Origin of the sequence: Flavobacterium amnicola (genome assembly GCF_004122165.1) — a bacterium.
In the GTDB taxonomy this organism is placed as follows: domain Bacteria; phylum Bacteroidota; class Bacteroidia; order Flavobacteriales; family Flavobacteriaceae; genus Flavobacterium; species Flavobacterium amnicola.
Genome location: NZ_SBKO01000001.1, coordinates 230,687 through 346,029, shown reverse-complemented (window position 1 = coordinate 346,029; position 115,343 = coordinate 230,687). Strand labels below are relative to the sequence as shown.

The following is a 115,343-nucleotide window of genomic DNA, read 5'->3' as shown; positions in this document are numbered from 1 at the left end:
AGATTGCGAAATGTTAATTTAGTAGTGCCATTATATTTAGAGTTTGATTTTTCTGGAAATAAAGACCACCAAGGGAAACCGTATTTTGAAACGCATAAAAGTTTCCGATTGGGTTTAGGAGGTTTTGCAGGCACAAATATCAAAACAAAACAAATTTTAAAGTATGAAGATACGGTTGGAAATGATGTTACGAGTAAAACAAAAGGGAGTTTTAATACCAATGATTTTGTATATGGTTTAGGGGCTTACCTAGGCTATGAAGGGACTAGTTTATATGTGAAATATGATTTAAATCCGCTGTTTAAAAACAATGCAGTTGATCAAAATAATATTTCATTGGGAGTGCGTTTCGATTTGAATTAATTTTATTTGGCACAGTTATTGAAAAAGTGTTTCTAGTTTAGAGACACTTTTTGTTTTTAAAAAATAACAAAAGCTTAAGATTATATTTTGAAAATATAAAATGTTATGACTACATTTACTTTAAATAAAAAAAGACCTCAATGAAAATCAAATCTATTTTAGTTGCTTTATTCGCTTTTTCAACAGCAATAGCACAAAATCAACAAGGGATTACCGGCGATAATTGGTTTAGTGGTTGGACAAATTTTAAGCCAAAAGCCGTTGAATATAACCAACCTACCAATATTCTTTCAGGAGTAATTGCCGAAAATACAACACTTTCTAAAAGAAATGTTTATGTTTTAATGGGTACTGTATATGTGTCAAACAATGCGACTTTAACTATAGAACCAGGAACTGTGATTCGAGGTGATTTTGAAACCAATGGGACTTTGGTAATCACAAGAGGGTCTAAGTTAATGGCTGAAGGGAAAGAATCGGATCCAATTGTATTTACTTCTACTAAATCAACGGCTGACAGAAAAGCAGGCGATTGGGGTGGTGTAATTTTATATGGTGATGGACCATTAAACAGACACGGTGGCGTTATTTCTTCTATTTATGACCCAAATCCTTTGTATAATAATTTTGGAGGAACCAATGAAAAAGGAAGTTCAGGGGTGCTTAAATATGTGAGAATTGAATTCGCAGGTAAAAAAATTGATGCGAAAACAATGCTTAACGGATTAACACTTGGTGCTGTAGGAAGCGGAACAATTGTAGATCATGTGCAGGTGAGTTTTGCCAAAGACGATGCGGTTGAAGTTATTGGAGGGATTGTAGATATCAATAATTTTATTTCGTTTAATAATGCAGATGATGATTTCGATTTCTCGATGGGTGTTCAATGTAACGTAAACAATAGTATTGTGATTAGAAGTCCATTTATTTCTGATAATACTCGTTCTAGATGTTTGGAAATCGATTCGTATGATAAAGTGGAAAATTTTGATGCTACTAAGAAAAAAACAGTAATCAAATTGAACAACGTTACTATGGTTAGTAATGAAGTAAACAATCAAGGATTAGTAAAAGAAGCAATTTCATTAAAATCAGATTCTTTTTTAGAAATGAATAACTGTGTAGTGGCCGGATTTGCTAGTTTTATCGCTTTGGATGATAAATACTTATCAGAGCCTAATTTCAAACAAATTAAAATTTCAAATACAACCGTGGATAGCTGCACAGCAATGTTTACTAATGAGACTTTATCTCCTGTAGATACTGTAAATAACTGGTTTAATACAAACAACAAAACATTATATGTTTCGTCAATTGGAATTATGAATTTATTCAAAAATAACGATACGAAAAAGAAACCCGATTTCCGTTTGAAATAAAAGAAATTGAGAAATATAAAAGCGCTTTCATTTGAAAGCGCTTTTTTCGTTTTAGGTAATCTCAACTAACTTTGTATCTTTGAACTTTCACTAAGTAATGATATCCAAAAGTACCATAGAAACCGTTTTTGAAACTGCTCGAGTTGAGGAGGTGATTGGTGATTTTGTGAATTTAAAAAGAGCAGGAACCAATTTAAAAGGATTAAGCCCGTTTTCAGAAGAGAAATCGCCTTCATTTATGGTATCGCCTGTCAAACAGATTTGGAAAGATTTTAGTTCGGGAAAAGGCGGAAATGCTGTTACTTTCTTAATGGAGCACGAACATTTTTCGTATCCAGAAGCGATAAAATATTTAGCCAAAAAATACAATATCGAAATTGAAGAAACGGAGCAATCCGCAGAAGATATTGTAGAAGCCAATGAAAAGGAAAGTATGTATCTGGTTTCCGAATTTGCGCAGAAATATTTTCAAAACACCATGCTCAATACCGATGAAGGGCAGGCTATTGGTTTGTCGTATTTCAAAGAGAGAGGATTTACACAGGATATCATCAAAAAATTTGGATTGGGATATTCTTCCGAAAATTGGGATGCCTTCACCAAAGAAGCACTTGGACAAGCCTATAAATTAGAGTTTCTAGAAAAAACGGGACTGACAATTCTTCGCGAAGATGGGCGTCATTTTGATCGCTTTAAAGGTAGAGTGATGTTCCCAATTCAAAGCATGTCGGGACGTGTTTTGGGTTTTGGTGGACGTATTTTAACCAACGATAAAAAAGTCGCCAAATATGTCAATTCTCCCGAAAGTGAAATTTACCATAAGTCGAAAGTTTTATATGGAATTTTTCATGCCAAACAAGCCATCGCCAAACAAGATAATTGTTTTTTATGCGAAGGCTATACCGATGTGATTCAAATGCATCAAGCGGGAATAGAGAATGTGGTTTCCTCTTCTGGAACAGCATTAACACCCGATCAAATTCGACTGATAAACCGTTTGACTAAAAATATTACAGTGCTTTTTGATGGTGATGCAGCAGGATTGCGCGCTTCCATTCGTGGAATCGATTTGATTCTTGAAGAAGGCATGAATGTAAAAGTGTGTACCTTTCCAGACGGTGATGATCCGGATAGTTTTGCTCGAAAAACACCTCATGATGAATTGTTGCGTTATTTTGATGAAAACGCCATGGATTTCATTCAGTTTAAGGCCTCTTTATTAATGAAAGATGCGAAGAACGATCCTATCAAAAAGGCTGATTTAATTCGAGATATGGTTATGAGTATTTCTAAAATACCGGACCGAATCAAGCGTGAGATTTACATCCAAGAATGTGCCCGAATTATGGATATTTCGGAAGAAGTATTGTTCAATACTTTGGCGCAATTGGTTCAAAAAGATATTACCGAAGCGGGAAAAAAACTGAAACAAGAAAATAAAGCTTTCGAAGTTTATAAAAATGAAAATCCAGCCGTACAAGTAACCGTTGATGTTCAGTATGAGTTGGAACGAAAAATCATTGAAATTCTTTTATTGTACGGAAATGTAGAAGAAGAGTTCGAAGATATTTTATACAAAGCCAATGAAGAAGGCGAATTGCATGAAGTGAAAGAAATCAGTACACACAAAGTTTTTCAACGCATTTATTTAAGTTTGCAAGAAGATGAGGTCGAATTGGCCAACCCTATTTTTAAAGATCTTTATAATAATTTGATTTCTTATTTTAATGAAAATGAAAAATTTGAAATTGAGCAGTATTTGATGCAACTTTCACCCGAATTGGCTCAAGAAGTCACTACTATTTTGATGGATGAAGAGCAAGTGGTTTTGCACAACTGGGAAGCCAAACAAATCTATGTGAAACTAAAAGATAAAACTATTAGTCAGTACGTTTCTGAAACAATTTTAAGTTTACGCTGGTTTTTGGTCAGTAAAATAATAGATGAAATTAAAAAATCCATCACAAACGAAGAACAGGTTGATAACTCTGAAAACCTTTCGATGGTAATGGATTATTCTAAATTAATAAGTAACTTTTCTAATAAGCTTGGTCGTGTAATGTCACGTTACTAAACAATTTCCAAAGTTTTGGCCTTGTTTACTAAATCTACCAAATTGGTCACATTCAGTTTTGCTAACAATCGTAATTTATACGTACTAATTGTTTTTTCATTTAAATGTAAGGCTTCGGCGACTTCTTTGTTTTTTTTACCATTCGATAAATAGCGCAATACTTCCACTTCTCGACTGGATAATTTTCGGTACAAACGCTCCGATTTTGATTGTTTGGAAATCAATGCCATATTTCGTTTTACAGCTTCGCTAAAAATTACTGCGCCACGATTTACTTTTATAATGGTGGAGGCTAAGGTTTCTAATTTTTCTGATTTTTCAACAAAAGAAGAAACGCCAGCTTTTATAGCGTTAGGAGCATATACTTGTTCGTTAAGATTGGAGAATAAAACAATTTTAAGCTTTGGATAATCGCGTAAAAGTGTTTTTATTAAGTTTATACTCGACAAGCCGTCAAGTTCTAAGTCAATTACTAAAACATCAATTTCCTTGCGTTTTAGCATTTCTTCTACCATATCGAAATTATCTACAATTCCTACTAGCGAAATATCTGAATGTTCCTTGAAATAGGAGCGGATTCCGTAATGCACCACCGGATGATTATCCGCAAGACCAATCTTTACCATAACCCAATGATTTAATTGTTTGTACCAGTAAATTTACAAAAATAAATATTTAAACCATTGAAAATCAAGTAATATTTTACTTATAAATTTCAGGAATTTCGCAAACCGGAATTGGGTTCATTTTATGCTGATTTATGGTGTTCAGTCTTTTGTAAATATCGAATACCGTTTTTTCTCGGCCGGTAAAATCATTGGTCGATTTTCCTTTTTCTAATTGAGCCATTGCCCATTCTAATTCTTCATAACTAGCACCTAATTGGTCTTCATCACTTCGGTCATCACCAAATAGGCCATCGGTTGGTTTGGCTACCAAAATAGAGTCAGGAACATTTAAATATTTTGCTAAAGCGCGCACATCACTTTTTAACAAATCGGCAATCGGACTTACATCCACTCCGCCATCGCCATATTTGGTAAAAAAGCCAACACCAAAATCTTCTACTTTATTTCCTGTTCCGGCGACTAATAAGCCATGAATTCCTGCTAAATAATACAATGCAGTCATACGCAAGCGCGCACGTGTATTGGCTAAGGATAAGTTGAGTTTGGCTTCATTCTCGGAAGTGGGTGTTTCTTTTTTAAAACTTTCAAAAACAGGAGTTAAGTCTACACGAGTGTCACTAACATTTGGAAAACGCTTTTTTAACTGTGCAATATGTTCTTGAGCTCGATTCACATGACTTGGCGCTTGATGAATTGGCATTTCAACACACAAGGTTTGTAATCCAGTTTGGGCACATAAAGTGGAAGTTACCGCCGAATCGATTCCGCCAGAAATTCCCACGACGAAACCGGTAACTTTGGCAGATTCTGCATAACTTTTTAACCAATTTACAATGTGTTCGTTAACTTTTTCTGAATTAATTGTGCTAATTTTTTGCATAGTGACCTTGTGTTATAAAAACGAATGTATATTTGCAAAAATAATAATTTTAAACAGATATCGTTTCAGTGTAAACGAGTATTTAAAATCGAATAGATGAAGAGAGTTTTAGCTGTTACAGCCTTGGTCTTAGTGCTGATTTCCTGTAATAAAAATAATAAAGTCATAGAGGCTGCCGAAGAGATTCCGGTTACAGTTGAAGTAGATCGTTATGACAAAGCCTTTTTTGAATCAAAACCAGCCGATTTGCCAAAATTAAAAGCGCAATATCCTTATTTCTTTCCTCCCACAGTTTCCGATACGGTTTTGGTTGAAAAAATGACGAACCCGCTTTGGCGTCAATTGTATCAAGAAGTTGAAAAACGTTATGATAATTTCGATATAGAAAAAGAAGGGATTGAAAATGTTTTCAAATACATCAAGTACTATTATCCGAAAACGAAAATTCCAAAAGTAGTGACGGTAATTCAGGATATGGATGCCGATTATAAAACGATTTATTCGGAAGAAAAAAACATGCTAATTATTTCTTTGGAATTATATTTAGGAAAAACCCATAAGTTTTATGAGTATCCAGAATATATGAAAAACACATTCGAACCGGCTCAAATGATGCCGGATGTGGTGGAAAGTTTTGCTTTTTATAAAGTAAAGCCGCCAATGGATCGAGAGTTTTTATCGCAAATGATTTATGCCGGTAAAAAGCTGTATTTGAAAGATGCGTTGCTGCCAAATACTTCGGATGAAGATAAAATTTGTTATTCTACCGAGCAATTAAAATGGTGTGAAGAAAATGATGTAGATGTATGGCGTTATTTTGTAGAAGAAAAAGCCTTATACAATACCGACCCGAAATTAATTCAACGCTTTATCGCACCGGCACCTTTTTCTAAATTTGGAAAAGACAATGACAATACTACTCCGCCTCGAATTGCAACTTGGATAGGATGGCAAATTGTGCGCGAGTTTATGGAAAACAACAACGTTCCGATGCAAAAAATGTTAATCATGGATGCTAAAGAAATTTTCCAACAATCAAAATATAAACCTACAAAATAATGGCAATAGTTAAAACATCTGATATCAATTTTAAAATATCATTAGACGATAATCACGTCCCTGAAAAACTGCATTGGACGGCACAAGACGGTAATGTTAATAATGAAGAAGCAAAAGCAATCATGTTGAATATTTGGGACAGTAATGCCAAAGAAACGATGCGAATTGACTTGTGGACAAAAGACATGCCGGTCGATGAAATGAAAGTGTTTTTTCACCAAACATTAGTAGCTATGGCCGATACTTTTGAACGCGCTACAGCTGATGAAAAAATGAGTGCGACCATGCGTGATTTTTGTGATTATTTCGCAGAAAAACTAGAGTTGAAACAAGAATAAATAAAAAGGGTTCGCTTAGCGAACCCTTTTTATTTAGATAAAACTATCGTTGTTCTTAAAAATTTCTTCATTAACTGCATCAATGTATTCTAAAACGGACTCTCGTCCTACAGCATCTAACGATGAGGTGACAAAATATTGCGGCATTTCCTCCCAATTATTGGCCAATAAAGCTTTTCGGTAAGCGGCCACGTTTTGCTCAATTTTGCCTTTGCTGATTTTGTCCGATTTGGTAAAGATGATACAAAAAGGGACTTCAATTTCGCCGAGATAATTAATAAATTCCAAATCAATTTTTTGTGCTTCCAAACGAACATCTATAAGCACAAAAGCACAAACCAATTGCTCTCTTTTTTCAAAATAATCGGTGATGAACTGTTGGAAAATGGCTTTGGTTTTTTTAGAAACTCGGGCATAACCATAACCCGGTAAATCGACCAAAAACCAATTGGAATTAATTTTAAAGTGGTTGATTAGCTGAGTTTTTCCTGGTTTTCCAGAAGTTTTAGCCAAATTTTTATGATTCGTCAACATGTTAATCAACGATGATTTCCCAACGTTGGAACGACCAATAAAGGCATATTCAGGAATACGCTCCAAAGGACATTTGCTAACATCAGAATTACTGATAACAAATTCGGCAGTATTAATTTTCATTGTAAATTAGTCTTTATGTTCGGCTTTCGTCGTCAACCATTCGTCAAGAATTTCGTTGAATTTATCTGGATGTTCCATCATCGCAGCGTGACCACATTCTTCAATCCAATACAGTGTTGAATTGGGTAATAATCTATGAAATTCTTCCGCTACATCGGGTGGCGTTACTTTGTCTTGTCTTCCCCAAATAATACCGGTGGGTACATGCATTTTGGGTAAGTCTTTGGCCATGTTATGTCGAATAGCGCTTTTAGCAATAGTTAAGGTTTTAATCAACTTTATTCTATCGTTTACTGTTGCATACACTTCGTCAATAATTTCTTTGGTAGCAATTTCTGGATTATAAAATACATCTTCCGCTTTTTTACGAATGTATTCATAGTCGCCACGTTTTGGGTAACTATCCCCCATAGCACTTTCGTAAAGACCAGAACTACCAGTGATGACTAATCCCGAAACACGTTCAGGATACATCTTGGTGAAATATAATGCAATATGCCCGCCAAGTGAATTTCCGACCAAAATGGCTCTGTCAATTCCCTTGTGATTCATGAAATTTTTCAAATACACTGAAAAGGATTTCACGTTTGTTTTTAAAATGTTTTGAGTGTATAAGGGTAAATGAGGAATGATTACTTTATATCCTTTTTGAGGAAAATAATTGGCAACCCCATCAAAGTTGCTCAATCCACCCATTAATCCATGTAATATTATAATTGGAGTGCCTTCTCCTGCTTCAAAATACTCGTATTTTCCGTCTTTAATTAAGTGCTCCACGTTTATTCTTTTGGTTTGTCTATTATTTCACAAATATAGGACTTTAAAGCGAAATACGAATTTTTGACTTTTTTTCTTACCAAATTTTGCACTGTTGAAAACCTCGCATTCTTTCAAACTACTTTAAAAATCACTTATTTCCGAAGATTTAAGTTGAAAAATGGTAAAACTTATCAACAAAGTGGTAATTTGTGGTAAAATGTGGTAAAAATCTTTTTATATTTGTCATTAATCAAATTAAATCGTAACTCATTGAATACCATTGTAGGAACATACGAATGTAAAGCAGATTCTAAAGGAAGGCTCATGATGCCGGTGTCCTTGAAGAATCAGTTGGCAGCATCGTTGCAAGATGGTTTCGTGTTAAAGCGTTCTGTTTTTCAGCAATGTTTGGAGTTGTATCCGATGAGTGAGTGGAATTTGATGATGCAAAAAATCAACAAGCTAAATCGTTTTGTAAAAAAGAATAATGATTTTATTCGTCGTTTTACTGCTGGTGTTCGAGTGGTAGAAATTGATGCTACAGGACGTTTGTTGGTGCCAAAAGATTTGGCATTTTTTGCTTCGATTTCAAAAGATATTGTGCTGTCTTCGGCGGTGAATATCATTGAGATCTGGGATAAAGAGTTGTATGAAAAAGCAATTGATGACTCGGTTGTTGATTTTGCAGATTTAGCAGAAGACGTAATGGGTGATTTAAATTTCGACGAAAATGGAATATCATAATCCAGTATTATTAAAAGAGACAGTCGATGGTTTAAATATTAAACCCGATGGAGTATATGTAGATGTGACGTTTGGTGGTGGCGGTCATTCCAGAGAGATTTTGTCACGACTTGGGCCAAACGGAAAATTGTTTGCCTTCGATCAAGACGAAGATGCCTGGCTAAACGCTATTGATGACGAGCGATTTACTTTGATAAAAGAAAACTTCCGATATATTAAAAACTTCCTTCGATTTTATGGAATCAAAAAAGTCGACGGAATACTGGCAGATTTGGGAGTTTCCTCACATCAGTTTGATGTCCCAGAGCGAGGGTTTTCCACGCGATTCGATGCCGAACTAGATATGCGAATGAGTAAAAAAAATGACTTGAGCGCATTTAAGGTGGTTAACGAATACGACGAAACAAATTTACGTCGTATTTTTTTAGAATATGGTGAACTAAAAAATGCGCCAGCAATTGCTAGAACCATCATTGAAGCACGTGAAAAAGAAACGATTGTCAATACCGAGGATTTGAAGCAAGTGTTGAGTCGGTTTTTACCCGCTCATAAATCACATAAGATTTTGGCACAAATGTACCAGGCGATTCGTATTGAGGTGAATCAAGAAATGGAAGTGTTGAAAGAGTTTTTGCAACAATCTTTGGAAGTTTTAAATGAAAGCGGACGATTGAGTGTGATTTCATACCATTCATTAGAAGACCGTTTGGTAAAGCGATACATGAAAAACGGAATGTTTGAAGGAGAACCAGAACGCGATTTTTTCGGGCGCTTTGAAGTACCGTTTACATTGATTGGAAAATTAATTGTTCCTACTGACGCCGAGATTAAAATAAACAACCGTGCTCGAAGTGCAAAGCTTCGTATTGCGGAGAAGAAATAATAATGAAGAGTAAAATATTCAACATATTAAAAGCAAGATTTCTCTTGAATGAAGATGCTACCAAAAATTGGCGGTTTATCTTGTTTTTGTTGGTGTTGGCTATAATTATGATTGCAAATACACACAGCTATGAGAAAAAAGTATTTCAAATAGCAGCGTTGACCAATGAAGTGAAAGAATTGCGTTCGGAGTTTGTCGATCGCCGTTCGGAATTAATGAAAATAAAGATGGAATCATCGGTGGCAGAACAAATGGTAGAAAAAGAAATTCTACCCTCATCGGTACCACCCAAAAAAATAAAAGTAGCAAAAGAAAAATCGTCCTGGGATAAACTATGGCAGTAGAAAATAGAAATATTTTAAATCGTATTTACCTCATTGCATTGGTAATTTTAATCATGGCTTCGGCGGTGGGTATAAAATTGACCAATATTCAATGGGTGGAAGGCGACTATTACCGAAAGTTGGCCAAAGAACGTACGATTAAAAGATTCGTTATTCCTGCCAATAGAGGAAATGTCTATTCTTCAGATGGAAGTTTGTTAGCGACCTCAATTCCAGAATATACCATTCGTTTTGATGCTGTGGCTCCTTCGGAAGAAAATTTTGATAAGCATGTAGAGGCTTTGTCTGATTCTCTAGTAATCTTATTGAAAAAGCCAAGTGGCACTATTTTAAACGAATTCCGCAAAGCAAGAGCGCATAAAAACCGTTATTTTTTGGTGGCTAATAAATTGAGTTTTACAGAGTACATGACGATTAAAAGTTTTCCTTTATTCAATTTGGGTGCATACAAAGGCGGAATGATTACCGAGCAAAAAACAGTACGAGAACATCCTATTGGTAAAATTGCAGAAAGAACGATTGGTTATGAGCGTTTCAACGATGCAGGGAAATTAACGCGTGTGGGGATTGAAGGTGCTTTTGGGCAGTATCTTAATGGAAAAGATGGTGAAATTTTAAAGCAAAAAATCGCCAAAGGACAATGGAAACCAATTCGCGATAACAATGAAGTGGAACCACGCGATGGATATGATATTGTCTCTACGATTGATGTGTATGTTCAAGATATTGCGCACCATGCCTTGTTGAAACAATTACAAGAATATGAAGCCGATCACGGTTGTGTGGTAGTGATGGAAACCAAAACAGGAGCGGTGAAAGCCATTTCCAATTTAGGCCGCGCAAAAGACGGAACTTATTATGAAACGATTAATTATGCTGTCGGTGAATCACACGAACCGGGATCTACCTTCAAATTAGTCGATTTGATTGCGCTTTTGGATGATAAAAAAATAGATACAAGTAAAATATATGATAGTCATGGAGGTGTAATTACTTACCGTGGAAAAAAAGTTAAAGATTCGCATGATGGTGGTTATGGTAAGATCTCGTTAGCACGTGGTTTTGAAGTGTCATCAAATACTATAATGGTGCAAGCCGTTTATGAGAATTATAAATCTAACCCAAAACAGTTTGTTGATCGAATCAATAATATGGGATTAAATAAGCCACTTGGCTTGCCGTTTAAAGGAGAGGGAATTCCTAAAATACCACAACCAGGCAAAGACTGGAACGGACTCTCTCTTCCTTGGATGGCATTTGGTTACGGAGTGTCGGTAACACCATTACAAACGTTAACCTTGTACAACGCGATTGCCAATAATGGTGAAATGATCAAGCCAATCTTTGTGCAAGAAGTAAAAGAATGGAATAAAACGATAAAAAAATATGAGAAGCAAGTGATTAATCCGAAGATATGTTCGGATGAAACGCTTTTAAAAGTGCGTGCCGTATTGCAAAATGTGGTAAAAAAAGGAACGGCTTCCAAATTGTATTCGAAAGATTTTTCTATGGCAGGAAAAACAGGAACAGCTCAAGTCGATTATCATAAAGGGGATGCACACATGTATTATGCTTCTTCTTTTACAGGATATTTCCCAGCCGAAAATCCTAAGTATTCGTGTATTGTAGTAGTGCATAAGCCGAATACTTCCAAAAATAATTACTACGGAGCTGATGTGGCAGGACCTGTATTTAAGCGTATTGCGCAAAAAGTATTTACCGATGTGCCATCGACCAATGAAATAAAAGATTTAAAAAAGAAATTCAAAAATCAAGAAAACAGTTACATCACGTACAATGACAAACTGAATAAAAAACCAACGGTTATTCCAAATTTAAAAGGAATGCCAGGAATGGATGCCGTTGCATTACTGGAAAACTTGAATATGAAAGTAAAAGTAATCGGCTTTGGAAAAGTGAAAAAACAATCCATTTTACCAGGTCAACCGATTTTGAAAAACAATACCATAATTTTAGAATTGTCATAAATGAAGGCAAAAGACATCTTATATAAAGTAGCTATTGAAGCGGTTCACGGGTCAACCGATGTTACCGTGAATGCGATTCATTTTGATTCTCGAAAAATTGAGTCTAATAATGTTTTCGTGGCGATAAAAGGAACTTTGTCTGATGGACATTCGTTTATAGATAAAGCGATTTCAATGGGTGCCTCGGTAATTGTTTGCGAAGAGTTACCAGCCAATTTGTTGTCGCAAATTACTTACGTACAAGTAAAAGATACCAATGAAGCTTTGGCACATTTGGCGACTAATTTTTATGATAATCCTTCTCAAAAAATAAGTTTGGTAGGGGTTACCGGAACGAATGGAAAAACAACCATCGCTTCACTGTTATATCAAATGTTTAAAAAAGCAGGCTATAAAGTAGGATTGCTTTCTACAGTTAAAATAATGGTCGATGAAGTGGAACTTAAAGCAACGCATACTACTCCCGATTCGTTAACCATAAATTATTATTTAAATGAAATGGTGGAATCCGGTTGTGACTACTGTTTTATGGAAGTAAGTTCGCATGGTATACATCAAAAACGCACCGAAGGCTTGCATTTTGTTGGGGGTGTTTTTACCAATTTGTCACACGATCATTTAGATTATCACCCCACTTTCGCAGATTATCGCGATGTGAAAAAATCTTTTTTCGATAATTTGCCAAAATCGGCATTTGCGATTACCAATATCGATGATAAGAATGGAGCCGTAATGCTTCAAAATACGCAAGCCAGAAAGTTGACCTATGCGTTAAAAACCTATGCCGATTATAAAGCGATAATTCTGGAAAATCAACTTACAGGATTACAACTTAAAATCAACGAGCAAGAAGTGTGGACACGCCTAATCGGAACTTTTAATGCCTATAATTTACTAGCCATTTATGCGGTTGCGATTGAATTGGGAATTGAAAAATTAGATGCCCTGCGACTGTTGTCGGAATTGGAAAGTGTGTCCGGACGTTTTCAATTTATTGTTTCTGCAGCCAAAATCACCGCTATTGTGGATTATGCACACACGCCCGATGCTTTGGAAAATGTTTTGAAAACCATCAACGATATCCGAACCAAAAACGAACAATTAATTACCATTGTGGGTTGCGGTGGCGATCGAGACAAAACCAAACGACCAATCATGGCCAAAATTGCTTCCGAAATGAGCGATAAGGTGGTGCTAACTTCCGATAATCCAAGAACCGAAGATCCAGAAGTAATTCTTCAGGAAATGGAAGCCGGAATTTCAGCCGAAAACTATAAAAAATACGTGTCCATTTTAGACAGAAAACAAGCGATTAAAACCGCTTGTCAAATGGCCAATACAAATGATATTATTCTAATTGCTGGAAAAGGACACGAAACGTATCAGGAGATTAATGGCGTTCGTCATGATTTTGATGATATGAAAATCGTAAATGAAATTTTAGATCAACTCAATAAATAAACCAACCAAACCAAAATAAATTAAAGATGTTATATTACTTATTTGAATATCTAGACAAAATACTCGACGTTCCAGGAACGGGAGTTTTTCAATACATCACCTTTCGATCGGCGTTGGCTATTATCATGTCATTGTTGTTATCTACTATTTATGGAAAACGTGTAATCAATTATTTACGTCGTCAGCAAATAGGAGAAACAGTTCGTGAATTAGGTTTGGAAGGACAAAATGAAAAAGCGGGTACGCCAACAATGGGAGGATTGATTATTATTTTCTCTACCTTGATTCCCGTAATTTTATTGGCGAAATTGGATAATATTTACATCATTCTTTTAATCGTAACCACCCTTTGGATGGGACTTATTGGGTTTTTAGATGACTATATTAAAATATTCAAAAAAGATAAAGCAGGTTTAAAAGGAATTTTTAAAGTAATTGGTCAAGTTGGATTGGGTATTATTGTGGGGGCAACGTTGTATTTTCATCCTGGAGTAACCGTTCGTAAAGATTCGGTGCCGACAAAAATTGAAATCAATTCGACTCAAAATACCATAAACCCAGTTTCGTTAGAAGAAAAATCGACTGCAACTACCATTCCTTTCTTTAAAAACAATGAGTTTGATTATGCGGAAGTACTTTCCTTTATGGGAGACGGATACGAAAATTGGGCTTGGTTGATTTTTATTCCTGTCGTAATTTTTATTATCACAGCCGTTTCTAATGGCGCCAATTTAACCGATGGAATTGACGGATTGGCAGCCGGAACTTCGGCCATATCCGTAGTCGCACTTGGTGTGTTCACCTTTGTTTCGGGTAATATTATTTTCTCCGATTACCTTAATATTATGTTTATTCCCAATTCGGGTGAAATGACGGTATTTATTGCGGCTTTTGTAGGAGCATTGGTTGGATTTTTATGGTACAACAGTTATCCAGCAGCCGTTTTCATGGGAGATACAGGAAGTTTAACTATTGGTGGAATTATCGCCGTTTTAGCGATTGCTGTTCGTAAAGAAATGCTGATCCCGGTGATCTGCGGAATCTTTTTGGCTGAAAATTTATCGGTAGTGATTCAGGTGGCTTATTTCAAATACACTAAAAAGAAGTATGGCGAAGGGCGTCGTATTTTCTTAATGTCGCCTTTACATCACCACTATCAAAAGAAAGGGTATCACGAAAGTAAAATCGTAACGCGTTTCTGGATTGTCGGAATTTTGCTAGCTATTGTATCTATTGTAACACTAAAACTGAGATAGGATGAGATTAGTAATTCTTGGTGGAGGAGAAAGTGGTGTAGGTACTGCTATTCTTGGAAAGAAAAAAGGATATGAAGTTTTTGTGTCCGATTTCGGAAAGATTAAAAATAATTATAAAGAAGTATTATCGCTTCATAAAATAAAATTTGAAGACGAAAAGCATACAGAAGAGTTAATTCTGAATGCTGATGTAGTGATGAAAAGTCCGGGTATTCCTGACAAAGCGCCCATCATTAAAAAATTAATCGAAAAAAACGTTCCTATCCTTTCTGAAATCGAATTCACGAATCAGTTTACAGATGCGATTACCATTGGAATTACCGGAAGTAACGGTAAAACCACAACGACAATGATGACCTACCACTTGTTAAAACAAGGAGGGCTAAATGTTGGTCTAGCCGGAAATATTGGTAAAAGTTATGCCTGGCAAGTAGCGGAAGGGAAATACGATACCTATGTTTTGGAATTGAGCAGTTTTCAGTTGGATGGTGTAGAAACCTATAAACCACACATTGCTATAATTACCAATATAAGCCCAGATCATTTAGATCGATATGAATATAAATTCGAAAATTATATTGCTTCGAAATTTCGAATTACGATGAATCAAACCGAAGAAGATTATTTGATTTATGATGCCGATGACGAAGCCATCACCAATTGGTTGCAAAACAATACAACCAGAGCAAAGTTAATTCCGTTTTCCATTTCAAAACCATTGGATTTCGGAGCCTTTTTAGAAGACAACAATATTAATTTCAATACCACAAACGAACCCTTTGTTATGCCAACAAATCAATTATCATTAGAAGGAAAGCACAATGTAAAAAATGCAATGGCTGCGGCTACAGTTGCACAACTTTTAAAAATCAGAAAAGAGACCATTCGTGAAAGCTTATCCGATTTTCAAGGGGTTGAACATCGTTTGGAGAAAGTACTAAAAATTCAAAATGTGCAATATATCAACGACTCTAAAGCGACTAATGTAAATGCTACCTTTTTTGCTTTAGACAGTATGACGACCCCAACAGTTTGGATTGTAGGAGGTGTAGACAAAGGAAATGACTATACAGAATTGATGCCGTTGGTGAATGAAAAAGTAAAGGCTATTATTTGTTTGGGAATTGATAATGCTAAAATAATTGATGCTTTTGCAGATGTTGTAGATGTATTAATTGAATCTTCAAATATGGCAGATGCCGTGCGTCAAGCCAATAGAATTGCAGAAAAAGGAGATACTGTTTTATTGTCGCCAGCTTGTGCTAGTTTCGATTTGTTTGAAAACTATGAAGACAGAGGTCGTCAATTCAAACATGCCGTTCAAAATTTATAAAAACTAAAGTTAACGATGAAAGAGTTTGTACAGAATTTAAAAGGAGATAAAGTCATCTGGTCATTTGTGGCCTTGTTGGCGCTATTTTCATTTATGCCTGTATATAGCGCAAGTAGTAATTTGGCTTATTTAAAAAATGGATCGGGAAATACATTGGTGTATTTGATCAAGCATTTTGTGCACTTGGTGATGGGTTTTACGATTATGTACCAAGTGCAAAAAGTCCCTTACCATTATTTTAGAAGTTTGTCTAGGGTATTATTGCCTTTAGCTTGGGTGTTGTTGTTTTATACTTTGTTAAAAGGAACAGTGATTGATGGAGCCAATGCGAGCCGTTGGATTCAAGTGCCGTTTTTAGGAATCACTTTTCAGCCCTCAGCTTTTGCTTCCATGACTTTATTGATTTTTGTGGCGCGATATTTATCCAAAACAGAAGTGGAAGACATGACTTTTCAAAATTCTTTTGTATCACTTTGGATTCCCGTTTTTATTACCTTAGGATTGATATTTCCTGCCAATTTTTCTACCGCAGCGTTAATCTTTTCCATGGTTTTAATGTTGGCTTTTATTGGAAATTACCCCATTAAAAATATCGGAATTATCCTCGGAATGGGGCTCGGATTTGCCTTATTCTTTGTGGTTTTGGTGAAAGCATTTCCCGATGCATTTCCGAATCGTGTGGATACTTGGATGAGTCGTATCGATAATTTTACGTCTGATAAAAGCGATCCAGACGAAGATTATCAAATCGAAAAAGCGAAAACAGCCATTGCTACCGGTGGTGTATACGGATTAGGTCCTGGGAAAAGTATTCAAAAGAACTTTTTACCACAATCGTCTTCCGATTTTATTTTTGCTATTATTATTGAAGAATTTGGATTGTTTGGCGGTTTTGTCATCATCTTTTTATATCTGATGCTGTTTATCCGATTCGTTATTGCTTCCTATAAAGCGCCTACGATGTTCGGAAAATTAATTGTCGTCGGACTCGGGTTTCCTATTATTTTTCAAGCGTTTATTAATATGGGTGTTGCGGTCGAATTATTGCCAACCACAGGACAAACCTTGCCGTTAATCAGTAGTGGGGGAACTTCTATATGGATGACCTGTGCGGCTATCGGAATTATTATAAATGTGACGAAAAAAGAAGAAGAAATCGCACAAGAAACTATCGAAAAACAACAACGCGAAGAGGCATTACAAAAACTAATTGACAAGCAATTAGCGGAAGATAAAGAAGCAACAGAATCAGTTGAAGAAAATTATTCAATCACTGATAGTGCTGTCAATCCAATGAATGCAGTTTTAAATAAATAATGTATGAAGGAGAATCCAAAATTCATAATCAGCGGAGGCGGTACAGGAGGACACATCTATCCTGCAATTGCCATTGCAAATGAGTTGAAAGCTCGTTTTCCTAAAGCGGATATTCTTTTTGTAGGAGCCAGCGATAAAATGGAAATGCAAAAAGTGCCTCAAGCGGGTTATCCTATCAAAGGATTATGGATTGCGGGAATTCAGCGAAAATTGACTTTGCAAAATGCGATGTTTCCGTTGAAGTTGATTTCAAGTTTGGCTAAATCTTTCAGAATAATCAAAAGTTTTAAACCCGATGTGGTCATCGGTACTGGAGGTTTCGCGAGTGGAGCGGTTTTGAAAGTTGCTTCTATGATGGGAATTCCAACGGTTATACAAGAACAAAATTCCTATCCAGGAATCACCAATAAATTATTGAGTAAAAAAGCGAATAAAATTTGTGTCGCTTACGAAAATTTGGAACGATTTTTTCCTAAAGAAAATATGATACTTACCGGTAATCCGGTACGTCAAGATTTACTTTCGGTTGCCGAAAAAAAAGCAGAAGCATTAGACTATTTCAAGTTAGATACAAGTAAAAAGACGTTGCTGGTTTTAGGTGGAAGTTTGGGAGCGCGAAGAGTAAATCAATTAATTGCTAAAGAAATCGATTGGTTGTTAGGGCAAGGTATTCAAGTGATTTGGCAATGTGGTAAATTGTATTTCGACGAATACAAACATTTCGGAGAGAAAGAAGGAGTCCAAGTGCTTTCGTTTATTGATCGAATGGATTTGGTGTATGCTTCAGCCGATTTTGTGATTTCACGTTCCGGTGCTTCATCCGTTTCGGAATTGTGTTTGGTAGGAAAGCCGGTTGTGTTTATTCCGTCACCTAACGTCGCTGAAGACCATCAAACCAAAAATGCGCAAGCAATTGTTGACAAGCATGGCGCGATTTTGTTGAAAGAAAAAGAATTAGACGATCAATTTGAAATTGTTTTTGAAGTTTTATTGAACGATAAAGGAAAACAAGAAAGTTTAAGCGAAAATATAAAAATGTTGGCCTTGCCTAATGCAACGCAGCAAATAGCGGATGAAATAATCAAATTAATTAAATAGCAATATTGAAAATTGAAATTGGCATTGCGATTTAAAATTGAAATTAAAAATGAATCTAAATCAAATACATAACGTTTATTTTATAGGCATCGGAGGGATCGGAATGAGTGCTCTGGCTCGTTATTTTAAATTCATCGGGAAAAATGTATCGGGTTACGATAAGACCCCTACAATGTTGACAGATGAGTTGGTGGCTAGCGGTATTGCGATTCATTTTGAAGATGCTATTGATCAGATTCCGAAAGAATATTTGGTGGAAAATACATTGGTAATTATCACACCGGCGGTTCCAAAATCGCATTCGGAATGGAATTACTTTCTTGAAAGAGATTTTGTCGTTAAAAAACGTGCAGAAGTCCTAGGGATCATCACTAAAGACACCTATTGTTTTGCAGTAGCGGGGACGCATGGAAAAACCACTACCTCTAGTATTTTAGGACATGTTTTATACGAATGTGGTGTTGATGTTACGGCGTTCTTGGGTGGAATTGTAGAAAATTACAACTCGAACCTTATCGGAACAGGGAAAACAGTGACGGTGGTAGAAGCAGATGAATTTGATCGTTCCTTCCTTCATTTGCATCCCGATATGGCTTGTATTACTTCCATGGATGCTGATCATTTGGATATTTATGGCGATGATGATGCTATCAAAGCTTCTTTCAGAGAATTTGCCGATAAAGTAGCAGATAAAAATAAATTATTTGTCATCAATGGCTTGCCACTCGACGGAATTACTGTTGGGGCCAATGACGACTCAAAAGTAGTGGCACACAACATTAGAATTATTAACGGTTGGTACGTTTTTGATGTAACCACACCCACTGAAGAAATAAAAGATATAAAATTCGGATTACCAGGAAAGCACAACTTAACCAACGCGTTGCTTGCTTTGGCAATGGCAAGATCGTTCGGTACCCCAACCGCCGCTATTGCTGAAGCGTTAGCAACATTCAAAGGTGTAAAACGCCGTTTTTCGTTCCAAATCAGAAAGCCTGAATTTGTGTATATTGATGATTATGCCCACCATCCAACTGAAATCAATGCGGTGCATCAAGCCGTAAGAGAGTTGTATCCAGGGAAAAAAGTGTTGGCTGTTTTTCAACCGCATTTGTTTAGCAGAACCAAAGATTTTGCTGATGATTTTGCTAAAAGTTTGTCGCAATTTGATGAAATATTGCTGATGGAAATTTATCCCGCACGTGAACTTCCAATGGAAGGAATTACCTCGCAATGGTTGTTGGATAAAATAGAAAATAAAAACAAAAGGTTAGTTCAAAAAAAGGAACTTATTAATTTGTTAAAATTGTCAGATGCACCTGTAATTGTTACAATAGGAGCAGGTGATGTAGGTGAAATGGTTCCAGAAATAAAAAAAGCACTAGATGCGTAAAAATTGGTTCATAAATATTCAATTAATTGCCATTTTAGGATTGGTTGTTTTTTTGTATTCGTTTACTTCCAAAAGAAATGAAAACAGAAAAATTGGGAAACCTGCCATCGAAATTTTGGATGCGAATAACCCGTTTATCACTTCCGAAATGGTTAATAAGTTGTTAATAGAAAGTTTTGGAGGCACTTCTACTATCCGAAAAGAAAAATTAGATTTGAAAAATATTGAGCAAACCATCAATAAACACAGTCTGATAGATCATTCTGAGGTGTATGTGAGTGTTGATGGGAAGTTAAAAACAGTAATAACTCAGAAGACCCCAATCGCAAGAGTTTTTGACGAAAACAGTTCTTTTTATATTGATTATAAAGGGAATAGAATGCCACTGTCTCAAAATTTTAGTGCACGAGTACCGCTTGTTTATGGTGATATGAATAACACCTATAGCAAGAATTTTGTGTCGCTTTTACAGATGGTTCATAAAGATGATTTTTTGAAAAAAAACATCATTGGTATGACCATTTCGGCGGATGGTAGCATAGTTATGAAGAATAGAAATTATGGTTATGATATAATTTTCGGCAGAACCATTCACATGGAACGAAAATTTAATAACTATAAAGCATTTTTTCAAAAAGCGGTACAAGACACTTTGTTGGATTCATATAAAACAATCAATCTGAAGTTTACCAAACAAGTGGTTTGTACAAAATAATTGAGTATGGAAAGAGAGAATATAGCAGTAGGACTTGATATCGGAACGACCAAAATCGTTGCGATGATAGGCAAGAAAAATGAATATGGGAAGCTTGAAATTTTAGGCGTAGGGAAGTCTAAAAGTCTCGGTGTGGCTAGAGGTGTTGTAAATAATATTACTCAAACCATTCAATCTATACAAGAAGCAATTGCTTTGGCAGAAGAGGATTCTGGATATAAAATTAAAGATGTGGTAGTCGGTATTGCTGGACAGCACATTCGCAGTATTCAACACAGCGATTATATCTCTAGACCGAATGCAGAGGAAGTAATAAGCGAAAAAGATATTGACGTTCTTATCGGACAGGTGCAAAAATTAGCCATGCTTCCAGGAGAAGAAATTATTCATGTTTTGCCTCAAGAATTTAAAATTGATGGGGAAGCGGAAATAAAAGAACCAATTGGGATGTACGGAGGTCGTTTAGAGAGCAGTTTCCACGTGGTTGTGGGACAAGCTTCTTCTATTCGAAATGTAGGAAGATGTATCAAAAGCGCTGGTTTAGACTTGTCAGGATTAACCCTTGAGCCATTAGCTTCGGCCGATGCAGTATTAAGCCAAGAAGAAAAGGAAGCAGGAGTAGCCTTGATTGATATAGGTGGTGGAACAACAGATTTGGCGATTTTTAAAGACGGAATTATTCGTCATACCGCAGTAGTGCCTTTTGGAGGAAATGTAATTACTGAGGATATCAAAGAAGGTTGTTCGATTATCGAGAAACAAGCGGAATTGCTAAAAGTGAAATTTGGTTCCGCGTGGCCAGGTGAAAATAAAGAAAACGAGATTGTTTCGATTCCAGGGTTACGTGGAAGAGATCCAAAAGAAATTTCGCTTAAAAACTTGTCTAAAATAATTCACGCTCGTGTAGTGGAAATTATTGAGCAAGTATATACTGAAATAAAAGCGTACGGTCATGAAGATCCACGTAAAAAACTAATTGCAGGTATTGTTTTAACCGGTGGAGGTTCACAATTAAAACATATCAAACAATTGGTAGAGTACATCACCGGTATGGATACTCGAATTGGTTATCCTAACGAGCATTTGGCAGGAAATTCAAACGAAGAAATTTCCAGTCCACTGTATGCAACAGCGGTTGGATTGGTGATGAACAGTGTTCGAAATAACACGATGAGTGCAGTGCCTCAGGACAATTATATTCCGGAGCCGGTTTTGGTGCAAAAGCCAACGGTTGCCGAACAGCAAATTATCCAACAGGAAGTAGAACGTGTTTTAGAAGAAGAAAAACAAGCCGATTCTAAAACAACCGAAAGAACGATTCGAAAATCATTTTTCGACAAGTACATTGATAAAATTAAAGATTTTTTAGACAACGCTGAGTAATTCAGAATAGTCACTTATAATACACAAACAAAAAAACCAAATAGTATGGAAAGCAACTCAGAATTTGGAAGCATTTCATTCGACTTGCCTAAAAACCAATCGAATGTAATTAAAGTTATCGGAGTAGGTGGCGGTGGTAGTAATGCCATCAACCACATGTTTAAACAAGGAATCAAAGGGGTAGATTTCATCGTTTGTAATACTGATTCTCAGGCATTACAAAACAGTCCAGTGCCTAATAAAATTCAGTTGGGGGTTAACCTAACTGAAGGATTAGGAGCCGGAGCGAACCCTGATGTTGGACAACAATCAGCGCTTGAAAGTATTGAGGATATCGAGAAAATGCTGGATGCCAATACCAAAATGGTTTTCATTACTGCGGGTATGGGTGGTGGTACCGGTACAGGTGCAGCGCCAGTAATTGCTCAGTTAGCTAAAGAAAGAGACATTTTAACGGTGGGTATTGTAACGATTCCATTCCAGTTTGAAGGAAAAATCCGTGGAGAGCAAGCTTTACTTGGAGTTGAAAAATTAAGAAAACAAGTTGATTCGTTAATTGTAATCAATAACAATAAATTAAGAGAAGTATACGGAAATCTTGGCTTTAAAGCAGGTTTCTCAAAAGCTGATGAAGTATTAGCAACGGCATCTCGTGGTATTGCCGAAGTAATTACACATCACTATACTCAAAATATCGATTTAAAAGATGCCAAAACAGTGCTTTCAAATAGTGGTACTGCCATTATGGGATCTGCTATGGCTGAAGGGGAAGAAAGAGCAAAAGATGCTATCGTATCTGCTTTAGATTCGCCACTTTTAAATGACAATAAAATTACGGGTGCCAAAAACGTATTGTTGCTTATCGTTTCTGGTTCTAGTGAAATTACTATTGACGAAATTGGAGAAATCAATGATTATATCCAAAACGAAGCAGGTCACAACGCCAACATCATTATGGGGGTTGGTGAAGATGAAACGCTTGGTGATAAAATAGCAGTAACGATTATTGCAACTGGGTTTTGCGTAGAACAACAAGCAGAAATTGTCAATACGGAACCAAGAAAAATTATTCACGCTTTAGAAGACGAACAAAAATTAGTTCAAAATTTAACGCAAAAATTTGAAGCGCAAGGATTTGATTTTTCTTCCAATGTAGTGGCAACTCCAGTGGCTGAAATACCTTCTACTCCAGTAGTGGAAGACAAAATTGTGTTTTCGTTAGAGGAAGAAATTCCTGTAGTGCAAGAGCCTACTTTTACAATGGATTTAGTGCCAACATCAGAATTTATTAAAAATTTAGATGTGACTTTTGAAATTGTTTCGGCTAAGGAAATCAAGGAGAGCGAATTTTATTTCACCACTCCAGAAGTTAAAGAAATTGAGAATAGTGACTATGTGAAACAAATTGAAGTAATTGATCCTCAATTTGTGGTTGCAGAGCCAGAACAAATTACTTTTTCTTTCGATTTGCCAATTGCTAAAGTAGAAACACCTTCAATCAATACAGACCGATTGATTTTTGATTTAACAAACGAAATCAAAGAGATTAAAGTGAACGAAGCGGTAGAATTTGTCCCTGTGACTGAAGTGACTCAAAACGGAGTAATCAAACATTCGTTAGAGGAATACATGGAGATCGAAAATCAATTTGTACAAGCTAAAAAAGAAGAGCCAATTGTAGAAAAAGTGCCTGAAGAATTGAATATTACAATGAAACAGGTGGAAACATTTACACCAAATTCTTTTGCAAACGAAGCCATTTCTCCCACGGAAATGTCCATCGAAGAGTCTTTAAAATTAAGAGCAGAAGAACGTCGTCGTAAAATGAAAGAATTCAATTATAAATTTCATAACAATGCGGCACGTGTGGATGAGTTTGAAAAAGTACCAGCATACAAGCGCATGGGAATTGATGTAACCAGCAATGGTATCGAAAATAACCAATCTAGAATGTCTCTAGGAATTGATAGTAACGATGACGTACAGTTGCGTTCAAACAATTCGTTCCTACACGACAATGTAGATTAACTAACTCAAATCAAATAGTGGTAACCCGAAATTTCTAATGATTTTTCGGGTTATTTTTTTAACTTCGCATTCGTTTATTGAAGACAAATTGTTTTACTTTTTTGTGTCAAATAACTGAATAATTAAATAACCGAATCAACGATTCATCAAATAAACAAAACATGAGTTTATCAGCAAAAATAATGGACGAAATGAAAAATGCAATGCGTACCAAAGACACCATTGCATTAGAAGCATTACGCGCCATCAAGTCAGAATTATTATTGGCAGCCACTGCATCTGGTAGTAAAGAAGAGCTAGCGGAAGCCGATGAAATCAAAATTTTACAAAAATTGGTAAAAATGCGTAAAGACAGCGCGGGAATTTTTACCGAGCAAAACCGCCCTGATTTAGCCGAACCAGAATTGGCACAAATCGCGGTGATTGAGAAATTCTTACCAGTACAATTATCGGAAGCAGAAGTAGAAACAATTGTAGCTAAAATTATTGCAGAAACTGGAGCATCAGGAATTGCTTCCATGGGAAAAGTAATGGGATTAGCTTCAGCACAAATTGGCGGACAAGCTGAAGGAAAAACCATTTCTACTATTGTTAAAAAACTTTTAGTCTAGATTACTTAGACTGACTTAGAAAATTAGACTTCTTAGATGTTTAAAATCTAAAAATCTAAGAAGTCTAACGATCTAAACTGGCCTCGTAGTTCAACTGGATAGAATATCAGATTTCGGCTCTGAGGGTTGGGGGTTCGAATCCCTTCGAGGTCACATTTGAAATTAAAAGGAGGACAGCCAGTGGCTGTCAGGTGTTTTTAGTTTTCGTATGTAAAACAACAAAATGTTATAATTGTAATATTTTATTGTAACATAAAAAATAAACTTGTGAAAAGCTATAAATATTCTGCTAATAATTATATTTTTGTTTGATAATTGAAATACACATAAAATGAACATACCAACTAATTTAAAGTACACAAAAGATCACGAATGGGTTAGCATCGATGGCGATGTGGTAACTGTAGGAATTACCGATTTCGCTCAAAAAGAATTGGGAGACATCGTATATGTTGAAGTAGATACCTTAGATCAAACCTTAGCAAAAGACGAAGTTTTTGGTACAGTTGAAGCTGTAAAAACGGTTTCCGATTTATTCTTGCCACTTTCTGGAGAAATCATTGAATTTAACGACGAGTTAGAGTCGAACCCAGAATTAGTCAATTCAGATCCTTATGGTGCTGCATGGATGGTTAAGGTAAAAATATCTGATGCTTCCGAAATCGATAGTTTATTATCAAGCGATGATTATAAAAACCTTATCGGAGCCTAATAAAAAATCTTTTTGGATTGCTTCCTTTTGGACCCTTTTAATTCTTTTTTTGAGTTTTAAAAATCCTTCAAACATTCCAAATATAGATATACCAAATATTGACAAAGTAGTACATTTTATGTTCTACTTTGTCTTTGTTTTTTTATGGTACCGCTATTTGTATTTTCTCAAGAAAACGAAAACCATTTATGTTTTTATATTGGTAGTTATAGCAATACTATTGGGGATTCTTATTGAATTTGGACAGGAATGTTTTACGCTAACGCGTCAAGCCGATTTTTTTGATGTTGTAGCGAATTCGTTAGGAAGTATCGTTGGTGTTTTTATGTCATTTATACTGATGAATAAAGAAAGGTTCAAATAAGCACTTGCTTTCAAAGGTTTTTTCTATTTTTATACTCTAATTACTTCTGAAATGAATATCAAACAATATTTAGATTCTACGTATTTGAAAACGGCAGAACAAGCAAATCTTACGGAAGAAGAAAACACTTTGGTGGTAAAAGCAAGTATTCAAGAGGCTATCGATGAGGCGTTTAAGTTAATTATGATTCGGCCAGAACATATTAAAATGGCTCGAAAAATGATTGAAGATGCGCATTCCAAAGTAGTAATTGGAACGGTAATCGATTTCCCTTTTGGAACAGCCTCAATAGAAAATAAAATAAATGAAGCCGAATATGCGATAAAAGACGGGGTTGATGAGCTGGATTTTGTGGTAAATTACGAAGCATTCAAAAATGGCGATACACATCTGATTAAAGATGAAGTGATAGCGTGTACTCGCTTAGGGTTAACGCATCATAAAGTAGTGAAATTTATCATTGAAGTAGCGGCATTGTCTGACGATCAAATTATTCAAATTTCTTCACTCATTAAAAATACTGTGGTGGCCCATTTTGATGAAAAGGATTACCATAACGTCTTTGTGAAGTCATCAACAGGTTTCTATAAAACACGTGACGGTTTGCCTAATGGAGCTACAGTTCCCACGATAACTTTAATGCTGGAAAATGCACATCCATTACCAATAAAAGCGGCTGGTGGCGTTCGTACACTGGCAGAAGCATTGGAAATGATAAATTTGGGTGTAAAGCGCATTGGAACTTCGGGCGCAAAAACCATTGCCAACGGTAATACTACCGAAGGAGGTTATTAATCTAAAAGTAAATATGAAAAAAATAATTTTAGCAACACTGCTTTTTTTTGCTGTTCAGATTGAATTTGCTCAAGTGGGTAGTCAAGAAAAACCACCTGTGTTTCCGTCTTGTCAAAGTTCGATGAATAGCGATTTGGTGCAGTGTTTTTACAATCAATTGCAGGATTTTGTATACAATAATTTTAAAGTTCCAGAAATTGTCAACCAAAAAGGATTTAAAGGCAAAGTAATCACTTTGTTTGAAGTGGATGAAAATGGTACCTTCAAAGTATTGTATGTGGATGCTGTATATCCTGAGTTGATTGAAGAATCCAAAAGAGTTTTTTCAACGTTGCCTAAAATTGAACCAGCCACCTATAATGGAAAGCCAACTTTTGCAAAATATACCTTGACTACAATGATTCCATTGCAAAGCCCTGCGCAAATGCAAGCAGAAGCTGAGGCGGATAAAATGATAGAAGCGAAAAAAGTGGCACTGAAAGCCGAAAATCCAGAATACGATAAAGTAGAAAAAGAATATCAAAAATTTGAAAATCCACAATTCTCAAGTCATTTAAACATCCCGTTTTCACATAGTTATTATGCGCAATTTGATGGAAATCTAAATCAAGTAGGAACAAATAATCATACGGCTTCTAAACCCTTGACTTATGATGAAGTAGCAAAGTATTTTGATTTTAAAGAAGTCAATGAAAAATTACAATTAAATAAAACTAGTTGGTGGGGAAGAAAAATTTTCAACGAAAATGTAGTTGCAATCCAAACGAAAGACTATTGGTTTACCATGAATCCTATTTGGGATTTACGATTGGGGAAATCTTCTCCCGATGTGGGCCGATTAACCTACAACAACACGAGAGCTCTGCAAATTCAAGGAGGTTTAGGAACGCAAATTAATTTTACCACCACCATATTTGAAACACAAGGATTTTATGCTGGTTATTATAATAGATTAGCAAATTCATTAAAGCCTTCAGGAGGTAACCCGGCCATATTGCCTGGAATCGGAATCGCAAAAGATTTCAAAGGAATTCAATACGATTTGCCTTCTGCGGATGCCAATATTACGTTTACGCCAAATAAAACCATGAATTTTCAGTTGGGTTACAGTCGTAATTTTATTGGGGATGGGTATCGTTCTATTTTTGAGGGGGATGGTGCTAGTCCGTATCCGTTTTTTAAAATCAATACCACTTTCTGGAAAATAAAATATACCAATACCTATATGTGGCTTAAAGATGTTCGTCCTGATGCAACGTTGGAAAGAACTTACACCACCAAATACATGGCTAATCATTATTTGAGTTGGAATGCTACCAAACGATTAAATATCGGATTTTTCGAATCGGTGGTTTGGACCAATACAAACAATAGAGGTTTTGATGTCAATTTTGTGAATCCAATTATTTTTTATCGTTCGGTAGAGTTTTCCTCTTCCGCGAGAAGTGGGAATGCTGCTTTAGGATTAACTGGTAAATACAAATGGAACAACAGTATTAATTTGTACAGTCAGTTTTTTATAGATGAATTTGCGGTTAGTGATATGTTTGGTGGTGAAAAAAGCTGGCGAAATAAAATTGGAGCCCAATTTGGAGCGAAATATTACAATGCTTTTGGGGTTAAAAATTTATATTTGCAAGGCGAGTATAATTTAGTGCGTCCTTATGTGTATTCGCATAGTGAAATAGTAACCAATTACGGCCATAACAATCAAAGTATGGGACATAATTGGGGTTCGAATTTTAGAGAATTAGTTGGAATTGCGCGTTACAACAAAGGAAGGTTGTTTGCAGATGCTAAATTCAATTTTGGAGTGCGAGGCTTTGATTTTGACACCACTACTGATGCTAAAAATTACGGTAGTAATATTTACAAAGATTATGATGAGACTAGAGCTTACGAAAAAGGGGTTGCCATAGGAAACGGTAACAAAGCCACCATCATGATCGCCGATTTAAACGCTGGTTATTTGGTAAATCCAAATGCTAATTTGAAGGTGTTTGCTAATTTTATGTACCGTAGTTTCTCTCCAAATGTAAATACAGCCACAGTTTTTAAAGAAAACACGACTTGGTTTTCTATTGGATTGCGTTCGGATGTATTTAATTGGTATTTTGATTATTAAAAATTACATTCTATAAATTTGATTTTTCATTTTCCTTATCCCTATCTTTGCACCGATTTTTAAAACAATTGCCTTGAGCACAACCACTACTACATTTTCATTAAAGTCTGTTTTTGTTGATTTCAAAGAAATTACCAAAGCAGGTTTGGCGATTAGCGTGGTTTTCTCATCCATTGCAGGGTATTTGTTGGGTGTTGATACAATCAATCAAGCGACTATTACCACTTTAATCATGTTAGCAATTGGTGGCTATTGTATGGTGGGCGCTTCAAATGCCTACAATCAAATCATCGAGAAAGATTTGGATGCCTTGATGGATCGTACCAGAAATCGACCAATTCCTTCGGGAAGAATGTCAACGACTACTGCTTTTATCATTGCGTCCATTTTAACCGTTATCGGAATTGTAATTCTCTACAATATCAATGAAAAATCGGCCATGTTTGGAGCAATTTCCATATTTTTATACACCAGTGTTTACACACCTTTAAAAACCAAAACACCATTGTCGGTTTTTGTTGGAGCATTTCCAGGAGCGATCCCGTTTATGTTGGGATGGGTAGCGGCTAGAGGAGAATTCGGAATTGAAGCAGGAACTTTGTTTTTGATTCAGTTTTTTTGGCAATTTCCACATTTTTGGTCCATTGGCTGGTTTTTATACGACGATTATAAAAAGGGAGGGTTCTATATGCTTCCTTCTGGTGAAAAAGATAAATCAACAGCAATGCAGACCATTTTGTATACGATTTGGTTAATTGTGGCGTCAATATTGCCAAGTTTTGGATATACAGGACAGTTGTTTTTAACTCCAATTTCGGCGGTAATGGTATTGCTTTTGGGATTTTGGATGTTGTTTTACGCTGTAAAATTGTATCAAAACAAAACCGATAAAGCGGCTAAGACATTGATGTTGGTGAGTGTTTCTTATATTTCACTATTACAATTAGTATATATTTTAGATAAATTTTTAAGATAATGACAACTATGACAATCCAAGAAGAGAAAGAAAGAGACGATAGATCGAAAAAGCTGTTATTGCTTTTCGGGATGTTGAGTATGTTTATGATGTTTGCTGGATTAACAAGTGCTTATATTGTAAGTGCTTCTCGAAAAGATTGGATGCACGAAATGGTGCTTCCTTCAGCATTTACATTTAGTACAATTGTAATGGTAATGAGTAGTATCACTATTCATTTTGCCAAATTGGCCATAAAAAGAGACGATAGAAAAAATACCACCTTATTTTTATTAGGTACTTTAGCGTTAGGAATCACTTTTGTTTTCTTCCAGTTTAAAGGATTTAGTCAAATTGTAGACATGGGCTTTTTCTTCACAGGAAGTGAAAGTACAATTACCACTACATTCTTGTATATGTTGGTGATTTTGCACATGGCGCACCTATTTGCGGGAGTAATTTCGCTTTTAATCATAATTTATAATCATTTTAAACAAAAATACAATTCGTCTCAAACTATTGGAATTGAGCTAGGTGCGATGTTTTGGCACTTTTTAGATTTGCTTTGGGTATTTTTGTTTTTATTTTTGTATTTCGTATAAAAAGAAAAAAACGTACATTTGACAACTTTTTAAATATATTTCTATGGCAACTACAGTTACTTCAAGTACTGAAGGGAAAACATGGGGCGGCGGAAACGAGCCAATGAATGCAAGTTATGGTAAACTGATGATGTGGTTTTTCATCGTTTCCGATGCATTGACATTCTCAGGTTTCTTAGCAGCTTACGGTTTTTCAAGATTTAAATTTATCGAAACTTGGCCTTTGGCTGATGAAGTTTTTACACACTTTCCATTTATGCATGGCGTTTCTGCTCCGATGTATTATGTGGCTTTAATGACGTTTATCCTTATCTTTTCATCGGTAACGATGGTGTTGGCAGTTGATGCAGGGCATCAAATGAAAAAAACAAAAGTAGCAGTATACATGTTGTTAACCATTGTGGGAGGTTTAATTTTCGTAGGTTCTCAAGCTTGGGAATGGAAAAACTTTATCAAAGGTGAGTATGGTGCAATCGAATCTAAAGGAGGTTCTATTTTGCAATTCGTAGATACACACGGAAAACGTGTGGCATTACACGAATTTGCTGCCGATATCCCTCAAGAAAGAGTACAACACACTCGTAGTAATGGTATTTGGTTTACTGAAGAGCCTGCTTTGCCGTCAGTTTCTGTTGCAGAAGTGGTAGAAGGTTTTAAATCTCACCCGGATTTATTAGTTCGTACAGAAGTAATCAATCCTGAGACCAAACAAAAAGTAGTTTTGTCACGTGAAGAATCGTTAAAAAGATTAGAAGGCGCTAAAACAGTTGTTGAAGGAGCAAATCTACATCAAAACGAATACGGAAGTAAATTATTTGCAGATTTCTTCTTCTTTATTACTGGTTTCCATGGATTCCACGTATTTTCAGGAGTTATTTTTAATATCATTATTTTCTTTAATGTTATTTTAGGTACTTACGAAAGAAGAGGTAGTTATGAAATGGTTGAAAAAGTTGGATTATACTGGCACTTTGTAGATTTAGTTTGGGTATTCGTATTCACATTCTTCTACTTAGTTTAATAATAAAAATATTCTTATGGGACATTCACACGAATCAAACGTAGGTAGAATCTGGAAAGTATTCGGATTTCTTTCTCTTATAACAATTGTAGAAGTAGCTTTAGGTATTGTGAAACCTCATGGTTTGCATTTTACTAATTTCTTAGGAATGAATTTACTGAACTGGATCTTCATTATCCTTACCGTTGTTAAAGCATACGGAATTATGTGGGCATTCATGCACCTTGAAGGCGAAACATCAACTTTAAGATGGTCAATCGTTGCACCACTAGTATTCTTAATTTTATATTTAGTATTTATCTTGCTAGTTGAAGCTGATTATATATTTGAAGTGTTTAAAAACTCTACCATTAAATGGAATTTTTAACAACATATTAATTCAAGAAGAATCCCGATTTTATCGGGATTTTTTTATTTTTGTACTCTCTAAAACAACTTCTGTCTCATGAAGAACAAACTGGTCCTTATTTTGCTTTTAGCCTTGCCTATTGTAATCTATATGATATTTGCTTCGGCAACGCATAATCAGCTTTTTTTGCCTACTATTTCTAAAAATAATGCCGACTTGCCAGCATGGAAATCGTTAAAAGATGAAAAAGTCTCGTTAAAAAATAAAATCACAGTACTCGGTTTTATTGGTAGCGACATTAAAGCCAATCAAGGAAATATTTTTAATTTAAACCAAAAGATTTACGATAAATATGTTGGTTTCAAAGATTTTCAAGTGGTATTAGTAGCGCAAGATGGAAGTCAAAAGCAAGTGGGCGAACTAATGGACAAACTAGCCGCTTTTACCGAAAATATGACGGGTTATAAAATTGTATTTGCTTCCCCCAAAGAAATTCAAACCTTTTATGATGGTTTCCATTTGAAAGGGAAGTTGAGTGCCGATTTGAGTACTTCGGAAGTGCTCATTTTGGATAAAGATATCAATCATCGTGGCCGAAAAGGAAAAAACAAAGCAGGAAAGGAAGAATATCGTGAAAGTTACAACACTACTTCTGCTGCCGATTTGCACAACGAAATGACAGATGATGTCAAGATATTGCTTCGCGAATACCGTTTGGCTTTAAAGCGAAACAAAAACAAAGAGAATTTCCGTTTACACGAAAAGAAATAACAGATGAAAAATAAATCATACATCGGAACCAGTTTAATCATTCTAATTTTCGGAATTATTTTTATTCCAAAAATTGTGAGTAGAATTAAAAATGGGGAAGTGGTTAAAAGTGATCGCTTGAATAAAGTTTCAGATGAAGGAACGGGTAAAAGTGATTTGGTAACTATTGGTAAAGCACCCAGTTTCTCCTTAACCAATCAAAATGGGAAAACCATTTCCAATGAAGATTACAATGGGAAAGTATATGTAGTAGAATTTTTCTTTGCGACTTGTCCGACGATTTGTCCGATCATGAATAAAAACATGAAAGAAGTGCAAGCGAGTTTTGCTTCCAATGCTAATTTCGGAATCGCTTCTATCACTATTAATCCAGAAAATGATACGCCCGAAGCTTTAAAAAAACACGCTGAAACTATCGATGCTAAAGGAATGAATTGGCATTTTTTAACCGGAGATAAAAACACAATCTTTGAAATCGCCAACAAAGGATACAACCTGTATGTTGGTGAAAATAAAAAAGCAAATGGTGGATTCGAGCATTCAGGACTTTTTGCTTTAATCGATAAAAATGGAAATATTAGATGTCGTAAAGATGATTTTGGAAATCCAATTATTTATTATGACGGATTAAAAGCAGAAGGAATTAAACAAATTAAACACGATATATCAAAATTACTAGCGGAATAATGGAACAGAACAACATCGAAAAAAAATACAACGTTTGGATTATCATTTTATCCATTGCCATTCCATTAGTGGTGGCGGTATTGTTTAAAGTAAAACTTAGAGATTTTGGGTTCGATGTGAAGCCATTGTCTTTTTTACCACCAATTTATGCCACAATCAACGGGATTACAGCATTATTATTGGTTTGGGCCGTGATGGCGATTAAAAAAGGGAATCGTGCCTTACACGAACGTTTAATGAAAATAGCCATTGGGTGTTCGGTTGCCTTTTTAGGGATGTATGTGGCCTATCACATGACTTCTGAAGCGACCAAATATGGTGGGGAAGGCATCATGAAAGGAATTTATTTTTTCATCTTGATTTCACACATTGCTTTGTCAATTACCATTATTCCATTGGTGTTAATTACTTATGTTCGCGCTTTAGCGGAACGTTTCGACCGTCATAAGAAAATTGCCAAAATTACATTTCCGCTTTGGTTGTATGTGGCCGTGACAGGAGTGATTGTCTATCTTATGATTTCACCGTATTATGTTCAGTAAAGATAAAAAGGATAAGGGAAAAGTAATAAGAGAAAAGGGAAAAGCGAAAAGTACAAATATTAAAGTAATTTTAGCTTTTGCCTTCTGGCTTCTCCCTTTTGCCTCAAATGCACAATGCGCAATGTGTCGTGCTTCTTTAGAGAGTTCGGGTGAAACCACGCAAGCGCAAGCCGTAAATGACGGGATTTTGTATCTAATGGCTATTCCTTATATTTTGGTGGGAATAGTAGCACTTTATATTTACAGAATGTACAGTAAGAAAAGGAAGGTATAAGATTTACACTTCGTAATTTTACCTACATCCCATTTACATTTACTTTGACATTGCCGGTAATATTCAAGAACGCTACAATAGAATTATTGGTTAGTTGTACTTTATCGAAGGTAATATCATTTAATTTTCCATTAACAAAAACCCCTTGCATCGGCGAGTAATTGTTCAAATAATGTAAAATATTCTTTTTGCCTTCGTCTAAATTAGGCTGAATGGAATAGCGACATTTTTCTCTAATCATATTCAAGATAAGTCCTTGAAATAACCAATTGGCCGATTTCATTAATTTGCTTTTCGTTTCTAAGGCATAGTCCAAATCGTCAAAAAACAATTCTTTTTTTTCTGTGTTGTATTGCGGAAAACCAGAAAGGTAAATTCTTCCATTCAAGCTTCCAATCATGTCTAGCGCAATGACCATTTTGCCTCTTTTGTGCCAAATTTCCACATTTTGAATCGTTACTTTTTTCTTTCCGGAACCAAATACTTGTCCTTTAAAATTATTGGTCATCACACGGGAAGCATCTTGATAGGTAGATACAGCAGCAATATTCGCAATCACTCTATCGGGTAAATTCGCAATGGGTTTTAAGGCAATTTTATCTTTATTGAACGCTGGTTTTGGTTTTTGTCCAATGTACGATTCCATCAAACATTTTAAACCAACATTCATATTGATATTGTTTTTTTCTAGTTTGGCTTCAGTAGCGTAGAGTTCTTGTGGTGTCACTTTTAGCCAGGTTTGATACGTGGCACTCATTTCAACAGGTTCGCTCGCTTTTTGCATCATTTCCAAAATATTCGATTTAAAATCTAAGGTTTTATTCATCGAATTATCTATCATTTTTTCAATTTTCGATTCAAAAATGCGAATGGTAGGATTGATCAAATAGGTAATTTTAATTTCTTTCCCGCCAATGCCAACTGTTGGACTGTCAACCCAGTCAATGTTTTCCAATTCAGTCGTCGTAATAACTTTCCAGTTGGTCATTTTAACATCACTAAGTAAGGTGACATTTCCATTCAAATTAAACTCACGGGTGTCGTATAAATTCAGACCAAATGCAGCAGTGCCATATTTTACTTTAGCCCAAATTTTAAGCGGTACAATCGTTTTTAATTTACCATCGGTTTCTGAAATATGAATAGGCCCATTTTTCCAAATCTTCATTTCGGTGTTGTCACCTTCCAGAATATTGTCTTCATAAATCAATCCATTCAAAGCCTTATTGGTTTGCGTTTCAATATCTTTTAGCGAGAGTTGAATAGGAAAACTTATATAGGACGACGTAACCGGGTAATTTATTGGCGAGGCTTCATCGGGTTCAGGTTTCATTAATTCTATTTTTTGTACGGTGGAACAACTGAATAAAATTACAGAACTTATAAGGATAATTAAATGTTTCATTTCTAAATAATTTCAGCAAAAGTAAAATTATTTTTCATCTAGTTGTAACAAAATCAAAAAGGGATTGTCTAATGAGAAACATCAAAATTAGGAAGTAGTAACTTTCGTTTTTAATAATGAATAAAATTCAATCCCTTTTAGTAATTTTTGCCTTTGTTTCTTTGAGTTCTTTTGGTCAATCCAAAAAATGGACCTTAGAAGAATGTGTCAATTATGCTTTGCAAAATAACATTTCTATAAAACAATCTACGTTTGATAGTGAGTTAACCGATATTACCAGAAAAGATGCCATTGGTCGTTTTTTACCCTCGGCAAATGCAAATGCCAGTCATTCTTGGAATATTGGTTTGAATCAAAATATCACAACGGGTTTGTTGGAGAATCAAACCACTCAATTTACTTCCGCTGGGTTAAATGTGGGTGTTGATATTTATAAAGGAATGCAAAACCAAAATCAGTTGCGTAAAGCCAATTTGTCTAAAATTGCCGCACAGTATCAGTTGACAAAAATGCAAGAAGATGTTTCGCTTAATGTGGTTAACGCATATTTGCAGATTTTGTTTAACAAAGAGAATCTAAAAGTTCAAAAAGAACAATTGGTTTTAGATACAAAACAAATGGAAAGGACTACAGAGTTAGTTGAAGCAGGAGTTGTGGCCAAAGGGGATTTGTTAGACGTAAAAGCGACCTTGGCGACAGATAATCAACGCTTGATTAATGCCGAAAATACATTGTTGCTTTCAAAATTAAGTTTAGGACAATTATTACAATTAGCAGATTTTAAAGATTTTGATATCGCCGATGAAGATATTGTAGTAAAAGACAGTCCGGTATTATTAGAAGAACCCAATGCCATTTTGAAGAAAGCCAAAGAAACCAGAACCGAATTAAAGTTAGCGCAAACCAATTTGCAATTGGCAGAAAAAGACATACAAATCGCAAAAGGAGCCTACCAACCCACATTGCAAGGTTTTTATGGTTTCAATACGAGAGCGTCCAATTCCGATCGAATTTTATTCAACTCAAGCGGGCAGGTCATCGGGATAAGTGGACCAAATGCATTGTTCAATCAGTTTAGTGATAATAAGGGACAAAATTTTGGAGCACAACTTACGATTCCAATTTTTAACGGATTTGCCACTCGTAACAATGTGAGTCGCTCTAAAGTTGCCCTAGAAAAATCGAAGTTAGCCTTAAATCAGCAAGAATTAGATTTAGAACGAACGGTTTATACCGCTTTTACAGATACGAAAGGCGCACAAAAAACGCACGAATCGGCCACTGCTACATTAGAAGCACGTCAAAATGCGATGGAGTACGCAAAAGAGAGATATGAAGTAGGATTGATGAATATTTTTGATTATAACCAAACGCAAACCATGTTTGTGAACGCACAATCGGAAGTATTACGAACCAAGTACGATTATATTTTTAGAACTAAAATTTTAGAATTCTATTTCGGAATTCCAATTATAAATAATAAATAAATTATGTCAAGCAATAAAAAATATTACATAATAGGTGGAAGTGTATTGGCGATTTTTGCTTTAATCGGCTTGAGTAAATCAGGTGTTTTTGGCGAGAAGAAGAATGGTACTGAAGTTGAAATTGCAAAAGTAGAACAACGCACTGTGGTAGAAACTGTTTCGGCTACAGGAAAAATTCAACCGGAAATAGAAGTCAAAATATCTTCTGAAGTTTCTGGAGAAATAATTGCATTACCCGTAAAAGAAGGGCAAAGCGTGAAGAAAGGCGATTTGTTAGTTCGTGTCAATCCAGAATTGTACACCTCAGGACTAAATCGTTCTCAAGCTGGTTTGTCGAACACAAAAGCAGGACTATCGCAAGCAGACGCTCAATTTAAAGAGGCAAAATCGAGTTACGAAAGAAGTAAAAAACTATTCGATAAAGGTATTATCTCTCGTGCTGAATGGGAGAAGTCGGTTGCAGCTTTTGAAGGGGCTCAAGCAGCTAAACAAGCGGCTTATTACAACGTGCAAAGTGCTTCAGCAACGGTAAACGAATCAAAAGAAAACTTAGGGAAGACGGCTATTTATGCACCGGTTGGTGGAACCATTTCTAAGTTGGATGTTGAATTGGGAGAACGTGTCTTAGGAACACAACAAATGGCTGGTACCGAGTTAATGCGTGTGGCCGATTTAAACAATATGGAAGTAGAAGTAGATGTGAATGAAAATGATATTGTAAAAATTGAAATCGGAGACGAAGCAAAAGTAGAAGTAGACGCTTATTTGCGAAAAGAATTTAAAGGAATTGTGACGAGTATTTCCAATTCGGCGAGTACGGCTTTATCGGCAGATCAAGTGACGAATTTTAAAGTAAAAGTTAGAATTTTAAAAGAATCGTATGAAGATATTATGAAAGGGAAACCTTCTGGTTTTTCTCCATTTCGTCCAGGCATGACCGCTACCGTTGATATTTTTACAACCAGAAAAGAAAATGTAATTGCTGTGCCAATTAGTGCCGTGGTGATGCGTACCGATACTACATCGACTAGAAATGCCTATGCTGTTGAAAACGAACAGGAAGGGAAGCCTGAAGTGAAAAATGAAAAACGTTACGAATGTGTTTTTGTAAAAGTTGGAAACAAAGTAAAGATCAAAATAATCACGACAGGAATTCAAGACGATATGTATATTGAAGTACTTTCAGGGTTAAATAAAGGGGAAGAAATTGTAACCGGGCCTTATACCGTTGTGACCAAAGATTTGAATCCTGGGGATGAAGTGTATATCAAATCGAAAGAAGAAATAGAGGCAGAAAAGAAGAAGGAAAGAGAGGCCGCTAAGGAAGAAGCCGAAAAATCAAAAATAAGTTAGTAGAAAGCTCCAAATGGAGCTTTTCTTTTTTAGAATTTCTTCTCACCTTTGTACAATAGAAATAAACAATGACTTATATTCTTCAAATTGAAACAGCGACCAGAAATTGTTCGGTTGCTTTGGCAAAAGACGGACAAACGCTACTTTGTAAAGAAATCGCAGAAAGCGGTTTTTCGCACGCCGAAAAATTGCATGTTTTTATGGAAGCGATTCTAAAAGAAGCGCAATTAGAATTTAAAGACTTGTCAGCTATTGCCGTAAGCCAAGGACCGGGTTCCTATACTGGTTTACGTATTGGTGTCTCGGCGGCAAAAGGACTGTGTTATTCGTTGAATATTCCGTTAATAGGAATTGACACTTTGGAAACGTTGGCTCGAAAGCTAACCATTGAAAAAGGGGTTGTCATTCCTATGATTGATGCACGAAGAATGGAATGTTATACGGCCGTTTTTGATACTACTTATCAAAAGGTAAAAGCCATTCAGTCGGAAATTATCGATGAAAATTCCTTTGGAGAAATACAAGAAACGATTCATTTTGTGGGAGATGGTGCAGCCAAGTGTAAAACGGTTTTAACAGATGCTAAGTTTGTATTTCACGACGAAATTGAATTTCCTTCGGCAAATGAAATGTCTGCAATTGCTTTTGATAAATACAAAAAAAACGACACGGTTGATGTCGCTTATTTTGAACCTTTTTACTTGAAAGATTTTATGTTGCCTTCCGCCAAATTATAAGTTGTTATACTGGCTAAAATTAAATTTGAATTTATTTTAAATCCAATGAAGTTTTTAAAATGAGCTTAGAATTATCAAATATATTGATGAAAAAATACCCTTTTTCTAAGTTTGTTGTTGGAATCTCTTGCTCTACTTTAATAGTTTTGTTTTGGTAGTTTACATTAGATTGCCCGCTGAATGTTAAGGTTTGATTTCCAAAATTTTCTGTTTTTTTACTTCCGATAACATTGTTTTTACTGTCGATGATTTGAATGTAAAAATCTTTGGACATTGCTTTAGCAAAATCATTTTCGGCAATCATAAAGCTTACTTTAATCACATCGGTTCTACTTGCTTTATCGGTTTCCGTTTGACTTCCTGAACTTTTTACTTTTAACGGTGTGACCTTCAAGTCATAAAAATATAATTTAGCAGCTTCATTCACTTTTGTTGCTAATTTTTTATTCGACGTTTTTAAGGTGTCAATTGCTTTTCTTTCACTTTTAAGAATGACATTCGTGCTGTCAACCTTTTTTTTGTAGCTGTTTAGTTCTTTAATTAATGATGTAATTTTAGCATCTGCATTTTGGGCTTCTTGTCTAAATTGAGCTATTTGACTGCTGTCAATTTTACTATTTTGTAAATTTTTTAATTGTGCAATCAACTGATTTACTTTGTTTTGTTCTTCGACCAATTCTTTTGACAAAGCAGATTTGTTTGAAAGCGCTTGTTCTAAGTAAATTTTAGATTTCTCAAGATCATTTAGAATGGCTTGTTTTTCATTGGTTAACTCCAATTTTTCATGACGCAAAGAAACAATCGTATTTTTTGTTTTGCTACCTTGTTTGTAGATGTAAAAAAGACTACAAAGCATGGTGAATGTCAATAAAATAATTATGATTTTAAAACTATTGTTAGTGTTTGTGGAACGTTCGTTGATTTTTTTTGACATAATTTAAAAGAAGCTTTTTTAAGCTATACTTTGATTTAGATTTTTTAATGTTGTTTCCTGCCTGATGTTTTTGTCTAACAGATAATAAAGCGAAATGCCTATTAATCCAATAATACTCATTAAAAGCCAATTGGAGAAATAATTATAATTATCAATAACAATTAAACCAATTTTTGGGCTAAGTATTTGTGCAGCACTAAAACTCATCGCATAAAAAGCCATATATTTTCCTTCATGACCACTAATGGCTCGAGTGAAAGCAAATGTATTTGAAAACGAAAATAATAAAATTTGTCCAATAGTTATCAATAAAATACTGATTATTAAAAATACGATTGAATTGGAAAATAACAAGAAGAAAAACCCAGAGGTCATAAAAGCGGCTCCGAATAAAATAATCTTGGTAGCATCAATTTCTGTTTTTTCCAGAAAACCGATTAATGGCATTTCAAAAAGGAACACAAGAAGGCCATTGAGCGACAATAATAATCCGATTTGTAATTCCGTTAATTTTAATTTTTCAGAATTATACAATGGAATGGTTGTAAACAATTGAAAGAATAAAAAGGCTGTTAAGAAACTGGCAAATAAAAAGATCAGAAAATTACTATCGTTAAGAATGCTTGCTGGTTTGCTATTTAATTCTTTCTTGTTTTTTCGATGTATCATTTTTCTTGCTTTATACATTTTACTTTCATCTATTAAAAGCATAAAAATGGTAATCGCTAGGATACAAGTGATTCCGTCTATCCAAAAAAGCATATCGTAATTGTCTTTTTTAATTACTAACCCAGCAATTATAGGTCCCGAAATAATACCCAAATTAACGGCTAATCTCACTAGTGTAAGGGCTCTGGTTCTGTTTTTTTTGTTGGTAAAATTGGAAACCGCAACATACATAGCAGGTTTGTAAGTGTCGGCAATGGCAGTAACCAAAAACAGTCCGATGCAAATTTCAACAAAATCATAGAGAAACATAATGGCTATAATACCAAAACCAGTTAAAAAGAGACTCGAAAGCATGACGGTGTAAAAACCAGTGATGTCGGTTAATTTTCCGCCCAACCAATTGCCAAACAATGCTCCGACGCCGATGCAAACAAGCATCCATCCAATTTCAGTAAGGCTAAAAAATAAACTTTCGTGCAGGTATTTTGTTAAAAATAACATGACCATTGCCCCAGCACGATTGATATAGGTTATTAACGTTAAAACCCATATTTCTTTTGAAAACCCTCTAAAGTTATCAAAGTAGGTGTTTAAATAACTTTTCATTTCATTTTATTTTTTAAATCAATTGACTTTAGGGACTGCATCAAATTGAAAGATTAATTGATATCAGTGATGAATGTTTGGGGACATGCAACATTGATGAGAATATTTTTATTAATAAATCTTTTTAACTTTTTTAGATCGATCGGCGATATACGATACCAGCCAAGCAATTTGGCCTTCTTTGGCAAAATATAATTTCTTATCGTTAATGTCTGGAATAGCTTCCAAACAGGTAAGCAATAGATTACTTCCTGAAATTAAATATTTTTGAGAATAGGTTTTTAATACTCTTTCGGCATCTTTGTCTGTTTTGGCTAATTCTTCAAATCTTCTGAAATTGTTTTTAAGTACGGCATCATAATACAAAACATCTTCTAGTTTGAACTCGTTAAAAGCTTGTTTGGCCGCTCCGTTGTAAAGGGTGTAAAACGCCCAAACCGCTCCTCCAGACATAAATACTTTTTCTTTTTCTAAGGCCACCGGACTTGTGCCATACATGGCTTTGATTTGATCTCTTAAAGTGGGTAAGAAACCGAATAATTTTTCATTGAATTCAGAGACATCATCTTTTCTGGTTTTCTTCAGAACCGCTTCTGTTAATGTGATAGAGCCAAAATCTACACTTAATGGAAAGAATACAAAATTGTTGTCATTCTTTACGTCTATATAGCCACCTTTTGTGTTTCCACCTCCGATATCTAATACCATGGAGTCTTTATAATCAACAGGAGGCACGCAACCTTTTAAAAGCATTTTTCCTTCCGTTTGGGCATTAATAAACTCTACGTCTTTTCTTGTGGTAAGTTTAATTTTGTCGATTAACTCTTGTGTGTTTTTAGCCATTGCTACACCAGAGGAACCTACAATGAATATGTTTTCGTCGGCTACCTTAATTTCGTCTCTAATTTTTATGTAATTATTAACTACAACTGTAGCAGCTCGGTCAATATCTTCTTTTGCTAAATTTCCGTCAATCGCAATTCCTTTGGCGATTCCTACGTTTTCTGACCAATACGATTTAACGACATAGTCGCCTTTTTTGATGTTGGTAACTTCTACAACAGACATTTTTATCCCTTTACTCCCAATTTCAATCCCGGCAAAAATGCCTGAATCCTGACAGAACATAAAGTTTTGGACAAATAAAAATACTAGGCAATGTAGTGCTTTTTTAATGTTCATAAGTAGTGTTTTAAATTAAAAAAAATATTTGTGGGGACTCAAATATATTAAAATTTTGTTAACATCAAAGCAAAAATTGCATAAGAACAAAAAAAATCCGCATTAGCGGATTTAAGTATTAAATTTTCTTACAAATTAGACTTTCATAATTTCAGCCTCTTTGATGGCAAGATGTTCTTCAATTTTTTTGATGAAAGCATCGGTTAATTTTTGAACATTTTCTTCTGCTGTTTTGCAAATGTCTTCAGAGGTGCCATCTTTTTCTAACTTTTTGATATCAGTATTCGCATCTTTACGGGCATTACGAATCCCTATTTTTGCATCTTCTGCTTCTGCTTTGGCTTGTTTAACAAGGTCTTTACGACGCTCTTCCGTTAATGGCGGCACCGAAATAATAATGTTGTCACCATTATTCATAGGATTAAAACCAATATTGGCAATCATAATGGCTTTTTCAATAGGTTGTAACATGTTCTTCTCCCATGGCGTTACAGTAATGGTTCTGGCATCAGGAGTATTAATGTTTGCTACTTGAGAAAGTGCCGTTTGTGAGCCATAATAGTCTACAAAAACACTACCTAACATTTGTGGAGATGCTTTTCCAGCTCTAATGTTTAAAAATTCTTTTTCTAAATGCGCAATCGAACCTTCCATTGATTCTTTGGTGCTGTCTAGTATAAAATTAATTTCTTCTGTCATTTTTTTTTAGATTGTTAGACTACTTGGATTGTTAGACTACTTAGATTTTTCATATTTCTTAAACTATTATGCATTTTATGATAGTCTAAGATGTCTTAAAATCTAACGATCTAAGTTGTCTGAATTATATATTCACTACTGTTCCTATGTTTTCTCCTTGGCAAATTTTAAGCAAATTACCTTCTTTATTCATATCGAATACAATAATTGGCAATTCGTTTTCTTGACTTAAGGTAAATGCAGTGGTATCCATTACGTTTAATCCTTTTTTTAAGACGTCTTCAAACGAAATATAGTCAAATTTCACGGCATCGGCATTTTTTTCTGGGTCGGCATTGTAAATTCCGTCTACACGTGTTCCTTTCAAAATCACATCGGAATTGACTTCCACTCCTCTTAAAACGGCTGCAGTATCGGTTGTGAAATAAGGATTTCCAGTTCCGGCACCAAAAATAACAATACGTCCTTTTTCTAAGTGACGAACGGCTCTTCTTTTGATATAAGGCTCGGCAATAGCTTCAATTTTTAAGGCAGTTTGTAATCGGGTTAGCATTCCTTTTTCTTCTAAGGCTCCTTGTAACGCCATTCCGTTAATTACGGTAGCAAGCATTCCCATATAGTCACCTTGCACTCTGTCCATACCATTACTGGCTCCGGCTACTCCTCTAAAAATGTTTCCACCACCAATTACGATTGCGATTTGAACCCCTAAAGCGTGAATTTGTTTGATTTCATCTGCATATTCTGCTAATCTTTTTGGGTCAATTCCGTATTGACGATCGCCCATAAGAGCTTCGCCACTTAATTTCAAAAGTATTCTTTTGTATTTCATTGTGTTTATTTTGCCCTGCAAATATAAAGATAATCTTCTATTTTAGAAATATTGAATTAGCTTGTTTTGTGAAAGGGTTTGATGTATTTACCAATGATGTAGTGTCCGAGATAAATTAGGGGTGTCATGCAAATCGCAATAATCAATTTTACAAAGTATCCGGTGAAGGCCGATTGGATAAAAACAGGGGTCGACATGATTCCGGTGGCCCAAAAAGCAATCCCTAGAACGATGAAGCTATCAAACAATTGTGAAATAACAGTCGATCCGGTGCTTCGCAACCAAATCATTTTACTTCCGGTTTTGTTTTTGAAGAAATGAAAAATACTGGTATCGATGAGTTGCGATACTAAAAAGGCAATAATACTTCCCACAATAATCCACATACTTTGTCCAAAAACGGCATGAAATTGTTCGTCGGAAATGGTGCTGATTCCTTTGGCGGCGGGAATTTGCATGGCAATATATAAGACAAAAAAGCAATACGCAATGAGTCCGGCGGTAATTACGGAAAGTTTTCGAACGCCGCTACGGCCATAGTATTCGTTAATTAAATCGGTAATGATAAAAACCACAGGCCAGGGCAAAATGCCCACACTCATGACGCTGGTTCCGACAAAGATTAATTTTCCGCCGATGAGTTCGGCTACTACTGCATTGGTGATAAATATTCCGGCAAGAATGAAGAAAATAATTTCTTTTTTGGTTTGAAGCATAGCAGTGACTTTTTTCAAAGATAGAAATTTTCTGATTTTTTCACCTTCAACAAATTGTAAATGTTGTTAAAAAAAATCCCCTAATGAATACACAATAGGGGATTTTGATTTTTTTTATGATGATGGATTACCACCAACCTACTACATTGTAAGTAACATTTTTAGGCTGACCATTTCCGTAAGCCACACCTACATCACGATATGCTTTGATAAGATCTTTTTCCAAACCTACTTCTTTCTCGTAGTTTAAGTTCCATTCTCTTTTGTCGATTTCGATTACTCTTTTTCCAACTCTAGCAGAAAGCGCTTTGGCTTCGCCCACACAGCTAGCGGCTGGATCAATGGTTGATAATATTTCTCCCACGCTAATTGCAGTATTGTAATCTTGAGTAGCATTCCAAAGATTGTTGGCTTCCATTAGTTTGGTTTTACAATCTCTATCAATCATTTTTTTGTAAATAGAAGGGATTACTGCCATTGTTTTGTTGAAGCATTCTGTACATTCTGCAGGAACCGCAGTCAATTTAAAAATAGCTTCGTCATACATGTTTTGTTTGTCAAGAAGTTGTGCTTCTTTGATTAACTGATTACAAGTTGTTTTGTAATATTCTACAATTTTATTTTTGCCACTAGTTACAAAAGCTTGTATCCCAGCATCATTTTGTTTGATGTTTTTGAATGCATCAATATAGGCTTTGGTTTCGTTAATACCCACACCTTTTACAGTAACGGATTTGCTGGCAAACTTCTTACCGTCAATTCCATCACCAATATATAAGGTAACATCAAGGGTTAAAGCTGTCATTGGAGGAGCGCTCGCGATCAAATCTTTTGTCATTACCATAGCATTTGCTGTAATGATAAATCTTGAATTATAGCTTGATTTGGCAATTCCGTTTGTGCTAATAATTTGATTTAACTTGTTGGTAAGCATGCTGTTTGCTTGCTCTGACATGCTTTCCTGAGCAGGGATGTATGTTGCCAAGGCAATTTTTCCTAACTCGTTAGCATTAGCTTCTTGTGCTACAGTACAAGTTGAAAAACCTACTATTGCAGCGAAACTGTATATGAATTTATTTATTGATTTTTTCATGTTTTTCAAATTTAGATTATTTTTCGCCTAAAACGATAACTGCTTGACCTAATCCTTTCATCATTAATTTATTTGGAATCAAGTAAGGTGCTTTTTTAAGGAAGTCTTGTAGGCTTTTTGCAAAACCTCTAGCATCAATTGCTTTTCCAGTTGCATCGTAAAGAGGAATTCTCACTTGCTCAAATAACATCATGTTTTCAGTAGCATCAGATGTACTGAAACGTCCTTTTACCGTATTGGCAGTCATCCATTCTTCCAAAACTGAACTTAATTCTTTACCACCGTATTCTTGTTCTAAATCACCCGACCAAGAATCGAATTTTTTCACTCGGATGATAATTTCTCTTCCGTTTTCAAACATGTCATCAAAATGCTTTTGAAGCGATGCATTGAAATTATCGATGTGTGCTAATACAGATTCCTCTAGTAAAACAGGTAATACTACTGAAAATGAAGGAGATCCCGTACCTGTTGCAGTAGCAATTTGTTTGTCGGTGTACGAGTCGATTCCTTGTAAAGTGAAGTTAACTGATTTTTTTGGGCCTGTTGAATTTAACGTCCAAGTCAATTGCATGATGATATCCGCTTTGGCTACTTTTTTCAATTTATCAATAGGACTTTCAGCAACACCTGCACCTGATTTAGAAGATAACATTGCGTTTTCAGCACTTTCACTTTCTAAGGTTTTAATAGCAGATTCCATATTTTTTAATGGGAAACCTCTTTCAGCCATTAATCCGTTGATTTTACTGATTACTTGTATTAATTCTGGATTTTCCTGAAAAGCTCTTTTGTAATCTGGAATTTTTACGGTTGTTCCTTGGTTGTCATAGGTTGTCATGAATCCGTTTTGATTGCACCACAAATCACTTGGAACCACCATAATGGTTGGTTTTTTTGCTTGAGCGTAAGATAAACTCACCATGAAAAGGGCAAGTATCGCGAATATTTTTGTTGTAACTTTTCTCATTATTTAAATACTTTATTGTTTGATAATTCCGTCAGCAATAAGTTTGCTTTTTAATTCTGAACGTAATACACGCACTATTAAGCCGTGGGTTACACTTTCTCTAGCTTTCTTTCTGTCACGGCTTATTTTTTCGCCAATTCTCTCATCTTTTAAAGTAATGAAGTTTTTGAATTCTCCACCATCAGCAAAAAACTTATTGAAATAGTCTTCGTATTTCTCTTCAGCATTTACTTCCAAGATTAGTGCTTTTTTTGCGCAATCTTGTTTGCCTTCTAAAATATTGATGAAGATTACATCTCTAACTGCATTTTTCTTAGCTTGTTCTACAGCATCTGCTCTATTTCTACCGTTACCCCATGCTTTAAGAGTTACAGAACCATCAAGTTCAACTCCCATGCACTCGGTTTTATAAATATAATTTCCGGCAATTTTTTTCTGAGCATTCGCAGATACGAATACCAAGAAGAAAACGATTAAGGTTAATTTAATTTTCATGTGATTTGTTTTTTAAGGTTAAAAACCAGACGAAAGGCCTCTGATAATTCCGGCAGCCTCTAAATCTTTTCTTAAGGCATCTTTAGAAACCGCAACGATTATTCCAATTTTGTATTCTTTACCCACTTTCAATCTGTCGCCAGCATCAACAAATCCGTCTGTTGATTCTGTAACGTACTTCATGTATTTTCCACCTTCTTCGAAGAAAGGTCCAAAGAAATCTCCTTTTTCTGCTTCAATGTTTGGGTTGTTAGCCATCGCTTTTTGAGAAGCACAACTTCTTCCGTCTCCAGAAAAACCTTTAAAGATGATACCGTGTACGGCATTCTTTTTTGCTTGTGTGATGGCAATGCTTGGTTTTTTAGAGTACGACCAAACCTTTACTAAGTAGGTTCCGTCAGCTCCTACACCAGCACATTCGATTTCATAACGCCAAGCTTCTGTTGCTGCGTCGGCTTTTTTCTGTTTTCCAGATTGAGCAAATGTTGCTACCGAGGCTACAAGTACTACTAAAATTGTTATTATTTGTTTTTTCATTTTTATTATAGTTTTAATTATTTTCCTTTTTTCTGGATGATTAACATTCCTGGATAAAATTCTTTACCGCTTACTTTTTTGAAATGAGTTCTATCGGTTTTGTTGTCTGGATTTTCTTCTTCAGCACCATAACGATTGTCCCAAATAGGGAAGTCCTCATCTACTTTAATTGATCCCACTACAACATATTTTGTTTTGCCGTTTTCATCTATTTGTTGTTCTAATACATCAAACTTAGATTTATTAGTTACCCCTTCTTTTACGCCAATCTTAGCTGTAATTGGTTCTCCAGTGAAAAGTGGTGTTTTTGTTTTGAAATCATCGTGGTTTTTCTGTAATTCAACAATTACCGCGTCAACTGCTTTGATTGTTGCTCTTTCGATTAATTCATCATCAGTTTTTTTAGTAAAAATAGTTGATTGAACATCTGCCCATGATACATCAGAGCCCACATAAGTTAACTTGAAAATATTTGAATCATCAAATGCTTTTTTCTTTTCTTGTGTAATGGTTTTGTCGTCTGCCCAATAGTCGTTATAAAAAGTTGCCGCTACTTCGTCGTTCCACTCTAGACGGTACAAGTGAGCTGTCGTTTTTACTACATATCCTTTTCCGGCAACGGTTACGCCAGTTGCTGCTAATTCTGTTGTAGTAGACAAGTTTCCACCACCAGGTACTACACTAGCAATTGATCCTACCGAACGTAATAAGCCACTCGCTTTTTTTGCTACCTCTTCTTTAGAAACATATTTGTAATCATTTACTAAAACAAATGTATTTTTAATTAATTCTTCACCGGCATCGGCCAACATTTCAAGACCTCTTTTGCTTGCTTTTGCAGTGGCAATGTCTACAACCGATGCATCATAACTGCCTCTAGATTTGATTAAATCCATGTTGAAAGCTCCCGATGCTGAACGATTGAACCATTTAGCAACTAATTCCTTTGCAACGTTATTTGTTTCTAAGTAGTTCTTAATATTTGTTGTTTGGTCTTCTTCGTTATTTGTTGGAATTGTTCTTGAACCACTGATGTGATCGTTAAATTTTTCAGGAATTGGACCTTTTACAAAAGCTGATTTAATTACATCTGCATGGGGAATAGCTGGGTTTTCTACCATTAAGGTGTATAACGAACTTCTTCTGTATTTTACATTTAGTTCTTTTTTGTCTTGTGCATTTGCAGCTACAATGCTAGAAAGGGTAATAAGTGATAAAATAATTTTTTTCATTGTTTTTATTTGTGGTTATTTATTTAATTGTTAAAACAAGTATCCTACAGAAAATTGAATAACACTATTTCTGTATTTGAATGTGTTTGAAGTCGCCGAATTGTTAATATTTGACAAACCTAAATTATATCTTCCTTGAAAAAAAACATGATTTTTTAATTCGTAACCCAATCCTAGATTCAATCCAAAATCAACAATGTTTTGTTTTTTTACGGTATAATCCGTTGCGATGTTTTGATTGGTTGCTGAAACTAAAAAGCCTACTTGTGGTCCTGCTTCTATACTCAAATTGTCATTCATTACATAAAACTTTGCCATTACCGGTAATGTAATGTAATCAAATTTATGTCTTCCGAAACCACCAACTTTTTCATCGGTAAATCCTTGTCCTGAGTACATTAACTCAGGTTGAATGGAGAATTTATCTGAAACAATAATTTCGGACAACAATCCTACATGAACGCTTGTTCTGATTCCGTTGTTATCATAATCCCCTTGAAAATTGGCAATGTTTAAACCGCCTTTAATTCCGATTTTAATGCCTTCATCTTGTTTTGTTTTTTGTGCCTGAACCGACAAAATCATCAAAAAAGAACAGACTAAATAGATTTTTTTCATACTTTTTAATTTAGGTGTTTAGTTTTTTTAATATAATTTTAACAATACATATACTACAGAAATATAAATGCAATTATACGTTTATTCGTTCTTAAGTGCAATATCTAGTGTAGTTTTATTTTAATTCATTTTAACAAATGGCAATAAATTATTTTCCTTTTTTCTGAACCAATAACATGCCTGGATACAAATCTTTACCGCTAATTTTTTTAAAGTAAGTTTTGTCGGTAGTAATGTTCGGATTTTCAACATCAGCACCGTAACGATTATCCCAAATAGGGAAGGCATCGTCCACTTTTACTTGTCCAACACTTACATATTGCGGAATACCATCTTCATTTAATTGTTGCTCTAAAACGTCAAATACAGACTTTGCAGAAAGTCCTTCTTTTAATCCGATTTTTGCGGTTAGAGGATCACTGCTGTATAATGGAGTTTTGGTTTTGAATTCGTCGTGGTTTTTTTGAAGTTTCACGATCACTGCATCCATAGCTTTCATGGTGGCTCTTTCCACTAATTTCAAATCTGTTTTGTTGGTAAAAATTGAGGATTGTACATCAGCCCAAGATTCGTCAGTTCCCACATATATCAATTTAAAAATATCTGTTTCATCGAACGCTTTCTTCTTTTCTGCTGTAATGGTTTTGTCAGTTGCCCAAAAGTCATTGTAAAATTTGGCGGCAACTTCTTCATTCCAGTCCAATCGATATAAATGTGCTTTTGTTTTTACGATATACCCTTTTCCTGCTATGGTAACGCCAACTGAAGTTACGGCACTAACATTAGAGACAGTGGAACCACCCGGAACATAGCTTGCTACTTGCGAAACTGCATTTAACCAGCCACTGGCTTTTTTTGCTACTTCTTCTTTGTCGGTATATTTGAATTCGTTAACCAATACAAATGTGTTTTTAATTAATTCTTCTCCGGCATCTCCCAGCATGCTTAGGCCTCTTTTACTAGCTCTTGCTTTGGCAATATCCAATACTGATGCGTCATAATTTCCTCTTGATTTAATCAAACTCATGTTAAAGCCGCCTTTAGGTGATCGATCAAACCACTTGGCTACTAGTTCTCTAGCAATATTGCTCGTTTCTTTTTGAATTGATTTAAGTTGGTCTTTGTATTCTTGTGGCATCAAATCGTAGATCTCTTTTTGATGTCTTTCATTATCAAAAGTCACTCTTTTGTCAATATACTCGGTGATTTTTTTCTTTTTGGTAACACCAATTTCTTTGGCTTCATCTTCTAATCTTTTTCGTTCCGCCATATACTCTTTGTAATAAGGAGTGTCGGTAGATTGAGAGAGCGTATTCATTACGTTCATGAGTGCATCAGGACTACTTGAAGAACCGTTTGTGGGTCCTACCAATCCAGCCATCATTGCGTTATTTGTGTTAGAGTTTGGCGAAGCAGCTCCATTATACACAGAGGGAACCCTGTCTGTAATTCGAGTCTTTAGATTATGGTTGTTAAACTTATCTGGAATTTTACTGGTAACAAAATACTTTTTAATTGAATCGGCATAAGGCATACCGGGAGTATCTACCATTAAGGTGTAGAGCGAACTTCTTCTGTATTTTACTTTTAATGGATTTGATTCAGGAGCTTCTTCAACAATTTCTTTGTCGACAATTTCTAGTGAATTATCTGTTTCCTTAACTGAAGTTGTTTTTTTAGTGGTTTTTTTACTTGTAACTCCTTTTTTAACTTTGGATTGTGCGTTAGTTATTGAGAAAGAGAAGATTAGTAACAATAGTGATAGTATTCTTATTCTCATATGCAAATGTTTTGGGTTAGTTTGTTCTTTACAAATATAGGATTAAATTATGGTATGAAACAATCCTTAATTTTAGTTAGATTTTAAATTTTTTTTGTAAGAAAAAACATAAAAAAATCCCGATTACAATATGTAATCGGGATTTAATATATAAGTTTAAGATGTTATTATCCTAAAGTAACTCTTTTGAAACCTGTAATTTCAACGTTGAAATCTTTAACATAATCACCTACTTTTTTACTGTCATCTTTGATGAAGTTTTGATCCAATAAAGCTCTTTCTTGATCTAAAGAAGTATTGTCAGAGATGAAACGTTGAATTTTTCCTGGAACAATTTTGTCCCAAATTTGTTCTGGTTTGCCTTCTGCTTTTAATTCTGCTTTCGCATCTTCTTCCGCTTGTTTTAAAACTTCTTCTGTTAATTGAGAGAAAGAAATATATTTAGGAACATTTTTCAACGTTTTTCCTAAACGTTTTGCTTCTTCATTATCTTTTTCGATAACTGCAATACGAGCAGCAAGTTCAGATTCTACGAAAGCTGGGTCAAAATCTTTGTAAGATAAGGTATCTGCTCCCATAGATGCCACTTGCATAGAAATGTCTTTTGTTAAAACGTCAGCATTAGCAATTGGTGCAGAAATTGCAGTTAATGCTGCAATTTTGTTTACGTGAACATAAGATCCAACGAAAGCGCCTTCTAAAATTTCAAAACCACCGATTTCGATTTTTTCACCGATAACACCCGTTTGCTCGATTAATTTTTCAGCCACAGTAATTCCGTTGAAATCTGAAGCTAAAAATTCTTCTTTAGAAGAGAAGTTGATTGCTTTTTCTACTAATTCTTTAGCTAACGTTACGAATGCTTCATTTTTACCTACGAAATCAGTTTCGCAGTTTAAAGTGATGATAGCGCCTCTTGTGTTGTCAGCATTGATAAAAGAAACAGCAGCTCCTTCAGAAGACTCACGGTCAGAACGGTTAGCAGCCACTTTTTGTCCTTTTTCTCTAAGGATTTGAATCGCTTTATCGAAATCCCCATCAGCTTCAACTAAAGCTTTTTTACAGTCCATCATTCCGGCACCTGTAGTTTGTCTTAATTTATTTACGTCTGCAGCAGTAATTGTTGCCATAGTATTTTAAATTTTAAATGTTGTTTTTTAAAAGGAAAAAATTCCAACTCTCAAATCCCAAACACCAATTCTATTTCTAAAATTTTGGAATTTGGAATTTTGAGATTGGAACTTAATTTTATTTATTCTTCTGAAGCAGCCGTTGTAGTTTCAACTTTTGCTTCTTCAGTAGCTTCTACTTCTTTATCTGAAGTTCTGTTTGCAAGACCTTCAGTGATAGCTGCAGTAACTAATGATAATACTTTGTCAATTGATTTTGAAGCATCATCGTTTGCAGGGATTACATACTCAACTTGACGTGGGTCAGAGTTGGTATCCACCATTGCAAAAACTGGAATGTTTAATTTTTGAGCTTCTTTTACTGCGATGTGTTCCGCTTTGATATCTACTACGAATAACGCAGCAGGTAATCTTGACATATCAGAGATAGAACCTAAGTTTTTCTCTAATTTTGCACGCAAACGATCAATTTGTAATTTCTCTTTTTTAGAAAGAGTATCAAATGTTCCGTCTTTCTTCATTCTGTCGATAGAAGCCATTTTTTTAACAGCTTTACGGATAGTAACGAAGTTAGTTAACATACCACCAGGCCATCTTTCAGTGATGTAAGGCATGTTTGCAGCCGCTGCTTTTTCAGCAACGATGTCTTTAGCTTGTTTTTTGGTAGCTACGAAAAGTACTTTTCTACCAGATGCAGCGATTTTCTTTAAAGCTTCGTTCGCTTCTTCGATTTTTGCTGCTGTTTTGTATAGGTTGATAATGTGAATACCATTACGCTCCATATAGATGTAAGGAGCCATGTTTGGGTCCCATTTTCTAGTCATGTGTCCGAAATGAACACCAGCTTCTAGTAAGTCTTTAACTTCTATTTTATTTGCCATTTTGTAATAGTTTACGTTCTGTTGAATTAGCAATGATCAAGTAGCGATTTCTCAGGTCTTAACCATTTAGATGCTAAACTAATTTTCTGCCTCGGCAGAAAGAGCAACAATAACTTAGTTTTTAATAAATAATAATAAATATTAACGTTTCGAGAATTGGAATCTCTTACGAGCTTTTTTCTGACCGAATTTTTTACGTTCAACCATTCTTGGGTCTCTCGTTAATAATCCTTCAGGTTTTAAGATTGCTCTATTTCCTTCTCCTACTTCGCACATTGCACGAGCGATAGCCATACGAACAGCCTCAGCTTGTCCAGTAGCACCACCACCATATACATTGATTTTTACGTCATAGTTAGTTGCATTTTCTGTCATAGACATTGGTTGCAAAACTTTGTACTGTAAAGTAGCAGTAGGGAAATAAGTAGCAAAAGCTCTTTTGTTTACAGTGATAGTTCCTGTACCTTCAGATACATAAACACGTGCCACGGCACATTTTCTTCTACCGATTTTGTGAATAACTCCCATTACTTAAGATCGTTTAGATTAACGGTTTTAGGTTTTTGAGCGCCTTGTTTGTGCTCTGGACCTACATTTACATTTAAATTACGGAATAACTCAGCACCCAATTTGTTTTTAGGTAGCATTCCTTTGATTGCTTTCTCTACTAATAATGCAGGGTTTTTTTGTTGCATTACTTTAGCAGTTAAGAATCTTTGTCCTCCTGGGTAACCTGTGTGGCGAACGTACGTTTTCTCCTCTAGTTTGTTACCTGTTAGGTTGATTTTTTCTGCGTTGATAACAATTACGTTATCTCCACAGTCCACGTGCGGTGTATAACTTGGCTTGTACTTACCTCTTAAAAGCATCGCAACTTTTGAAGCAAGACGACCTAAGTTATGACCTTCAGCGTCAACAACGATCCATTCCTTTTGAACGGTAGCTTTGTTGGCTGATACTGTCTTGTAGCTTAATGTGTTCACAATAATTACTTTTTAATTAAACATTCCATTCCCAATTAAGGGAGTGCAAAAGTACAATTATTTATTAATAAAGCAAAAAGGTTTTGAAAAATTCTTTGAATATTGAATTTCAATTGCTTAATGAAGAAAATTCTGATCGTATTTTTTGCTTTTTGGAGTCATTCGTTATGCACTGGGTTTGACTTATGAGTTAAAATTGTTAATTAAAGTTTAAAACCGCTTATACTCTCTGACTTTAACAGTAATTTTAATACGTTTTTATTTAGCTTTCAGTTTATGGTGACGAATACAAGAGTTGTAATTGTAATTTTTTCCTTTATGTGTGGCGTCACTTTTGGTCAAAATTCAGGAAATATTGAGAAAAGAGTTTATACCACTAAAAGTATTGAAGATCAACCTGCGCCTGAAATTGATGGAAAGTTGGATGATAAAAGCTGGGAAACTGTAGAGTGGACCGGTGACTTTTTGGAACGCGAACCCGATGAAAATACCGCTCCAACCGAACAAACCAAGTTCAAAATCATGTATGATAAAAAATATCTTTATTTGGCTTTTAGATGCTATGATAAAAGCCCGAAAGATATTGTAAAAAGACTTTCCAGAAGAGACGGGTTTGAAGGCGATTGGGTAGAAGTCAATATTGATAGTTACAACGATAAAAGAACCGGATTTTCCTTTACTTCGTCGGTTTCTGGTGTAAAAGGAGATGAATTTATATCCAATAATGGAAATATGTGGGACGGAAGTTGGAATCCCATTTGGTTTCTTAAAACCAATATTGACGAAGAAGGTTGGACGGCCGAATTAAAAATTCCGTTTAGCCAATTAAAATTCGGAAATGCTGAGGAACAAGTATGGGGTATTCAGGTGCAACGTCGATTTTTCAGAGCCGAAGAACGATCCGTTTGGCAAAGAATTCCGCAAGACGCTCCAGGTTGGGTAAGTCAGTTTGGAGAATTAAGAGGTTTGAAAGGAATTGAACCTCAGAAACAATTAGAAATTCAGCCATTTATGGTGGCCCAAGCGGAAACTTATCAAAAGGAAGAAGGCAATCCATTTCGAACTGGGAATGATGAAAAAATAAATGGGGGCGTAGATGCTAAAATTGGTATTACAAATGACTTGACCTTAGATTTGACCATCAATCCTGATTTTGGTCAGGTGGAAGCCGATCCAGCTGCGATTGCTTTGGATGGTTTTCAGATTTTCTTTCGAGAACAACGGCCTTTTTTTGTGGAAAACAAGAATATTTTCGATTTTGCTTTTGCCGATGGTTCGGATAATGTGTTTTATTCCCGCAGAATTGGAAGAAGTCCGCAAGGATTCGTGAACTTAGGAAGTGGTGAATTTGCGAAAAAACCAACCAATACTACCATTTTAGGTGCCGCCAAGTTTAGTGGAAAAACTAAAAATGGATGGTCCTTGGGTGTTTTAGAAACAGTTACCGATAAAGAGCACGCTAAAATTTCGGATGGTATGACCAGCAGAAAAGAAATTGTAGAACCGATGACCAATTATTTTGTAGCACGTGCGCAAAAGGATTTCAATAATAGAAATAGTTATATTGGTACGATCGTTACTTCGACAATACGAAATTTGGAAAATGGAGAGTTGAATTTCCTTAGAAAATCTGCGTTAACGGGCGGTATCGATTTCCAACACAATTGGAAGAACCGAAAATATTTCCTTAACGGAAATTTTGTTGCCAGCCATGTTAACGGAAGTAAAGAGGCAATAGCCTTAACACAACAATCCTTGACGCACTTGTTTCAACGAGTAGATGCCAGTCATGTGGATGTGGATCCGAATAAAACATCCTTAAGTGGAACTGGAGGTAAAATTCAAATAGGGAAATCGAGCGAAGGACATTGGCGATATAATGGTGCCTTCATGTGGCGTTCACCAGAATTGGAAATCAATGATATTGGATTTTTAAGACAAGCCGATGAAATGAAACAGACTAGTGGGTTGTATTATCAAAGCTTAAAACCTTTTGGAAGTTTTAGAAAAATTAATGTTGGCTTTAATCAGTTTACGGCGTTTGATTTTGAAGGAAATTTTAACCGACTTCAAACAGGAATCAATACCAATATCAATTTCAAAAACAATTGGAATGTAAATTCGGAAGTGGTCTATAAGCCCTTTGTTTATTCGAACACTATTTTAAGAGGTGGTCCACGATTTCGTTTTTCAGAAGAAGTGTTCAAATACGTTCATATCAATTCCGATTCTCGAAAAAAATTCCGCTATAATTTCGGAGTGTATTCATCGTCAGGAAAAGAGAATTCGTTTTCTTATTTAGAGTTTGATTCTGGATTTACCTATCAACCTTTTAATGCTTTTACTTTTTCTTTGAGTCCGAATTATAATATCAATAAAAACAAAACACAATATGTAACCGAAGTGGATTATGGTACTCAAAAAAGGTACATCACTGCTAATTTGGAGCAAAACACATTAAGTGCAACACTGCGTTTGGATTATAGTATCAATCCGAATTTAACCATTCAGTATTATGGGCAGCCTTTTATATCACGAGGATTATATAAATCATTTAATAGTATTACAAATCCTACCGCTCATAATTATAAAGACCGAGTTGCTTTTTATAATCCCACACAAATTGGTTTTGATATAGCTTCCGATTCTTATTTAGTAGATGAAGATAGTAATGGTGTGGTCGATTATCAGATTGCCAATCCTGATTTTTCGGAAGTACAATTTCGTTCGAATTTAGTAGTGCGTTGGGAATACATTCCGGGTTCCGAATTGTTTTTAGTTTGGTCGCAAGGAATGAATGGTCTGGCTGATCCAAAAGCCGATTTATTCAGAGGTTTGGATTCGCAGATATTAGATAAAAAACCGGAAAACATTTTTCTGATAAAAGCCACCTACCGATTTGTTTTGTAAAGGCTTAAAGCCATAATTTTACAGATTAATAATTACTTTTACACTTCAATCGAGTGTTTTCATGAAATCAAAACCAACGTTAAAGCAAATTGCAATTCAATTAGGATATTCTGTTTCTACGGTTTCCAAAGCGTTGTCAGATAGTCCCGAAATTGGTGAAGAAACCAAAACAAAGATCAAAGAATTTGCAAAACTGAGCAATTACAAACCCAATAGTATGGCGCAAAACCTAAAGAGACAGCGCACTAATACGATAGGGGTGATTATTCCGAATATATTGAATCCTTTTTTTGCCAAGGTTTTTAGCGGAATCGAAAAATTTGCGAATGCTAAAGGCTATAACGTGATTACCTATATTTCGAATGAATCGTTTACCAAAGAGAAACAGGCGATGGATTTGTTGAGCAACGGTACAGTCGATGGTTTTATCTTATCTATTGCAGAAGAGACGCAAAAGAAAAATGAAACGTCCCATTTTAAAGAAGTAATTCGAGAAGGAATTCCGATTGTCATGTTTGACCGAATTTCTGATAGTGTTGATTGTGATAAAGTGGTAGTTGACGATTATGATTCGGCGGTACATGCCACACAACATTTAATTACTTCAGGTTGTCAACGTATCGCTTTGTTAACCTGTGAAGCCAATTTAAGTGTCTCGCAACTTCGTATCAATGGTTATTTGGATACTTTGAAAGTAAATAGAATTGCGGTAGATAATGATTTAATTATTGCCGTAAATGATGTTGCAGAATTTGATGTGAAGCTAGCGAATTTAATTGACAACATTAAAGTCGACGGTATTTTTGCTTTAGACGAGCACGCGTCGACTTTGGCCATGAAATTGGCAGTTAAAAAGGGAATTAAAATCCCAGATGAGTTGTCAATGGTGGGTTTTGCTGATGGTGCCTGGTCACGCCGATTGACGCCAAGTTTGGCTACCATCAGTCAGCACGGACCAGAAATCGGTGCTGAAGCAGCCAAACTATTGATTGAACGCATCGAAAATAAAGCCGAAAAGAACAGTTATAAAACAACCGTTATAAAAACGGAGTTGCGTTACCGAGATTCTGTTCGAAAACCCAATTAATCTTTAGTAAATAAATATTCGGCACCACCTTGTTTTAAAGTCATGTTTTTGTCTTTAAAAATCAATTTAATACTGGCGGCATCAAAAACAAAAGTAGTTTCGTTTATGGCATTTAAAGTGAAGGCGTTTTGACCTGTCCCTTGCGCTTCCATTTCACCATTTTTATTTCTAATCGTAATTTTAATTGGCAATTGTGCCGAAGAATACACGCCCGCATACCCATTTAAAATTTCCGGTTTCACTTTAATAGATACAAGGTTCGGAAATTGATACGGCATTTTGTAATAAATACTCAAAACCCCAATCATAATGTCGTTACGGTTAAAATTATCTCCGTTCACGATTAAAGAAACTCCTAATTTTTCTGCCGGATAATACCCTATAACCGATCGGAAGCCTTCAATTCCTCCCGTATGACCATAAAATTTACGCTCTCCAAAAGGAAGGGTAAGTAATCCTTTTCCATAGGATTGTTCTAACTTGGTCATTTCGTCTAAAGACGTTTTTTTGACTAGTATTCCGCTAAATAGTGCATGAAAAAATTTTGTCAAATCAGAAGATGTCGAAACAATGTCACCTGCTCCAAAAGCTAACGACATGTCCCATTCGTTAATTTTTGTCCATTGATCGTCTAAGAAATTATAAGAATAACTTTCGTTGTTCTTTGTATCTACTTTTGGTGAAAGTAAGGTGTTTTGCAGTTGTGCTTTTTTAATAATTCTGTTTTCAAGATTTTCGGCGTACGTTTTTTTAGTCACATCTTCGATAATTCTGCCTAAGATATAGTAATTGGAATTACTGTATTCGTATTTCGAATTGGGTTCAAACAAGGAGTTGTAATTCGAAATTTTGCCTATCATTTCTTCTTTCGAATAGTTTTTTGTCGGCACAGTAGTCGAATCGGCATTCAAATAATCAACAATACCTGTGCGGTGGTGTAATAAATTATGAATGGTTATTTTTTCGGCATTTTTCACTTGTGGGTAATATTTGGCTAATTGGGTCTCCAGTTTTAACTTCTTTTCTTCAATAAGCTGCATAATCATCACTGCGGTAAACGTTTTACTGATAGAACCAATTTTGTACTTGGTTTGACCATTCGCTTTAAGATTGGTTTCAGTATCGGCATATCCATACGCTTTTTCAAAAATTACTTTGTCTCCTTCACGAATGCTCAATTGCCCCATGAATTTATTATTATTGTTTAAATAAGTCAACAAACTATCAATTTTAGTAAGTCGTTTGTTGTCTTGTGCTGTTGTACTTAAAGAAAGTAATACGATAAGTAGGAGAAATAGTTTTTTCATGTTTTTATTTTTGTTTTTTGAATTCTAAATAGGAGTAAACGATAGGGATAATACTGATAACGACAACAATGCTCATAAAAGTATAAAACTGCAATTGAGGTTCTAGGAAAAAGGTTAAGGTCATTAATATTCCTCCAATAAACCAAAGTTTTCCTCCAAGCAAATGTGTTTTTTTCCAAACCTCTTCGTTTTCTAATGTCCACGGAGTTCTGATGCCCATAAAATAATTAGGTTTTATGGTTTTCATATAATTTCCGGAAAAAGCTATTAGTAAACCAACAAGTGGAAATAGTAACGTGGGTTTTGTATTTGGGTTCTGAATAGAGTATAAAATATAGATGGCCAAAACAGATAGAAAAACTGTAATTATTAATCGGAGTGAATCGAATTTTTTGCCCATGTTTTGTATGTTTTTTTTGGGGTCTATTTTGGGTAAAAAGAGAAGAAGTAAATACATAAATCCGGTCAGGATAAAGATCATAAATAGTAATTCCGATTTATTGCCCCAGCGATCTACTTCACCATTGAGTTGCATGTGCATGGGTGCTTTTTCGGGTAGTTTGTTCCATATATAAGCCAAATAAATTGAAGGTAAGATTGCAATACTTAGGTAAGGGAATTCTTTTTTAATTTTGTCCATGATTATTTTTTTAAAGTGATTATCCATTTTATAATATCATCTACGATGGTAGTGTTGAGCGAATAGACAATAAATTGTCCTTTTTTTTCGCTGCTGACTAAGTCGGCTCTTTTTAAAATATCGAGATGATGCGAAATGCTGGGTTTTGAAATGTGAAATTCATCGGCTATTTCACCTGCTGATAAGTCCTTCTGTCGAAGTAATTCTAAAATGCCTCTCCGGGTTTCATCGTTCAAGGCTTTAAAAATGGAATCCATAATTTAGATATTTAGACAAATGTCTAAATAATATTTGAAATGACAAAAGGAATGGCAAAAAAAATAACCCGACAAGTTTTAAGTTCCTGTCGGGTTGGGTTTTAAATTTTAAAATAAGAACGCTGTTGGTCAAAATTAATGTGCTTCCAACCAGTTTTTTCCTAATCCCATTTCCACTTCCAATGGAACGGCCATTTGAAAAGCATTTTCCATTTCGTATTTGATCATTGGTTGAATTTTTTCGATTTCGGAATGATGTACATCAAAAACCAACTCATCGTGCACTTGTAAAAGCATTTTCGATTTCCAGTTGCCTTCTTTTAATTTTTTATGAATGTTAATCATCGCAATTTTGATAATATCGGCAGCAGAACCTTGAATAGGAGCATTTACCGCATTTCGTTCGGCACCACCACGCACGATGGCATTGGCCGAGTTGATGTCTTTCAAATAACGACGGCGATTCGAAATCGTTTCCACATAGCCATTTTCTCTTGCAAAGTCGACTTGGTTGGCCATATAGGCTTTTAATTTTGGATAGGTTTGGTAATAGGCATCAATCAGTTCGGCAGCTTCTTTTCGTGACAAATCAGTTTGATTACTCAATCCAAAGGCAGACACTCCATAAATAATTCCAAAATTGACCGTTTTAGCGTTGCTACGTTGCTCTTTAGTCACTTCTTCCAAAGGCACATTAAAAACTTTAGCAGCGGTGCTTCGATGAATGTCTTCTTTGTTTTGAAATGCCGCAATCATGTTTTCTTCACCACTCAAAGCAGCAATAATACGCAATTCAATTTGCGAGTAATCGGCAGAAAGTAAGGTGTAATTTTCGTCTCTTGCGATGAATGCTTTACGAATTTGTCGGCCTCTTTCGGTACGAATCGGAATGTTTTGTAAGTTTGGGTTGTTAGAACTCAAACGGCCTGTAGCCGCCACTGTTTGCATGTAATCGGTATGGACACGTTGCGTTTTTTTATCCACTTGTTCCGGTAAAGCATCCACATAGGTGCTTTTTAACTTAACCAATTGGCGCCATTCTAAAATATCCTTAACGATTTGATGTTCATTCGCCAAATAGCTCAATACTTCTTCACCAGTAGCATATTGTCCCGTTTTAGTTTTCTTTTGTTTGGCACCGCCAATTTTTAATTTATCGAATAAAATATCACCCAATTGTTTTGGAGAAGCCAAATTGAATTTCTCACCCGCAGTTTCATATATTTTTTCTTCAAAAATGGCAATTTCTTTTTCCATTTCTACCGACATGGCTTTTAAGAACTCTTCATCCAAATTAATTCCTTCTCGTTCCATATCGGCCAATACTTGCACTAATGGAATTTCAATTTCGTCAAATAATTTTTTGGTGCCTACTTTTTCTAAAATAGGCTGAAAGTGTTCTTTTAATTGTAAGGTAATATCAGCATCTTCGGTAGCATATTCTTTAATGTCTTCTAAAGCGACATCGCGCATCGAAAGTTGGTTTTTTCCTTTTTTACCAATTAACGTTTCAATCGATTTTGGGGAATATTTCAAATAGGTTTCGCTCAATACATCCATATTATGACGCATGTCCGGATTGATCAGGTAATGTGCAATCATTGTGTCAAATAAATTACCACGCACTTCCACTCCATAACTGGCCAATACTTTTAAATCGTATTTCATGTTTTGTCCAATCTTTTCGATGCTTTCATTTTCGAAAAAAGGCTTGAACTTTTCAACTAACGCTTTGGCTTCTTCTTGGTTTTCAGGAACCGGAACATAAAAGCCTTTCCCTTTTTCGTAAGAGAATGACATGCCCACTAATTCGGCATTCAAGGCATCGATGCCCGTAGTTTCGGTGTCAAAACAAACCGAAGTTTGATTGGCTAAATTTTGAACCAACAACTTCGTTGGTAAATCACCTTGTACAATTTGGTAAAAATGTTCGGTATTTTCTAAAGTCGCATAAAACGAATTACTGCTTTCAGTCAAATCTTCTCCATCCGAAAATCCAAACAAGTCAAATTGCTCCGAATTGGTTTTTTTTGCCGCTGTTTTTTTTGCCGCTGTTTGATTGTTGTCATTGCCATTAGTATCAATTTCATCGTATTCCTTTCCAGAACCGAATAATTTGTCAAATTGCGTTTTCATTTGACGGAATTCCAATTCCTGAAACAATGCATCAGTTTTTTCTACATCCGGTTTGGATAATTCGAAATCATTAGCATCGAACGTAACCGGACAATCGAGTAGGATAGTGGCTAGTTTTTTGGAAAGCAATCCCAATTCGGCATTGGCTTCAATTTTATCTTTTATGGCACCTTTTAATTGGTGAGTGTTGGCCAATAAGTTTTCCAAAGAACCATATTCTGCCAAGAATTTTTTAGCTGTTTTTTCTCCTACCCCAGGTAAACCTGGGATATTATCGGCAGAATCACCCATCATTCCCAAATAATCAATCACTTGAAGCGGATCGGTGATTTCAAATTTTTCTAACACTTCTGGAATACCCCAAATTTCTATATCATTACCCATTCGGGCAGGCTTGTACATGAAAATATTTTCGGAAACCAATTGCGCAAAATCTTTATCGGGCGTTACCATAAATACTTGGTAGCCTTCCTTTTCGGCTTGTTTGGCTAGTGTTCCTATTAAATCGTCAGCTTCATAACCAGCTTTTTCCATAATAGGAATGTGCATGGCTTTTAATAATTCTTGTATGTACGGAACGGCAATTTTAATGGCTTCAGGCGTGGCGTCACGATTCGCTTTGTATTCGGGAAACATTTCGTTTCTCAAATCACTTCCTCCTTTATCGAAGGCAACGGCTAAATGATCCGGTTTTTCTCTCCGAATCACTTCCATTAAGGAGTTCATAAAACCCATAATGGCCGAAGTATCCATCCCTTTCGAGTTGATTCTTGGGTTTTTGATAAAGGCGTAATAGCCTCTAAAAATTAAAGCGTATGCGTCGAGTAGAAATAAGCGTTTTTGTGACATTTTCAAAAAATTTGAATGTAAAAATAAGCATTCATAAAAGAAGAAAATATCTTTTAGTTAAAATTTGATTAACAAAAAGCTATTGTGTTGACTTTCTTTGTTATTTTGTGTAAAATTTTTAAAATGATACTTCGATTTATAATATTGGCATCTATTTTATTTTTTGTTGAAATATATGCTTTTCAGGCTTTTAGGACTTTGCTGAGATCTAAATGGTTTTTATGGGCTTATGTGGTAATAAGTTTGCTTTTGTATGTTTATATATTTTATACCATCTTTAATTTTGATAGAAAGGTTGGGCAAACGAAAAACAGTTTGTTTGCATTGGGATTATTATTAACGGTTTACCTTCCAAAAATTGTTTTAGCAACAATTATGTTTGGTGAAGATGTTTTTAGACTTTTATCGGGAGTGACCAATTATTTTATCGAGTACGATAATCGTGAAAGCTTTTTTCCAAGCCGAAGAAGATTTGTCAGTCAGGTTGCCTTGGGATTGGCAGCAATTCCGTTTTTATCTCTAATTTATGGAGTTACCAAAGGGAAATACAATTATAAAGTAATCAAACAAAATTTATTTTTCCCGGATTTACCAGATGCGTTTGATGGTTTTACCATCACTCATATTTCAGACATTCATTCGGGAAGTTTTGACAACGCTGAAAAGATCAATTATGCAGTCGATTTGATTAACGAGCAACAATCGGATATTTTATTGTTTACGGGGGATATCGTGAATGCCAAAGCAGAAGAAATGCATCCGTGGATTGAAACCTTCAACCGATTAACAAAACCTGCTTTTGGGAAGTATTCCATTTTAGGAAATCATGATTACGGGGCGTATTTGGATTGGAATTCTGAAGAAGAAAAAGCTAAAAATTTCGAAGAAATTAAAGACTTACACCGTCAAATCGATTTCAAACTATTGCTGAACGAACATGTGAAAATCAAAAAAGACAATCAAGAAATTGCATTGGTTGGCGTAGAAAATTGGGGCAAGCATTTTGGTTCGATGGGCGATATTAATAAAGCGGCTGATGGATTAACTAAGGAAGATTTTAAAGTAGTGATGAGTCACGATCCAAGTCACTGGGAAGAAATAGTCAAACATCACGAAAAACATTTTCATTTAACCCTTAGTGGTCATACTCATGGAATGCAGTTCGGAATAGAAATACCAGGTTATTTTAAATGGAGTTTGGCGCAATACATGTACAAACAATGGGCAGGTTGTTATGAGCATTTGGGGAAATATGTGTATGTAAATAGAGGTTTTGGGTTTCATGCGTATCCGGGTAGAGTAGGAATTATGCCTGAAATTACTGTGATTCGTTTAAAAAAAGGACAAAATATAGCTTAATTTAACAAAAACAGTATATTTGTATAACAAAGTTTAATCAAACTAATAAACTATGTCAAAATTTGGAGAACTTATCAGTGCTCAAGTACCCGTTTTAATCGATTTTTATACCGATTGGAATGAGTCATCACAATCCATGCATCCTGTAATTAAAGATGTGGCGGCAGCGCTTGGTGACAAGGCAAAAGTGATAAAAATTGATGTTGATAAAAATCAAGAATTAGCAGAAGCACTTCGTATAAAAGGATTGCCTACTTTAATGATTTATAAAGAAGGGCAAATGAAATGGCGTCAATCTGGAGAGTTAGATGCCAATACGATTATTAATCTGGTACAAGAACAATTATAATTACAACGTTTCAAAGGTAAACCCTTTGCGTTTATAATATTCAATAGCCTTTGGTAAAGCATGTTTCATGTTTTCGAAGGCTTTTTTGCTGTCGTGAAATACGATGATACTTCCACTTTCCACTTTTTTTGTAGCATTTTCAAAGCATTTTTCAGGTGAAATACTAGCGTCAAAATCTGCAGTTAAGATATCCCACATGATTATTTTAAAGCCTAGATCTCTGATTTTTTTAGATTGCGAAGGTTTAATTTTTCCATAAGGCGGTCGGAATAATAAGCTCTTTTCAGTATTTAGTTTAGAGATTTCTCCTTCACATTCAGCGGCGTTTTTCAGATAGTTTTCAGTCGAAGTTTTCCAGCCATTTACATGATTGAAAGTATGGTTTCCTATAACATGTCCTTCTTGGAGTAGGTTTTTGAATAGTTCCGGATTTTGTTCAATGTTCTTTCCTATGCAAAAAAACGTGGCTTTGATTTCGTTTTGTTTTAATAGGTCTAAAACCCATTCGGTAATTTCGGGTGTGGGACCATCATCAAAGGTGAGGTAAATGTTGTTTTTAGAATTCGGAATCGACCATACCTGATTACTAAATAACCATTTGATGAATCTATTTGTCTTTACCCAGTAAAACATCTTTAAACAAAAAATTAGAAGTACAAAATACGAAATGAATTTGTCATAAATGAAATACGATACTAAAATTTGAAATCTTAGTATCGTACTCCGTTTTTTTTGTTTTGCACTTTTATTTATTCCATTTCTACATCAAAAAACTCAAAACGTTTATTAATGTTGTTGAATGCTCCTTTTTCTTGATTATGGAATTCAGTGTCTTTGTACAGACGCATAATCTCCAATAGACCTTTATAACGCATTAAATTAGTATAAATGTCGCTAGCGAAAAACTGACGTTGTTCCGATGGTGGCAATTCGCTGAAATAGCGTAACTCATCTTGGTATTTTACTGTCAATTGTTTTAACAATTTACGTGCTTTTTCTTTTTCGCCTAATTTGTAATAACCTTCTGCAAATGGATCAATCAAACTATAGAAGCCATAATATTCTAATGGCATTTTGGTTAAGGCCAATTCAATTATTTTTCTGGCTTTATCAGTTTTACCTTCGTTAATCAAATTGGTCATCAAACGCGCCATATTGGTTCGGTAGGAAATACAATTTTTACGAGTTTGTGGATCGTGGTAAATGTCTGAACGATCGCCGTTACCCCATTTCAATTTAGAAATGATTTCATACATTTTATCGGTATCCATGCGTCCCATTTCGAAACCATACGCATCTTTTGGTAGCGGTGTTTTAATAGGAACCAATTTGAAAATCATTCCATCTAATTGCAGGAATTCTTTCATCCAAACGTAATCATCGTCTCCGAAGGCACCTGGTGAAAAATAGATAGGACGTTTCCAATTGTTATTTCGGATGATGTCTAACATCATTAATCGGTTTTTGTATATCGCATCACCTTTGATGTCTACGTCAATATAAGGAACAATAGAGTCGTTAAGTTTTGGATTGACTACTTTGTTCGCAATAACTGCATTTTTATCTACTGGAATTCTGACTTTATTCGTTGGATAAAACTGAACGCTTTGACCATTTTTTAATTCAATCAACGTTCTTGGGTCATCACTAGAAACAAAATTCATGAACTCATTGATGTCTAAACGTTCGTCTGTTCTTTGGTCATGAACCAAATAATCGCGTTTTCCGTCAACATAATCATGATGCGTAAATGAAATAGGAACAGGATCAGAATCATACGCTTTGGCCTTCATCGAATCGATGTACCAATCGGTCATTAATAAACTCGTATTGACAATACGAACATCTGTTCTGTATTCTTCTACTTCTTGCACATACCATAATGGGAAAGTATCATTGTCACCAATGGTAAATAAAATAGCATTCTTGTCGCAAGAATCTAAATAGGCTTTGGCATCGGTTACAGCTGTGTGTTTGTTTGAGCGATCATGATCGTCCCAATTTTGAGACGCCATTAATACTGGAGCCGCTAACATACATACTCCAATTGCGATTGGAGTCGCCACTTTAGGTTGAATGAATTTTTTGATGAAATCGTAAATAGCATAAGCCCCAATTCCAATCCAAATTGCAAAAACATAAAAGGAGCCCACTAAGGCGTAGTCACGTTCTCTTACTTCAAATGGACGCTCGTTTAGATATACTTTCAAGGCTAATCCAGTGAATAGGAACAAGGCTAATAGTACATAAAAACTTTTTAAATCGCGTCTGGCATGGAAGATGAATCCAATTAATCCAATGATGAATGGAAGGAAGAAATAGGTGTTTCGACCTTTGTTGTTTTTCCAATCGGCCGGTAAGTTTTCTTGTTTGCTTAAACGCACGTTGTCAATAAAAGAAATACCACTAAGCCAGTTTCCATCTTTTAAGTCGTATTCTCCTTGGTTGTCGTTTTGTCTTCCCACAAAATTCCACATCAAATACCTCCAATACATGTACCCAAACTGATATTCAAACATAAACGACAAATTGTCGGCCATGGAAGGTTTTTCAATATCTAAATAATCACCATAATTTCTTAAAAATTTATCGTAATCTTCGAAATCTAATTTACCAGAATTATAAGCAGCTCTAAATTCGGAAACCACCTGTAATAATTCTTGCTCTTCGTTGTATTCTTCTTTAACCGAAAATTCTAACGGTGAAGTAAACTTCATGTAATTCACATTGTGTTCATTACTCCACAAACGAGGTAATAATGCTTTGTGATTGTCATCGGTGTTCTGAACCGCGTTTTTATAATTGTTTACAATCACATATTTCCCTGTTTTGTAATCGCGTTCGTAGTTTGGTTTTTCGTCTAAATATGGATTGTTTTCGTCTAAACCAGAATACGTATCGGTATACTGCGGGCCATAAAATAATTTTTGTTCCCCGTATTGTTCACGATTGTAGTAGGCTAAAAGCTCACGTGCATCGGAAGGTTTGTTTTCATTAATTGGCGTATTGGCATTGGCACGAATAGGTAACATCATCCAAGTAGAGAATCCAATCAAAATGAACAACACACATAATAAAATAGTATTGTAAAACACTTTTCCTTTTTCACGCGTATATTTTAATCCGAAGTGGAAAAAAGCAATCAATAAAATAACCACGAAAATTGTTCCTGAATTAAAAGGCAATCCGATGCTGTTGACCATAAATACTTCAGTCGCACCAAAGAAAGTCATCGTCCAAGGCAACAGCAATTTGAAGATGAATAACAATATCGAAATCACCACCACATTGGCAATTAAGAACCCTTTTATAGTAACTTTTTGATAGTGTTTGAAATAATATAAAAAACCGATAGATGGAATCGTTAACAAAGCCATGAAGTGTACCCCGAAGGATAATCCAACGACCAAAGCGATGATTAATAACCATTTGTTACCACGTGATGTGTCCATTTCTTGTTCCCAACGCAGTCCCAACCAAAATAACAAAGCAATAAATAAAGTCGCCATCGCATACACTTCGGCTTCTACGGCATTGAACCAAAAACTATCAGAAAAAGTAAAGGCCATAGCGCCAACAAATGAACCCCCTAAAATAGTAATCAAATTGTTTTGGTTTAACTCGCTAAAGTTGCTTACAATTTTACGCAATACTATTGTCGAAGACCAGAAAAGGAATAAAATCGTGAACGCACTGGAGAATACCGACATCATATTTACCATCAACGCAATGTTTTCTTTCCCGATCGCAAACATCGAGAAGAAGGCTCCAATCATTTGAAATAAAGGGGCTCCTGGCGGATGTCCTACTTCTAGTTTGGCTGAGGTAGCAATGTATTCGCCACAGTCCCAAAAACTCATAGTAGGTTCAACGGTAAGGGTGTAAACAATAAGAGCGATTAGAAAAGAAACCCATCCTAAAATGGTATTCCACTTATTGAAGTTAAATGACATAGTATTAATTAGTGGTTTGTTATAACAACACAAAGAAACTATTTTTTTATCTAAAGAAAAGGTTAAAAATAAAATTTTCAATTTTTTTTATCAAAAAACTTGCAGAACTAAAAAATCGTAGTAAATTTGCACTCGCATTAAGCAATTAATGCAGGTTTAATGGTCTATGGTGTAATGGTAACACAACTGTTTTTGGTGCAGTCTTTCTAGGTTCGAGTCCTAGTAGACCAACAAAAAAGCTCTCAGAAATGAGAGCTTTTTTTGTTTTAGATTGAAACGCTAAATTATTAGTTTATTTTACAGTTTCACAATTTTGGAAATTCTTGTTAGTCCTTCAGCGGTGGTTACTTTCATTATGTATGTTCCGATTTTAAGTTCCGATAAATCTACTTTTTTATTATTTGCTGAATAATTTTTCGAGAGGATTTCTTTTCCTGTAAAGTCGTGAATTTTTATAACAGCGTCGGTGTTAAGCTTCATTTCAATAACATCATGAAACGGATTTGGATAAATTGAAATTAAATCATTTTCAAACGATTCTAAGCCTAATGCAGCACAACTAAATGTGCCAGTTCCGTTGGTTGGTGCAGAGACATCTATACTTTGTGTAGCTCCAGAAAAATTAGTGATTAAAATAACATAAACTTGATTGCTAATGGCACCTGTAATATCAACAAATTCGGTTGCTGCAGTTGAGAAACCACAATCAATTACATTTCCGCCACCACTGTTTCCATAATTTCCACATGCGGCATTTGCATTTTCTAAAGATGTAAATGGACCATAAACGATATAGTCTATATCTGACGATGCAGTTAAAATGAAATTCAAGTTTCCACTATTTCCGACGGTAAAATGAAACCAGCTTGAATTTGGTGTAGAGAGTAGGCAATCATAATTGTTATCAGGAAATTGAGTTTTTGCATCAATTCCTGTATTGGTAACATTAAAATTAAAGGCATCACAAATTGGCGAAGAATTTGTTGGACAATTTGTAGTGTTAGGTTGCCAATCTGTAACTTTTAGTATATTGCAATTTGTATTGCTTACACATGAATAATCGTCAAGCAGCAACGTACAATACCCGTAAAATTAGCAACCCAAGTAATTTCAGAATAAGGTGCACAAAAATCATCATCAAACGAAATGGAAGTTCCGGTATCTGTTAATAACGTTAATACAGTATCGTCGCCGCTATTAGTATCACAAAGTGAAAATTTATAAGTATGTCCAGTGATTACATTGGAAGTGATGTATTCTCCCGATTTTATACAATTTACAGTTAATGTTGTGCCAATAGTTGGAGAAACGTTTGAGTGAAATGTATTATTGTTAGGACATTGGGCACTAACATTTAATATTGTAAAAATGAATAAAAGTAAAAGTAGTTTTAATTTCATGGAGTGAATTTTTAAGTTATTAGTCAAATGTAGTAAGCTCATTTTTAATCGCATTCACGGTTTTCCGTGAATTTGATAAAACTGCTAAAAGCAAAAACCCCTGAAACAAATCAATTTCAAGGGCTTTTAAAATAAACAAAAAAAAATTACTTTATTGTTTTACAATTTTCATTGTTTTACTTTGATTATTCTCATTGGTAACTTTTAATAAATAAATACCTGCGTTATAATTGCCCATATCTATTTGTGAAATTCCAACTTCTATTTTCTTAGATGTAATTTGTTTTCCAATTAAATCATAAATTTCAATAGTTGCATTTGTATCTATATTTATATTGAAAATGCCTGTTGATGGGTTAGGGTAAACGTTTATTTTATTTGTATAGGAGAAGTCGGAAGTCGATAAAGAACTGCCAATTAATTGCACTTCGGCAAGCTGCAAACTATTTTCAGAAAAACATTGATCTGTAAAAACGATTTTATAATAAGAATATGAGGTTGAATTGGAAAAAGTAAATGTTCTTTCAAAAAATCGATCAGTTATACAAGGGATAGTATTTGATGCAATAGAAGTAAAAGAAGTACCATCGTTAGAACCTAGTACTTCAAAATTCATGGGGTCACGTCCTTCAGAATCGTTTGCTGTTGTAATTCGTATACCATCTGTAATACTTGCACTTCCTGTATTTACTATAAAAGCAAGTCCGTCAGAATAATCAAAATCAAGAAACTTGGTTGCAGTACTTCCATCAATGATTTTGTCAACTTCTTCACCGCTAGGGGAATTGGTAGAACCATCAGAAGTAATAGACATACTTGAGTTAAAAATTGGGGTTTGTGAAAAACAAGTCAAAGAAGTTAGTAATAATAGTAATTTTAGATTCATTTTTAGAGGGTTTAAATTAATTGAAATTTTTTGCAAAAGCAATATGTTTTTATGAATGTGTATTGATGTATGAATTGATTTGTTTAGAATTTCTAAATATTGATACTCAAGTTAAGTGAAAGGCAATTCGCTTTACAGCAATTGCCTTTCCTTACCTATAAATTATCGAAGTATAGATTGAATAATACAAAGGAAATCATGCTATACAGAAGAAACAAAACAATTTCAAGTTTGTACTTTTCTATATACCTCATTATACTTTATTGTTTAATTATTTTCATTGTTTTACTTTGATTATTTTCAGTAGTAACTTTTAATAAATAAATACCTGAGCTATAATTGCCCATATCTAATTGTGAAGTTCCAACTTCTATTTTCTTTGAAGCAATTTGTTTTCCAATTAAATCATAAATTTCAATAGTTGCATTAGTGTCAATATTTATATTGAAAATACCATTTGATGGGTTAGGGTAGATTTTTAAGTTAGATGTGAATATATTATCAGCTACATTCAAAAAATTATCAGCCACCCAGTTTGAAGTTGTTCCGGCTAAATTAAAATTGAATAATCCACCATTATAAGCATTTAATTCGTCTACTAGTTTAGTTTCATTCGGATTGTTACTATTCGCAAGTCCTTGATTAAATTTATAGTAAGAAACTAAATTGCTTTGCGGTAATGATAACTCTATACTTTTATTAGCATCAATTTCAGAAGCAGTTCTAGCAACACTCCAAATTCTTAACTCATCCATTGTCATTGCGCAATGAACATCACCAGTAAAGCCGTTATGCATTGGTGTTTCATTGTTGTATTCGGAGCCAATTGTTGCAATTGTATTTGATAAAGTTGTAGTTGTAGGAGGTGTTCCTGATAAAGTAGTGGCAGCTAAAGAACCATTAATATACAATTTCAAACGATCGACTTCTGGTAAACTACCATCATATACGGCAGCAATATGATTCCACGTATTTAAACTTAAATTCGTATTGGTTGTGATGTAGGAATTGTTGATTAAAAATCCTAATTTTCCATTAGAATCAAAAAATTGAATATGAGCTTGTCTATCAAGATTATTGTTAAAACGTTTTCCAAAAATGGTACTCCATTGCCCAAAACTTTGAAATTTAGCATAAAATTCAATGGTATACTGTGATGTATTGTTCAATTGAGTAATGTTCCCAAGAGAGATAGCATCATTTGTTCCATCAAAATCAAGACCTTTAGCGGTTGGAGCCGATTCAGGAGTAGAAATAACAACTACTACTTCTTTTCTAGCACTGGCTCCACAACCAGGAACTGTTGACTCTACAAAATATCTTGTCCCATGAATAAGTGCAGTGCTATTTGATAATGCAGTGCCTCCGGTATCCGTCAAATACCATTGCAAATTCGTTCCCGTAGCTATAAGATTGGCAACTGTTGCTCCGTTGTTAAAAAATTGCTGGTCCTCGGCTGTTGGAGTACTCAATGCAGCAGGTTCGGTAATGGTTACATTTTGTATTTTAGTACAACCTGTAGCATCGGTAATAGTACAAGTGTACGTTCCAGCCGATAATCCTGAAGCAGTTGTCGAAGTACCTCCGCTTGGCGACCAAGAATAGGTATAACCTGGATTGCCACCACTAACGCTTACTGTTGCCGAACCAGTTGATGCACCATTACAAGACACATTAGTTTGAGAAGTTATACTTGATGAAATTGCAGTTTGTTGTATTATAGTTACATTTTGTGTTTTGTTACAACCAGTAGCATCGGTAATAGTACACGTATATGTTCCCGCCGATAATCCTGTTGCTGTAGCTGAAGTGCCTCCGCTTGGTGACCAAGAATACGTGTAGCTTGGATTTCCACCACTTGCACTAACAGTTGCCGAACCAGTTGAAGCTCCGTTACAAAATACATTCGTTTGAGAACTTATATTTGATGTAATTGCAGTTGCTTGTGTAATAGTAACATTTTGTGTTGTAAAATTACCACAAGAGTTGGTTACTGTACAAGTATAAGTTCCTGCGCTAAGTCCTGTAGCTGTAGCAGCAGTTCCTCCGCTTGGTGACCAAGAGTAAGTAAATCCACTTCCTCCAGACGCGTTTATTGTTGCTGATCCATTACTTCCTCCATTACAGCTTACATTTGTTTGAGATGATATGTTTGTACTAACAGGCGAGCATGTTTCAGCTAATCGAAATAAATCAAACGCAAATTCCTCATTGAGTGAATTGGAATGTATGGTTAGCCTTAAATCTAAAAATGAACCTGTACCTGCTATATTTGCTGAGAATTGTGTAAATGTATTTGTTAGTGCAGGTCCTTCTCCTTGTGCCAATTCATCTCCTGTAGTTTCTAAAGCTAAGGCAGCAGTACCAATATTAGGTGTGTTCGGAAAGAATCTAAGCAAATCAACCCACGTACCTCCATCTATACTATATTGTACGATGACATAATCTATTGGGGATACACCCGGAAAATGATCCCAACTCGCAGTATATGCAGTGGCAAATAGCCCGCTAAAACCCATACCAGTTTTACCGTTAATTGGTATTCCACTCCATGTTACGCTTTGATCTTCACTTTGAGTTGCAAAATTATCAACATCTTCCATAGCCCAAATATAAGTGCCTTGTTTTCCTATATAGGAATTAGCTATACTTATATCTACAGCCTGTACTCCGATAGTTCGCTGATGATATCTGGTATTAGGTGGTCCACCCGTAGCAAAAGCACCAGGAGCTACACGACTTATACTACCAATGTTTGAAGCGGATGGGTTTTCTAAATTATCCTCAAAAAAAATTGTTTGCGCGTTTGTGACAAAAGTTAGTAGAAACAGTAAAAAAGTAATTGTGTTTTTCATTTGCTTATTTTTTTAAAAAAAATTATAAGACAAAATTAAACACACAGGAATTAATAGTGTTCACGGTTTTCCGTGAATTTCGAATTATTTATATTTGAAATGTTATTATTTTAAATACCCTAATTTACCTGCTTCCATGATCATACCTGCAACATTTTTCACATTTAGTTTTTGAAAAATACGCTTTCTATGACTTTCAATAGTATTAACAGAAAGGAATAATTGTTCTGATATTTGTTGAGAAGTAAACTCGTTTCCAATCATATTTACAATTTCTATTTCTCTTTCAGAAAGTATCGCTGTTTTGTTAATTAAATATTCGGAAGTTAAAAAAGTGTAATTTTTAGATACATATGTTTTATCATTAGCAACTGTCAAGACCGCTTCTTTTAAATCGTTAATATCTTGCTTTTTGTTTACAAATCCCTTAATACCAATACTTAAAAGATTTTCGACTAAAATCGAGCTAGATAGGCTAGAATGAGCAATGATTTTGGAATCTGGATAGTCCTTTAAAATAGTTTCAAAGATTTCTAGACCTAAAACATCATCTGCAACAATATCTAAAATTAAAATTTCAGGTTGTACAGATTTTAGTTTCGTAAATAAATCTCGTTTTGAGTTAGCTTCCCATTCAATAATGAAATCTTTATTTGAAAACTTTGACCGAATGGCTTCTATAACTAAGGGGTGGTCATCAAAGATACCGATGCTGATTTTTTTCATTATTTTTTTTACAAATAAAAATAATTTTAAAGGTTATCTGTTAACGGATTTCCGTTAATTTTAAAATAAACTATTGTTCCTTCGTTTTCAATACTTTCTATCCAAATGGTACCGTTGTTTTGTTTTATAATTTCATGTACAAAATTTAAACCTAAGCCAAAACCAATTTCATTATTGGTTCCAACAGTTGCTTCTGTTTGTGTGTGAAATATTTTTTGGAGTTGGTTTTTTGGTATTCCAGTTCCAAAATCTTGTACAGAATAAGTGTTTGTATTTTTATTAAAACTTACAATAATGTCATTGTCTTTGAAACTAAATTTTAAAGCATTGCTAATTAAGTTTCGGAAGATTATTAGTAAAACATCTTGACTAATGCTTATGGAATTATCTTTAGGTATTTCGTTAATTAGTGAGATGTTTTTTTCTTCAAAAATATAATTCAGTTGCTTATTAATGGCTTCACAGGCTTCGTAAGTATTTGCTTCTTGAGATGTATTTACAGTTATTCTTAATTCGTTTTTTGCCCAACCTAATAAATTATCCATAATTAAATTAGCTTGAGTTAGATCATTACTTAATTTCTGCTTTTGCAAAGTATATTCTGCTTCGGAAACCATTTTTTTGGCATCTAATTTTAATAACAATTCTAGATTTATCATTGGTCCTTTAAAATCATGAGAAATGACACTAAAAATTTTCTGATTTAAGAGATTGAGTCTTTCTAAATCTAATTTCTGTTTCGTTAATAAGTGATTGCTTTCTTTTTCTTTTTTTGATAATTTAATGACATAGAATAACAGCAATCCTAATATGAATATCCCAATGATGGTTGCTAAAATTATTAGTCTCTGTGTTTTATTTTCTTTTTCTTTTTGAATGTTAGTCTTTTTGAGGGATATGTTTTGCGCTTCTTTAAGTTTTGTTTTAAATATTGTTTCTAAAGAATCTACTTTTTTATTTCGTACTCTGATCTCATCGGTTTTGTATAATTCATCTACTTTGTTAAAAATGGCATTGGCTTCTTCATATTTACCATTTTCGGTTAAAATTTCTCGAAGCGCTTTCAAAGAATTGATGCGAGCATTATTGTCGTTACACGAATCGCATATTTTTAAACTTTGATCTATAGTTTTTTTTGCTTTGTAAAAATTGTTTATTCTACTATAAACTTTTGCTCTCTTTAAATATATTTCAGGCAGTTTACATGGCATTTCTTTTTTTGCTTTTTTTTCTGCTAAATCATAATTATGAAGACTTTTGTCGTATTCTAATTTTAAAAAATTATAATATCCTGTAATAGTGTATAAATTAATATAGGAGTTAGGGTCTTTTAATACAACGGGTTCGTTTATAATTGATTGTGCGTAAAAATGGGCTTTTTCATAGTTTTTTTCAGTAAAATAAGCATCAGAAAGATTGCATTTACATATTTTTCCATTTCGAATAGATTTCTCTGAACCAGTACTAAAACTTAATGATTTTTCATAGGATATAATAGCCTCTTTTGTTCTTGCGATACTATTTAGAAAAACACCTTGATTAAAATATCCCATCTGACTTTCGTATGGGGTTAAATCATCATTGGCTAAAAATATTCTCAAATAAAAACTAACACTATCATGTTGTTGTATTTTGATGTTGTCTATAAAATGCCTGTTAAATACTCTTAAGCGCTGTGTGAATTCTTGTGAAAGTATAGTATTCGTTGCAAATAAAAAAAATACTAAAAGGGCTTTTTTTATCATTTTATGATTGGTTTACAGAGGTCAAAAATACTTTAAAAATTGCTAAAAAGCGGGATTGATAAAAAAGTAATATCAATTTAAGAAACCGAAAATAAACAATTAATGCTCAAAAAAAAGAATGAGGTAAATTCTTAACTCTTTTTTGTTTTAGGTTGGTTTATAGCTATTTATAAAAAAAGGTTCTCAGTGAGAACCTTTTTTATTATTTGTTTTTTGCCATAAATTCTTCTGCTTTTTCTACCATATTCTGGCTTCCACAAAAGAAAGGAACACGTTGGTGTAATTCAGTAGGTTGGATTTCCATAATTCGGTTGTATCCATCCGATGCTTTTCCGCCTGCTTGTTCGGCTATAAATGCCATCGGGTTGCATTCGTATAACAAACGTAGTTTTCCTTTGGGTGCTTTGGAACTCGTAGGGTAAATATAAATCCCCCCTTTAATCATGTTTCTGTGAAAATCAGAAACCAAACTTCCAATATAACGTGACGTATACGGACGATCGCCTTCTTCGGTTTGACAGTATTTTAAATAATCTTTCACCCCTTGTGGGAAATGCACATAATTTCCTTCATTGATCGAATAGATGTTTCCGTCTTTCGTGTATTGCATGTTTGGGTGCGATAAATAGAACGTACCGATGGCTGGATTCAACGTAAATCCGTTTACACCATGCCCTGTCGTATACACTAACATCGTAGAGGTACCATAAATCACATATCCTGCGGCTACTTGGTTGACACCTGGTTGTAAGAAATCTTCCAAAGTTACTGGAGTTCCAACAGGAGTAACTCTTCTGAATACTGAAAAAATAGTTCCAACCGAAACATTAACGTCAATGTTAGACGATCCATCCAAAGGATCCATCAACACCACATATTTATTGTTGTGACTATTGTCGGAACCAGCTACAGTAATAAAGTCGTCGTTTTCTTCTGAAGCAATTCCGCAAACAATTTCACGGTTGATTAACGTTTGAATAAAGACTTCATTGGCGTATACATCCAATTTTTGTTGGTCTTCTCCTTGTATGTTTTGGTCGCCAGCTGCTCCTACAATATCTACTAGTCCAGCTTTGTTTACTTTGTAGTTTACGACTTTTGCAGCCAGTCGAATCGAGTTGATAATTCTTGATAATTCCCCTGACGAATATTGAAAATCACTTTGTTTTTCAATGATAAATTCCCCTAAGGTTTTGTTGCGTTCTTCCATTTTCGAAATCAATGTAGTTATGTGCTACAAAGATTATCATTTTATTTTGAAAAATGAACAGATTAACGAGTAGAGTTTTGTCTTTTGAAAAGTATTTTTAACAAAAATGACAAATTTGTTTATTTTTAAAAATCGGAGAAAAATCATTCAAACTTATTTTATCTTTGTTAGTAATAAATTGCTTATCATGAAAAAAATATTAATTGCTATTGTTGTTGTCGCTTTTAGTGGAATTTCTGAATTGAATGCACAAATTAATTTGGGTGAAAAAGCCTTGGGAGCACTTCAAAAAGGAGTGACTGGTTTTATGTTTAGTGATGAAGATGCGGCTAATTTGTCGAAAGAAGCGGTAGCGAAAATGGATAAAGAAAATCCAGTGGCTGGACCAAAAGATGCCTACACGGTTCGGTTAAATAAACTTTTTGGAAAGCATAAAAATGAAGGTGGGCTTAACTTAAATTACAAAGTGTACAAAGTAAAAGATGTGAATGCTTTTGCAACAGCCGATGGTAGTGTACGAGTTTTTTCAGGGCTAATGGATATCATGGATGACAATGAACTTTTGGCGGTAATTGGTCACGAAGTGGGTCATGTGGTGAATCACGATTCTAGAGATGCGATTAAAGCGGCCTATAAAAAAGAAGCGTTGTTGGATGCAGTTGGTTCGCAATCGGGTAAAATAGCGGCAATTACTGAGGGTCAAATCGGGAATATCGGAAAAGCATTATTGAATAATAGTCACAGTAGACAACAAGAGTCGGAAGCTGATTTGTATTCGTATGAATTCATGAAGCGTAATAAATACAATGTGAATGCCGTAGAATCGGCGTTTTCAATTCTAGCAAAACAAAGCGAAGGAACCCAATCGAATTTTATTACTAAAATGATGAGTTCACACCCGGAGCCAAAAGAGCGAGCGCAGTTAGCAAAAGAAAGAGCTGTAGCAGATGGTTTGTACAAACCGTATGTTAAAGCCGTTAAGAAGACTACAGTTAAAAAGAAAAAATAATCGAATAATGATTATACGAAAAGGAACGGCAAACGATATGAAATCGGTGCTAGATTTGATTATTGAACTCGCCATATACGAAAAAGAACCTCAGGCCGTTGTGGTTACAGAAACCGATTTAATCCGTGACGGTTTTGGAGAACATCCATTGTTTCACACCTTTGTGGCCGAAGTTTCAGGTGAAATTATAGGAATGGCGTTGTATTATTATCGTTATTCGACCTGGAAAGGAAAAACAATTCACCTTGAAGACTTAATTGTGAATGAAAAAAGTCGCGGAACAGGTGCTGGTTTTGCCCTCTATAAAGAAATCATCAATCAAGGGAAAAAGGATCAGGTGCGTAGGATTGAATGGAATGTTTTGGATTGGAATACACCCGCTATCGATTTTTATGAAAAATCAGGTGCAAAAGTATTATCCGATTGGCGCGTAGCCCATATGGACGAACAAGGAATACATGAGTTTTTAAATAAATTATAAATGACAGTTTTAGCTTCCGATTGCTATATCTGAAGTCTAAATTCTGAAATCTAATATCAGAAAATGAGAATTTTTAAATTTGGTGGTGCATCTGTAAAAGACGCCGATGGAGTAAAAAATGTTTTTGACGTTTTACAAAAAGTGGGATATGAAGAAGTGTTGTTAATTGTTTCGGCAATGGGAAAAACAACCAATGCGCTCGAAGTGGTAATCAAAAATTACTTTGAAAAATCTCCCGATTTAAATGCTTCCATTCAAGAAGTAAAAAAATACCACAACCAAATTTTATTGGATTTATTCGAAGACGAAAACCATGATGTTTTTTATGATGTAAACGAACATTTTGCCGATTTCGAATATTTTATTAGAAGTAATAAATCACCCAATTATAACTTCGTATACGATCAAATTGTAAGTTATGGAGAGATTTTCTCGACGACTATTTTATCGCATTACATGAATTACCGAGGCATTCAATCGCAATGGATTGATGTTCGCAATTATATCAAAACAGATAATACGTACCGTGATGCCAATGTTAATTGGGAAATCACACAAAAAGCGATTGCTAAAATTGGTAAGAAAAAACAATTGTTTGTCACACAAGGTTTCGTGGGTTCCGATGAAAATGGATTTACCACTACTTTAGGTCGTGAGGGTTCCGATTATACAGCAGCTATTTTTGCCTATTGCTTAAATGCTGAAAGTGTTACCATTTGGAAAGATGTTCCTGGAGTCATGAATGCAGATCCGCGTTATTTTGAAAATGCGACTTTATTAAATCAAATTTCGTATCGTGAAGCGATTGAGTTAGCCTTCTATGGCGCGAGTGTCATTCACCCAAAAACGCTTCAACCCTTACAGAAAAAGGAAATTCCATTGTATGTAAAATCGTTTATCAATCCGCTTTTAGCAGGAACAAGTGTTGCTAAGGGAGAAGATTTAGAACCAAAACTACCTTGCTTTATTGTTAAGAAAAACCAATTGTTATTGTCGCTGTCTTCAATTGATTTTTCTTTTATCATGGAAGAAAACATCAGTGAGATTTTTGCTTTGTTGCATCAGTTTAAAATTAAGGTGAGTTTAATTCAAAATTCAGCGATTAGTTTTTCGGTTTGTGTAGAAGACAAATTCAACAATTTCCAAGAATTGGTCAAAATATTGTCTAAAAAATTCAAAGTATCGTATAACGAAAATGTATCGCTTTACACCGTGCGACATTTTGACGAAAAAGCCATGAAAATGGTCGAAAAAAATAAAACCGTTTTACTCCGTCAAATGAGTAGAGAAACCTTACAAGTCGTTACCAAAGAGTAGTTTTTAAATTATACACTACATTTGTAATGTAGCCGTTATATTGGTATGATTCAAAGACTATTTTTTTTGTTGGTTATGTTTGGACTTTCTGGGATGTATGCTCAAGAAATTACTTCGCCTTACCATATCAAAAAAATTGTGGTCGACCGTGATTCTATTTCCATTGACAGCGTGAGTATTAATACTAGTTTTTTTAAAGTACTCAATGCGAATCAGGAACCGATTGATACCAGTTTGTATAAAATTGATTATACTAAAAGTATTTTAGTTTTTAAAAATGGATTTAGAAGTCAAGATACAGTAACGGTTCGTTATCTTAAATTTCCTGATTTTTTGACCAAAGAATATACGATTTATGACAAGAGTCGTGTAGTCGAAAACAAACCTTATGGGAGTTTGTACAAAACCTCGCAAGAGACATTTACGAAATACAAACCTTTTGATGGCTTAAACACTTCGGGTAGTATTACTCGTGGAATTACTGTCGGAAATAATCAAAATACTTCGGTAAATTCCAATTTGGATTTACAAATTACAGGGAAATTGTCGGATAAAGTGAGTTTGCGTGCATCTTTGCAGGACAGTAATATTCCGTTGCAAGAAGGCGGCTACTCGCAAAAGTTAGATGAGTTTGACCAAATTTTCATCGAATTGTTCTCCGATAAATGGAGTATTCGCGCCGGCGATTTATTTCTGGAAAACCGGAAATCTCGATTTCTGAATTTTAATAAAAAAGTACAAGGATTAGCCACACAGTTTACCTTTGGAACACCCGAAAACAAGACCGAAGTCTTTGCTTCAGGGGCTTTAGTTCGCGGGCAGTACGCTAAGAGTACTTTTACGGGACAAGAAGGCAATCAAGGACCTTATAAGCTGAAAGGACCTAACGGTGAATTGTACATTTTAGTGATTTCTGGTTCAGAAAGAGTGTATGTTAATGGTGTATTGCTCACACGAGGCGAAAACAACCAATATGTGATCGATTATAATGCGGGTGAAGTCACTTTTACTTCGTTGTATCCCATTACTTCCGAAATGCGAATTTCCATTGAATATCAGTATTCCGAACGAAATTATACGCGTTTTGTAACCTATGCAGGGGCCAATCATGAAAATGAAAAATGGAGCTTGGGAGGTGCGATTTATTCGGAAAATGATGTCAAAAATCAACCAGTGCAACAAAATTTATCACCTGAACAAGCTCAAATTTTAGCCAATGCAGGAGACGATGTCAAGTTAATGAACGCGCAATCAGCAGTACTTGATACTTATTCTGAAAATAAAATCTTATACAAGAAAACTACAATTGGACCAGATGAGGTTTTTGAATATTCGACCGTTGAAACCGATGTTTTGTATAATGTAAAATTCAGTTTCGTAGGGAATAATCAAGGGAATTACAAGTTAAAAACGTCTATTACCAATGGAAGGATTTTTGAATACATCGCTCCAATTGCAGGGATTCCACAAGGAAATTACGAACCGATTATAAAATTAGTGGCGCCCACAAAACTCCAAGTGGCTTCGTTAATGGGAAAATATAAGCCAAGTGAAAAAACAGCAGTCGATTTTGAATTAGGAGTTAGTAATAACGATAAAAATTTATTTTCAGGAATCAATGATAAGGACAATCAAGGATTGGCGGGAAAATTAAATTTCAATCAGCGTTTGTTTTCTAAAAAATGGAACGTCAATGCGTTTGGAAACTTTCAATTAATTCAGAAAAACTTCAAAGGAATTGAACGTTTATTTACTATCGAATTTGATAGAGATTGGAATTTGAATGCCCCAATTGGAAATCAGAGTTTGATCATCTCAGGTTTACAATTTGAATTGCCTAGCAAATCGAATTGGAAGTATCAGTACGAGAATTTAAAATTTTCTGAGAGCTTTTCAGGGAATAGAAATATTGTTTTGGGATATTATAAGTACAATAATTGGTTGTTTTCTAATGATGGAAGTTATTTGAATACAGATAGTAATCTAGCCACTTCCAAGTTTTTACGAAACACAGCGCAAACTAGATATCATTTTAAGAAAAATTGGGTAGGAGGTAGCTTCCGATTGGAAAACAATCAAGAAACCACTAAAGCAACGAATCAACTGTCTATATTAAGTCAGAAATTCACTGAATATGGGGCTTTTGTTGGTAGAGGGGACTCGACCAAAGTTTTTGTAGAATTGGGTTATTTGCATCGCGTTAACGATAGTTTGCAATTGGGTAAATTGGAACGCGTAAACACTTCGCAGTCCTATTATGTAAAATCGAAATTGATTCAAAATGAGACCAGAGACTTGTCGGTATTTGTCAATTATAGAAATTTAAAGTTCACCGATATTCGGGGAAACGAGCCTTCGTTAAATTCACGCGTGTTGTATAATGATAACTTTTTTAGTCAAAAAATTCAATGGACCACCATGTATGAAAACAATTCAGGAACCATTGCCCAGCAAGAATTCAGTTTTTTGGAAGTAGAACCAGGAAAAGGAATTTTTGCTTGGAATGATTATAATAACAACGGAATTCAAGAATTGCAAGAGTTTGAAATTGCGCCTTTTCCAGATCAAGCCAAGTATGTTAAAATCTTTTTGCCGAATCAAATTTTTATCAAAACACATCAAAATAAATTTTCACAATCGGTTACTTTAAATCCTTCAAGTTGGATGAATAGCACTGGTTTTAGAAAATTTTTATCTTATTTCTACAACCAAAGTTCGTATTTGATTGAGCGAAAAATCAAACGCGATGGGGATAATTTTGACTTGAATCCGTTTGCTTCCAAAGAGCAAAATTTGTTGGGATTGTCATCCAGTATTCGAAATAGTTTGTTTTTTAATCGCGGCAAGCAACAGCATTCGGTAACTTACACTTTTGTGTCGAATAACTTGAAAAACTTACAAGTATCGGACGAATTGCAAAGTAAAAACAATTCGCATCAATTGCAGTACGTGCATTTGTTACAAAAAAGTTGGTTGTTTACACTTACGGAAAATTGGCTAGCTTCCGAAAACAGTTCATTAAACTATGCTTCCAGAAACTTTGAGATTAGTGGGAATAAATTGGAATCAAAAGTGGGTTATTTGTTTTCTAAGAATGCCAGTTGGGATGTTTTCTACATCCTTCAAAATAAAGATAACAAATTAGGGGATTTAGAATCATTGAAACACAATCAATTGGGGACGACATTTAATTTTGCTTCCGAAAAAAAAATAACCATCAACGGAGAATTTTCGTTAATCAATAACCAATTTAGCGGTAATCCGTTTTCTCCAGTTGGATTTCAAATGTTGGAAGGATTGCAAGCAGGCAAGAACACGACCTGGCGTTTGTTGGTTCAAAAAAACTTGACACAATATTTAGATATAAACATCAATTATCAAGGAAGAAAAAGTGAAACGGCTGATACTGTTCACACTGGAAACATTCAATTAAGAGCCTATTTTTAATTCTGGTATGCTTTTTGTAAAAAAATTACTAAATTTAACAAAATAACTAAACAGAAAAAAATGAAAAAGTTACTATTATTGTGTTTTGTATTTGTTTTCTCAAACACATTCTTTGCTCAAGAAACAGAAACGAAAACCAAACCTAAAACAGAAAAAGCCAAATTAACTGCGGCAGAAAAAAAGGCTAAAGAGAAAGCAGCCAAAGAGAAAAAAGAAAAAGCAGCAGCGAAAAAAGAGAAAGCGGCGGCGGCTAAAGAAAAGGCAGCAGCTACTAAAGAAAAAGCAACAGCTACTAAAGAGAAAGCGACAGCTAAAAAAGAAAAAGCAATAAAGGCAACCAATGCTTCCGAAACGGGTAAAGCGAAAGCTGCCGCTGGGAAAACAAAAGCAGCAGCCAATAAAGTAGATGCTAAAGTAAAAGATGAAGCGGATAAAGCCAAATCGAAAACTACAAAAGCAAAGAAAACTGCCGATGAAAAAGTAGTTGTAGCTAAAAAAGAAACGAAAGAAAAAGCCACTAAAACTGTAGCTAAAAAAGAGCGTGTATCTACGGAGAAAGCCAATCCGAACACTAAAGATAAAGTTACGGGAGAATACAAAGGCAGAAAAGTATATACAGGCCCAAGAGGTGGAAAATATTACATCAATAAAAATGGTAACAAAACCTATATTGATGAAGATCAAGTAGAGTAGTTATATAATATATTACACCGAAGACTGTCATTTTATGGCAGTCTTTTTTTATTTTTGAATATGCTAAAAATTGGTCATCGCGGAGCAAAAGGGCACGTGCCTGAAAACACCATCGAATCATTTCTAAAAGCGTTCGAATTGGGCGCTCATGGAATCGAACTTGATGTGCATCTTTCTGCCGATGAAGAAGCGGTTGTCATTCACGACGAAACCGTAGATAGGACCATAAAAAATGCCGCAGGTTTTGTAAAGGATTTTACCGTTGCCGAATGCCAGAAAATTGGGATCCCTACATTGGTCGAAGCGTTTCACCTACTTCCCGAAAATGCGTTTTTAAACATCGAAATTAAAGAACCAAAAGCTACTAAAACCATTGTGGCTGAAATTGAAAAGTTTGTTCGTTTAAAAGAGATTAATTATCAAAATATTGTCGTTTCTGCTTTTAATTGGGAGGTTTTAAAAGAGATTAAAGCCTTAAATGAAGCTATTCAATTGGGTGTTTTAACAGAAAATAATATCGAAGCTGCTTTTGAATTTGCTACAAAAATCAAGGCCTACTCTATTCATCCGTATTTTAAATTGTTGACGCAGGAATTCATTCAAAAAGCAAAAGAAAACGAATTTAAAATTCATACTTGGACGGTTAATTCTCCCGAAGACATTACCTTTGTCAAGAATTTTGGTGTTGATGCCATAATTTCTGATTTTCCTGATCGATTATAATGATACATTACGATATAATTATTGTGGGTGGTGGTGCGGCAGGTTTTTTTACCGCTATCAATATCGCTGAAAACAATCCGAAGCTTAAAATTGCCATATTGGAACGGGGCAAAGAAGTGTTGTCTAAAGTTCGTGTTTCGGGCGGAGGACGCTGTAATGTAACGCACGCTTGTTTCATTCCGAATGATTTGGTTAAATTTTATCCGCGCGGTGAAAAAGAACTTAAAGGTCCTTTTCATCAGTTTTGTAGTGGTGATACCATCGAGTGGTTTTCCAATCATGGAGTGGAACTTAAAATTGAAGACGATGGGCGTATGTTTCCTATTTCAGATTCTTCACAAACGATTATTGAATGCTTTTTAACCGCTACTAAGAATTTAAAAATTGACGTGCTTACAGGGCAAAGTGTACAATCGATTTATGCTTCGGAAACTTCGGAAGCAACCTACTGGAAATTGGACACCAATCATGAATCATTTAAGTGTGGAAAACTAATAATGACTACTGGTAGCAATCCAAAAATCTGGGAAATGCTTGAAAATTTAGGTCATTCTATCATCCCGCCGGTTCCGTCTTTGTTTACTTTTAATATTAAAGATACTCGGATAAAAGATTTAATGGGTGTTTCGGCAGTGGCTGCGGTAAAAGTTAAAGACAGTAAGCTAAATGCATCCGGACCATTACTAATCACGCATTGGGGAATGAGTGGTCCAGGAATATTACGACTTTCGGCTTGGGGCGCTCGTGATTTGGCAGCTAAAAATTATCAGTTTACCTTACAAGTCAATTGGTTGAATGATATGGATTTCGAAAGTGTTTCCGATGCTTTAAAAGCAATCAAAGGAGAAAATGCGAAGAAATTAGTGTCTAAATTTTGTCCGTTTGAATTTCCAAAGCGATTGTGGGAAAGTTTACTTACAGCGGCAGGTATTACAACCGAAAAATGGGCTGATGTTTCCAAAAAACAACTCAATGATTTAACCAATCAATTGACCAACGGACAGTTTCAAGTGAATGGGAAAAGTACGTTTAAAGAAGAATTCGTAACGGCTGGTGGAATCGATTTAAAAGAAATAAACTTTAAAACGATGGAAAGTAAACTGCTAAAAAATCTTTATTTTGCGGGTGAAATTTTAAATATTGATGCTATTACAGGAGGTTTTAATTTTCAGAATGCTTGGACAGGCGGGTTTATTTTAGCGAATGCCATAGCCAATGAATCATAGAAATTGATGGAGTAATATAGAAATAAAAAAATCCCGAGTAATCGGGATTTTTTATGTTTATCTTGAATGCTTGATTAGTTAAAATCAGCTCTATTGTCTTCGATATCAGCATCACGTTTTAGCAAGTAGAATAATCTTCCTGCTGAAGAACCTTTTGACTGCCCGTTTATTCTTGTAATAATATCTTTAACATCTGTAGCTGCTGGAGCTTTAGTTAACGATTTTACTTTGATTTTGAATACACCAGAATTTCCTTCGATAGTTTGTGAAACAACACCTGATTTTAAAGAAAAAGCAGCACCTACAACTTTCGGTTCTGGACCAATCGATTCGATGAATGAACCTGCAGCAGTAACATCTTTAGCTTCTTTTACTGGAGAACCAGTTGCTTTAGAAACCGCTTCTAAAGTAGCGCCAGTCATTTTAGCTTCGATTAATTTTGCTTTTTTCTCATTTCTTAATTTGTAACCAAAAGCATTTTTAGCTTCTTCAATTGGCATTAATCCTGCTTCATTAACTGCTTTAATTCTTGCAATTACATGTCCATTTGGCGTTTGAAAACGTTTAACGTCATCTTTATCTGCTGTGAATGCCCAACGAACGATCTCTCTTTGTGGACCAACACCTTGAATGTTTTCGTCAAGTGCCATTACTTTTGATACCGGAGCAATAGTTAATTTTTCAGCTTTAGCAGCCGCTTCAAATCCTTTTTCTTTTGCTAATACTTCAAATTTAGAAGCTTTTGTAAAGGCAGCATCACTTGTTGCTTCCGAAGGAATGATTTTTTGAGCAATGGTTGCCAAACGAATTCCGTCTTGTTTGTCAGTAACATTTATAATGTGGAAACCGAATTCAGTTTCTACTAAACCAATTTTACCTGTTGGATTTCCAAAAACAAAGTTTTCAAAGTTTTTAGTCATTTGTCCTTTAGAGAAATATCCTAAATCACCACCTTGTTGTTTTGATGAATCATCAGAATTGGTCATAGCTAACATCGCGAATGATCCTGGGTTAGCTTGTGCTTGCGCCAATAATTCGTTGGCTTTAGCTTGTGCTTCTTCTTTGGTTCTGTTAGATTTTGGTCCAGCAGCTCCTTTATATCCAATTAAAATGTGACTCGCTTTTGCATTGATTCCTGATTTTTTTCCTAACGATTTAGAAATACAGTAGTAATCTCCAAACATATATGGACCGTAAGTTCCTCCTTGAGGTGTGTTGAATAACGCTTCAGCGTGATCTACTGGTAAATCTTTTTTAGCGATATAAGTAGAATCGTATTTAATATCAGAATTTGTGTTTACAAACTCAATAACATTGGTTGTGTTTCTGAAACCAGCAACCGTATCGTTTTTACCAGTTGCAGCATTATATACAACAGAAGCATTCATTAAAGAATTTACTTTGTCTTGTACTACTTTTTGATCTGCTGCAGATGCTTTGTCCTCAATCATTACATATTCAATTTCGCGAGAAGCTTCAGCTTTAAATTTTTTCTCGTTCTTTTTCATGTAAGCGATAACTTCATCATCCGATAATTCAACTTTTTTATCATCGATAGTAGAATATGGAACAGATACAACGTCAAAAGTAACTTTGTTGTTTTCTAATCCGTAGTTGAATTTACCTTCTGCTTGAGTGGTATAATACCCTGATTTAATCATGGTATTGTACATTTGCTCTTTTGCAAATTGCGTAATGGATTTTTCGTAATTCAACCATTGCTTCCAGCTTTCTGGTTGTTTTTTCATTGAAGCCAAGAACTCATTGAACTTACCTTTGTCAAATTTACCTGCCTCATTTAAAAATTGTGGGCTTTGAAAATCAGCTTGTTCTTTGATTACATTGATTAACTGATCATCGGCTAAACGTAAACCTACTTTTTCCAATTGGTCTTCTAGTAAAACTCTTTTTACTTCTTGTTCCCAAACTCCATTAGTAGCTTGCATAGCAGTAATGCCTTGTTGGCTTTTTTGCATTGCATCTACTTTTGTTCTAAAGTCTTCAAAAGCAATATCTACTCCGTTAATTGTTCCTGCATTTTTAGAAGTAGTTTTAAAACCACCATTTTCGATTAAAGCACCAATGATAAATGCTAATAATGCTAAACCTACTACTACAGCAACTAGTAATGAACGTTGTCTAATTTTTGATAAAACTGCCATTATATTTATTTTAATTTTTATTCAGTGGGCGAAAATACAATTATCTATGAAATAATAAAAGATGTTGGCTTTTATTTTAATAGAAAGTTTAATTTTTTATTGATTGTTGTTTTTTTGGTCAAATTTTTTAGTAAATTTTCTACGGAAGAAGAACATTCCGATGGCCACGACTCCTAATCCTAAAATGATATACGCATTGCTGTCTCCTGAGTTTAATTTCATTGTGCCATCTATTAAAAATAAGATTCCGGCAACTAAGTAAGCGTATTGTGTGTATTTTAATAAATTCATGGTTATAAATTATAAGTTCCTTTAATTTGTTGGGTGTCTAAATATTTAAAATCTTTACTAAAGTCAATTCCAATGCCATTTATGATGCTTCCTCTGTCTGTAAATCGATACGGCTTTTGGGTAAAAAACCATTCGTTTTTTTGATCATAATACAATTGTTCTGTTTCTAGTTTTTTGCCATCGTGAGTGGTGATAATCACTTGTCCTGTAAGTTCAATAATGTTGGTGCTTCCATAGGAAACAGCGTAATTTGAAGTGACAAAACTTTTGTTGGCATTATCGTCGTAAATGGTCAAATTTATTCCTTTTGGAAATTCATTAAACGGGAATTCGGCAGTAGAAAAATCTAACATTTTTGGAGAAACCAAAACAGCTTTTATTTTGCCAGAGTCAGTATACTTTAAATTAAAATCCTGGGCTTCTCCAACCGGATTAATTTCGGTAATGTTTATTTTTTGAACTTCTTTGAAATTGCTTTCGCAGGAAATAAAAAAAAGTGTTGTTGTAATTAACAACATCACTTTTTTTATAACTATTTGAAATTCAAATGTAAGCATTAGTCAAATTTTCTTTTTTGGAACCATCTGTCGTTAAATGATAATCCTATCGAAATGTTGGTGTAGTTCTCTTGAATTAAACCGGCATTTTTGGTCCCTCTTTTCCCAAACTCACAACCGATATTTATATTTGAAAAAGTTCCGTTTAATGGTAACCCTAATCCTAAGGTAAAGGCAGTATCCTTAATAGATTGAGAATTTACAATTAGACCTGTGTTTTCATGTCTAAATCCACCTCTATAAGTCACTTTCTCTAGGTACTTATTGAAAGAGTTGTATTTTGGTATGAAGTAACCTCCTAAAGATATTTTGTTAGCACTTTCAAACGTTGCTTTCGGATACACGATATCATAATTGGGTTTGCTTAAGAACGCAGATTCAATTCCTAAAAACCAATTTTTACTTTTCCCTACACCAGCACCAAAAGTTACTTTTGAAGGAGTTTTGATTTTAGTATCGGCAATTTCAATATCACTAGAGCCAAAAACCACTTCGACTCCTTGAGAATTGAAGGTTGTTTTGGCAATATTTCTCGAATTGGTTGAATTTAAGCGCATTTCGGGAGAAAAGGTCGCACTACTTGTAAACTCTAATTTGTTAGCTATTTTTGTGGAAAAGGTAAGTCCAGTGTTAAAACTTAGTCCGTTTAACTGAGAGGTGTTTAGTTCTCTTGTATTAAATTGGTTTGTTCCTTTTAAAAAGGTAAACGAGTGTGATATTTCTCCAAAATTGTAAGTCATTTGAGCTCCTACAGATAGTTTCGGATTTATATGATATCCTGCTCCCACAAAAACATTATTCAATCCGCCTTTGCCAATGCTAATTTCTCTTTCGTTGTTTACGTAGTCAACGTTTAATATTTTATATCCAACAGCACTATAGGGCATTAAGCCCAAGTTAAACACAAGTTTGCCTGCTGGGAATGCCATCGCAAGATAATCCAATGAGGTGCGTTGTGCTCTTTCTTCTACTGTACTCGATTTCATCACCGTTGGAGAAAAAGTACCAGCTGCCGTAAAGGTAGTCAGTTTTAAAGAAGACAAAGCGGCAGGATTTTGTAAATTAATATGAATACTATCCGATAGAATTCCTAAACCACCCATAGAGCGATTTTCTATAGTTCCTTTGAATTTTACTTCCCCAATTCCATAGAATGAATAGGGTGATGATGTCGCTTGTGCAATAGATTGAAGTGAGAAGAGGAATAGACCTACTAAAATTATTTTTTTAATCATTGTTGATTTGATATTGATATAAATGATTCAAACTTTCCAGTAAAAAATTTGAATTGGCAAATATGGTATTTTTTAATCGTTTAGCCAAAAAAATAGCATCTCCTCCCGTTAAAATTATGATAAAGTTTTCTTTTTGAAACGTTAACGCATTTATATAACCTTCTATTTCGAAGGCTAAACCGTTTACCACTCCAGAGTGCATAGATTGTTCTGTAGAACTCCCTATCAAATTTACAAGTTCATCCTTTTTTAATAACGGAAGTTTTGCGGTATAATTATGCATGGCTTCATAACGTAGTCGAATTCCGGGGGAAATAGCTCCTCCGTGATAAATATTGTTCTCGTCTACATAATCATAGGTAACACATGTTCCTGCATCGATTATAAGTTTGTTTTGGTTTGGATATTGTAGTGCTGCCCCTGCCGCAAGCACCATTCTGTCAATACCTAATGTTGCTGGCGATTGGTAGTTGTTTGTAAAAGGAAACGGATTTTGTCGGTCAATAAAATGAATTTTTACTTTATCAGAGAATGTTTCAAAAGCCGATTTGTCTATTTTTCCAACAGAAGCGACTACCAAAACAGCTACTTTTTTGAATTGATTTAAAATATTTTCAATTTCATTAAAAAAAAGTTCATGTTTAAAACTTGTGATGTGAATTATCGTATTGTTCTCAAAAACAGCACTTTTAATTTGAGTATTTCCGATGTCGATGGTTAAAATCATAATGATTGCATTGAGGTACAAAGCTACGAATAGATTTTTTTAAAAAATTGTTTTGGATAAATGAAAAATGGTTCTATATTTGCACCCGCAATCAGCAAGTAGAACTGCTTAATGATCGTAAGGTGCCTTAGCTCAGTTGGTAGAGCAACGGACTGAAAATCCGTGTGTCCCTGGTTCGATTCCTGGAGGCACCACCTTCAAAAGCCCACTTAAAAAGTGGGCTTTTTTTATTTCTTACAAGTTCATAATGATAAAGTACAAAAGAGAAGTCGACTAAAATGTAAAAAACCCCTTAAATTATAAAATTTAAGGGGTTTTTGTTTGTTTGATACTTTTGATTTGTACCCGGAGTGGGAATCGAACCCACACACCTAAGTACACGAGTTTGAGTCGTGCGCGTCTACCAATTCCGCCATCCGGGCTTAGGAGAGTGCAAATGTAATTATTTTTTCTAAAAATCATAAAAAATACTTGAAAAATATCTTTTCTACTTCGATTTTATTCCTAAATTTGCACCGCGTTTAGACGCACAACTACTAACTAACTACATTCGAGGTATTTATGAAGAGTGGTCTTTAGATAAAAATAAAGCGATTTCGTCAGGGATATATCGAAATAAAAACAACGAATTAATGCCGCACCTAGAGCCCGAAGCAAAAGTTTTTGCTTGTTCGCAAAGTGTTTACCTAGCTGAAAAAATAGCCGAGAAATACGGTGTGCCGCTAGGAAAAGTAACGTTCTCGCAATATAGTGATGGCGAATTTCAGCCGTCTTATGAAGAATCAATCCGTGGATTGAGAGTATTTATTGTTTGTTCTACATTCCCAAGTGCTGATAACTTGATGGAATTATTATTAATGATAGATGCTGCTAAAAGAGCTTCAGCAAGACATATTACTGCTGTAATTCCTTATTTTGGTTGGGCGCGTCAAGACAGAAAAGACAAGCCAAGAGTGCCAATTGGAGCCAAGCTAGTTGCTAAATTATTGGAAAGTGCTGGTGCTACCCGCATCATGACCATGGATTTGCACGCAGATCAAATACAAGGGTTTTTCGAAAAACCAGTAGACCACCTGTTTGCTTCCACCATTTTCTTGCCATATGTAAAAAGTTTAGGTTTAGATAACTTAACGATTGCATCGCCAGATATGGGTGGTTCGAAAAGAGCCTATGCGTATTCTAAATTCTTAGAATCGGATGTGGTAATTTGTTACAAGCAACGTAAAGTAGCCAACGTAATTGATACCATGGAATTGATTGGTGAAGTAAAAGGAAGAAATGTAATTCTAGTGGATGATATGATTGATACTGGAGGAACATTAGCCAAAGCAGCCGATTTAATGATAGAAAAAGGAGCATTAAGTGTGAGAGCAATTTGTACTCATGCCATTTTATCAGGAGAAGCCTACGAAAAAATTGAAAACTCGCAATTGAGCGAATTAATAGTGACTGATTCTATTCCATTAAAGAAAGAATCAAATAAAATAAGAGTGGTGAGTTGTGCACCTCTTTTCGCAGAAGTAATGAACATGGTGCACCACAACAATTCCATCAGTGGAAAATTTTTAATGTAAGTTTATATTATTAACTATATTTTTTTAAAATGAAATCGATTACAATTAAAGGATCAGAAAGAGAAAGCGTGGGTAAAGTTTCGACTAAAGCCTTACGTAATGCTGGAGCGGTTCCTTGCGTATTATACGGAGGAGATCAACCTGTGCATTTCTCAGCAGAAGAAAAAGCATTCAAAAACTTGGTTTACACTCCAAACGCACACACAGTTGTGATTGAGTTAGAAGGTAAATCTTACAATGCTGTTTTACAAGACATTCAAGTACACCCAGTATCTGACAAAATTTTACACATTGACTTCTACCAGTTATTTGATAACAAAGAAGTAACTATGGAAATTCCAGTTAGAGTGGTTGGAACTTCTCCAGGTGTATTATTAGGAGGGGTATTACGTTTAAACCAACGTAAATTAAAAGTAAAAGCATTACCAGCTAACTTGCCAGATTTTATTGATGCAGACATCTCTGCTTTAGAAATGGGTAATAAATTATACATTACTAAATTAGCTTCTGATAAGTACAAGTTTTTACACCCAGACAACACTGTAGTGTGTCAAGTAAGAATTTCACGTGCTGCAATGAAAGCTGCTCAAGAAGCTGCCAAAGCAGAAAAAGGTGGAGCAAAAAAGAAAAAATAATTAAAGATTATTTTTATATCCCAAAAGGCAACTCATTTGAGTTGCCTTTTTTAGTTACATTGCATTAGTGTAATTTTGTTTCAACAATTTTAAATTAGAGTAATGTTTTTATTTTTCGCTCTCGACCTACCTACTGAAGACTTGCATAGAAAAGACGTTATAATGGCTTCTGTCTTAACAGTTTTTTTTGGATTTTGTTTTCTCCTTTTTTTTATTCAAGTTTTAGAAGTTGTTTACATCAGAACCTATAAAAAGCCATTTTTAGTTTTTACCCATCTTGTTTCAAATAAACTTACAGAGAGTCAACAGTCTTTGTTGGAACATAATTTTTCATTTTATAATCGCTTAAAACCAAAATACAAGCGGTATTTTGAGCATAGAGTGAATAAATTTATATCGCAGTATCATTTTGAGTCTCGAAATATTGAATTAACCGAAGAAATGAAACTACTGATTGCTGCCGTTTATGTTAAATTAACCTTCGGTCAACGCCTGTATTTGAGCAAAGTATTTACGACAATCGTTATTTATCCGAATGCTTATTTTTCAGATAAAAATCAGCAATACCACAAAGGAGAATTTAATCCCTTACTCAAACAAGTTATTTTTTCTTGGGAAGATTTTACAGAAGGGATTCGAATTACCAACGACAATCTCAATCTAGGATTACATGAATTTACGCATGTTTTACATATTGAAACTAAAATTACCAATTCCTTTAAGTCTGTGTTGTTTAAAGAATCGTTACAAAGTTTATTTGGGATACTAGACAATCAAGAGTTAAGAGAAAATTTAATTTCTTCGGGATTTTTTCGAACGTATGCTTTTGAAAATCAATATGAATTTGTGGCAGTGTTGTTGGAATATTTTTTTGAATCTCCCTCAGAATTTAAAAGTCAATTCCCTGAAATTTATCTAAAAGTGAGGCAAATGATTAATTATAATGAAAATCATTTTGTCAGTTCTTGACAAAATCTAAATTAATGTTAAATAAAAATCAAACCTTTAGAGAAGTAAAGAATAACAAGTAGTTTTGTTATATAATCTTACAGATTACCTAACTTTACGTTACTATGAAATTAAAAAATATTGTATACCTGTTATTAGCCTTAGTTTTAGGTGGAATGATTTTTTATAGAATCTCAGCCAATAGTTCCAAAGAAGAAGAAAATGGAAAAGGTAAGAATGGTGGAGACAAAAAACCTTCAAAAGTATCAGGAATTGTTCTTAAACCTCAAGTTTTTTCCGATAATTTATCCCTTTCTGGTTCTATCGAAGCCAACGAGCAAATTGAGGTTCGCAGTGAAGTTTCTGGAGTAGTAGAAAATATTAATTTTCAAGAAGGAAGCTTTGTTTCCAAAGGGCAACAGTTGTTTAAAATTAACGATGTAGAACTTCGAGCGCAACTCTCACAAGCCAGAACCAAACAAACTTTGGCTTCTGAAAATGAAAGAAGAGCAAAATTGTTATTACAAAAAGAAGCCATCAGTCAGGAAGAATATGATATTGCCAGTGCCGATTTTCGTTCGGCGCAAGCACAAAACCAATTGATTCAAGCGCAAATTGCTAAAACTTCGGTAAGAGCACCCTTTTCTGGTAAAATTGGATTGCGTTCTATTTCAAAAGGAACTTACATAACACCAACAACCGTTGTGGCTAATTTGGTCAATACCAATCAGGTGAAAATTACGTTTTCGATTCCGGAAAAGTATGCGACAAAAGTCAAAGTGAATACGGTACTTTCTTTTACAACTTCGGGATCAAAGGAACAATATACGGCCAAAGTATATGCGATTGAACCTGAAATTGAAGAAGCAACCCGAACGTTAAAGATGCGTGCAGTGGCACAAAATTCTAACGGAAAACTAATTCCAGGAACTTTTGCCAATGTATCGTTGCCACTCGAAAATATCAATGACGCTTTGTTGGTACCTACTCAAGCGCTTATTCCGGTGCAAAATGGTAAAAAAGTGTTTGTGTCAGTAAATGGGAAGGCCAAAGAAATTATGGTGGAAACGGGTGCCCGTACAGATAAAGATGTATTGGTGCTGACTGGTTTAAAAGCTGGTGATACTGTTTTAACTACTGGTGTCATGACCTTAAAAGACGATACTCCTGTAAAAGTTAACCTAAAGTAAGATAGCTATGAGTTTATCCACTTTAAGTATCAAAAGACCTGTTTTAACGATTGTACTCAACTTGATGTTGATTCTTTTCGGAATCATTGGGTATACGTTCTTGGGCGTACGAGAGTTTCCTTCTATTGATCCGGCACAAATTTCAGTGCAAACGAATTATTCGGGTGCCAATGCCGATATCATCGAATCACAAATCACAGAACCTTTAGAAAAAGCGGTTAATTCGATTGACGGAATTCGAAATATTTCCTCTTCCAGTAGTTCGGGGAGAAGTAACATCACCATCGAATTCAATTTAGATAAAAATCTGGAAGAAGCCGCCAATGACGTTCGTGATAAAGTGTCACAAGCCGTGCGAAGCTTGCCTCAAGATATTGATGCGCCGCCAGTGGTTTCAAAAGCAGATGCCGATTCGGAACCTATTATTACAATGACGGTTCAGAGTGATAATAAGAATGTTTTGGAGTTAACCGATTATGCAGATAATGTGCTTTCTCAACGTTTGCAAACGATTCCGGGGGTAAGTAGTGTACAAATTTGGGGTATGCGTAAATATGCCATGCGTTTGTGGATCGATCCAAGTAAATTGGCTTCCTACGGATGTACGGTTGCCGATGTGCGTTCGGCGTTGAACAAACAAAATGTCGAATTACCTTCTGGAAAATTGACAGGTGCCAATACCGAATTGACCGTAAAAACTATTGGTAATATCTCTACCGAAGAAGGTTTCAATAATATTATCGTTAAAGCGGAAGGCGATAAAATTGTACGTTTTAGTGATATTGGTAAAGCGGCTTTAGAAGCAGAAAATCTGGAGACCAAACTATCGGATTCGGGTCAGCCAATGATTGGTATGGCCATTATACCACAGCCTGGAACCAATTATTTGGACATTGCAGAGAAATTTTACGAACAATTTGATTTGTTGCAAAAAGATTTACCAAAAGATTTCAAACTGAATATTGCGATTGACAATACGATTTTCGTTAAAAAAGCAGTATTGGAAGTGGCCGAAACCTTATTGCTTTCAGTAATCTTGGTAGTATTGATTATTTACTTGTTTTTTAGAGATTGGGCAATTGCTTTTCGACCGTTGATTGATATTCCGGTTTCGTTGATTGCGACGTTCTTTATCATGTATTTATGTGGATTTTCAGTAAATGTATTGACATTGTTAGCGATTGTACTTGCAACGGGATTAGTGGTAGATGATGGTATCGTGGTCACCGAAAATATATTCAAAAAAGTAGAAGAGGGAATGTCACCCATCGAAGCAGCTATTAAAGGGTCCAATGAAATTTTCTTTGCGGTAATTTCGATTTCAATTACGTTGGCAGCTGTATTTTTGCCAGTAATTTTCTTGGAAGGATTCGTTGGAAGGCTATTCCGAGAATTTGGAGTAGTAATTGGTGCGGCCGTGTTAATTTCTGCCTTTGTATCCTTGACATTGACACCAATGTTGAACGCTTATTTGATGAAAGGAGGCGAACAGAAAAAATCGAAGTTCTATAACATGACGGAACCTATTTTTGAAAAAATGAATTCTGGTTATGCGGAAGCCTTAACTAGTTTTATGAATAAGAAATGGTTGAGTTTTCCAATCTTGATTGCTTGTTTCGGATTGATTTATATTTTCTTTAATATACTTCAAAAAGAGACAGCGCCTTATGACGATAGAAGTTTTCTGAGTGCGCGTGTAACGGCTCCAGAAGGTGCTTCGTACGATTATATGGATCGTTTTATGAATGATTTGACAGAATTAATCAACGATTCGATTCCGGAGAAAAAAGTGAGTTTGATTGTAACTTCCCCAGGATTTGGTTCTTCCGCTGTTAATAGTGGAATGGCTAGAATTGCTTTAGTACAGCCGGGAGAACGTGAAAAAACTCAAAAAGAGATTGCTGAGAAGTTAACCAAATGGACCAAACAATATGCGGAAGCTAAAGTTTCCGTTTCCGAATCACCAACGATTGCCGTAAACCGAAGAGGTGGTTTACCGGTTCAGTTTGTGATTCAAGCACCTAATTTTAAAAAGTTGGAAGAGAAAATTCCGCTCTTTATGGATGAAGTGTCTAACGATCCTACGTTCTCCAATTCGGATGTGAATTTAAAATTCAACAAACCCGAAGTCTATGTCACTATCGATCGAGAGAAGGCACAAAGTATGGGTGTATCGGTTATTGATGTGGCACAAACCTTACAGCTTTCCTTAAGTGGTCAGCGTTTTGGTTACTTTATGATGAACGGGAAACAATACCAAGTGATGGGCCAATTTGATAAAAAAGACCGAAATGCACCCATGGATTTGACGTCCATCTTCGTCAAAAATGATAAAGGGCAATTAATTCAGTTGGATAATCTCGTACACGTAGAGGAGCAAAGTAGTCCGCCACAATTGTATCATAATAATAGGTATATGTCGGCCACTGTTTCAGCTGGTTTGGCGCCGGGGAAAAGTATCGGTGACGGAATTGAAGCCATGGAACGAATCAAAGAAAAAGTATTGGATGAAACCTTTACTACCGATTTAAGTGGCGAATCTCGTGATTTCGAAGAAAGTAGTTCGAATACTTCCTTTGCCTTCGGATTGGCATTATTATTAATCTTTTTAATCCTTGCTGCGCAATTTGAAAGTTTTATCGATCCGTTTATTATCATTTTAACGGTGCCTATGGCCGTAGCCGGAGCATTGTTCTCGTTGTGGTTATTCGATCAGACTTGGAACATCTTCAGTCAAATCGGTACGGTAATGTTGATTGGTTTAGTAACCAAAAACGGAATTTTAATCGTAGAATTTGCCAACCAATTAAGAGAGCAAGGGAAGTCAAAATACGAGGCCATTATCGAGGCATCCGAATCGCGTTTGCGTCCCATTTTAATGACAAGTTTGGCCATTGCTTTAGGAGCGTTGCCAATTGCCTTGTCTTTGGGTGCGGCGTCGACTAGTAGAATCGGAATGGGAGTCGTAATTGTGGGTGGAACCTTATTTTCATTGGCGCTGACATTGTTTGTGATTCCAGCGATTTATTTAATGTGGTCGCGAGAAAGAAAACACCGTCCGGAATTTGATAATGTTGAACAATATGAAAAGGCATAATGAGATGAAGAAGTTTTTGTTTCAAATAGTATGGATAGTATGTATGCCTAAGCTAATGGCTCAGGAGATTTTAACTGTTGATCAAGCGGTGCAAATGGCGCTGAAGAATAATTATGAGATTAAAATTGCGACTAATGAATTAATTGTCGATAAAGAAAATAATAGTGTGGGTAACGCCGGAATGCTCCCGCAAGTGGATGCTACGCTAACCAAAAATAATAGTATACAAAATTCCAAACAAACGCAGTCTAACGGTGATATTAGAGAATTGGATAACGCCAAAAATAACCGCTTAGAATATGGGGTTAATTTGGGTTGGACTGTTTTTGATGGTATGAAAATGTTTGCGCGTTACGATCAATTAAAAGAATTAGAGAAACAAGGCGATGTTCAGTTAAAATTGATGGTACTTACGAAAGTTAGTGATGTTATGACGACATACTTTGATTTGGTGCAACAACAACAATTGATGAAAGCTCTAGATACCACGATTGTGATTTCAAAGCAACGCTTAAGAACTGCCGAAAATCGTTTTTTAATTGGAAAAGCGGCCAAATTAGAAGTGTTGAATGCTCAAGTCGATTTGAATACCGATGCATCTGTTTTGTTGAAGCAAAAGGAACTTTTTGGAATTACTAAAATTCGTTTGAATGAGCTTTTAGCTAGAGATTTGGCAGTTGATTTTGAAGTGGTAGAAGAAGTGGAAGTGGATGATAAATTACAATTAGCGGAATTAAAATCATTAACAGAAAAACAAAATCTGCAACTCCAGTTGGCCTTAATTAATAAAAGAGTGTCCGAATTGGATTTAAAGCAAACTAAAAGCAATCGATATCCAACGGTTCGTCTAAATACCGGTTATACATTTGTGGAAACAGCCAACAGTTTAGGGTTTACTACTGCAACTTCTAGTAGAGGTTTAAATTACGGTCTTACGGCTTCGATTCCTATTTTTAATGGTTTTTCTCAAAACAGAAATGAAAAAGTTGCCAAGTTACAAGTTGAAAATTCGGTTATAGTAGCAGAACAGCAAAAGCAAAGTGTGAATGCACAATTGGCTTCGGCGTATCAAACGTATTTGACGAATGTGCAATTGGCCAAGTTGGAAGAAAATAATGAAGCGATTGCGAAGAAAAATTTAGAAATCACATTAGATAAATTCAGAATTGGAACTATTACAACTATCGAATTCAGGAATGCACAAGAAAACTATGTCAATGCCATAGCTAGGAATAGTAGCGCTAAATTTCAGGCTAAAATTTCTGAAATCGTATTGCAGCAAATAGCAGGAAACATAAAGTTTTAAATAAAAAAAAGCGCTGGAATCAGCGCTTTTTTTGGGTCTTATAATGAAGTGAGTTTTTTCAAATCGGCGATGGTTTGAGTCGGATTTTCGGCAGTAAACACAAAACTTCCCGCAACCAATACATCAGCACCGGCTTCTACTAATTGTTTGGCATTTTTACTGGTGACGCCACCATCAATCTCAATTAAAGTGGATGCGCCATTACGAGTGATAATTTCTTTAAGTTGCTGTACTTTTTTGTAAGTGTTTTCAATAAATGATTGTCCGCCAAATCCAGGATTAACACTCATAATGCATACTAAGTCAATATCTTTGATGACATCTTCTAATAAAGAAACATTAGTGTGTGGATTTAATGCAACTCCTGCTTTCATGCCTTCCGCTTTGATTGCCTGCAAGGTTCTGTGTAAATGAGTTGAAGCTTCATAATGAACAGTCAAAACATCAGCTCCTAATTTTTTAAAAGTGGCGATGTAACGATCTGGATCTACAATCATTAAGTGGACATCAATTGTTTTTTTGGCATGTTTGTTAATAGCATCCAAAACGGGCATCCCGAAAGAAATATTAGGAACAAAAACTCCGTCCATGATGTCAATGTGAAACCAATCGGCCTCACTGTTGTTAATCATTTCGATATCACGTTGTAGGTTGGCAAAATCAGCTGCAAGTACAGATGGGGCAATAAGAGTATTCTTCATTGTGTTGTTGTTAGTTGTGCAAAAATAGTGTATTTGTTTATTTGTGTATTTGTTTATTTGAAAAAATTTAATGCATGGGTTTTGAAATCAAAAGGAGGACAGCCAGTGGCTGTCAGGTTTTTTGTATTGTTAAAAAAGCAAAACTCCGGACTCGAGGCGAAGCCGAACTGAGCGAAGCTAAATCAGCTGGAGTTTCAATGGTTAATATTCTTGAGCTAAACCCGAGAGCTTCGCTCGAACTGACCGGAGGAGAGCTTTAAAAAAGCAAAACTCCGGAAACCCGAGAGCTTCGCTCGAACTGACCGGAGGAGAGCTTTAAAAAAGCAAAACTCCGGTAATCAGCCGGAGTTTCAATCATCAATCAAAAAACGAACAGTCATAAGACTGTTGTTGCGGTTTTAGGATTACCCTAAATACGTTTTCAAGATTTTACTTCTTGAAGTATGTTTTAATCTGCGGATTGCTTTTTCTTTAATTTGACGAACACGCTCACGAGTTAAATCGAAAGTTTCTCCAATTTCTTCTAAAGTCATTGGGTGTTGGTCACCTAAACCGAAATACAAACGAACCACATCTGCCTCACGAGGCGTTAATGTTTCTAATGAACGCTCAATTTCAGTACGTAATGATTCATGGATTAATTCTCTATCAGGATTTGGAGATTCACCCGAACGTAATACGTCGTATAAGTTAGAATCTTCTCCTTCCACTAATGGAGCATCCATAGATAAGTGACGACCAGAGTTTTTCATAGACTCTTTTACGTCATTTACGGTCATGTCAAGTTCTGCTGCAATTTCTTCAGCAGAGGGAGCACGCTCGTTAGATTGCTCCAATAAAGCGTACATTTTATTGATTTTATTAATCGAACCAATTTTATTTAAGGGCAAACGAACGATACGAGATTGTTCTGCCAGTGCTTGTAAAATAGATTGACGAATCCACCATACCGCATAAGAGATGAATTTGAAACCACGGGTTTCATCAAAACGTTGTGCTGCTTTAATCAAACCTAAATTTCCTTCATTAATCAAATCGGGAAGCGTTAAACCTTGGTTTTGATATTGTTTAGCCACGGAAACCACGAAACGTAAATTAGCTTTGGTAAGTTTTTCTAGAGCGCGTTGATCACCCGCTTTTATACGTTGTGCTAACTCTACCTCTTCATCAGCCGTAATCAAATCTACTTTACCAATTTCTTGTAAATATTTGTCTAACGACGCAGTCTCACGATTGGTTACCTGCTTTGTAATTTTAAGTTGTCTCATCTAAATGCTCTCCTTGAAATTTTAAGTGTGTGAGTTAGTTATACGTATTGAGTTGCAAAAAAGTTACAAAATAATTAAAATATTTTTTACTTAATAAAAAAAGCTCCCATTTTTGTTAAACGGGAGCTTTGGTTTATTTTACTTCAAAGAATTGTGATTGTTTGAAATATTCGTTTTTGGAATCAAATCCTTCAATTTTTATTTCAAAGGTGCCATCAATATCAGAGGTGTAAAACGTGATAGGTTGATTGGTATCCGTATAGTTGGGTTCCCAATATAATTGGTATCGATAATCGGGTATTTTTGTCAAGTCGGAATTGGCTACATATTTCGGATTGTAATTGACTTTTTCTGGTAATGGTCGTAACATTTCAGGACGAATGATAAAGTCACCCGTTAATTTGGTTTCGTAATTGTAATTTTTTGTAGTCAATTCAACAATACCATTGTATAACTTACTACCATAGAAGTAACCTCCTTTAACCGTATTAATTGTAGCAAAAACTTCCGCTTTATAATTCAGTAATTCTTTGATATCTTGAATATACAAGCCGTCAACTAATACTAATGAAGGGACTTCTAAATTGGTGTTTTCATCATAATCTTTAAGGTACAACTGATAGTTGTCTTTGTGTTTAATTAGCGAAACACCATCAATAATTTCGATTATCGTTTCCTGTAAAGTTGGAAAACGAGTATAATCATCTAATTTATATTCTTTAGAATAAACGGCATAGAAAGGTAGACTAGCATTCGTTTTTTTGATCGAATCTTGCTTCTTTTCAAAATAAGAATTTTCTATTTGTGTTGCCACTAGTCTGTTTTCAATAGGTTTTTTTAAAGACGAGGGAATAGTTAATTCTGGGGAAATTGCTATTCCAGAAAAATCCGTGTCATTTTTGTATAATTCAATGGCATAATTTTCTTTATCCTCATCAACTCCTTGTATAATGGCATTGTTGTTGTAAAATGCTTTTTCAAGTAAGAAATAAAACTCGCCTTTTTTGTTGGTTTTGGTGATTTTTACTGTGTTGTTTTGTCCCGGAAAGGAAAGGCTTATGTTTTTATTTTCTATTGAAAACGAAGGTGTTTTAGCCGTGATTTTTCCTGCAATTATTTCCCCTCGAAGTTCCGAAATTAGATTAGCATTTGTCGTGATTTTTGAAAGGGAATTTTGTGAAGTCCCATTTTTAGTAAAATTATGATCTAATTCATCTTTTTTTCGAACCGATACCGAAAAAGAATTCGCCTTTAAATCGGCCAACAAACTTTTCAAATCAAAACTTATTTCCTGTCTGTTTGAAAACTCTTTAGGTGTTTCTATAAAAGTAGCGGTTGATGTATTTGAAATGCTCGCGATTGGATCGTTAGTTGTTTTAATGTGTTCGCTTGTACTCACAATATACGGATTTATAATCGTTATTGCGACCGATTGTATTTCTGCTTCATTAAAACTAAACATGCGATTGCTGTAGGCAATGAGTTTGTAATTTCCGGTTTGTAAGGTCATTGGAATGGTAAAATAACCATTTCCTTTCCCGTTGTTCAAAAATAGTTTTTGTTTGAAGGTGCTTTTTTTCTGATGGTCTATTAATTCTACATAAGCAATTTTACTCAGTAGCTTTTGATTTGAATTGCTAGGTAAACAATTTACAGCATACAAAAGTTGTTCACCATTTACAAAGGCGGTTGCATTTGTACTTAAACGACATGTTTCGTTGTTTTTTTCAAATGATGCGTTTGATTGTGAGAAAATAGTGTTGTTGAGTAACAACACGAAAACGGTAATAATTTTTAATCTATCCAAAATAAAGGTTTTATGTTTGATGCAATAGTTGTACAGTCTCCGCAAATTGGCTGTACCAGAAAAATGACAGTCTGATCAGTACGGAAATAGGTTGCGGTGTTATTTCTAATATATCTTCGTAATGTGGTGCCTTGGCCTCCTGTACCGCATGGGAACTCAGCATTAGGTCTTGGGTCGGGTTTTCCAAAATCCATGCTATCATAGCCGTATTCTTTACATTCTACAAAGTATTTTGGGATTGGGGCACCCGGGAAAAGTTCATCAAAATTGAAGAAAATTCTTTTTTTAGAAACCGATGCTACTTCAAATAAGCCTAATACATTTTCGTTAGAATTAGTAATGCATTTTAAATTGCCTTTTACCAATCCAGGTTGATTTCCAGATAAAAGATTTCCGTTTTCACTTATTTTTTTTAATGTTTTGTAGTAGCTGTGCGCATTATAGTTTTGTACAAATTGTGTTACTTCTATTGAGTATCGCTCTGCAATAGTATAATCAGTATTAGCAATAAATCGCACTGGGAAATGAATCACTTGATCCTGGGATAAATTGGTGGTACTGGTGATTAGTATATTGTTAGAATTTTCGGTTCTATAACAAGTTCGAGATTCATAACCACGTAATTCATACCCAATAGATTCATATCCTATAAAATTAGGGCCCGGACAAATTCTGGGTTGGTCAAGTAATATGAGTTTGTAAGGATTCCATTTTGGCGAAGTTACTTTTGAGGTTTCAGTGAATTGATACCTGTAATATTTTGAAGTATTTGTAGGGTCGGTAGTATTCGCTGTAATTTCAACCCCTTTTTGGCCGTCTTTGGTAATAACTCTTGTTAAAACGTCTTGAATAGGGGTGATGGTAGGTAAATTCTCTTTTGAAGAACTATATGATTTACCATCACTTGTTGTAATGTAGAGCTGGTAGCTATGATTTGGCATTGCTTCGAAAGGAGTTACAGAAACATATTTTTTGTCAACTTCTTCAAAATCGAATCGATTACCCAAATCGTCTAACACATATACAATAGCATTTTCCTCGTGCATTGCTTTTTGAAATTCCAATGGGAAGGTTCTGGTAATTTTTACCTCGTGTTTTTTTAGCTCATTAGTAATTGTAGCCTCTACGACAATAGCGTCTTCAAAATCCTCTGTTTGTAAAGCATAAGGTTCTGTACAATTTGTAAGTATGAGCGTTAGTAAGATGTATGTGATGTATTTTTTCATATTAATCTATCCAAAATGAAGGTCTAACATTTGAACCTATAACTCTACAATCACCACAAGGAGGTTCTACCAGCATAAAGGTAATTGTTCCGTTTGATTTGAAATATTTGTCATAATAGATCAATGACTTATTTTTAATTTTTGTTCTCAGGGTAATCGCTTCTTTTTCATCACCATCTTCTCTAAAGCCTTCATAATCGTAAGGTTCTAATTCGACAATATTGCAAGGATTAAAATAATCAGGAAGGTTGTTTTCGTCGACAAAAACATCAAAATAATTAAAGAATATGCGTTTAGAGCTTACTGAAGATACTTCAAAATAACCTAACACTTTTTTGTTATTGTCGTTTACACAAGTAATATTACCTCTAATAAAACCGGGTTGACTAGGAGATAGGATGTTTCCGTTTTCGGCCGACTTTTTCAAGTTTTTGTAGTAGGTATATGATTCTAAATTTTGGGTGTATAAGTTTACTAAAATTGAATAGCGTTCAGCAATATCATAATTTTTATAGTTGATGAATTTTAGCGGAAATTTTTCAACAATATCTTGCGATTGTTTTGTGGTTTCTTTAAGAATAATTTCCTTTGATTTTGTTGTTTTATAACATACTCTCGCTTCTTCAGTTCTAAGTTCGAAATAAATTAAAGCATAGATTATATCATAATAAGGAGCAGTTATTTGTAATTTTAATTCCGAATCAACCCATTTAGGAGCCGTTACTTTCGAAGTTTCTTCATAAGTATATCTGTAAAATTTTGAAGCGTTATCAGGATCTTTGTGATTCACTCCGATTTCTACTCCTTTTTGCCCATTAATTGTTCTTACAGTTGTTGTTACATCGTCAATAGTATTGTTTTTAGTTAATGTTTGGTTGTTTGAGACATAACTATTTCCATTTGCGGTTTTAATAAACAACTGATAGGTACGATTCGGCAAGGCTTGAAATTCATTCTCCGAAATGTACTTATTGTCAGTTTCTATAAAATTGTAGGTAGTTCCTAAATCATCTTTTACGAACACAATTGCATTTTTTTCAATACTGGTTTGAATGTTCTCCAAAGGATAGGTTTTAGAAATACTTATTTCTTGTTTTTTAAATTCATTGGTAAGAGTAGCTTCCACTACTAATGCTTCTTCGAAATCCTCACTTTGAAGTGCATACGGCTCCGTGCAGCTTGTTACAAGCAACAAGAATAGAATACTTTTGAGTAACTGTTTCATACCTTAAAATTTAAAATTATAAGTAATAGTAGGAACTGGAATGCCAAAAATGGAAGTTTTATACCCTTTTATTCTGCCATTTTCGGTTACAAAATATACAGAATAGGGGTTGTTTCTTCCTAAAAGATTATAAATCGAAATGTTCCAAAAACTATGTGCTAGTTTTTTTATTTTGTGATTCCCTTCAATGTTTACACCAATATCAAGGCGGTAATAATCGGGAATTCTAAATTTATTACGGTCACTATATAAGGTGTATTCGGCACCTCCAAATACATATTTTCCAACAGGATAGGTGATAGGTCTTCCTGTTTGATACGTAAAGTTACTAGAAAAACTATATCGTTTGGTAAATTTATAATTTAAAACAGCACTAAAATCATGTGGTTTGTCAAAATTTGTAGGGAAATATTCTCCATTGTTTACAATTTCTTCATCAAACTGACTGTTTAGTTTAATAAAGGCACGAGAATAGGTGTATCCTAACCAACCATTAAGTCTTCCTTCGGTCTTTTTAAGTAAAAATTCAATTCCGTATGATTTTCCTTCTCCCTGAAGTAATTCGGTTTCCAAATGTTTATTTAATACAATATTGGCACCGACTTTATAGTCTAAAATATTTTTTGATTTTTTATAGTATCCTTCAACACTTGCTTCTAGATCACTATTGGCGAAATTCTTAAAAATACCAAATGAAAATTGTTCGCCACTTTGTGGGTCTACGTTCAAGTCTGATAATTTCCAGGTATCGGTTGGTGATTGTGTGGTGTTGGTTGATAGTAAATGAATGTATTGATACGTTTTGTCGTATCCAGCTTTTAAAGATAGGTTATCCGTAATGCTATATTTTGCCGAAATCCTTGGCTCAAAACCGGAAAAGCGTTTTATTTTTTCGTTGTTTCCAAATACTTTTTCGCCAGTAACGGTCGCCTCACTAATTGGTTTATTTTCTAGATATGTTTTTTGTACTGAAGCACCTAACGCTGTAAATACAGAAAAACGAACACCATAATCGATTAATAATTTTTCGGATATTTTATAATTGTTGGAGACAAAAGCAGCCGTTTCAAGTCCTTTTTCATCTGCAATATCTAAAGGTGTTATTAGAGAAATGGAATACTTAGGATTTACAGTTCCCGGATTTATTTTGTATAATTTTCCTGAAACACCATAAGTTATTCTGTTTTTTGGATTAAACGCATAATTGAATTTTAAAACTCCTTGCGTTTCTCTGATTCGAAATCCGAAATCAAAGGAATTGGTAACATTATTCTGATTGTCATAATCGATTCCGAACTTGTAATCACTATTGGTAAAATTGGCTTCGGCTTTATGTTTGTCATTGAAAGCTAAATTATATTTTACCGATAACAATAAATTACTGTAATTAAATAAAGAATCGGAAGTGATGCTAAATTTATCATTACTGTAGTAAAAAGTACTTTCTAAGCTGTTTTTTTTGTTAAACTCATGGCGGTATTTTGCAATAGCATCATAAAAAGAAGCTTGACTGTTTTTTAGTTGATCATCTTTTAAACTTTTCAAGATCCAACCAGAGTACGTTCCTCTAGCTCCTACAAGCAAGCTCGATTTGTTTTTTACGATAGGAGTGGAGATGGTAACATTGCTGGTTACTGGTCCTATTCCGGCTTCACCTTTTAATTTTTCGGTATTTCCATTTTTTGAGATGATGTCAAAAACAGAAGAAAGACGACCACCAAAATGCACTGGAATTCCACCTTTGTAAATGTCAACACGGTTGGTAGCATAGGGGTTTATTGCAGAGAAAAATCCAAAAAAGTGAGAGGGATTATAAAGGGTGGCATTGTCTAATAAAATTAAATTTTGATCTTCTTTACCACCTCTTACATTAAAACCAGCCGACCCTTCACCAGCCGTTTTAATTCCAGGAATTGTAAGAGCGATTTTTAAAACATCTCTTTCTCCTAAAACTAATGGTACTGTTTTTATGCCTTCTGCTTCAATAGTTGTCACACCAGTGATAGCCGTTCTTAGATTGTTTCTTCTTTTTCCTCTGACTACAATTTCATTCAACAGGTTTACTTTTTCTGAAAGCGTAATGTCTAGTTTACCATTGTTGTAAATGATAATCTTTCGGGTTTGTTTTTGAAACCCTTGACCGTCAAATTCGATGGCGTTTTCACCATAATCAGCAACAAGGCTGTAGTTGCCTTCTGCGTCGGTAACCGTTGTTTTTTTGTTGCTTTTGTTTGTAACAGTTACATCGCTAAGAGGAAGTCCGTTTTTGGCACTTTTGATGTTTCCTTTTAATGTATATGTGTCTTCGGTATTGTTCAATGATTCTTTTCCAATCAAGGTTAAATTTCCGGATTTGATTGCTTCAATATCATTAAATATTGGCTTAGTGGAAGGTTTTGTCTCGTTGCCCGATTTAGTAAAAAAGTTATCAGGCAATGAAGTGTAAATCATTTTGTTTTTTGTGATGATAATTTTTTCTTGATCGATTAAGAAGTTTAACTCTGTGTTTTCAACAATTTTTTCTAGGATAAACGTAATGGTTTTTCCTTCATAACTTCCCGAAATTAAATTGGTAGACAGCCATTTTTCATCATAATAAAAACGATAGTTAGAAATGGATTCTATCTTGTCAAAGACTGATTTAGTACTTTGATTTGAAAACTCAAGGGTAAAAGGTTGGTTGGTTTCTTGTGAAAACAAAAATTGAGTTGCAAAGACTAGTAAGAATAGGAATATTTTAGATTTCATTTTTTTTCGAAATATTATTTAAGTGATTTTAAAAAGGCTAGGACAAACTCCGTTTTATTGTCTTTTTCCAATTTTTGGTTTTTCTCGTAGTAATTTTTTATTTCCGTTTTCATTTCTGGAAATATTTCAATTAAATCTCTTTCGGTTTCAAATGAAAAATAAGTGCCTTTGGCATAAATGACATGTTCTTTATTGTAAAAATATTCAATTTGCTTTCTATTGTTTTTGAATGTTTCTTGAGCGTTTTTAAAATGTTTGATATATAGGATCACATTCTTTGATTCAAATCTTTTTTCATAAAACCCTTTTTTTGATTTTGATTTCAAATCATTTGTCAGGTTGATGAACTTTTTGTTTCCGAGTGAAAACGCGTTTACATATTCGGAAATCAGATTCACTTTAATATAATTGTTTTCTTGGTCTGGAAGGCATACCAGTACATCCTCTTTTATGTCGTATTTTAATTGTAGCCCGGAATAATTGTCACCAGTATATACTATATCTCCAGTAACAAATTGATTTTTATCAAAGTATCTATGGTTGTTTTCTTCGATGGTGTTGTCGTAATTTAAATGCAATTTACCGTTCAGATACGGTAGGCTTTGGTTGCCAATAGTGTGATCAATTTTATCTAGCTCATTGATTGTGTTGGTTTGGGCACAAAACAAATTGACTGAAAAAGTGAATAGGACAATTAAAACTGGTTTTTTTTTGAAAAATTTTGAAATGTTCATTTTCGGTTTTTGTATAAGAAACGTAAATGTACAAAAATTCTTATAAAACAAATAAAAAAATCCCAAGCATTGCTACTTGGGATTCAACCTATTGAATTAATTAATTATAAATTAACCTTGAGGATTTTCTTTTTTCTCTTCACGTGGAGGGCGAGGTACAAGTGCTTTTTTAGACACTTTCTCTTTACGTGTTTTAGGGTCAACACCTAGGTATTTTACCATAAATACGTCTCCCATATTCACTACATCGGCAACGTTTTCAGTACGTTCCCAAGCAAGTTCCGATACGTGAAGTAATACTTCATTTCCTGGTGCTTGTGTATATTCTACCACTGCTCCAAAATCTAGCATTTTGATTACTTTCACTTCATATGATTCTCCCATTACTGGTTTGAAAATGATAGAGTCAATTTTAGCCAATACTGCTGCAATTCCATCTGGATCTGTTCCTAAGATTTCAACCACACCTTGCTCGTCTACTTCGTTGATTACGATTGTAGTACCAGTTGCTTTTTGTAATTCTTGAATTACTTTTCCACCAGGTCCAATTAAAGCGCCAATGAAAGCTCCAGGAATCGTACGTGTGATGATTTTCGGTGCGTGTTTTTTAACATCAGCTCTTGGAGTAGCAATCGTTTCGGTTAATTTACCTAAAATGTGTAAACGTCCGTCGCGCGCTTGACCTAAAGCTTGTTCCATAATGTCATAACGTAATCCATCAATTTTGATGTCCATTTGACAAGCGGTAATACCATCTTTAGTTCCCGTTACTTTAAAGTCCATATCTCCTAAGTGATCTTCATCTCCTAAAATATCAGACAATACAGCAAATTTTTCTCCATCAGTAATCAATCCCATTGCAATTCCAGAAACTGGTTTGGTCATTTGAACTCCAGCATCCATTAAGGCCATAGTTCCAGCACAAACTGTCGCCATAGAAGAAGAACCGTTAGATTCTAATACTTCAGAAACGATACGAATAGTGTAAGGGCAATCGGCAGGAATCATATTTTTCAAAGCACGTTGTGCTAAGTTTCCGTGTCCTACTTCTCTTCTTGAAGTACCTCTTAAAGGTTTTGCTTCACCAGTTGAGAAAGGAGGGAAGTTATAATGTAAATAGAATTTCTCTTCACCTTGTTCAGATGGAGAATCGATTTGATTGGCTTCTCTTGATGTTCCTAAAGTTACAGTAGCTAATGCTTGTGTTTCTCCACGTGTAAATAATGAAGAACCGTGAACTCTTGGTAAATAATCCGTTTCACACCAAATTGGTCGGATATCCGTTGTTTTTCTACCATCCAAACGAATACCTAATTCTAACACTACGTTACGAACCGCCTCTTTGTTGGTTTTGTAGAAATATTTAGATACTAAATCACCGTCAGCCGCTAATTCTTCTTCTGTAAATAAAGCTTTTACTTCTTCTTTTACTTCAGCAAAGGCAGCGCCTCTTTCGTGTTTAGCAGAACCTACTTTTGCAATAGCATAAATTTTATCGTAGGCTGCAGCTCTTACTTTTTTGTAAATTTCTTCGTTTTCTTTCTCACCTTCATAAGTACGAATCTCTTTTTTACCAAAAGCAGCTTGTAAACGCAATTGCGCTTGAATTTGAACTTTAATCGCTTCGTGAGCAAATTTGATAGCTTCTACCATTTCTGCTTCCGAAATTTCTTTCATTTCTCCTTCTACCATTGCAACCGAATCCATAGAAGCTCCAATCATCATGTCGATGTCCGATTTTTCTAAGTCTACTTTACTTGGGTTGATTACAAATTTTCCATCGATACGTGCTACACGTACTTCTGAAATTAAATTGTAAAATGGAATGTCAGAAACTGCTAAAGCAGCCGATGCTGCTAAACCAGCTAAGGCATCCGGCATCACTTCTTCGTCATGAGACATTAACTGAATCATCACTTGTGTTTCTGCATGGTAATCGTCTGGGAAAAGTGGACGCAATACACGGTCTACTAATCTCATGGTTAATACTTCGCTATCGCTAGGACGTGCTTCTCTTTTGAAGAAACCTCCTGGAAAACGACCAGCAGCTGCGAATTTTTCGCGATAATCTACCGTTAACGGTAAAAAATCTACTCCTGGATTTGAGGTACGAGCCGATACTGCTGTTGCTAGTATCATGGTGTCGCCCATTCTAACTACTACAGAACCGTCGGCTTGTTTGGCCAAACGCCCTGTCTCGATTGTGATGCTTCTGCCATCACCTAAATCGATTTTTTCTACAAATAATTGTGGAATCATAAATTTTCCCTTATTTAATTTTACATTGGTTTCTGCCTGTCAGCAGAGTTGTTGTGTTGTTGTAGTTGTTGTGTTCCAATGAAAAACCAAACTTTCTTTTAAACGAAATATAAAATAAAAAGAGGCGCGTAGGCACCTCTTTTTGATATTGATTATTTTCTAATACCCAATACTTTGATAATCTCACGGTATCTATTGATTTCCGTTTTCTTTAAGTAGTCAAGAAGACTTCTTCTTTTACCTACTAATTTCACTAACGAACGCTCTGTGTTGTAATCGTGACGATTTTTTTTCAAGTGCTCAGTTAAGTGGTTGATTCTGAAAGTGAATAAAGCGATTTGCCCTTCAGCAGAACCAGTGTTTTCAGCTTTTCCTCCGTGTTGAGCGAAGATTTCAGCTTTTGTTTCTTTAGTTAAATACATGCTAATATTATTTAAATGATTATTATGTAGATTGAAGTAATTCTCCAATACGGGTGCAAAAATACATTTTATTTTCTAAAATACAATACTTTATTTGCGATTGGCAATATTTTTAATCATTCCAGAGAATATAAAAAAATGAAAAGGAATCATGCTGTACCAATACAACCGTCCCAAAATCCCAATGGGTCGGAACGTAGCAATTTGATGCAATTCATTGTTTTCGTCAATTTTAAATTCTAACCAAGCTTCTCCTGGGAGCCGCATTTCGGCAAAGAGAAGGAGTCGTTTTCCTTCTTTATCGGCTAATAAAACCCGCCAAAAATCAAGGGCATCTCCATTGTCTAAATGTGTTGGATGTGTTCGGCCGCGTCGTAAACCAACACCTCCAAACAATTTGTCTATAAATCCTCGCAATTGCCACATCCAACTACTATAATACCACCCTTTATCACCTCCAATCGACCAAATGTTTTCGAGCACTTGCGGGACATTTTCAACTTGAATTTTTTTATGGTCTTTCAAACATCCGAATTTAGGAACTTGAATATAATGGGAAAGATTCTTTTTGAATCGACTACTAGACAAACTGTCTTTCCAACTGGAGATAACCAAATTTTGCTCCATTTTTTCAAAAGCTAATTTGATAGCATCGACATAAGAAATGGGCTTGATTTGTAGCATTTTTTGTAACCGATTGTCGTTGCAAATTACTTCAACCTTCATGCTGTCTACCAAATTCATGGCTAGTTTATAAGAAGTAGAAGTGACAAAATACAACCAGTAGGAAGAAAGTTTGGGGGTCATCACTGGAATGGTCCAAATAGCTAATCGTATGCCTCGTGTTTTGGCATATAGTTGCATCATTTGTTTGTAGGTTATGATATTAGGCCCCCCGATATCAAAGGACTGGTTAAAACATTCTGGTTTGTTTTGAACACCAATTAAATATTGAATGACATCTCGTATGGCAATGGGTTGTGTTTTGGTTAGTACCCATTTTGGAGTAATCATTACCGGAAGTTTTTCGCATAAATCTCTGATAATTTCGAAAGACGAACTGCCAGAACCCACAATAATCCCTGCTTTTAAAACGGTGAGCTGTGCTGCGCCATTTTGCAATATTTTTTCAACATTGTTTCGGGAAAGCATGTGTTTCGAAAGCTTTGGGTCGTTTACAATACCACTCAAATAAATGACTTGTTTGATTTGCATATGACCTGCATAGGTGTTGAAGTTTTGCGCCGCAGTTGCTTCCATAGTATCAAAAGATTCTGTGGAACTTGCCATCGAGTGGATTAAAAAGTATGCAATATCAATTTCTTTCGGACAATCAGCAAACGTTACTTCATCAAGAAAATCGACTTCCCAAACCTTAATTCGAGACATTGTAAGGGCATCTAGGCCTAATCTGTTTTTATCACGCACACAACAAACTACTTCGTGTCCTTGTTCTAATAACTCGGGAAGCAATCGTCTGCCCACATAACCATTCGCACCAGTTAAAAGGATTTTCATTTTTCAGATTTTAAGTTGGATAACCAAAGCGTTCGAAATACTTTATACTTGTCATATTCTTGGGCTTGTTTTTCAATGTTAAAATAGCGATGGCCTCTAGGATCATTGCCAACACCAGCTAAATAAGCCCAATTTCCCCAATTGCTACAAACATCATAATCAATCAATTGTTGTTCGAAATACGCTGCACCTATGCGCCAATCCATGTTGAGTTCATTGCAAAAATAACTGGCAACATTTTGTCGGCCTCTGTTACTCATAAAACCCGTGCGTTTCAATTCAATCATGTTCGCATTTATAAAATCAGAAGGTGTTTTGCCATTTATCCATTGGGACAATAATTTCTCCTGTACAGATTGGGAATTGGCTTTTTCGTTTTTAATTCCAGCATACAAGAAAAATTTTGTTTGGTGTTTTTTGAACATAAATCGGAAAAAATCCCTCCAAAGTAATTCGAAAATCAACCAGTAGGTCGAATCATTCGCGCCAAATTCTTTTTCGTATTTTTTAACCTCAGAGTAAATCAACCGCGGTGAAATACAGCCCATAGCCAACCATGCCGAAAATTTGGAAGAATAATCGGAACCTACCATTCCGTTTCGGGTTTCTTTGTAATTAGACAAACATTTGGTGTCATAAAAATAATGTTGCAAGCGATTGAATGCTTCCGTTTCTCCCCCTTTGAAATGAATGGCCGCACGAGCATCGATTGTTGTTTTTTTTAACCCTAATTCTTTTAATGTTGGCCATTGTAAAAGAGGCAGTTTGGGTGAATTGATTCGAATTGGTTTTTGGAATGGATTTCGGACGATAGCATCTTGTTCTGTTTTTTTTCTGAAATTGGTAAATACATCTGGAATGTCTTTTATCGAAAAAGGTAAATCTTCGGCATGATATAAGGTACTCGTGCTACACGTTTC

At 35.0% G+C, this 115,343-nt stretch carries 103 protein-coding genes and 4 tRNA genes (2 of these 107 running past the window's edge); 55 read left to right on the top strand and 52 right to left on the bottom strand.

Features of this window, described 5'->3' with window-relative positions:
• From EQG63_RS01595 to dnaG, 3 genes are all read left to right on the top strand, one after another.
• A protein-coding gene (locus tag EQG63_RS01595) for a hypothetical protein (protein WP_317125535.1) crosses the window boundary here: on the top strand, positions 1 to 363 show its 3' portion. Its footprint begins 696 nt before the window's first position; 363 of the gene's 1,059 nt are visible here — the last part of the coding sequence; the start codon falls outside the window, past its left edge; its stop codon occupies positions 361 to 363.
• Positions 364 to 503: 140 nt separating this feature from the next.
• The gene (locus EQG63_RS01590) at positions 504 to 1,742 is read left to right on the top strand and encodes a hypothetical protein (protein ID WP_129433740.1); all 1,239 of its coding nucleotides are present in this window, start codon (positions 504 to 506) and stop codon (positions 1,740 to 1,742) included.
• Between the two features lie 97 nt (positions 1,743 to 1,839).
• Entirely contained in the window at positions 1,840 to 3,816 is a 1,977-nt protein-coding gene (dnaG, locus tag EQG63_RS01585; protein ID WP_129433738.1) for a DNA primase, read from the top strand.
• On the opposite strand, the gene EQG63_RS01580 is transcribed toward dnaG, so the two are convergent.
• Together EQG63_RS01580 and nadE are read right to left on the bottom strand one after the other, a co-directional pair.
• On the bottom strand, positions 3,813 to 4,442 hold the full coding sequence (locus tag EQG63_RS01580; RefSeq protein ID WP_129433736.1) for a response regulator transcription factor: 630 nt from the start codon (positions 4,440 to 4,442) through the stop codon (positions 3,813 to 3,815). The genes dnaG and EQG63_RS01580 overlap by 4 nt on opposite strands.
• Before the next feature lie 76 nt (positions 4,443 to 4,518).
• Positions 4,519 to 5,325, bottom strand: coding sequence for an NAD(+) synthase (nadE, locus tag EQG63_RS01575; protein ID WP_129433734.1), 807 nt, complete (start codon positions 5,323 to 5,325; stop codon positions 4,519 to 4,521).
• 96 nt (positions 5,326 to 5,421) lie between these two features.
• On the opposite strand from nadE, the gene gldB reads away from it, so the two are divergent.
• The gene (gene gldB, locus EQG63_RS01570) at positions 5,422 to 6,384 is read left to right on the top strand and encodes a gliding motility lipoprotein GldB (protein ID WP_129433732.1); all 963 of its coding nucleotides are present in this window, start codon (positions 5,422 to 5,424) and stop codon (positions 6,382 to 6,384) included.
• Positions 6,384 to 6,722, top strand: coding sequence for a gliding motility protein GldC (gldC, locus tag EQG63_RS01565; protein WP_129433730.1), 339 nt, complete (start codon positions 6,384 to 6,386; stop codon positions 6,720 to 6,722). The genes gldB and gldC overlap by 1 nt, the downstream gene beginning before the upstream one ends.
• A gap of 33 nt (positions 6,723 to 6,755) precedes the next feature.
• Here the strand turns inward: gldC and yihA are convergent, their stop codons facing one another.
• Positions 6,756 to 7,379: a ribosome biogenesis GTP-binding protein YihA/YsxC gene (gene yihA, locus EQG63_RS01560; RefSeq protein WP_129433728.1), complete on the bottom strand. Its 624-nt coding sequence runs from the start codon at positions 7,377 to 7,379 to the stop codon at positions 6,756 to 6,758.
• A gap of 6 nt (positions 7,380 to 7,385) precedes the next feature.
• The gene (locus EQG63_RS01555; RefSeq protein WP_129433726.1) at positions 7,386 to 8,156 is read right to left on the bottom strand and encodes an alpha/beta fold hydrolase; all 771 of its coding nucleotides are present in this window, start codon (positions 8,154 to 8,156) and stop codon (positions 7,386 to 7,388) included.
• A gap of 252 nt (positions 8,157 to 8,408) precedes the next feature.
• Between EQG63_RS01555 and mraZ the strand changes: the two genes are divergently transcribed.
• From mraZ to EQG63_RS01420, 27 genes are all read left to right on the top strand, one after another.
• A complete protein-coding gene (mraZ, locus tag EQG63_RS01550) occupies positions 8,409 to 8,882 on the top strand; it encodes a division/cell wall cluster transcriptional repressor MraZ (RefSeq protein ID WP_129433724.1) in 474 nt (157 codons plus the stop codon).
• The gene (gene rsmH / locus EQG63_RS01545; RefSeq protein WP_206733256.1) at positions 8,857 to 9,765 is read left to right on the top strand and encodes a 16S rRNA (cytosine(1402)-N(4))-methyltransferase RsmH; all 909 of its coding nucleotides are present in this window, start codon (positions 8,857 to 8,859) and stop codon (positions 9,763 to 9,765) included. Before mraZ ends, rsmH begins: the two co-directional genes overlap by 26 nt.
• Positions 9,766 to 9,767: 2 nt before the next feature.
• Positions 9,768 to 10,109: an FtsL-like putative cell division protein gene (locus EQG63_RS01540; RefSeq protein WP_129433720.1), complete on the top strand. Its 342-nt coding sequence runs from the start codon at positions 9,768 to 9,770 to the stop codon at positions 10,107 to 10,109.
• Positions 10,100 to 12,097 (top strand): penicillin-binding protein, encoded by a 1,998-nt coding sequence (locus EQG63_RS01535; protein ID WP_129433718.1) that lies wholly within the window; start codon positions 10,100 to 10,102, stop codon positions 12,095 to 12,097. Before EQG63_RS01540 ends, EQG63_RS01535 begins: the two co-directional genes overlap by 10 nt.
• The gene (locus EQG63_RS01530; protein ID WP_129433716.1) at positions 12,098 to 13,558 is read left to right on the top strand and encodes a UDP-N-acetylmuramoyl-L-alanyl-D-glutamate--2,6-diaminopimelate ligase; all 1,461 of its coding nucleotides are present in this window, start codon (positions 12,098 to 12,100) and stop codon (positions 13,556 to 13,558) included.
• Between the two features lie 26 nt (positions 13,559 to 13,584).
• Entirely contained in the window at positions 13,585 to 14,814 is a 1,230-nt protein-coding gene (gene mraY / locus EQG63_RS01525; protein WP_129433714.1) for a phospho-N-acetylmuramoyl-pentapeptide-transferase, read from the top strand.
• A 1-nt stretch (position 14,815) separates the two neighbouring features.
• Entirely contained in the window at positions 14,816 to 16,147 is a 1,332-nt protein-coding gene (gene murD / locus EQG63_RS01520) for a UDP-N-acetylmuramoyl-L-alanine--D-glutamate ligase (protein WP_129433712.1), read from the top strand.
• A 15-nt stretch (positions 16,148 to 16,162) separates the two neighbouring features.
• Entirely contained in the window at positions 16,163 to 17,464 is a 1,302-nt protein-coding gene (locus EQG63_RS01515) for an FtsW/RodA/SpoVE family cell cycle protein (protein ID WP_129433710.1), read from the top strand.
• A 3-nt stretch (positions 17,465 to 17,467) separates the two neighbouring features.
• Positions 17,468 to 18,562: an undecaprenyldiphospho-muramoylpentapeptide beta-N-acetylglucosaminyltransferase gene (gene murG, locus EQG63_RS01510; RefSeq protein ID WP_129433707.1), complete on the top strand. Its 1,095-nt coding sequence runs from the start codon at positions 17,468 to 17,470 to the stop codon at positions 18,560 to 18,562.
• Positions 18,563 to 18,611: 49 nt separating this feature from the next.
• Complete coding sequence (gene murC / locus EQG63_RS01505) at positions 18,612 to 19,955, top strand: UDP-N-acetylmuramate--L-alanine ligase (protein ID WP_129433705.1); 1,344 nt, start codon at positions 18,612 to 18,614, stop codon at positions 19,953 to 19,955.
• On the top strand, positions 19,948 to 20,670 hold the full coding sequence (locus EQG63_RS01500; RefSeq protein WP_129433703.1) for a cell division protein FtsQ/DivIB: 723 nt from the start codon (positions 19,948 to 19,950) through the stop codon (positions 20,668 to 20,670). The genes murC and EQG63_RS01500 overlap by 8 nt, the downstream gene beginning before the upstream one ends.
• A 6-nt stretch (positions 20,671 to 20,676) precedes the next feature.
• Positions 20,677 to 22,053, top strand: coding sequence for a cell division protein FtsA (gene ftsA, locus EQG63_RS01495; RefSeq protein WP_164974436.1), 1,377 nt, complete (start codon positions 20,677 to 20,679; stop codon positions 22,051 to 22,053).
• Between the two features lie 45 nt (positions 22,054 to 22,098).
• Positions 22,099 to 24,081 (top strand): cell division protein FtsZ, encoded by a 1,983-nt coding sequence (gene ftsZ / locus EQG63_RS01490; protein WP_129433699.1) that lies wholly within the window; start codon positions 22,099 to 22,101, stop codon positions 24,079 to 24,081.
• Positions 24,082 to 24,242: 161 nt separating this feature from the next.
• Complete coding sequence (locus EQG63_RS01485; RefSeq protein WP_129433697.1) at positions 24,243 to 24,692, top strand: GatB/YqeY domain-containing protein; 450 nt, start codon at positions 24,243 to 24,245, stop codon at positions 24,690 to 24,692.
• Between the two features lie 79 nt (positions 24,693 to 24,771).
• Positions 24,772 to 24,845, top strand: a tRNA-Arg gene (locus EQG63_RS01480).
• 178 nt (positions 24,846 to 25,023) lie between these two features.
• Positions 25,024 to 25,404: a glycine cleavage system protein GcvH gene (gcvH, locus tag EQG63_RS01475; protein ID WP_129433694.1), complete on the top strand. Its 381-nt coding sequence runs from the start codon at positions 25,024 to 25,026 to the stop codon at positions 25,402 to 25,404.
• Complete coding sequence (locus EQG63_RS01470; RefSeq protein ID WP_317125534.1) at positions 25,343 to 25,768, top strand: VanZ family protein; 426 nt, start codon at positions 25,343 to 25,345, stop codon at positions 25,766 to 25,768. Before gcvH ends, EQG63_RS01470 begins: the two co-directional genes overlap by 62 nt.
• Before the next feature lie 51 nt (positions 25,769 to 25,819).
• The gene (deoC, locus tag EQG63_RS01465; RefSeq protein ID WP_129433690.1) at positions 25,820 to 26,563 is read left to right on the top strand and encodes a deoxyribose-phosphate aldolase; all 744 of its coding nucleotides are present in this window, start codon (positions 25,820 to 25,822) and stop codon (positions 26,561 to 26,563) included.
• A gap of 13 nt (positions 26,564 to 26,576) precedes the next feature.
• Positions 26,577 to 28,688 (top strand): energy transducer TonB, encoded by a 2,112-nt coding sequence (locus EQG63_RS01460; protein ID WP_129433688.1) that lies wholly within the window; start codon positions 26,577 to 26,579, stop codon positions 28,686 to 28,688.
• A gap of 73 nt (positions 28,689 to 28,761) precedes the next feature.
• Positions 28,762 to 29,664: a heme o synthase gene (gene cyoE, locus EQG63_RS01455; protein ID WP_129433686.1), complete on the top strand. Its 903-nt coding sequence runs from the start codon at positions 28,762 to 28,764 to the stop codon at positions 29,662 to 29,664.
• Entirely contained in the window at positions 29,664 to 30,245 is a 582-nt protein-coding gene (locus EQG63_RS01450; RefSeq protein WP_129433684.1) for a cytochrome c oxidase subunit 3, read from the top strand. The genes cyoE and EQG63_RS01450 overlap by 1 nt, the downstream gene beginning before the upstream one ends.
• 43 nt (positions 30,246 to 30,288) lie before the next feature.
• The gene (locus EQG63_RS01445; protein WP_129433682.1) at positions 30,289 to 31,266 is read left to right on the top strand and encodes a cytochrome c oxidase subunit 3; all 978 of its coding nucleotides are present in this window, start codon (positions 30,289 to 30,291) and stop codon (positions 31,264 to 31,266) included.
• Positions 31,267 to 31,282: 16 nt separating this feature from the next.
• On the top strand, positions 31,283 to 31,633 hold the full coding sequence (locus tag EQG63_RS01440; RefSeq protein ID WP_129433680.1) for a cytochrome C oxidase subunit IV family protein: 351 nt from the start codon (positions 31,283 to 31,285) through the stop codon (positions 31,631 to 31,633).
• Between the two features lie 78 nt (positions 31,634 to 31,711).
• Complete coding sequence (locus tag EQG63_RS01435; RefSeq protein ID WP_129433678.1) at positions 31,712 to 32,386, top strand: hypothetical protein; 675 nt, start codon at positions 31,712 to 31,714, stop codon at positions 32,384 to 32,386.
• 3 nt (positions 32,387 to 32,389) lie between these two features.
• A complete protein-coding gene (locus EQG63_RS01430; RefSeq protein ID WP_129433675.1) occupies positions 32,390 to 33,073 on the top strand; it encodes an SCO family protein in 684 nt (227 codons plus the stop codon).
• Positions 33,073 to 33,615, top strand: a complete 543-nt coding sequence (locus tag EQG63_RS01425) for a DUF420 domain-containing protein (protein WP_129433672.1) — start codon at positions 33,073 to 33,075, stop codon at positions 33,613 to 33,615. Before EQG63_RS01430 ends, EQG63_RS01425 begins: the two co-directional genes overlap by 1 nt.
• Entirely contained in the window at positions 33,605 to 33,889 is a 285-nt protein-coding gene (locus tag EQG63_RS01420) for a hypothetical protein (protein ID WP_235827797.1), read from the top strand. The genes EQG63_RS01425 and EQG63_RS01420 overlap by 11 nt, the downstream gene beginning before the upstream one ends.
• A 22-nt stretch (positions 33,890 to 33,911) precedes the next feature.
• Here the strand turns inward: EQG63_RS01420 and EQG63_RS01415 are convergent, their stop codons facing one another.
• Positions 33,912 to 35,294: a DUF4403 family protein gene (locus EQG63_RS01415; RefSeq protein ID WP_129433669.1), complete on the bottom strand. Its 1,383-nt coding sequence runs from the start codon at positions 35,292 to 35,294 to the stop codon at positions 33,912 to 33,914.
• Between the two features lie 116 nt (positions 35,295 to 35,410).
• Between EQG63_RS01415 and EQG63_RS01410 the strand changes: the two genes are divergently transcribed.
• The 3 genes from EQG63_RS01410 to tsaB all read left to right on the top strand — a co-directional run bounded on the left by EQG63_RS01410 (position 35,411) and on the right by tsaB (position 38,871).
• The gene (locus EQG63_RS01410; RefSeq protein ID WP_129433666.1) at positions 35,411 to 36,781 is read left to right on the top strand and encodes a TolC family protein; all 1,371 of its coding nucleotides are present in this window, start codon (positions 35,411 to 35,413) and stop codon (positions 36,779 to 36,781) included.
• 3 nt (positions 36,782 to 36,784) lie between these two features.
• Positions 36,785 to 38,134 carry an efflux RND transporter periplasmic adaptor subunit gene (locus tag EQG63_RS01405; RefSeq protein ID WP_129433663.1) on the top strand — a complete coding sequence of 450 codons (1,350 nt, stop codon included), beginning with the start codon at positions 36,785 to 36,787 and terminating at the stop codon, positions 38,132 to 38,134.
• A gap of 68 nt (positions 38,135 to 38,202) precedes the next feature.
• The gene (gene tsaB, locus EQG63_RS01400; protein ID WP_129433659.1) at positions 38,203 to 38,871 is read left to right on the top strand and encodes a tRNA (adenosine(37)-N6)-threonylcarbamoyltransferase complex dimerization subunit type 1 TsaB; all 669 of its coding nucleotides are present in this window, start codon (positions 38,203 to 38,205) and stop codon (positions 38,869 to 38,871) included.
• 31 nt (positions 38,872 to 38,902) lie between these two features.
• Here tsaB and EQG63_RS01395 read toward each other — a convergent pair whose 3' ends face one another.
• From EQG63_RS01395 to rplM, 17 genes are all read right to left on the bottom strand, one after another.
• Complete coding sequence (locus tag EQG63_RS01395; protein WP_129433656.1) at positions 38,903 to 39,805, bottom strand: hypothetical protein; 903 nt, start codon at positions 39,803 to 39,805, stop codon at positions 38,903 to 38,905.
• A gap of 18 nt (positions 39,806 to 39,823) precedes the next feature.
• Complete coding sequence (locus EQG63_RS01390; protein ID WP_129433653.1) at positions 39,824 to 41,080, bottom strand: MDR family MFS transporter; 1,257 nt, start codon at positions 41,078 to 41,080, stop codon at positions 39,824 to 39,826.
• Between the two features lie 111 nt (positions 41,081 to 41,191).
• Entirely contained in the window at positions 41,192 to 42,262 is a 1,071-nt protein-coding gene (locus EQG63_RS01385) for a Ppx/GppA phosphatase family protein (RefSeq protein WP_129433650.1), read from the bottom strand.
• Positions 42,263 to 42,397: 135 nt separating this feature from the next.
• Positions 42,398 to 42,961, bottom strand: a complete 564-nt coding sequence (gene frr / locus EQG63_RS01380) for a ribosome recycling factor (protein ID WP_129433647.1) — start codon at positions 42,959 to 42,961, stop codon at positions 42,398 to 42,400.
• Between the two features lie 124 nt (positions 42,962 to 43,085).
• Complete coding sequence (gene pyrH / locus EQG63_RS01375; protein ID WP_129433644.1) at positions 43,086 to 43,793, bottom strand: UMP kinase; 708 nt, start codon at positions 43,791 to 43,793, stop codon at positions 43,086 to 43,088.
• 56 nt (positions 43,794 to 43,849) lie between these two features.
• The gene (locus EQG63_RS01370; RefSeq protein WP_129435234.1) at positions 43,850 to 44,509 is read right to left on the bottom strand and encodes a queuosine precursor transporter; all 660 of its coding nucleotides are present in this window, start codon (positions 44,507 to 44,509) and stop codon (positions 43,850 to 43,852) included.
• Between the two features lie 127 nt (positions 44,510 to 44,636).
• Positions 44,637 to 45,602 (bottom strand): hypothetical protein, encoded by a 966-nt coding sequence (locus EQG63_RS01365; protein ID WP_129433641.1) that lies wholly within the window; start codon positions 45,600 to 45,602, stop codon positions 44,637 to 44,639.
• Between the two features lie 16 nt (positions 45,603 to 45,618).
• Positions 45,619 to 46,572 (bottom strand): DUF6175 family protein, encoded by a 954-nt coding sequence (locus tag EQG63_RS01360; RefSeq protein ID WP_129433638.1) that lies wholly within the window; start codon positions 46,570 to 46,572, stop codon positions 45,619 to 45,621.
• A 12-nt stretch (positions 46,573 to 46,584) separates the two neighbouring features.
• Positions 46,585 to 47,067 (bottom strand): hypothetical protein, encoded by a 483-nt coding sequence (locus tag EQG63_RS01355; protein ID WP_129433635.1) that lies wholly within the window; start codon positions 47,065 to 47,067, stop codon positions 46,585 to 46,587.
• Positions 47,068 to 47,085: 18 nt separating this feature from the next.
• A complete protein-coding gene (locus EQG63_RS01350) occupies positions 47,086 to 47,604 on the bottom strand; it encodes a hypothetical protein (protein WP_235827796.1) in 519 nt (172 codons plus the stop codon).
• A gap of 17 nt (positions 47,605 to 47,621) precedes the next feature.
• Positions 47,622 to 48,836: a hypothetical protein gene (locus tag EQG63_RS01345; RefSeq protein ID WP_129433629.1), complete on the bottom strand. Its 1,215-nt coding sequence runs from the start codon at positions 48,834 to 48,836 to the stop codon at positions 47,622 to 47,624.
• A gap of 30 nt (positions 48,837 to 48,866) precedes the next feature.
• Complete coding sequence (locus tag EQG63_RS01340) at positions 48,867 to 49,454, bottom strand: porin family protein (protein WP_129433626.1); 588 nt, start codon at positions 49,452 to 49,454, stop codon at positions 48,867 to 48,869.
• 148 nt (positions 49,455 to 49,602) lie between these two features.
• Positions 49,603 to 51,234 carry a hypothetical protein gene (locus tag EQG63_RS01335; RefSeq protein ID WP_129433623.1) on the bottom strand — a complete coding sequence of 544 codons (1,632 nt, stop codon included), beginning with the start codon at positions 51,232 to 51,234 and terminating at the stop codon, positions 49,603 to 49,605.
• Between the two features lie 167 nt (positions 51,235 to 51,401).
• On the bottom strand, positions 51,402 to 52,364 hold the full coding sequence (gene tsf, locus EQG63_RS01330) for a translation elongation factor Ts (protein ID WP_129433620.1): 963 nt from the start codon (positions 52,362 to 52,364) through the stop codon (positions 51,402 to 51,404).
• A gap of 122 nt (positions 52,365 to 52,486) precedes the next feature.
• Positions 52,487 to 53,245, bottom strand: coding sequence for a 30S ribosomal protein S2 (gene rpsB, locus EQG63_RS01325; RefSeq protein ID WP_129433616.1), 759 nt, complete (start codon positions 53,243 to 53,245; stop codon positions 52,487 to 52,489).
• 141 nt (positions 53,246 to 53,386) lie between these two features.
• Positions 53,387 to 53,773 carry a 30S ribosomal protein S9 gene (gene rpsI / locus EQG63_RS01320; protein ID WP_129433613.1) on the bottom strand — a complete coding sequence of 129 codons (387 nt, stop codon included), beginning with the start codon at positions 53,771 to 53,773 and terminating at the stop codon, positions 53,387 to 53,389.
• Positions 53,773 to 54,228: a 50S ribosomal protein L13 gene (gene rplM, locus EQG63_RS01315; RefSeq protein WP_129433610.1), complete on the bottom strand. Its 456-nt coding sequence runs from the start codon at positions 54,226 to 54,228 to the stop codon at positions 53,773 to 53,775. The genes rpsI and rplM overlap by 1 nt, the downstream gene beginning before the upstream one ends.
• A 276-nt stretch (positions 54,229 to 54,504) precedes the next feature.
• Here rplM and EQG63_RS01310 point away from each other — a divergent pair, with 276 nt between their 5' ends.
• Positions 54,505 to 57,138 carry a DUF5916 domain-containing protein gene (locus tag EQG63_RS01310; RefSeq protein ID WP_129433607.1) on the top strand — a complete coding sequence of 878 codons (2,634 nt, stop codon included), beginning with the start codon at positions 54,505 to 54,507 and terminating at the stop codon, positions 57,136 to 57,138.
• A gap of 61 nt (positions 57,139 to 57,199) precedes the next feature.
• Positions 57,200 to 58,225, top strand: coding sequence for a LacI family DNA-binding transcriptional regulator (locus EQG63_RS01305; protein WP_129433604.1), 1,026 nt, complete (start codon positions 57,200 to 57,202; stop codon positions 58,223 to 58,225).
• Here the strand turns inward: EQG63_RS01305 and EQG63_RS01300 are convergent.
• The 4 genes from EQG63_RS01300 to polA all read right to left on the bottom strand — a co-directional run bounded on the left by EQG63_RS01300 (position 58,222) and on the right by polA (position 63,414).
• Complete coding sequence (locus tag EQG63_RS01300) at positions 58,222 to 59,532, bottom strand: serine hydrolase domain-containing protein (protein WP_129433602.1); 1,311 nt, start codon at positions 59,530 to 59,532, stop codon at positions 58,222 to 58,224. The two genes, EQG63_RS01305 and EQG63_RS01300, sit on opposite strands and share 4 nt — an antisense overlap.
• Before the next feature lie 4 nt (positions 59,533 to 59,536).
• Positions 59,537 to 60,172 (bottom strand): SdpI family protein, encoded by a 636-nt coding sequence (locus tag EQG63_RS01295; RefSeq protein WP_129433599.1) that lies wholly within the window; start codon positions 60,170 to 60,172, stop codon positions 59,537 to 59,539.
• A gap of 2 nt (positions 60,173 to 60,174) precedes the next feature.
• Positions 60,175 to 60,429 (bottom strand): autorepressor SdpR family transcription factor, encoded by a 255-nt coding sequence (locus tag EQG63_RS01290; protein WP_129433596.1) that lies wholly within the window; start codon positions 60,427 to 60,429, stop codon positions 60,175 to 60,177.
• A 135-nt stretch (positions 60,430 to 60,564) separates the two neighbouring features.
• Positions 60,565 to 63,414, bottom strand: coding sequence for a DNA polymerase I (gene polA, locus EQG63_RS01285; protein ID WP_129433593.1), 2,850 nt, complete (start codon positions 63,412 to 63,414; stop codon positions 60,565 to 60,567).
• A 123-nt stretch (positions 63,415 to 63,537) separates the two neighbouring features.
• Between polA and EQG63_RS01280 the strand changes: the two genes are divergently transcribed.
• Together EQG63_RS01280 and EQG63_RS01275 are read left to right on the top strand one after the other, a co-directional pair.
• On the top strand, positions 63,538 to 64,773 hold the full coding sequence (locus EQG63_RS01280) for a metallophosphoesterase (RefSeq protein ID WP_129433590.1): 1,236 nt from the start codon (positions 63,538 to 63,540) through the stop codon (positions 64,771 to 64,773).
• A gap of 52 nt (positions 64,774 to 64,825) precedes the next feature.
• The gene (locus tag EQG63_RS01275) at positions 64,826 to 65,122 is read left to right on the top strand and encodes a thioredoxin family protein (protein ID WP_129433587.1); all 297 of its coding nucleotides are present in this window, start codon (positions 64,826 to 64,828) and stop codon (positions 65,120 to 65,122) included.
• Here the strand turns inward: EQG63_RS01275 and EQG63_RS01270 are convergent, their stop codons facing one another.
• Positions 65,123 to 65,755: a polysaccharide deacetylase family protein gene (locus EQG63_RS01270; RefSeq protein WP_129433583.1), complete on the bottom strand. Its 633-nt coding sequence runs from the start codon at positions 65,753 to 65,755 to the stop codon at positions 65,123 to 65,125. It lies immediately after the preceding gene.
• 116 nt (positions 65,756 to 65,871) lie between these two features.
• Complete coding sequence (locus EQG63_RS01265) at positions 65,872 to 69,075, bottom strand: DUF2723 domain-containing protein (RefSeq protein WP_129433580.1); 3,204 nt, start codon at positions 69,073 to 69,075, stop codon at positions 65,872 to 65,874.
• Between the two features lie 160 nt (positions 69,076 to 69,235).
• Here EQG63_RS01265 and EQG63_RS01260 point away from each other — a divergent pair.
• Positions 69,236 to 69,306, top strand: a tRNA-Gln gene (locus tag EQG63_RS01260).
• Between the two features lie 66 nt (positions 69,307 to 69,372).
• On the opposite strand, the gene EQG63_RS01255 is transcribed toward EQG63_RS01260, so the two are convergent.
• The 7 genes from EQG63_RS01255 to fbp all read right to left on the bottom strand — a co-directional run bounded on the left by EQG63_RS01255 (position 69,373) and on the right by fbp (position 77,897).
• Complete coding sequence (locus EQG63_RS01255; RefSeq protein ID WP_129433577.1) at positions 69,373 to 70,149, bottom strand: T9SS type A sorting domain-containing protein; 777 nt, start codon at positions 70,147 to 70,149, stop codon at positions 69,373 to 69,375.
• Positions 70,122 to 70,517 (bottom strand): hypothetical protein, encoded by a 396-nt coding sequence (locus EQG63_RS01250; RefSeq protein ID WP_129433573.1) that lies wholly within the window; start codon positions 70,515 to 70,517, stop codon positions 70,122 to 70,124. Before EQG63_RS01250 ends, EQG63_RS01255 begins: the two co-directional genes overlap by 28 nt.
• A 109-nt stretch (positions 70,518 to 70,626) precedes the next feature.
• Positions 70,627 to 71,361 (bottom strand): T9SS type A sorting domain-containing protein, encoded by a 735-nt coding sequence (locus tag EQG63_RS01245; protein WP_129433570.1) that lies wholly within the window; start codon positions 71,359 to 71,361, stop codon positions 70,627 to 70,629.
• A gap of 260 nt (positions 71,362 to 71,621) precedes the next feature.
• Complete coding sequence (locus EQG63_RS01240) at positions 71,622 to 74,216, bottom strand: LamG-like jellyroll fold domain-containing protein (protein WP_129433566.1); 2,595 nt, start codon at positions 74,214 to 74,216, stop codon at positions 71,622 to 71,624.
• 105 nt (positions 74,217 to 74,321) lie between these two features.
• Positions 74,322 to 74,942, bottom strand: a complete 621-nt coding sequence (locus EQG63_RS01235; RefSeq protein ID WP_129433563.1) for a response regulator transcription factor — start codon at positions 74,940 to 74,942, stop codon at positions 74,322 to 74,324.
• A 26-nt stretch (positions 74,943 to 74,968) separates the two neighbouring features.
• On the bottom strand, positions 74,969 to 76,687 hold the full coding sequence (locus EQG63_RS01230) for a tetratricopeptide repeat-containing sensor histidine kinase (protein WP_129433560.1): 1,719 nt from the start codon (positions 76,685 to 76,687) through the stop codon (positions 74,969 to 74,971).
• Between the two features lie 202 nt (positions 76,688 to 76,889).
• Entirely contained in the window at positions 76,890 to 77,897 is a 1,008-nt protein-coding gene (gene fbp / locus EQG63_RS01225) for a class 1 fructose-bisphosphatase (protein ID WP_129433557.1), read from the bottom strand.
• Positions 77,898 to 78,084: 187 nt separating this feature from the next.
• Here fbp and EQG63_RS01220 point away from each other — a divergent pair, with 187 nt between their 5' ends.
• From EQG63_RS01220 to EQG63_RS01190, 7 genes are all read left to right on the top strand, one after another.
• Positions 78,085 to 78,906, top strand: coding sequence for a M48 family metalloprotease (locus tag EQG63_RS01220; protein ID WP_129433554.1), 822 nt, complete (start codon positions 78,085 to 78,087; stop codon positions 78,904 to 78,906).
• Positions 78,907 to 78,913: 7 nt separating this feature from the next.
• Entirely contained in the window at positions 78,914 to 79,387 is a 474-nt protein-coding gene (locus EQG63_RS01215) for a GNAT family N-acetyltransferase (protein ID WP_129433551.1), read from the top strand.
• 63 nt (positions 79,388 to 79,450) lie between these two features.
• A complete protein-coding gene (locus EQG63_RS01210) occupies positions 79,451 to 80,704 on the top strand; it encodes an aspartate kinase (protein ID WP_129433548.1) in 1,254 nt (417 codons plus the stop codon).
• Between the two features lie 45 nt (positions 80,705 to 80,749).
• Positions 80,750 to 84,151 (top strand): hypothetical protein, encoded by a 3,402-nt coding sequence (locus tag EQG63_RS01205; RefSeq protein ID WP_129433545.1) that lies wholly within the window; start codon positions 80,750 to 80,752, stop codon positions 84,149 to 84,151.
• A gap of 60 nt (positions 84,152 to 84,211) precedes the next feature.
• A complete protein-coding gene (locus tag EQG63_RS01200; protein WP_129433542.1) occupies positions 84,212 to 84,844 on the top strand; it encodes a hypothetical protein in 633 nt (210 codons plus the stop codon).
• 60 nt (positions 84,845 to 84,904) lie between these two features.
• Positions 84,905 to 85,567, top strand: coding sequence for a glycerophosphodiester phosphodiesterase (locus EQG63_RS01195; protein WP_129433540.1), 663 nt, complete (start codon positions 84,905 to 84,907; stop codon positions 85,565 to 85,567).
• The gene (locus EQG63_RS01190) at positions 85,567 to 86,793 is read left to right on the top strand and encodes a BaiN/RdsA family NAD(P)/FAD-dependent oxidoreductase (protein ID WP_394343563.1); all 1,227 of its coding nucleotides are present in this window, start codon (positions 85,567 to 85,569) and stop codon (positions 86,791 to 86,793) included. Before EQG63_RS01195 ends, EQG63_RS01190 begins: the two co-directional genes overlap by 1 nt.
• Before the next feature lie 74 nt (positions 86,794 to 86,867).
• Here EQG63_RS01190 and EQG63_RS01185 read toward each other — a convergent pair whose 3' ends face one another.
• From EQG63_RS01185 to EQG63_RS01165, 5 genes are all read right to left on the bottom strand, one after another.
• Positions 86,868 to 88,955, bottom strand: a complete 2,088-nt coding sequence (locus tag EQG63_RS01185) for a peptidylprolyl isomerase (RefSeq protein ID WP_129433534.1) — start codon at positions 88,953 to 88,955, stop codon at positions 86,868 to 86,870.
• A 96-nt stretch (positions 88,956 to 89,051) separates the two neighbouring features.
• On the bottom strand, positions 89,052 to 89,246 hold the full coding sequence (locus tag EQG63_RS01180; RefSeq protein ID WP_129433531.1) for an LPXTG cell wall anchor domain-containing protein: 195 nt from the start codon (positions 89,244 to 89,246) through the stop codon (positions 89,052 to 89,054).
• A 2-nt stretch (positions 89,247 to 89,248) separates the two neighbouring features.
• Positions 89,249 to 89,803, bottom strand: coding sequence for an LPS export ABC transporter periplasmic protein LptC (gene lptC, locus EQG63_RS01175; protein WP_129433528.1), 555 nt, complete (start codon positions 89,801 to 89,803; stop codon positions 89,249 to 89,251).
• A complete protein-coding gene (locus EQG63_RS01170) occupies positions 89,803 to 91,038 on the bottom strand; it encodes a hypothetical protein (RefSeq protein WP_129433524.1) in 1,236 nt (411 codons plus the stop codon). The genes lptC and EQG63_RS01170 overlap by 1 nt, the downstream gene beginning before the upstream one ends.
• Positions 91,031 to 91,765 carry a type III pantothenate kinase gene (locus EQG63_RS01165; protein ID WP_129433521.1) on the bottom strand — a complete coding sequence of 245 codons (735 nt, stop codon included), beginning with the start codon at positions 91,763 to 91,765 and terminating at the stop codon, positions 91,031 to 91,033. Before EQG63_RS01165 ends, EQG63_RS01170 begins: the two co-directional genes overlap by 8 nt.
• A gap of 121 nt (positions 91,766 to 91,886) precedes the next feature.
• On the opposite strand from EQG63_RS01165, the gene EQG63_RS01160 reads away from it, so the two are divergent.
• Positions 91,887 to 91,959: transfer RNA gene (locus EQG63_RS01160), tRNA-Phe, on the top strand.
• 148 nt (positions 91,960 to 92,107) lie between these two features.
• On the opposite strand, the gene EQG63_RS01155 is transcribed toward EQG63_RS01160, so the two are convergent.
• Positions 92,108 to 92,187 (bottom strand) — tRNA-Leu (locus EQG63_RS01155).
• 210 nt (positions 92,188 to 92,397) lie between these two features.
• Here EQG63_RS01155 and EQG63_RS01150 point away from each other — a divergent pair.
• The 6 genes from EQG63_RS01150 to EQG63_RS01125 all read left to right on the top strand — a co-directional run bounded on the left by EQG63_RS01150 (position 92,398) and on the right by EQG63_RS01125 (position 100,515).
• Entirely contained in the window at positions 92,398 to 93,339 is a 942-nt protein-coding gene (locus EQG63_RS01150) for a ribose-phosphate pyrophosphokinase (protein ID WP_129433518.1), read from the top strand.
• A gap of 29 nt (positions 93,340 to 93,368) precedes the next feature.
• On the top strand, positions 93,369 to 93,974 hold the full coding sequence (locus EQG63_RS01145) for a 50S ribosomal protein L25/general stress protein Ctc (RefSeq protein ID WP_129433515.1): 606 nt from the start codon (positions 93,369 to 93,371) through the stop codon (positions 93,972 to 93,974).
• A gap of 102 nt (positions 93,975 to 94,076) precedes the next feature.
• Positions 94,077 to 94,943 carry a zinc-dependent peptidase gene (locus tag EQG63_RS01140; protein ID WP_129433512.1) on the top strand — a complete coding sequence of 289 codons (867 nt, stop codon included), beginning with the start codon at positions 94,077 to 94,079 and terminating at the stop codon, positions 94,941 to 94,943.
• Between the two features lie 104 nt (positions 94,944 to 95,047).
• Positions 95,048 to 96,112: an efflux RND transporter periplasmic adaptor subunit gene (locus tag EQG63_RS01135; protein ID WP_129433509.1), complete on the top strand. Its 1,065-nt coding sequence runs from the start codon at positions 95,048 to 95,050 to the stop codon at positions 96,110 to 96,112.
• A gap of 7 nt (positions 96,113 to 96,119) precedes the next feature.
• Complete coding sequence (locus EQG63_RS01130; RefSeq protein WP_129433506.1) at positions 96,120 to 99,209, top strand: efflux RND transporter permease subunit; 3,090 nt, start codon at positions 96,120 to 96,122, stop codon at positions 99,207 to 99,209.
• The gene (locus EQG63_RS01125) at positions 99,196 to 100,515 is read left to right on the top strand and encodes a TolC family protein (RefSeq protein ID WP_129433503.1); all 1,320 of its coding nucleotides are present in this window, start codon (positions 99,196 to 99,198) and stop codon (positions 100,513 to 100,515) included. Before EQG63_RS01130 ends, EQG63_RS01125 begins: the two co-directional genes overlap by 14 nt.
• Positions 100,516 to 100,553: 38 nt before the next feature.
• Here EQG63_RS01125 and rpe read toward each other — a convergent pair whose 3' ends face one another.
• Complete coding sequence (gene rpe / locus EQG63_RS01120) at positions 100,554 to 101,216, bottom strand: ribulose-phosphate 3-epimerase (protein WP_129433500.1); 663 nt, start codon at positions 101,214 to 101,216, stop codon at positions 100,554 to 100,556.
• A 74-nt stretch (positions 101,217 to 101,290) separates the two neighbouring features.
• On the opposite strand from rpe, the gene EQG63_RS01115 reads away from it, so the two are divergent.
• Positions 101,291 to 101,476, top strand: a complete 186-nt coding sequence (locus EQG63_RS01115) for a hypothetical protein (protein ID WP_129433497.1) — start codon at positions 101,291 to 101,293, stop codon at positions 101,474 to 101,476.
• Between the two features lie 144 nt (positions 101,477 to 101,620).
• On the opposite strand, the gene EQG63_RS01110 is transcribed toward EQG63_RS01115, so the two are convergent.
• The 10 genes from EQG63_RS01110 to EQG63_RS01065 form a co-directional block, all read right to left on the bottom strand.
• Positions 101,621 to 102,484 (bottom strand): sigma-70 family RNA polymerase sigma factor, encoded by an 864-nt coding sequence (locus EQG63_RS01110; RefSeq protein ID WP_014164868.1) that lies wholly within the window; start codon positions 102,482 to 102,484, stop codon positions 101,621 to 101,623.
• Positions 102,485 to 102,617: 133 nt separating this feature from the next.
• The gene (locus EQG63_RS01105) at positions 102,618 to 104,291 is read right to left on the bottom strand and encodes a hypothetical protein (protein WP_129433494.1); all 1,674 of its coding nucleotides are present in this window, start codon (positions 104,289 to 104,291) and stop codon (positions 102,618 to 102,620) included.
• On the bottom strand, positions 104,279 to 105,517 hold the full coding sequence (locus EQG63_RS01100) for a DUF4249 domain-containing protein (protein WP_129433491.1): 1,239 nt from the start codon (positions 105,515 to 105,517) through the stop codon (positions 104,279 to 104,281). The genes EQG63_RS01105 and EQG63_RS01100 overlap by 13 nt, the downstream gene beginning before the upstream one ends.
• 1 nt (position 105,518) lies before the next feature.
• A complete protein-coding gene (locus tag EQG63_RS01095) occupies positions 105,519 to 106,742 on the bottom strand; it encodes a DUF4249 domain-containing protein (RefSeq protein WP_129433488.1) in 1,224 nt (407 codons plus the stop codon).
• 3 nt (positions 106,743 to 106,745) lie between these two features.
• The gene (locus EQG63_RS01090) at positions 106,746 to 109,490 is read right to left on the bottom strand and encodes a TonB-dependent receptor (protein ID WP_129433485.1); all 2,745 of its coding nucleotides are present in this window, start codon (positions 109,488 to 109,490) and stop codon (positions 106,746 to 106,748) included.
• 14 nt (positions 109,491 to 109,504) lie between these two features.
• Entirely contained in the window at positions 109,505 to 110,224 is a 720-nt protein-coding gene (locus tag EQG63_RS01085) for a hypothetical protein (protein ID WP_129433482.1), read from the bottom strand.
• 111 nt (positions 110,225 to 110,335) lie between these two features.
• On the bottom strand, positions 110,336 to 112,483 hold the full coding sequence (locus EQG63_RS01080) for a polyribonucleotide nucleotidyltransferase (protein ID WP_129433479.1): 2,148 nt from the start codon (positions 112,481 to 112,483) through the stop codon (positions 110,336 to 110,338).
• 152 nt (positions 112,484 to 112,635) lie between these two features.
• Positions 112,636 to 112,905 (bottom strand): 30S ribosomal protein S15, encoded by a 270-nt coding sequence (rpsO, locus tag EQG63_RS01075; protein WP_129433476.1) that lies wholly within the window; start codon positions 112,903 to 112,905, stop codon positions 112,636 to 112,638.
• 90 nt (positions 112,906 to 112,995) lie between these two features.
• Entirely contained in the window at positions 112,996 to 114,423 is a 1,428-nt protein-coding gene (locus EQG63_RS01070; protein WP_129433473.1) for an SDR family oxidoreductase, read from the bottom strand.
• Positions 114,420 to 115,343, bottom strand: partial view of a DASH family cryptochrome gene (locus tag EQG63_RS01065; RefSeq protein WP_129433470.1) — the 3' portion only. It continues 387 nt past the right edge of the window; 924 of the gene's 1,311 nt are visible here — the last part of the coding sequence; its start codon lies off the right edge, out of view; it ends in the stop codon at positions 114,420 to 114,422. The genes EQG63_RS01070 and EQG63_RS01065 overlap by 4 nt, the downstream gene beginning before the upstream one ends.

Coding starts and splice junctions, on each gene's coding strand:
- EQG63_RS01590 (WP_129433740.1), top strand. CDS start 504: ATGAAAATCAAATCTATTTTAGTTGCTTTATTCGCTTTTTCAACAGCA.
- dnaG (WP_129433738.1), top strand. CDS start 1,840: ATGATATCCAAAAGTACCATAGAAACCGTTTTTGAAACTGCTCGAGTT.
- EQG63_RS01580 (WP_129433736.1), bottom strand. CDS start 4,442: ATGGTAAAGATTGGTCTTGCGGATAATCATCCGGTGGTGCATTACGGA.
- nadE (WP_129433734.1), bottom strand. CDS start 5,325: ATGCAAAAAATTAGCACAATTAATTCAGAAAAAGTTAACGAACACATT.
- gldB (WP_129433732.1), top strand. CDS start 5,422: ATGAAGAGAGTTTTAGCTGTTACAGCCTTGGTCTTAGTGCTGATTTCC.
- gldC (WP_129433730.1), top strand. CDS start 6,384: ATGGCAATAGTTAAAACATCTGATATCAATTTTAAAATATCATTAGAC.
- yihA (WP_129433728.1), bottom strand. CDS start 7,379: ATGAAAATTAATACTGCCGAATTTGTTATCAGTAATTCTGATGTTAGC.
- EQG63_RS01540 (WP_129433720.1), top strand. CDS start 9,768: ATGAAGAGTAAAATATTCAACATATTAAAAGCAAGATTTCTCTTGAAT.
- EQG63_RS01535 (WP_129433718.1), top strand. CDS start 10,100: ATGGCAGTAGAAAATAGAAATATTTTAAATCGTATTTACCTCATTGCA.
- EQG63_RS01530 (WP_129433716.1), top strand. CDS start 12,098: ATGAAGGCAAAAGACATCTTATATAAAGTAGCTATTGAAGCGGTTCAC.
- mraY (WP_129433714.1), top strand. CDS start 13,585: ATGTTATATTACTTATTTGAATATCTAGACAAAATACTCGACGTTCCA.
- murD (WP_129433712.1), top strand. CDS start 14,816: ATGAGATTAGTAATTCTTGGTGGAGGAGAAAGTGGTGTAGGTACTGCT.
- EQG63_RS01515 (WP_129433710.1), top strand. CDS start 16,163: ATGAAAGAGTTTGTACAGAATTTAAAAGGAGATAAAGTCATCTGGTCA.
- murG (WP_129433707.1), top strand. CDS start 17,468: ATGAAGGAGAATCCAAAATTCATAATCAGCGGAGGCGGTACAGGAGGA.
- murC (WP_129433705.1), top strand. CDS start 18,612: ATGAATCTAAATCAAATACATAACGTTTATTTTATAGGCATCGGAGGG.
- EQG63_RS01500 (WP_129433703.1), top strand. CDS start 19,948: ATGCGTAAAAATTGGTTCATAAATATTCAATTAATTGCCATTTTAGGA.
- ftsA (WP_164974436.1), top strand. CDS start 20,677: ATGGAAAGAGAGAATATAGCAGTAGGACTTGATATCGGAACGACCAAA.
- ftsZ (WP_129433699.1), top strand. CDS start 22,099: ATGGAAAGCAACTCAGAATTTGGAAGCATTTCATTCGACTTGCCTAAA.
- EQG63_RS01485 (WP_129433697.1), top strand. CDS start 24,243: ATGAGTTTATCAGCAAAAATAATGGACGAAATGAAAAATGCAATGCGT.
- gcvH (WP_129433694.1), top strand. CDS start 25,024: ATGAACATACCAACTAATTTAAAGTACACAAAAGATCACGAATGGGTT.
- EQG63_RS01470 (WP_317125534.1), top strand. CDS start 25,343: ATGCTTCCGAAATCGATAGTTTATTATCAAGCGATGATTATAAAAACC.
- deoC (WP_129433690.1), top strand. CDS start 25,820: ATGAATATCAAACAATATTTAGATTCTACGTATTTGAAAACGGCAGAA.
- EQG63_RS01460 (WP_129433688.1), top strand. CDS start 26,577: ATGAAAAAAATAATTTTAGCAACACTGCTTTTTTTTGCTGTTCAGATT.
- EQG63_RS01450 (WP_129433684.1), top strand. CDS start 29,664: ATGACAACTATGACAATCCAAGAAGAGAAAGAAAGAGACGATAGATCG.
- EQG63_RS01445 (WP_129433682.1), top strand. CDS start 30,289: ATGGCAACTACAGTTACTTCAAGTACTGAAGGGAAAACATGGGGCGGC.
- EQG63_RS01440 (WP_129433680.1), top strand. CDS start 31,283: ATGGGACATTCACACGAATCAAACGTAGGTAGAATCTGGAAAGTATTC.
- EQG63_RS01435 (WP_129433678.1), top strand. CDS start 31,712: ATGAAGAACAAACTGGTCCTTATTTTGCTTTTAGCCTTGCCTATTGTA.
- EQG63_RS01430 (WP_129433675.1), top strand. CDS start 32,390: ATGAAAAATAAATCATACATCGGAACCAGTTTAATCATTCTAATTTTC.
- EQG63_RS01425 (WP_129433672.1), top strand. CDS start 33,073: ATGGAACAGAACAACATCGAAAAAAAATACAACGTTTGGATTATCATT.
- EQG63_RS01420 (WP_235827797.1), top strand. CDS start 33,605: ATGTTCAGTAAAGATAAAAAGGATAAGGGAAAAGTAATAAGAGAAAAG.
- EQG63_RS01415 (WP_129433669.1), bottom strand. CDS start 35,294: ATGAAACATTTAATTATCCTTATAAGTTCTGTAATTTTATTCAGTTGT.
- EQG63_RS01410 (WP_129433666.1), top strand. CDS start 35,411: ATGAATAAAATTCAATCCCTTTTAGTAATTTTTGCCTTTGTTTCTTTG.
- EQG63_RS01405 (WP_129433663.1), top strand. CDS start 36,785: ATGTCAAGCAATAAAAAATATTACATAATAGGTGGAAGTGTATTGGCG.
- tsaB (WP_129433659.1), top strand. CDS start 38,203: ATGACTTATATTCTTCAAATTGAAACAGCGACCAGAAATTGTTCGGTT.
- EQG63_RS01395 (WP_129433656.1), bottom strand. CDS start 39,805: ATGTCAAAAAAAATCAACGAACGTTCCACAAACACTAACAATAGTTTT.
- EQG63_RS01390 (WP_129433653.1), bottom strand. CDS start 41,080: ATGAAAAGTTATTTAAACACCTACTTTGATAACTTTAGAGGGTTTTCA.
- EQG63_RS01385 (WP_129433650.1), bottom strand. CDS start 42,262: ATGAACATTAAAAAAGCACTACATTGCCTAGTATTTTTATTTGTCCAA.
- frr (WP_129433647.1), bottom strand. CDS start 42,961: ATGACAGAAGAAATTAATTTTATACTAGACAGCACCAAAGAATCAATG.
- pyrH (WP_129433644.1), bottom strand. CDS start 43,793: ATGAAATACAAAAGAATACTTTTGAAATTAAGTGGCGAAGCTCTTATG.
- EQG63_RS01370 (WP_129435234.1), bottom strand. CDS start 44,509: ATGCTTCAAACCAAAAAAGAAATTATTTTCTTCATTCTTGCCGGAATA.
- EQG63_RS01365 (WP_129433641.1), bottom strand. CDS start 45,602: ATGAAAAAATCAATAAATAAATTCATATACAGTTTCGCTGCAATAGTA.
- EQG63_RS01360 (WP_129433638.1), bottom strand. CDS start 46,572: ATGAGAAAAGTTACAACAAAAATATTCGCGATACTTGCCCTTTTCATG.
- EQG63_RS01355 (WP_129433635.1), bottom strand. CDS start 47,067: ATGAAAATTAAATTAACCTTAATCGTTTTCTTCTTGGTATTCGTATCT.
- EQG63_RS01350 (WP_235827796.1), bottom strand. CDS start 47,604: ATGAAAAAACAAATAATAACAATTTTAGTAGTACTTGTAGCCTCGGTA.
- EQG63_RS01345 (WP_129433629.1), bottom strand. CDS start 48,836: ATGAAAAAAATTATTTTATCACTTATTACCCTTTCTAGCATTGTAGCT.
- EQG63_RS01340 (WP_129433626.1), bottom strand. CDS start 49,454: ATGAAAAAAATCTATTTAGTCTGTTCTTTTTTGATGATTTTGTCGGTT.
- EQG63_RS01335 (WP_129433623.1), bottom strand. CDS start 51,234: ATGAGAATAAGAATACTATCACTATTGTTACTAATCTTCTCTTTCTCA.
- tsf (WP_129433620.1), bottom strand. CDS start 52,364: ATGGCAACAATTACTGCTGCAGACGTAAATAAATTAAGACAAACTACA.
- rpsB (WP_129433616.1), bottom strand. CDS start 53,245: ATGGCAAATAAAATAGAAGTTAAAGACTTACTAGAAGCTGGTGTTCAT.
- rpsI (WP_129433613.1), bottom strand. CDS start 53,773: ATGGGAGTTATTCACAAAATCGGTAGAAGAAAATGTGCCGTGGCACGT.
- EQG63_RS01310 (WP_129433607.1), top strand. CDS start 54,505: ATGGTGACGAATACAAGAGTTGTAATTGTAATTTTTTCCTTTATGTGT.
- EQG63_RS01305 (WP_129433604.1), top strand. CDS start 57,200: ATGAAATCAAAACCAACGTTAAAGCAAATTGCAATTCAATTAGGATAT.
- EQG63_RS01300 (WP_129433602.1), bottom strand. CDS start 59,532: ATGAAAAAACTATTTCTCCTACTTATCGTATTACTTTCTTTAAGTACA.
- EQG63_RS01295 (WP_129433599.1), bottom strand. CDS start 60,172: ATGGACAAAATTAAAAAAGAATTCCCTTACCTAAGTATTGCAATCTTA.
- EQG63_RS01290 (WP_129433596.1), bottom strand. CDS start 60,429: ATGGATTCCATTTTTAAAGCCTTGAACGATGAAACCCGGAGAGGCATT.
- polA (WP_129433593.1), bottom strand. CDS start 63,414: ATGTCACAAAAACGCTTATTTCTACTCGACGCATACGCTTTAATTTTT.
- EQG63_RS01280 (WP_129433590.1), top strand. CDS start 63,538: ATGATACTTCGATTTATAATATTGGCATCTATTTTATTTTTTGTTGAA.
- EQG63_RS01275 (WP_129433587.1), top strand. CDS start 64,826: ATGTCAAAATTTGGAGAACTTATCAGTGCTCAAGTACCCGTTTTAATC.
- EQG63_RS01270 (WP_129433583.1), bottom strand. CDS start 65,755: ATGTTTTACTGGGTAAAGACAAATAGATTCATCAAATGGTTATTTAGT.
- EQG63_RS01265 (WP_129433580.1), bottom strand. CDS start 69,075: ATGTCATTTAACTTCAATAAGTGGAATACCATTTTAGGATGGGTTTCT.
- EQG63_RS01250 (WP_129433573.1), bottom strand. CDS start 70,517: ATGAGCTTACTACATTTGACTAATAACTTAAAAATTCACTCCATGAAA.
- EQG63_RS01245 (WP_129433570.1), bottom strand. CDS start 71,361: ATGAATCTAAAATTACTATTATTACTAACTTCTTTGACTTGTTTTTCA.
- EQG63_RS01240 (WP_129433566.1), bottom strand. CDS start 74,216: ATGAAAAACACAATTACTTTTTTACTGTTTCTACTAACTTTTGTCACA.
- EQG63_RS01235 (WP_129433563.1), bottom strand. CDS start 74,942: ATGAAAAAAATCAGCATCGGTATCTTTGATGACCACCCCTTAGTTATA.
- EQG63_RS01230 (WP_129433560.1), bottom strand. CDS start 76,687: ATGATAAAAAAAGCCCTTTTAGTATTTTTTTTATTTGCAACGAATACT.
- fbp (WP_129433557.1), bottom strand. CDS start 77,897: ATGGAAGAACGCAACAAAACCTTAGGGGAATTTATCATTGAAAAACAA.
- EQG63_RS01220 (WP_129433554.1), top strand. CDS start 78,085: ATGAAAAAAATATTAATTGCTATTGTTGTTGTCGCTTTTAGTGGAATT.
- EQG63_RS01215 (WP_129433551.1), top strand. CDS start 78,914: ATGATTATACGAAAAGGAACGGCAAACGATATGAAATCGGTGCTAGAT.
- EQG63_RS01210 (WP_129433548.1), top strand. CDS start 79,451: ATGAGAATTTTTAAATTTGGTGGTGCATCTGTAAAAGACGCCGATGGA.
- EQG63_RS01205 (WP_129433545.1), top strand. CDS start 80,750: ATGATTCAAAGACTATTTTTTTTGTTGGTTATGTTTGGACTTTCTGGG.
- EQG63_RS01200 (WP_129433542.1), top strand. CDS start 84,212: ATGAAAAAGTTACTATTATTGTGTTTTGTATTTGTTTTCTCAAACACA.
- EQG63_RS01195 (WP_129433540.1), top strand. CDS start 84,905: ATGCTAAAAATTGGTCATCGCGGAGCAAAAGGGCACGTGCCTGAAAAC.
- EQG63_RS01190 (WP_394343563.1), top strand. CDS start 85,567: ATGATACATTACGATATAATTATTGTGGGTGGTGGTGCGGCAGGTTTT.
- EQG63_RS01185 (WP_129433534.1), bottom strand. CDS start 88,955: ATGGCAGTTTTATCAAAAATTAGACAACGTTCATTACTAGTTGCTGTA.
- EQG63_RS01180 (WP_129433531.1), bottom strand. CDS start 89,246: ATGAATTTATTAAAATACACACAATACGCTTACTTAGTTGCCGGAATC.
- lptC (WP_129433528.1), bottom strand. CDS start 89,803: ATGCTTACATTTGAATTTCAAATAGTTATAAAAAAAGTGATGTTGTTA.
- EQG63_RS01170 (WP_129433524.1), bottom strand. CDS start 91,038: ATGATTAAAAAAATAATTTTAGTAGGTCTATTCCTCTTCTCACTTCAA.
- EQG63_RS01165 (WP_129433521.1), bottom strand. CDS start 91,765: ATGATTTTAACCATCGACATCGGAAATACTCAAATTAAAAGTGCTGTT.
- EQG63_RS01150 (WP_129433518.1), top strand. CDS start 92,398: ATGCCGCACCTAGAGCCCGAAGCAAAAGTTTTTGCTTGTTCGCAAAGT.
- EQG63_RS01145 (WP_129433515.1), top strand. CDS start 93,369: ATGAAATCGATTACAATTAAAGGATCAGAAAGAGAAAGCGTGGGTAAA.
- EQG63_RS01140 (WP_129433512.1), top strand. CDS start 94,077: ATGTTTTTATTTTTCGCTCTCGACCTACCTACTGAAGACTTGCATAGA.
- EQG63_RS01135 (WP_129433509.1), top strand. CDS start 95,048: ATGAAATTAAAAAATATTGTATACCTGTTATTAGCCTTAGTTTTAGGT.
- EQG63_RS01130 (WP_129433506.1), top strand. CDS start 96,120: ATGAGTTTATCCACTTTAAGTATCAAAAGACCTGTTTTAACGATTGTA.
- EQG63_RS01125 (WP_129433503.1), top strand. CDS start 99,196: ATGAAAAGGCATAATGAGATGAAGAAGTTTTTGTTTCAAATAGTATGG.
- rpe (WP_129433500.1), bottom strand. CDS start 101,216: ATGAAGAATACTCTTATTGCCCCATCTGTACTTGCAGCTGATTTTGCC.
- EQG63_RS01115 (WP_129433497.1), top strand. CDS start 101,291: ATGGGTTTTGAAATCAAAAGGAGGACAGCCAGTGGCTGTCAGGTTTTT.
- EQG63_RS01110 (WP_014164868.1), bottom strand. CDS start 102,484: ATGAGACAACTTAAAATTACAAAGCAGGTAACCAATCGTGAGACTGCG.
- EQG63_RS01100 (WP_129433491.1), bottom strand. CDS start 105,517: ATGAAAAAATACATCACATACATCTTACTAACGCTCATACTTACAAAT.
- EQG63_RS01095 (WP_129433488.1), bottom strand. CDS start 106,742: ATGAAACAGTTACTCAAAAGTATTCTATTCTTGTTGCTTGTAACAAGC.
- EQG63_RS01090 (WP_129433485.1), bottom strand. CDS start 109,490: ATGAAATCTAAAATATTCCTATTCTTACTAGTCTTTGCAACTCAATTT.
- EQG63_RS01085 (WP_129433482.1), bottom strand. CDS start 110,224: ATGAACATTTCAAAATTTTTCAAAAAAAAACCAGTTTTAATTGTCCTA.
- EQG63_RS01080 (WP_129433479.1), bottom strand. CDS start 112,483: ATGATTCCACAATTATTTGTAGAAAAAATCGATTTAGGTGATGGCAGA.
- rpsO (WP_129433476.1), bottom strand. CDS start 112,905: ATGTATTTAACTAAAGAAACAAAAGCTGAAATCTTCGCTCAACACGGA.
- EQG63_RS01070 (WP_129433473.1), bottom strand. CDS start 114,423: ATGAAAATCCTTTTAACTGGTGCGAATGGTTATGTGGGCAGACGATTG.